This is a genomic window from Sulfitobacter guttiformis (assembly GCF_003610455.1).
GTDB classification, from domain to species: domain Bacteria; phylum Pseudomonadota; class Alphaproteobacteria; order Rhodobacterales; family Rhodobacteraceae; genus Sulfitobacter; species Sulfitobacter guttiformis.
The window spans coordinates 1422822-1538164 of sequence record NZ_RAQK01000001.1; the positions used below are offsets into that span (position 1 = coordinate 1422822).

The window sequence follows — 115343 nt, forward strand, 5'->3', positions numbered from 1 at the left end:
TCGCGACCGATCAGCCGAATGGCGATGCGAGGAGACTGGCAGTTGCGAGAACTCAATCTTTGCATCGCGCATCAGCACCCCATAGTTCCGCTTTGGAAAAACGATCTGCCAACTGATAGGTTCGATATTTCGAAACGACTCGCAGAAATCTTGCCAGCAGTGCTCGAAGGCGGATTGGACCAGCTGCGTGTGACACCTTCGCCCTACGATCTTTGGCTTAGCAATCGGCTGGACACCGGATTAGATGATACTTGGCTCGCTGATAAATCTCTCTATGCAGCGACAACTTTTTGTAAACTTTTGGGGGTAGAGCTTCAGCAATTGCAATCTTTTCCGGATGAGATTGGATATGCGGTTGAAGCCACTGCTCATGATGTTGGGTTTGATGTCGCAAGCCAGGGCGAGGTCAGCATACGGGCCGCGTTCAACTCACTTGCTGCTCGCGCGGATGGTCAAAATGACGAGCCTAAAAAGGCTTTTGGTAAGCTTTACTCAGACTTGAGCCAAGCTCATGTAGATAAGCACGAGTTTGCACCATTCCGGAAACTTCTGCGCGATTGTATCATAGACATTTGGCCTGTCGCCGCCGACGAGAACATGCTCGGGGTAACCCAGAAAGAAAGGCTGCTGCACTCAATCAAAAGCGCAGCGCAGGAGACCGGTATCGGAGCAGGCCTGCTCGACCAATTCTTGGTTCATGCAGGCGCGATATCCGCAGAGGACAAACGTCCCGCGGCCCGAAAGACCTTTGACGCAAAGGCATACCAAGAGCTTCTTGCAGAAATCCCGACGTTGGTCGGCTCTTTGGAGATGCAACAACGCATTGGGGCAACACAACATCAACTTGCGTCTTTGGCAGAGGATAAGGTCCTACGTCCACGGATCGACATACCAACGATCAAAGCTCCTTGGCGGGTTGCTGATGGCATGGCTCTGATTGCCGAACTCCACGGGCTGGCGAGCTCAATCCAGCGGAATGATAGACGCTGGGAAACGATACAAATGGCCAGGCGCCGATCCGATTTGAGCGTGGGTACACTCATCGCGGCTGCCCGGTCGCGGCAGCTTCAGGTTGGGCACCGTGAGGATCTCTGGGGATACGCCGGGTTCAGCGTTTTGAAGTCTGAGGTCGATGCTTTGAAATCGTTACGTAAAGATCAGCAGGAGGATTTCTTGATCAGCGCCGCGGCGTTTGCACGATCCGTCGGGATGCGTCGCGAAGGTTGGTTCGAGAAGTTCATGGCGGCAGGGCACATCACTGGAACACGAATGCCACACCCGAAAATTGGAGGGATGCGGATTTATATCTCCAAAGAAGATATCGCAGAATTTCACGCGCGCTTCGTGACTGCCTCGACCATGGAACGAGAATTCGGACTCCACAAACGAACACTGCTCGCAAGGCTGAAAGCGGCGCATGTGAAGCCTTTCGCCCCGAACGCTCAGGATTTTGGAACGCTCTATCTACGTGAGGACGTCGAAGCGGTGATCAAGCCTGCGCGGATAGTCTCGCGAAAGTAAGGTTTATAGGTCGCTCCGATTTGAAATTTGGTTGAACTGAAAGATCTCAGTATGTGCGTATGAGCACAATACGATCCAAAATAAAGTTCCTACGTGCAGACACAAACTTCTTGACACCGATTTGCACGAAACAGGCAGAATTTGCACTCTTATGCCCCATTGGCAAAATTACTGATTTCCATGGTGATCCCGGCAGGATTCGAACCTGCAACCTGCCCCTTAGGAGGGGGCTGCTCTATCCAGTTGAGCCACGGGACCACGAAATCTTTCTATCCTAAAGATTCATCCTGATCCAGAGGCCGGTAGCCGGAGATATCCCTGATTGCCTGTCCGGTCTTCAAACATTACGCTCGGCTCAAATCATTCGCACCGCAGGAATACCGAATTGTCCCAAAAACCCAAACGCCCCCTTACCCTTCGTGATGTGTCGGAAGCATGCGGTGTCTCTGAAATGACCGTGAGCCGCGTTTTGCGAAAGAGCGGGGACGTCTCTGCCGCCACACGGGAGCGGGTTCTGGCATCGGCAAAGGAGCTGGGGTACGTGCCCAACCAGATCGCAGGCTCCCTCGCATCGCAGCGGGTCAATCTTGTGGCCGTGATCATCCCTTCACTGGGCAATATGGTATTTCCGGAAGTGCTGTCGGGCATCAACTCCATCTTCGACGACACCCCTTTGCAACCAGTCGTCGGCGTAACCGATTACCGTCCTGAAAAGGAAGAACAGGTACTGTACGAAATGCTATCGTGGCGACCATCAGGTGTGATTATCGCAGGATTGGAACATTCCGAGGCTGCACGGGCCATGTTGCTCAATGCGGGCATTCCGGTGGTTGAAATCATGGACGTAGACGGCAATCCGGTCGATGCAATGGTCGGAATTTCCCATCGTCAGGCTGGCCGTGATATGGCCAAGGAAATCTTGCGCGAAGGATACGAGCGGATCGGATTTCTAGGCACAAAGATGCCGCTCGATCATCGTGCGCGCAAACGCTTCGAGGGGTTCACGGACGCGCTGGCCCGCGAGGGGATAGAGATTGAGGACCGCGCATTTTACTCTGGTGGTTCTGCCCTCCTGAAAGGGCGCGAGATGACCCGCGATATGCTGGCGCGCTCTCCAGATCTGGATTTTCTGTATTATTCAAATGATATGATCGGCGCTGGTGGCTTGCTGCATTTGCTCGACAGCGGGATCGACGTACCCGGTCAGATCGGGCTGGCGGGTTTTAATGGAATCGAACTGCTGGCAGGGCTTCCGAGGCAATTGGCGACTATGGATGCCTGCCGCCGTGAGATCGGGATAGAGGCTGCAAAGATCATCCTCAACGCATCCAGCACCGATCCTGAGCCAGATATGCCAAAAGTCATCACAATGAAGCCTACCCTCACGCTTGGGAATACCCTACGCCGCCGCAAGCACGGATGAGCCTGAGACGGCTGTCAAACAAAGCCGCACGGCGAATTTTTATGGACCGCCATGCTCTGTTGGACGCCCCGCGCGGGCCCGCCGATTCTGCATCATTGCTGGCGCTGATTGAGAGATTAGGGTTCGTCCAACTCGACAGTATCAATACGGTCGCGCGGGCCCACGATCTGATCCTGTTCGCACGTAAGCCGCAGTACCGGCCAGATGCCCTCAAACGATTGTACGAAGACGAGGACGCTCTGTTCGAGCATTGGACACATGACGCCGCGATTATCCCCCTGTCCTACTACGGAAAATGGCAGATGCGGCGTGCGCGTGACGCGGCCAAGCTGCGCACACAATGGCGCAGCGATCGTCGCGATGGTTTCGAAGAACAACTCAAAACTGTTCTCGATCACATTCGGCTCAACGGTGCATGTGGTTCCTCCGATGTGGGAAAAGGGGAAAAGCGCGGCTCTGGCGGGTGGTGGGACTGGCATCCCTCAAAAACCGCGTTGGAATATCTGTGGCGCAGCGGCGCGCTGCATGTGGTGGGGCGCGAAGGATTTCAAAAACGCTATGATCTGACGGAGCGTGCGCTGGATCCTAAGATCTGGGCCACAAACTCAACGTCAAGCGAACAGCATACAGTAGAGTGGTGTTGTGCAGGCGCATTACAGCGGCTAGGCTTTGCCACTGCCGGTGAGATTGCAGCGTTCTGGGCCCATGTTACCCTTACAGAAGCAAAAGAGTGGTGCGCCTGCGCCCTGAACAATGGCACGATCGAGGAGATTGAGATTACAGGCGCAGATGGTTCTGTAAAACGCGCCTTTGCGCGGCCATCAACCCTTAGCGATCCCGCCATCGAGTGCGCCGCGACGAACCGCCTGCGTGTCTTAAGTCCCTTTGATCCGGCCCTGCGTGATCGCAAGCGTGCCTTTTTCCTGTTCGGTTTCGATTACAGGATCGAGGTGTTCGTACCAGAGGCCAAGCGGGTCTTCGGCTATTATGTTTTTCCAATCCTTCAGGGTGAGCGGTTGGTAGGCCGTATCGATATGAAAGCATTCAGAAGCGAAGGTATCCTGCGTGTCAGGGCACTGTGGCCGGAAAAGGGTGTGGCATGGGGAAAAGGGCGGCAATACGCACTCGAAGCCGAGCTAGAGCGGATAAAGCATCTGGCAGGCGTCGATAAAGTTGAGTTCGATAGTCGCTGGCTACGGCCTTCAATGCAGCACCAATTCGGCTAGCTCTAACGCAGATGCTTTCAACCGGGGCAGATGAGCCTTGAGGCCATCCAGATCAATCCGCTGTGTCGGCGCATGGATCGACAGCGTCGACATTAGACGGTTTTGCGCATCCAATAAAGGCACCGCGACCGCAACCATGCCCTCCATGAATTCCTCGTTGTCACAGGAGTATCCACGCTCCCGAATCATTTCTATCTCGGTCTTAAGCGCATCGGGGTCGGTGATCGTGTGATCAGTCTGTGCATCAAGTGTCACAATACCGAGGTATTTTGCAAACAATCGCGGCTTGAGCGAACTAAGGTACATTTTGCCGCTGGCCGTACAGTGGAACGGCACTTCGGTCCCAACGGGCAGCTGAATGCGCAACGGCCATTTCGTCTCGACCCGGTCGAGATAGACCATGGCATGACGTTCTGGCATCGCGATATTGCATGTCTCGCCCACATCATCGGCCAGCGCAGTCAAAACCGTTTGCCGCACCATCCGAATGCGCGACGTAGACAGTATAGAGGCTGCAAACCGCCGCAGCCTATACCCCGGCGCATAAGAGCGACCATCAATATCACGCTGAAGAAATCCCTCCTCCTCGAGGGTATGGAATAGGCGATGAATCGTCGGCTTTGGCAGGCCCAAAACCTCGTTCACCGCCGTAGGGGTAATGGCCACACCCGCCTTTGCAAGCTCCTCGAGCAACAGCAACAATCTCAGGTTTGTGGGGATCGTTTTTTCAACTGTGCTGGTGTCGTTGTGCATCGGCAGGGGTATCCTTATCTGGCCGGGAGCAGCATGAGTGACAAATCCGGTACTAATGCAACGATAAACCAGATGCTTATCAACGCAACCAGATAGGGCACCGTATACCGTAACAGCCTGAAATAAGGCACACCTGTAACGCCACTGGCTACATAGAGGTTTAAACCGTAGGGCGGTGTCACGAAGCCAATGGATGCCCCGACGAGAAAAATCACTGCAAAGTGTATCGGATCAATGCCCACCGACATCGCAATCGGCGCAAGGATCGGCGCGAGGATAATCGTTACAGGCAGCGATTCAAGGATCATGCCGGTGACAAACACAATTGCCATAGAGGTGAAGAGCACCGCATGATAGCCGCCCATGCCGGTCACAAATTCTCCAACAACCTCCTTGGCACCCAAGGACGACATGACCTGCTGCATGGCAACCGACACAGCAATCAGCGGCACCAGAATACCTGTGATCTGCGCCGAACGTGACACCACTGTGGGTAGGCTCATCAGGGTAAACCCCTCAACCACAAACATCGACGCGAGGGACTTTGCCTCAACCGGCTTTTCAGTACTGTCGCCCATGATCTTGTTCAGCGGGTAGCTGATCATGCCCACGATAATACAAAACCCGACAGTGACACCCGCCGCTTCAGTAGGTGAGAACTTGCCAGAGTAAATACCCCACAAAACCAGACCGATGGCGAAAAAACCCAACCACGCACCGATTGCAGTTTTGATAACACGCATCGGTGACAGCTTAATCAGAAAACCCCAACCGTTGAGTGTGCAGATGATGAACGCAGATGTCATCATCGCCAGAACCATAAGCGTGCCAGGCACGATACCAGCAATAAACAGGTCCGAGATGGGAAGGTTCATCAAAAATCCGTAGACGATGAAAATAATCGAAGGCGGAATGATGATCCCTACCGTGCCGCCAGCAGCAGCAGTCGCCGCTGAAAATCGCTCATCATAACCGCCTTTGACCATTTCGGGATGTAGCATGGAACCAATTGTCGCTGTTGTTGCGGAGTTTGATCCAGAAATCGCCGCAAACAGCCCACATGCCGCCAGTGCAGCCATGGCAAGTCCCCCGCGTAACCATCCCAAACAGGAGTAAGCAAAATCTGACAAACGGCGGGCGATCCCCGACTGGTTGATCAGGTCACCCGTCAGGATGAAAAGCGGCATCGCCAACAGGGCGAACCCTTTATTGAATACATTGAGCAGCTCGTTTCCCGTATTGTCGATCGGCAGGTCGATGACAAAGCTACAACCGATCACCCAATAGAAGATAACCAGAAGCACGGGAGTACCCAGCATAAAGAAAATCGTCACCGCGATTGAAATCAGTGTGATCCATGTTCCGTCGGTCATTAGATATCTCCTCCGATGACAGCTTGTTTGATGATCGGTGCACCAGTTCTGTAGTTGCCCCAATCCTCCAGCCAATTCCCGATCACGCGACCCGCCATCAGAATAAACGCCACCGGTACAGTGATGTAGAACCACCACTTCATTACGTCATCTACCCCGTCGACCATTTGAAAATTGTCTGCGGAATAGGCGGTAAAACGCAGTGATGTTGTGATGGCGATGAGACAAAACCCCAGCCACAAAACTGTATCAAGCGAGAGCGTCATCATCTGGCGCTGCGGCTTCATCTTGGACCGAAACTCGCTGAAGCTCAGGTGTGTGCGCAATTTTACATTATACGAGCATCCAAACCACGCCATGATCATGAACAGAAAGGGCGGGACAGTCGTCGAGCCCGACCATTGATGCGAAAAGACAAAGCGGTCGATCACACCCCAAAATATAATCATCGCGATCATTAAGTATGCGACTACGGACACTCCGCGCTCCAGATGCCGCTCGATAATCGGGACCTTCAGGAACACCAAATGGGCAAGGTAACCGCCCGCAAGCGTCACAATAACCCCGAACAGCCACATGCCGTCAGAGTAGAATGCTGTTTTCATTTCCCATGGATCACCTGACAGGATCGCGGGTATGACCGACAGTGCTTCGGACCAAATCGACATAAGACACCCCTCATACGCGACATTCAGGCAATGCCCGAACATCAACATGCAATCGTTGCAAAAGCTATGAAATCGCCGGCCTGGGTTGTTTCAGACCGGCGCGAAATCAATCGCCGTTGTTTACGCTTTCCACCAACGGCGCGGTTCAACATTCTCAGGCTTGGTGTTGACGTCGATTGTCCGGACTTCGTTGTAGATGTCCTGATAGGTATCAAGGCCACCGGACCAGCCGTTCAGACGCTCGCGCCACTGCTCCCACAACTGTGGCTGGAACTCGGGCGAACACATCATCTCGGCTTTCTTGATTTCATCATCTGACAAGAAGGCGTTGCGCACGTTGTTTTCGGCAAAAATTGTGCCTGGAAGGATCGGATCGGATTGGCCAACCGTTTTGACCAGTGCGGCCTCGTTGGCGGCCTGTACGTGTGTTTGCGCCCAATAGGAGGATTCCATCACCGCATCCTGCAATTCACCCGAAAGGCCGTCAAAGACGGATGCATTCATAGAAGTTGCTTCAGTACCGCAGAAGAAATTAAGGTGAACGGACTGGGAGACAACAGGCGCCATGTTGGCATAAGCCACCGCAGATGCCCACGTCTCCGCCCCGTCGATCAGGCCCTGTTTAAGACCATCAAGCGTTTCTTCCCAAGCAACCGGCACGGGATTCAGGTTCATCGCTTCCATCGCAATGCGGCCCAACTGTGTGCCGGTTACGCGGTTTTTTGTACCGGCGAGCTGCTCCACGGATGTGACGGTCGGTTTATCTGCCCAAGCAAGGCCCAGCTGGATACCTCGCAACTCCGCGTGAGAGAACAGCAGCTTGAGCCCGTGACGCTTCTCATAGGGCTCGCGCAGCAGCGCCTGTGACGCTGGTGAATACAGGAAATGATACTGGTCCGCGCGATTACGGAACATATAGGCATAATCGAGCACGTTGAGGTATGGCGCGCCACCGGCTGAGTTTTGGGTAGAGGCCGCATAGAAGTCGACGATCCCCTGCTGACACTTCTCGACACAGGATGTCTGGCCGCAGATCTGGTTGTCACCAATGAATTCGATCCGGATCTCCCCGTCCGTGCGCGATTCCAGGTCCCGACAAAACTCCAGCGCGCCTGCACGCTCGATCAGCAGGTTGCGAGCGTTAAAGCCTGACGCACCAAATTTAAAAGTGTGCTTGGCCTCTTTGGCGAAGCGTTTGTCGTAGGTGGATTCTGCAGCAGAGGCGAGGTTTGCGAGGCTCATCGCGCCGCCGAAACCACCAGCCGCCAGCAAAGTAGAGCTCATACCATAGCGGCCTGCGACGCGGAAAAGATCGCGCCGTGAAATCCCGTTTAATTTGTTCTGAATAGTCATGTGTAGTTCCTCCCGGTTCAGTTTGTCTATTATTGAGACTTTTTGTTTCAAAAAAGACTAGCCTGACTTGGCGCTTCTGTATAGAAATTTTTTCAACTGAGGAGGATTTTACCGTGAATACAGATTTCATTATCGTGGGCGCAGGCTCGGCGGGCTGTGTTCTGGCGAACCGCCTTAGCGCAAATCCCCGTAACAAAGTTGTGTTGCTGGAGGCCGGTGGCCGCGACTGGAATCCATGGATTCACATCCCCGTCGGATATTTCAAAACCATCCATAATCCCGCCGTTGACTGGTGCTATAAGACCGAGGCAGATCCGGGTCTAAACAACCGCAGACTCGACTGGCCACGAGGTAAAGTGCTGGGCGGCTCATCATCACTGAACGGGCTTTTATACGTACGCGGGCAGCCACAGGATTATGATCGTTGGCGGCAGATGGGCAATGCCGGCTGGGGCTGGGACGATGTTCTGCCCCTGTTCAAACGCGCAGAAACCAATGAGCGCGGCGCAGATGAATATCACGGCGATCAGGGGCCCCTATCCGTTTCTGACATGCGAATTCAGCGCCCGATTACCGATGCATGGGTGGCCGCAGCACAAGCAGCCGGTTATAAATTTAATCCCGATTACAACGGGGCCAAGCAGGAAGGCGTAGGGTTTTTCCAGTTAACCGCACGCAACGGCCGGCGTTGCTCGACCGCAGTCGCCTATCTCAATCCGGCGCGCAAACGCCCTAACCTGACGATCATAACCCATGCGCAGGTTGAAAGAGTTCTATTGGACGGCAGCCGTGCAACAGGTGTGCAGTACAAGGACAAATCCGGCATCCTCCAAAGCCTATTGGCGGCCAAGGAAATTATTTTGTCCGGCGGCTCAATCAACTCTCCGCAGTTGCTTATGCTGTCCGGCATCGGAGAGGTTGAGCAGCTGCGCGAGCACGGCATTGAGGTCAAAGCGGACCTGAAGGGTGTCGGGAAAAATCTGCAGGACCACCTGCAAGCACGGCTCGTCTATAAAACTCACGAGCCTACGCTTAATGACGAAGTATCCAATTTGCTCGGTCAGGCGCGCATTGGGCTGAAGTATCTGATGTCGCGCACTGGCCCCATGACAATGGCCGCCAGCCTTGCCACAGGATTCATGAAAACGCGGCCAGACATAGAAACACCGGATATCCAGTTTCACGTACAACCCTTGTCGGCAGAAAATCCCGGACAAGGGGCCGATAAATTCTCGGCCTTCACGATGTCCGTCTGCCAGCTGCGCCCCGAGAGTAAGGGGGAGATCAGGCTCACCTCTTCAAACGGGCGTGATTACCCGAAGATTGTTCCGAACTATCTGTCTACCGAAACGGATTGCCGGACTATTGTGGCTGGGGTCAACATCGCACGCCGCATTGCACGCCACTCCCCACTCGCCTCCAAAATCTCCGAGGAATATCGCCCCAATCCCTCCCTCGACATCGAGGACTATGACGCCACGCTGGACTGGGCGCGAAACAATACTGCCTCGATCTACCATCCGACCGGCACCTGCAAGATGGGCAATGACAGTGCCGCGGTTGTGGATGCGCGCTTGCGCGTACATGGCATTTCAGGACTGCGGGTAGCTGACTGCTCTATTATGCCCGAAATCATATCGGGAAACACCAACGCCCCCGCCATCATGATTGGAGAAAAAGCCAGCGAACTTGTGCTTGAGGACAACCCTTTCTAAGGGCGCATAACTACCGGTTATGGCATTGCCATTGTCCCCCTGCTCTGGTCTGGTCACAGAGTAGAAGGACGCAATGCCGTTGCCGATAACGGGTGTGCTGACAGCCGCCCCCTTTGCCCAAAGGGACAAAAGAATGACCGACCTTCCCGCCATCCGCCTTGTTGGCTTGTCTGGCCTGCTGGTCCAGTTCGCAACCCGAATGAGCGAACCTGCAAATCGTGCGGCAATTGCATTTCGCGCGGCTGTAGAAGCAGCACAGTGGCCGGAGGTGCGCGAGACATCGACATCTCTTGTCTCGACATTTATCAGCATCGATCTGGTAAAATCTCCACCCGAGGCTACAAGAGAAAAATTGCGGGCTCTTCTGGCACAACAAAATTGGTTAGAGGCCCCTCTTCCCGCGGGGCGTACCCTATGGGAAATCCCCACACTCTATGGCACCGATGCTGCACCCCAACTCGAAGAGGCCGCAGAGGCGGCGGGTGTGTCGCCCGATGTGGCCATCGCCGAGTTATCATCTACGCGGGTACGGGTGCTGACCATCGGATTTGCGCCCGGTCAGCCCTACACCGGCGAATTGCCACCTCACTGGGACATTCCACGCCAGCAGTCGTTGACCAAATCAGTCCCCGCCGGAGCGCTGGTGGTTGCAATACGCCAGTTGATCATTTTCACCAATGCATCGCCTACGGGCTGGCGCCATATAGGCCAGACAGCCTTTCGCAACTTCCGCCCGCATGATGCAACACCCATCGCGCTGACACCGGGAGACGAACTGTGTTTTCCTGCTGTTACCGAAGCCGAGTTCGCACGCATCATTTTAACCGACACCAGTGGTCATGGCGGCGCGCAAAAACAGGTGCTGGCATGAGCATTATATTAACCGTGGAATCCTGTGGCCCGGCTGTCACCCTGCAAGATATGGGTAGAGCTGGGTTTCTCGCCCAAGGGATAACTCGTGGCGGCGCTGCAGACATCCTAGCCTTGTACGAGGGCGCGGCCCTGCTGGGTCAGCCTGTGGACCTCGCCGCGCTCGAGATGACCGGCATGGGCGGAAGCTTCAAGGCATCGGGAAACCTTCGCATCGCGCTGACAGGCGCTCCTATGGCCGCGACGATAGACGACCAACCCATAGCGTGGAACGCTAGCCATGCGCTGCCAGCTGAAAGTGTGCTCAGGATTGGCGGCGCACGCAGTGGCACCTATGGCTATCTCCATGTGGGAGGCGGGTTCGATACCCCTGTTATGATGGGCGCACGTGGGGCCCATCTCAGCGCGGGTCTGGGTCATGCGCTCGGTGCAGGCGATACTCTTCCTGTCGGTGCAGACACGGGCAGTGTAACCGGCATGGCCTTACCCGCCGACAACCGCTTTGACGGTGGCGCAATCCGAATAATTGCCTCTATGCAAACCGAACAGTTTGATGATGCCACCCGAAAGCGGTTTACCAATACGGCATTCCGCCGTGATGCACGCGGCAACCGGATGGGCGTGCGGATGGAGCATGATGGCGCGCCTTTCGTGTCTGCCGATCAGCTTACCATCCTGTCGGATGTCATTGTCCCTGGCGATATCCAGATCGCCGGGGATGGCGCGCCTTTTGTGTTGATGTGCGAATGCCAGACCACCGGTGGCTACCCTCGCATTGGGACTGTCCTGCCCTGCGATATGGCGCGTGTTGCACAGGCTCCTGCAGGTGCGGCGCTTTCGTTCGGGTTTATTCCGCTGGACGAGGCCCGAATCATCGAACAGCGCGCCGCAGCATTTCGCACCTCTCTTGGCAGTACAGTAACCCCGCTCGTCCGCGATCCGTACAGCATCCGCGACCTGCTGTCTTACCAACTCATCAGCGGTGCGATCTCCGCTACAAACTCCACACTCGATACCGAGGATTAAACATGCACGTAGATCTAAATGCCGACATGGGCGAAAGCTTTGGACCGTGGCGCATGGGCGACGATGCCGCGCTGCTGCGCACTGTGACATCGGCCAACATTGCCTGCGGTGGCCATGCGGGGGACGCTGACACTATGGCTGCGACATTACAGCTTGCCCACACTAACGGCGTAGGAATCGGGGCGCATCCGGGCTTTATGGATTTGGCTGGCTTTGGACGAAACCGTATTTCCGTCCCCCGCGTCACACTGCAAAACCAGATCCGCTATCAGGTGGCGGCTAGTATCGGAATGGCGCGCAGTGTCGGAGCAAAAGTGAGGCACCTCAAACTGCATGGTGCTGTTGCAAACATGGCGTCAGAGGATCCGGTCCTTGCCCGCGATCTCTACGAGGCGGCCCTATCTGTTGACCCAGATTTGATTATTATGGTCCTTGCTGCAACGGCCCAACAACAGGCCGTGTCCGAGCTTGGCTGCATCTGGGCCGGTGAGATATTTGCAGACCGCGCCTACAACGAGGACGCGACACTGGTTGATCGCAGCATTTCCGGTGCAGTTATTCATGATCCGGTGGTTGCCGGTACGCGGATGGTAGAGATGGTTAAGGCTGGTGCCATCATTACCGAGAGCGGCAAACACATCCCCGCCGCCATCGATACCATTTGCCTGCATGGTGATACCCCTACCGCAGTCGCAATCGCACAGTCTGTGCGCGCCTCCCTCGAGGCAGACGGCATCACTGTTACAACCTTCCATGGACGCACCTAATGGGCGCACGCCAATCAATACAAAGGAAGAAAGTGGTGAGCCCGTCGGGATCCGAACCCGAGACCTACTGATTAAAAGTCAGTTGCTCTACCAACTGAGCTACAGGCCCACTGCGGCGTTGTTTAGAAACCTGTGCCCTAGCGGTCAACCCCCATAACGCATGAATTTTATATGCGCTGCTGGAATTTCCGGCACGCGCCGTCTATATCGCGGGAATGAACATGATATCTTCCTCCTCTTTGCCGTTTATGAAAATGCACGGGCTCGGCAACGACTTTGTCGTAATTGATGCACGAGATGGGCAAATTCCCTTGTCACAAGGGCTTGTGCGCGCAATTGCCCACCGCCAAACAGGGGTAGGTTTTGATCAACTGGCAGTGATCGGCAACGGTTCTGGCGACGCTCACCTGACATTCTACAATGCTGACGGCTCTACTTCAGCAGCATGCGGCAATGCGACACGCTGCATCGCGCGCCACCTAATGAACGAAACCGGCGCGTCGGAGCTACATCTCACAACGGATCGCGGCGATTTATATGCAAGAGATTCGGGGGGCGGCCTGACATCTGTAAATATGGGCCAGCCTCGGCTTGAATGGGATGAGGTGCCATTGGCACACCGGATGGACACATTGTCCCTTCCGATCGAAGGTTCACCGGCGGCCACGGGCATGGGCAATCCGCATTGCACCTTTTTTATCGAGGATGTGAATGCTGTCGATCTCGCCAGCTTTGGAGCGACCCATGAGCATCACCCCCTGTTCCCCGAACGCACAAATGTACAAATTGCACAAATCATCGGGCCGGATCATATTCGTATGCGCGTCTGGGAGCGGGGCGTAGGCATCACCTTGGCGTCAGGGTCATCATCCTGCGCTACCGCTGTTGCAGCTGCACGTAGAGGCCTCACAGGGCGCGCAGTGCGCATTGATCTCGATGGGGGCACGCTGGCGATTGATTGGCGAGATGACGGCGTGTGGATGACCGGTCCGACGATGCACGTCGCGAATGGTAGCTTCACCGCAGATTTTCTCGCGAGCTCTTTATGAGCGCGCCAATATTCTCGAACCATGGCTGTCGCCTAAACCAGTACGAACTGGAGGCGATGAAGGAACTGGCGGGTGCCGCAGGGCTGCGCGACGCGGTCGTAATAAACACCTGCGCCGTGACAGCCGAGGCAGTGCGCAAGGCGCGGCAAGACATCCGAAAACTGCGCAAAGCCAACCCAAATGCGCGTTTAATCGTTACAGGATGCGCCGCCCAGACCGAGCCGGCGACGTTTACCGCCATGCCTGAAGTGGACGCGGTAATCGGAAACACCGAGAAGATGCTGGGCGAAACATGGCAAGGACTGGCCGCGGATTTTATCGGCGAGACCGAGGCACTTCAGGTCGATGACATAATGTCCGTCACTGAAACTGCGGGCCATCTGATTGACGGCTTCGGTACCCGATCCCGCGCTTATGTGCAGGTGCAAAATGGCTGTGACCACCGCTGCACATTCTGCATAATTCCCTTTGGGCGGGGAAATTCCCGTTCTGTACCAGCGGGTGTGGTCGTAGACCAAATCAAGCGATTGGTAGACAAGGGGTTTAACGAGGTTGTTCTCACCGGTGTTGATCTCACATCTTGGGGTGCCGACCTGCCTGCGTCGCCAAAACTTGGTGATCTGGTAATGCGAATTTTGCGGCTAGTGCCTGATTTGCCCCGACTCAGGATCAGCTCGATTGATTCGATCGAGGTGGATGATAATTTAATGCAGGCTATTGCGACTGAAGGGCGTTTGATGCCTCACCTTCATCTGTCGCTTCAACACGGCGACGATTTGATACTCAAACGGATGAAGCGCCGACACTTGCGCGACGATGCCATCAAATTTTGTGAAGACTCACGTAAGCTTCGTCCGGATATGACCTTCGGAGCCGATATAATTGCAGGCTTTCCGACCGAGACGGAGGCGATGTTTCAGAACTCCCTCAATATGGTAGAGGAATGTGATCTTACATGGTTGCATGTCTTTCCCTACTCCGCCCGCACGGGCACGCCTGCGGCCCGCATGCCGCCCGTCAATGGCGCAACCATCAAAGAACGTGCTGCACGCTTGCGCGCGCTGGGTGATGCGAAGGTACAGGCCCATCTGGCCGCCCAAGTCGGACGCGATCACAATGTGCTGATGGAGAATGCGACTATGGGCCGAACAGCGCAATTTACCGAAGTGCAGTTTGCCATTCCAAAGATTGAGGGCCAGATAGTCCCGGCCCGGATCAAGGGTTGGCTTGGAAACACCCTCACCGCTTAAGCCGGTCAACCACTTCGTAAACCAGCAGAGGCTATTGGATGGCTTCATCCAGCCGTTAACAAATATGTAACAGTTTCCTGTAAGGAATCGAAAAGGCCCGCCTCTTGTTCAGAAGCGGGCCTTTTAAACTTAGGTAATCAGCAGATTACTCTTTGTTTTTAACATTCGCCCAAAGGCGCTTGTTTGTAAGATACAGAAGTACCGACAGAAGTGTCAGAAACAGTACGCCGGCAAAGCCTGCCTGCTTGCGCGCCGCCATTTTAGGCTCTGCTGTCCACATCAGAAACGCAGCAACATCTTCAGACATTGCTTCAATCGAGTTGGAAGACCCGTCCGCAAACTCGACCGCTTCTTCATAGAGTGGTGGGCCCATCGCAAGCCAGCCGCCCTCAAAGTACTTGTTCTCGTAGAGGGTTACGCCTGCCTGGGTTTTCTCTTCACCCGTATAGCCGTGCAAAAGTGCCGAGATATATTCCGCGCCGCCGAAACCATAGAGCAACTGGTTAATTCCGAGGCCGTACGGGCCAGAGAACGCCTTGCGCTTTTTCGCCATCAACGACAGATCGGGAGCGGTTGCGAGGCCGGATTCAGGGAAATGATCAACTGGCGTTGCTTCGCGGAAATCATCAAGATCTGCATCGAAAACTTCCCACTGCTTTGCGTATTCGACCACTTGCTCTTCCGGCAGCATTGGCCCGCCCTCGTCTCCAAGTGTCCGTAGTGGCACATACTTGAGACCGTGGCAGGCAGAGCAGACCTCAGTATAGACCTGAAGACCGCGCTGGAGCTGGTTTACATCGTAGGAACCGAAGGGACCATCAAAGGAGAAATCAATATTCTCGATCGGAGCCCCCTTCTCGCCCGCCGCAAATGCGGCGGGAGCGGTGAGTGCGACAACGGCGCTCAGGAGTGTTGCTTTGATAATATTCATCTTTGTTTACTCCGCCGGGGTTGCGATAGGTGTCGCACCGCCGGATTTTTTCGCGATTTTCGCGTTAAAGTCGTCTTCGATCGTATCCGGTGCCGCGTCAGGCTTCTCGATGACGCCAAGCAGTGGCAGAATCACGAGGAAGTAGGCAAACCAGTAAACCGTGGCGATCAGCGAGATCGTCGCATAAGGCTCTTCGGCGGGCATTGCGCCTACCCACATAAGTACGAAGAAATCTACGACCAGCAGCGCGAACCACCACTTGAACATCGGACGGTAGCGGCCCGAACGTACCCGGCTTGTGTCCAGCCATGGCACAGCCGCCATTACAGCAATCGCACCAAACATCGCCAGAACACCAAAGAATTTGGCGTCGATGATACCACCGGTCACGAAGGACACGAGTTGCACCGCCCAAACGTCATCTGTGAAAGCACGAAGAATGGCGTAAAACGGCAGGAAGTACCACTCAGGCACAATATGCGCCGGGGTCGAGAGAGCGTTTGCCTCGATGTAGTTATCGGGATGGCCGAGATAGTTCGGCATAAATCCGACAACCGCAAAGAACACTACGAGGATTACCGCCAGCGCAAACAGATCTTTGATCACGAAGTAAGGCCAGAACGGCAGAGTATCTTTCTCCGCCTCTTCCTTGGAGGTCATACGAACAGGGACACCGGTCGGGTTGTTGTTGCCCGTGGTGTGAAATGCCCAGATGTGCAGAATAACAAGTCCCGCGATTACAAACGGCAGCAGGTAGTGCAGGGAGAAAAAGCGGTTGAGCGTAGCGTTATCAACAGCTGGACCACCCAACAGAAGCGTTTGCAGCGCATCACCAATGAACGGGACGGCACCAAACAAACCGGTAATTACTGTCGCACCCCAGAAGGACATTTGCCCCCATGGCAGAACGTAACCCATGAACGCGGTCGCCATCATCAAAAGGTAGATGATCATACCGATGATCCATGTGATCTCGCGCGGCGCTTTGTAAGAACCGTAGTACAAACCCCGGAAAATATGCGCATATACAGCAATAAAGAATAGTGATGCACCATTCATGTGCATGTAGCGCAGCATGTAGCCGCCGTTTACGTTGCGCATGATGTGCTCGACGCTCGCGAACGCCTCGTCAACGTGGGGAGTGTAGTGCATCGCGAGCACGATGCCGGTGATGATTTGAAGCGCCAAACAGAACGTCAGCACGATGCCCCAGATCCACATCCAGTTCAGGTTCTTGGGTGTGGGGATCATCAGTGTGTCGTACAAGAGACCTACGATCGGCAGGCGTGAGTGAACCCACTTCTCTCCGTTCGTCTTTGGCTCGTAATGGTCGTGAGGAATTCCAGACATATGTTATTTCCTTTAACCGAGTTGCAATGTGGATTCGTCGAGAAATTCTGCCGGAGGGATCGGCAGGTTCAACGGCGCGGGCCCTTTGCGAATACGGCCCGCTGTATCGTAATGTGATCCATGGCACGGACAGAACCAGCCACCGAAGTCGCCGGCATCACCAAGCGGTACACAGCCAAGGTGCGTACACACACCCATCATAACCAGCCACTCGCCGCTTTCGTCCAAGGTGCGGTTTTCATCCGCAGCTGTGGCATCGGAAGCGATGTTCGCGTTTTCTGCACCCTGATCCGGCAGATCCGACAGTTCGACAGCGCGACCTGCTTCAATCTCTTCCGGTGTGCGGCGGCGAATAAACACAGGCTTGCCCAACCATTTGACCGTGAGCTGCGAGCCAGGCTCGACACCGCTCACATCCACACGGATGGAGGACAGCGCCCGAACATCAGCAGAGGGGTTCATCTGGTTGACCAGTGGCCAAACGGCAGCACCCACGGCCACAGCACCAGTGCCTGCGGTCGCATAATAGAGGAAGTCCCTCCGGTTGCCTGCGGTATCATCAGCTTGTGACACGTCGGTTTCTCCGTATTTGGGCCGCAATCGGGCCAATAGGTATTATGACGCCTTGATTCAAGACGTCGGACATTGCTGCGTTATCTAGCTGGGACTAGCACAATCGTCCAGATGGTTTAGCTGCGCAAACCGTCGCAGTTTCCAAAATTCATAGGCGATTTGATCTAGTCTGGTAAGATTCACGCCGCTGGCGGAACTGTGGATTTCATCCATGGCCGCGATTCGAACTCCTTGTACCATGCTGCCAAACCGTCGTTCCCTGTGCGCCAATTGCGCGTGTCATGACGGAAATCGATATAGCCCAGCGCACAGCCAACGGCGATCTGGCCCATATCCAGCGGACCATTGAGGTGGCTCATCCAGCGTGTATTGAGCGCTGATATACTACGCGCAACCTTGTCCCACTGACCGTCCACCCATTCAGGCATCCGCTTTTCCTCGGGGCGCAAACGCGTCTCATAAACCATGAGAATCGCTGCATCCAGTATCCCGTCCGCTGTTGCCTCCAGCGTCAGCGTATCCCAGCGCCGCGCGCCGCCAGGATAAAGTCTGTCACCACCACGCGCATCAAGATATGCTGTTATAACGCGGCTGTCATAGAGTGTTGGCCCGTCGGGACGCTCAAGCGCAGGCACTTTTGCCAAAGGATTCTTTGCCAGCAAGGACGCATCAGAGGCCAAAGGCGTAGTTGCCACATTTATTAACTCGACATCATCCCGCTGCCCGGTTTCTTCGAGCAAAATCATCACTTTGCGTACATATGGCGATGTGGGGGCGTAAAACAGCTTCATGATGGGGGTCCTTTGATTTGCTTTGTCGTCACTCTTTACCTGAACATCGCCCAAGGCAACCATCTGTTAGCCATGATCAAGGTCGCGCATCATGGCGGCCAGAGTCTCGACCTCGCTGCCGATCCCGCCTGCCACCATTTCTTGGGCAGCACTTTTGCGCGCCTTATCAGGCTTATTCTGGCCAAGCTTCCAAGTGCCGTCGACTGCGGTCAGCGTAAACCGGAACGGCACAATCATCCGCATCATCCTGTCTAAAACTTCCGGCGACATCTTGGCCGTCGTCCAAGGGGTTTTTGGCAACAATTGTGCTTCGTAAGCCGCTGTTTGGCGGTCAAGCATCTCGTGCATGACCTCCTGCGGTAGCTGCTCCAGCTTGCCGGTGAGATGCACCGCAATATAATTCCATGTGGGCACCTGTTCGGCAACGCCGTACCAGTCTGGCGAAACATAGCTGTCTGGCCCCGATACGAGTAATGTTGCCTGATGCACGCCCTCGCCTATCCGCACGATCGGGTTGGAGCGTACCAAGTGCAGCTCCGCCGCCGTCCCGTCATCGTTCAATAAAAACGGGATGTGGCTAATATGCGGGCCTCCCTCGCCGTTCACCACAAGAACGCCGAAGCCGCGATTGCGCGCAAACGCAATATTCTGTGCGCTACCAATATCACGAAACACCGGATTGGGATGCATAGCGCCCTCCTGAAACTGCGACGCATTAAGCTATTGCAGACCCTGTGCCCCCTTGGCAATCTGTACGTATTCTCAGGGCGGGGTGAAACTCCCCACCGGCGGTATGGAGGGGATCCTCCGAGCCCGCGAGCGCAAGCGCCCCCTAACGGGTCGCTTGGTCAAGCAGATCCGGTGCGATGCCGGAGCCGACGGTAATAGTCCGGATGGAAGAGAATGCAGGACAAAAGTCGCACCTTCTCAGGCGCGGCTGTTGGTCTGTTATCGCCTTGGGTGGACGTGTCAAACCTAAAGGAGATTACCCATGTCAGACACCCCCGCCCGCTTCGCTTTTGTAAAAGCACAGTGGCACGCCGACATTGTCGACCGTGCCTATGATGGTTTCGCCGAGGGCGTGCCAAACGAACAGGTTGATGTCTTTGACGTTCCGGGCGCATTTGAGATGCCGCTCAAGGCTCAACAACTGGCCAAATCTGGCAAATATGACGCCATAATTTGCGCCGCTTTCGTGGTTGACGGCGGCATCTACCGCCATGATTTTGTTGCCGCGGCGGTGGTCGACGGCCTCATGCGGGTCGGCCTCGATACTGGCGTACCCGTCCTGTCTGTCTCGCTTACACCGCATCACTACCAAGAAACAGATCACCACAATACGATCTATCGTGCGCATTTTGTAGAAAAAGGACGTGAAGCCGCGCGCGCCGCTCTGGCGATAACCGCCCGAACCTAGCCCAGATAGGCCCGCAATTCCGGTGGTGGATTGTCCATCAGATCTGCCACTGGACGCGGACTGTTTGCGCGACCACCCTCGACAAAAATTACTTCGTCCGCGATGCGCCGCACATCTTCGGGTGCATGGGTCACCATGACCATTGCCGCCCCCGTCTGCATCACCATTTCTTGCACCAGATCCAGCATCTCATTGCGCAACGCCGGTCCCAGCGCCGCAAACGGCTCATCGAGCAGCACCAGCGGTTGCGCCTGAACCAGCACACGCGCCAGCGCCACACGACTCTGCTGTCCTCCTGAAAGCAGTCCAGGTTTAACACCCGCGAACTGCGCCAGTTCCACACGCTCCAAAGCAGTCTCGACCACCTGACGTTGCTCAGCCGTGAGCCGCAGATCAGGCCGCATTCCCAGTCCGACATTCTGCGCAACGCTGAGATGCGGGAACAGATTGTTGTCCTGAAACAACATCGTCATGGCGCGCGCACCAGGGGCAGCATCAGTGATATCCTCGCCCTCGAACAACATGCGCCCCGAGGTCAGCGGCACAAAGCCGCACAGCGCTGCAAGCAGCGTGGATTTTCCAGCGCCAGAGGGCCCAATGACAGCATACTTTCGCCCCGCCTCCAGCGTCAGATCAGCCCTCAGCAAAAAATCGCCTTGCGCAATCAGCGCATCCTCAAGCCTCAGCATGCCAGCGCCCCGCTTTGTCACATATCCAAAAAATTCCTAGGCTCAGCGCAAGGAGGATAAGCGCAGCCCCTGCTGCTGCGTCCATTCGGTAAGCGCCCATCAGGCGCACCATCTGCAAGGGCAGTGTCACGCGCTCCGGATCCGCAAATAAAGCGATCACTCCCAAATCTCCCATCGAGAGCGCCCCCGTCAAACCCGCAGCAAACCCGATCTGCGCGCGCAGCCTCGGCAACAGCAGAACACGCCACAGCCGCCAACCCCGAATACCCAGCATCGCGCTTAGCCGCCCGTATTGTGCCACTGTATCGCGCATCGGCGGCACCAGAATGCGCAAGGCAAACGGCAATGCCATCATAGCGTTGACCAGAACCGTCACCGGCAGTGCAAAGTCAAACGGATCGGCATAAGGGTTGATCATAATAAACCACCCCGTTCCAATCATCAGCGGCGAAGCAGACAGACCCAACAGGCCTACAGCCTCCACACCAACACCCCTGCGCCCGGCAATCCAACCCGCCATAGGCAGCGCAAGAAAAAGCAATAATGCGATGCTCGCGAGCGCCACGGCAATCGATGTCCCTGCAGAGCTGTAGACTGCGACCGGCATCTGAGGGAGCCCCAGAAGCCCACGCCAGACCAGCGCCAACAGCGGTAACATCAAAAACAGGGCCGCGAGGAAGATGACTACCGCGTCGCCCGCGCGCTGCGCCCCGCCACGTGCGTCCCATCGCGGCATAATTCGGTCCAGACCGCCGCCGACGCGCACCCTTGGCACCAGCCAGAGTGCGATCATCGCGATACTGCCCGCCAGCACCAACTGCACGAGGGACAAAAGCGCCGCTCGCCCTAAATTAAAATCAAACCGGAAAGCCTGATAAATCGCCAGTTCGATCGTGGTCGCCCGCGGACCGCCCCCCAGCGTCAGTGCCACAGCAAAACTGGTCAGGCACATCACAAACACGAGCGCCAAGGCCCCAGGCACCACCTGCATCAGCATCGGCATCTCGACTGCCCGAAACACTGCACGCGGCGACAGCCGCAGCTGCGCTACGAGGCGGAACCGCTCTGCGGGAATACCCTGCCACCCCTGCAACAAAAGGCGCGTTGCGAGGGGCATGTTGAAAAACACATGGGCGAGTACAACACCCTGTAGTCCATAAATTGATACCGTAGGCAGGCCCAGCCCCTCCAGCCCCGCATTTACCCATCCATTGCGCCCAAAAACCGCTAAAAGCCCCAGCACAGCAACAATTACCGGCAAAATGAAAGGGGCGCCCAGAAGTGTGACAAGCACCCCGCGCCCGACGAACCGTCGCCGTGCAAGTGCCCGCGCCACCGGCACTGCAAGGATGCAGGAGAGGATAGATGAGCAAGCTGCCTGCACAACTGTGAACCGTACAGCCGCCCAATCGCTCGGCCCCAATCCAACCCCCAACTCCGCACGGCTCGCGACAGCTGCCAGTGCAAGCAGGATCAACGACAGCACAATCAGTGCCGCGCTGAACCCCGACTTTGGACTGATTGAAGCGCCGGTTACTGCGACAGCGCTTTGAGCCATTCGGCCAAAGCCTCCTCACGCACTGCAGGCACTTCGTCGACTGGCGTCAGCAACGCTTTTGCCGGAACAATCAACGTTTCAAACCCTTCGGGAAGCCCTCCCGCAGGTGTCACAGCGGGATACATCCAGTTCGTTGTCGGCAAAATCGTTTGAGCCGCCTCACCGACCATAAAGTTCAGAAACAAATCGGCTAGCTCGGGCTGGTCCGTTCCCGCCAGTTTGCCCGCAACTTCGATTTGCATGTAATGACCTTCGTCAAATGCCGCTGCCGCTTTGCCGTCATCTTGTTCCGCAATCAGGTGGTAGGCAGGTGAGGTTGTATAGCTCAGAACCATATCGGCCTCGCCCTCCAGAAACAGGCCGTAAGCTTCCGACCAGCCTTTTGTCACGGTTACGACATTGTCGGCCAGACCGTCCCAGATTGCCGGCGCATCATCGCCATACGCTGCTTTCACCCACATCAGCAGACCCAGACCGGGTGTCGAGGACCGCGGATCCTGAATAACGATCTTCAGATCACTTTCACCCAGCGCTGTGAAATTCGCAGGCGGGATCAGATCCTTGTTGTGGACAAACGCGAAATAGCCCCAGTCATATGCAGCAAAAACAGGGTCCGCCCACGCAATGGGAAGTGTATATTCCGCCTCTACCGCAGTCTCTGCAAACAGACCTGTTTCTTTTGCCGCCGCGATCAGGGAAGTATCAAGACCCATCACCACATCCGCATCAGAGCGCTCCCCTTCCAGCTTAAGCCGAGCCAAAAGTGCGGCCCCGTCCCCGAGACCGACAAGCTTGAGATCGCAGCCGCAGGTCTCTTCAAAAGCTTTTTCGATTGCAGGACCTGGCCCCCATTCGCTCACAAAACTGTCATAGGTATAGACAACTAGTTCGGGCGTCTCCGCCAATGCAGCGGTCGCCGCCAGTGTTGCAGTCGCAAACGTGAGATACTTCATCGCATCCTCCAAATTGCGGCGCAGAGAGGTGATGGAAGTATGTCCAGACCTTCCCTCCGCCGGTGTTAACCGGTTCAGGTTCGACGGGTCAGCTTTCGCAATCTCAGCACAAAGGTGCTCCCCGAGGTATGAACAGGGTTAGGAGGGGCGCGTCCCTTTGGCAAGCCAAAACCACTTGAGGCACTGCCGCTCGCCCGCTAAGGCAGTGTGCAAAGGAGACCTCCCATGTCGATGAACAGCTTTGGCCATCTTTTCCGCGTGACCACTTGGGGCGAAAGCCACGGCCCTGCATTGGGGGCAACTGTCGATGGCTGCCCTCCTGGCGTCGAGGTCACGCCTGAAATGATCCAGCACTGGCTCGACAAGCGCAAACCAGGCCAGAACAAATACACTACTCAGCGCCGTGAGGCAGACGAGGTACGGATTCTGTCCGGTACCTTCGAGGGCGTCACGACCGGCACACCAATCCAACTAATGATCGAGAACACCGATCAACGCTCCAAGGACTATGGCGACATCAAGGATAAGTTTCGCCCCGGTCATGCCGATATTACCTATTTCCAGAAATACGGTGTGCGGGATTATCGCGGCGGCGGGCGTTCCTCGGCGCGCGAAACGGCTAGCCGCGTAGCCGCAGGCGGTCTGGCCCGTGAGGCGATCAAAGCGATTGCCCCGAATGTCCAGATCACAGGCTACATGGTGCAAATGGGCCCTAACAAGATCAACCGCGATGCCTTTGACTGGGACCAGATTGCGCAAAACCCGTTTTGGGTACCCGATGCGCAGGCCGCGACCGATTGGTCAGCCTATCTCGATGATCTGCGTAAATCAGGGTCCTCTGTAGGTGCGATAATCGAAGTCACCGCACGCGGCGTACCGGCAGGGATCGGCGCGCCAGTCTACGCCAAACTCGATACCGATCTAGCCGCCGCAATGATGAGCATCAACGCCGTCAAGGGCGTCGAGATTGGCGAGGGCATGTCCGCCGCGATGCTAACCGGAGAGCTTAACGCAGACGAAATCTTCATGGGGGATGACGGTCAGCCGCGCTATTCCTCCAACCACTCTGGCGGGATTTTGGGCGGGATCAGTACAGGTCAGGACATTGTTGTCCGCTTTGCGGTCAAGCCCACCTCGTCAATCCTCACCACCCGTAAGACAATCACGAAACAGGGCGAGGAAACCGAGATTATTACTAAAGGTCGCCATGACCCCTGTGTTGGTATTCGCGCCGTGCCTGTGGGCGAAGCGATGATGGCTTGTGTTATTCTTGACCACCTTCTGCTGCACCGCGGCCAGATTGGTACAAATCGCGGGCACATCGGTTAGGGGCGGCTTAGAATATGTGGTATACCTTGCACCAACTGCTCCAATATACCCTACGGCAATCGTGAGCGGACTAGCATCCGCAACCCGGCATACTGCGGAACCAGAACACCCGCGAGGCGCGTGATTTCAACTTCCGGTAGTATCGTATGTGCTGGAGAGGCCGCACAAATCCACCGTGCATCTTAAGAAGCACGGCCCCCGAAATATCGGGTCTACATCTCCCGCCACTCGCTGCGGTGCGCAGAAAACAGCCTCTGTGCTCCCCGCGCAGGGCCGCGATTGAAATACTGTCAAACAACGCCACAATGCGTTCAACGTCATCTGCACCGGGCTGGCCAACCAGCAGGGTAAAAGCATCCGCCACAGCTTTGCTTTCGCAATACTCAAGCACACGCAGATAGGTTTTTTTGTCTTTGAACCCCTTATATAGATCGCCCCGCGTCAGCCCCATTCCCTCCAGCAAGTCTGGGAGGGAAGCATCCTGATCGCCATGCCGCCAAAAGACATCTGTCGCCTTGCGGATCGCCTCGACTTCGTCGAACTCTCTCGGCCGTGCCTTAAACTAACCTCAGTCTTATTTTGAACCAACCGATACAAAAATCACGCAGCTGCGTTTTGCAACATTCGGCTCCTAACTCCAAAGAGGGTTTGATACATAAATATAAATCCGAACAAGGAACCTACTTATAGGGCCTATCTCCTCTGCCCTGCTTGTCCTGTCTATCGCGCTCGCTGCACCTACGTTTACCGCCGCCGATCCAACTGGTACTTTTGGCGCCGCAAGCGATCATATTACGACAGGCTGTATCGCAGTTTCGAAAAATGCAAATGGCTCATACACCACCACCCTTAGTGACGGCTTCCCGCTTGATGGCGCCCCTGACCCAAGCGTGGACGTCGAAAAAGATGGCGCGTATGTCAGGGGCACCAGTGTCGGTGCTCTCAACTCCGTCAAAGGCGATCAAAGTTTTATCGTGCCCGCATTGGTTAACGTAGACGGCCTCAACGAGATCTACATCTGGTGGGACCAATTCGCCGTGCCCCTCGGTGTTGCGTTACTGAAATAATGTTGCGCGGGCAGCGGCTTGCACAGTTGCTGCCTGCTTGATCTTTTTGGCCCAAGGGCGCACATAAAATCATGGCGCAGAACATGACAGCAAACAGGCCGGGCACGGCGATCACACTCAGGCTGTGTTCTCTTTTTTTGTTCATGGTAATGGCGGCATTGATCAAAAGCGCCTCGGAAACTGTTCCACCGCCGCAGGCCGTCTTTTTTCGCTCCGTCTTTGCTTTTCCCGTGATCATTCTGTGGCTTTGGCAACAGCATGATCTGCGTACCGGTCTGATCCCCCAGAACTTCGTGGGCCATGTCTGGCGCGGCATCTTCGGCACCACGGCCATGGCGCTTACCTTTGGCGGCCTTGGCCTGCTGCCCCTGCCCGAAGTGACGGCAATCGGCTATGCCACACCGATGTTTACCGTCCTGTTTGCTGCAGTACTGCTGGGCGAGCGAGTGCGTCTATTTCGATTGTCCGCAGTGGCTTTGGGGCTGATCGGCGTGTTGATTGTGCTGGCACCGCGCCTTTCACTCGAGGCGGATGCGGTTACACGCACGGCCACTATAAGCGCCTTGATGGTGCTGGCCGCATCTGTGTTGCGTGCATTGGTACAGATCCATGTGCGAAAGCTGGTCCAGACCGAACACACGGCTGCCATCGTGTTTTACTTTTCACTGACTGCCACCTGCCTTTCGTTGCTCACCTATCCTCTGGGCGAGTTGACCGGCTGGAGCGCCCTCGACTGGATCACACCGACATGGCAGGTCGCGGGTTTAATGGTCGCGGCGGGCATGATCGGCGGGATTGCCCAGATTCTCGTTACGTCCTCGCTGCGCTTCGGCGCAGCCTCCATGCTCGCGCCTTTCGACTATTCCTCGATGATTTTTGCCAGCCTCATCGGATGGGCCGTATTTGGAGAACTGCCCACCGTGGCCATCCTTACTGGTGCCGCACTGGTGATCGCGGGCGGCGTGTTGATTATATGGCGCGAGCGCCAGTTGGGACTGGACAGAAGCAAATCAAAGGCCAATGTGCCCCCGCAAGGAACCCCGGAATAATGCCCCCTAAAGGAGACACCAGATGACCGACACCACAGACCACAAAACTAAAATGCAAGAACGTCAAACCGAACAACGCAAACGCGTGTCCGAGTTGAAAGACCCTGAAAAGGGGCTGGTTCTTGTCCATACCGGCGCAGGAAAGGGTAAATCCTCGTCCGCATTTGGCGTGATTGTACGTGCGCTGGGCTGGAAACAGAAAGTAGGCGTTGTGCAGTTCATCAAAGGCAAATGGAAAACCGGCGAGCGCCAGTTTTTCGACCGTCTGGGCGAGGTCACATGGCACACAATGGGGGAAGGTTTCACGTGGGATACCCAAGATAAGGACCGCGACATTGCAGCCGCCCAAGCGGCCTTTGCCAAAGGGCGCGAGATGATGGAAAGCGGTGAATACGACCTTATCGTCATGGACGAGATCAACATCGCGATGCGGTATGACTACCTTTCGGTTGCTGATGTCCTCGCAGGACTTGAGGCGCGGGACAAGCGAACAGGCGTTATACTGACCGGTCGTGACGCCAAACCGGAGCTCTGCGATTATGCCGATCTGGTCACAGAGATGACCGAGGTAAAGCACCCGTTCAAGGCAGGGATTAAGGCGCAGCGCGGTGTGGATTACTAAACCGCGCAAATCCGATTAGTCCCGCCAAACGGGAATCCCGTGCTAACCTCCAACTACTGACGGAGCGAATCGTCCCGCGAGAGGACGCGCACGTCCAACTGTGGAGGATTAATATGACTTTTACGAAACTTACGGCCCTGTGTGTCGGGCTCACGCTTGGTGCTGGGGCCGCATTTGCAGACTGCACCTCGACCAGCCAGTGGGGGGCGGAGGACACCCTCGGCTCTGCAAATCTGGTCACCCCCGAGCGCACGCTGGCCGCCGCATCATTGATCAAACAAGGCAAATCCATGCCGCTGGGTATTGCGATCGGGCCGAACACACCGGCATTTCCGCCCCGCTCGCTCAACCTGCAAATTGTACAGCCGAACCAGCAAGGTGGGCAAAAGCTGTCCGGCTTCGGCTATGAAGGCAATTACAATGATGACATCCTGCAAACCTGGATAGGGATCGGCTCGCAACTTGACGGATTAGGGCACCTTGGCGAAGGCGGGCATTACTACAACTGCCTCGACGAAAAAGAGATCAGCGCCATCACCGGTCTGACCAAGCTTGGTACACATGCCGTGCCGCCACTGGTCGGCCGTGCCGTAATCCTCGATATGGCAGCCAATGCGGGTGTCGACGTGATGCCCGCAGGAGCGCACTTTGGAGAGGCCGAGATCAAAGCCGCCGCTGAGGCACAGGGCGTGACCATGGGCGAAGGTGACATCATCCTGTTCCACACCGGCTGGACCGAAGGTATGATTGAAAGTGATCCGGCTGCATGGGGAAGCACAGAACCGGGCCTGAGCAACGAAGGCGCCGTCTACATTGCTTCGCTAAACCCGATGGCGGTTGGCGCGGACACTTGGGGTCTCGAACCGATCCCGCCTGCTCCGGGTGACAAAGTGTTCTATGGCCATGTTACCCTTCTGAAGGAAAACGGGATCTACATTCTGGAAACGATGAATGTAGGTCCGCTTTTGCGTGAAGGAGTGAACGAGTTTATGTTTGTTCTAGGCCAACCCCGCATCATAGGAACAGTACAGGCGATGATAAATCCGGTAGCACTCTATTAAACTGAATGGTTGCGGGGCCGTTGGCCCCGCCACGACGCCGGTGGCCGGACCTACGGTCCAGCTACCGGCAAATCAGATGTAAAAGCTCAGGCGCGCACAAGCTTTTCATAGCTCTCTGCGATGTCGCGCGTCAGAGCACCCACTTTGAAAGTGTATTCGCCAATCTGGCCTACAGGTGTGACTTCGGCCGCAGTTCCGGTGAGCCAGCATTCCTCGAAGCCCGCCAGCTCTTCTGGCATGATATGCCGTTCGTGAACGCTGATACCGCGATCGCGCAGCATTCCGATAACGGTCTGCCGTGTGATGCCATTAAGAAAACACTCGGGGTCAGGTGTGTGCACCTCACCATCCTTGACGAAAAAGATGTTTGCCCCGGTTGCTTCGGCCACATAACCGCGGTGATCATACATCATTGCGTCAGAGCATCCCTTTGCCTCAGCCGCATGCTTGGACATAGTGCAGATCATGTATAAACCCGCCGCCTTGGCGTGACAGGGGATCGTTTCGGGCGAGGGACGCTTCCATTTCGAGATGTCGAGCTTGGCGCCCTTCATCTTTGCGTCCCCGTAATACGCGCCCCACTCCCATACGGCGATGGCCATGCGGACCGGATTACGCGAAGAGGCCACGCCCATATCTTCACCCGCACCGCGCCACGCGATTGCGCGCACATATGCATCCTTAAGACCGGAGGCTTCCAGCACCTCGGCCTTGGCAGCCTCTATTTCGTCGATGGTGTAGGGGATAGTAAAATCAATCATTTCGGCAGAGCGCTTGAGCCGCTCCGAATGCTCCCGACTTTTGAAAATCTTTCCGTTGTATGCTCGTTCCCCCTCGAATACCGACGAGGCATAATGCATCGCATGCGTCAGGATGTGTACATTGGCGTCGCGCCACGGCACCAATTTGCCATCCATCCAGATGTGCCCGTCTCGATCATCATATCCACCAGCCATAGTTATCCCCTTAAACCCTGTTTGCATATATTGCGTAAAATGCCGGTTGACAGACATATAGTTACGCAAAACTTGCCGCTGCCTAGCCTTTCGGGGTTGGAATGTCAACAACACTGACATAATGTGACCGATGGAAACAACCGCAGGAGACCTCCATGGACAGGCGCACATCCAGCCCCTCAAGCGGCGAGGCCCTGCTGTTTCTGACCGACGAACAACTGCGTCAGGGTATCGAGGCAATGTTCTTTGCCTATCGGGGTTTCACTGCAGATCCAGACCGCATTCTTGCCGATATGGCCTATGGGCGCGCCCATCACCGCGCCATCCATTTTATCGGGCGGGCGCCAAGCACTACCGTTAACAACCTGCTGAATATCCTTGGCGTTACAAAACAATCGCTGAACCGTGTATTGCGCACGCTGATTGCGGATGGTCTGGTAGAAAGCAAGGTTGGCCGCGTGGACAAACGCGAGCGGCACCTGAATCTGACACAGGCAGGACGCACATTGGAACAGACACTCTCGGATGCACAACGTGCCCGCATGCGCGCCGCCTTTCGCGATGCAGGACCCGACGCCGTTGCAGGCTTTCGCACTGTCCTCGAAGCGATGATGGACATCGAAATGCGCTCTGCATACGGCCGCTTGAAAGACAGCACGTCATGAGTACACCTGATGCGCACCTACTGATTGTCGATGATGACGAACGCATTCGCACACTCCTGCAGAAGTTCCTGATGCGACACGGGTTCCTGGTCACAGCTGCCCGTGATGCCGCCCATGCGCGGCGGATTTTGTCGGGGCTGGAATTCGATATGATCATTCTGGATGTGATGATGCCCGGCGAAGACGGTATGAGCCTAACGCGGTCGCTGCGCGAAACCATGACAACGCCGATCCTTCTCCTCACGGCAAAGGGTGATACGGACAACAGGATCGAAGGGCTCGAAGCAGGTGCAGATGATTACCTTGGAAAACCGTTCGAACCCAAGGAACTGCTGCTGCGGATCAATGCCATTCTGCGCCGCATGCCGGAATCAGCGCCCCAAGACATAGCACCCAAAGTCCTTAATCTAGGGCCTATCCGCTACGACATGGAGCGGGGCGAGATGTGGGAAGGTGACAATCTGGTCCGCCTGACCGCAACCGAAATACAGCTGATGAAAATATTTTCTGCACAAACTGGTGAGGCGCTCAGCCGCGCAAAGCTGGTAGAAGAGTTGGGCCGTGACCGCGGGCAGGCCCAAGAGCGCGCCGTAGACGTTCAGATCACCCGTCTGCGCCGGAAAATCGAGGCCGATCCAAAGCAGCCCCGCTATCTGCAAACTGTGCGCGGTGCGGGATACATGCTCGCCCCTGATTGAGAAAACGCCCGGCACCAGCACCAGACCGGTAGAAACACGGGACCTCGATACTGGCCATGGCCACGACAAAAGGGTATGCGTTGCACGATTTTGAACAAAAGAGAATGCAATGAGCGATACACCTGTAGACGAGATGAGCTTTGAGGCGGCAATGTCGGAACTGGAAACGGTTTTAGGAAAGCTGGAGCGCGGCGATGTCGCGCTGGACGAGAGTATTACACTCTATGAACGCGGCGCCGTGTTAAAGGCACGCTGCGAGGCCAAGCTTAAGGAAGCCGAGGAAAAAGTTGCGGCAATCACCTTGGATGCGGATGGTAACCCTGCAGGATTGAAGCCTGTCGAAGGTCTATAGCATGACACGGTTCGCGCAGGGGTTGAACGCAGCAGGCGTATTGTCCGCGCAGCGGATTGCCGCATCGCTGGATGGCATTGAAAGCTCTGTCCGCGATGCGATGATATACGCCACCGAAGGCGGCAAGGGTTTGCGCGCATTTCTGGTACTCGAATCCGCCCGCCTGCATGGGATCGGCCCAGGCGACGCTGCGCCAGCCGCTGCCGCGATCGAAGCGATGCACGCGTACTCGTTGGTTCATGACGATCTGCCCTGCATGGACGATGACGACTTGCGGCGCGGCAGGGCAACAGTACACCGCAAGTGGGATGAGCCGACCGCCGTTTTAGCCGGTGACGCCCTCCAAACGCTCGCATTCGAGCTGGTTGTGACTGCCGGCTGTACAGATGCTGCGCGCCTTCAGTTAGTGACAACTCTTGCGCAGGCCTCGGGCGTGCGCGGCATGGTTGGCGGACAAGCCCTAGATATTGCTGCAGAAACCGCGAGCCCCCCCCTTTCGCTGGATCAGATTATCACCCTGCAAGCGGGGAAAACTGGCGCCTTGATCGAGTGGGCCGCCACAGTCGGGCCACGCATGGACGAGGCCGATTCCGGAGCCCTGGGACATTATGCCCGCGCGCTGGGCCTCGCCTTCCAGATTGCCGATGATATCCTCGACATTGAAGGGGATGCCGCCACTGTGGGCAAAGCAGTCGGGAAGGATGCAAGCGCTGGAAAAGCCACTTTTGTATCCCTTCTGGGTCTTGAGGGCGCCAAAAAGCGAGCCCGTACATTGGTAGACGATGCCTGTGACGTACTATCGCCATATGGCACAGAGGCGGAGACGCTGCGCGAAGCCGCTCAATTCGTGATTGCGCGCAAAAGCTAGGGAAAAAGACATGACCGACACGCCAAAGACACCCCTGCTAGACAGAATCAGTCGCCCCGCCGATATGAAATCCCTCTCGGACCGCGAACTGACGCAGTTGGCCGGAGAACTGCGTGCCGAAACCGTCTCGGCTGTGTCCGTAACAGGTGGCCATCTGGGCGCAGGCCTTGGTGTGGTTGAACTGACAGTGGCGCTGCATGCAGTTTTCGATACGCCCCGCGACAAAATCATCTGGGACGTCGGCCACCAATGCTATCCCCACAAAATTCTGACAGAGCGCCGCGACCGCATTCGCACGTTGCGCATGGAAAACGGGCTGAGCGGATTCACGAAGCGCTCTGAATCCCCTTACGACCCGTTTGGTGCCGCCCATAGTTCGACCTCCATTTCAGCCGCCCTCGGCTTTGCCGTAGCGCGCGATCTGGGCGGTGTGATTCCAGAAGGTCTGGGAGACGCGATCGCTGTGATAGGCGATGGATCAATGTCCGCCGGTATGGCCTATGAGGCGATGAACAACGCAGGTCATTTGAAAAAGCGCCTGATCGTGATTTTGAACGACAATGAAATGAGCATCGCCCCCCCGGTTGGGGCAATGTCGGCCTATCTAAGCCGCCTCTATGCAGAGGAGCCGTTCCAAGAGCTGAAATCAGCCGCCAAAGGCGCGGTTAGCCTGCTGCCCTACCCTTTCCGCGAAGGGGCAAAGCGCGCCAAGGATATGATCAAGGGTATGACTGTCGGAGGCACCCTGTTCGAGCAACTCGGCTTCTCTTATCTCGGCCCGATCGATGGTCACGACATGGACCAGCTCCTGCCCGTACTACGTACTGTGAAGGCACGCGCCACAGGCCCGATTTTGATCCATGTTCTCACGAAAAAGGGCAAAGGATACGGTCCGGCCGAAGCGGCGCGCGACAAGGGACATGCCACCGCCAAATTCAATGTTGTGACGGGTGAGCAGAAAAAAGCGCCCAGCAATGCGCCTAGCTACACAAACGTCTACTCTGACAGTCTCGTGCAACTTGCCGCCGAGGATGACAAGATTTGCGCGATTACGGCCGCAATGCCTGACGGGACCGGCCTCAACCTGTTCATGGAACGCTATCCCTCGCGCTGTTTCGATGTTGGAATTGCCGAACAGCACGGGGTTACATTCTCGGCCGCACTGGCAGCCGGCGGCATGAAACCGTTCTGTACGATGTATTCCACCTTCTTGCAGCGGGGATATGATCAGGTCGTGCACGATGTTGCGATCCAGCGCCTGCCGGTACGTTTCGCGATTGACCGTGCCGGCCTTGTTGGGGCCGACGGCGCCACACATGCAGGATCTTTTGACATCGCCTTTTTGGCAAACCTACCGGGATTTGTAGTGATGGCCGCTGCTGACGAGGCCGAGCTGAAGCATATGGTGGCTACTGCTGCCGCCTATAATGACGGGCCGATTGCCTTCCGCTTTCCGCGCGGTGAGGGCCGCGGCGTAGATATGCCCGAACGCGGCACACCATTGGAAATCGGCAAGGGCCGGATGATCCGGGAAGGCAATCGTGTGGCGATCGTTTCTTTTGGTACGCGGCTGGAGGAGGTTGAGAAGGCCGCCGAAGCGTTGGCCGCAAAAGGGATCACACCCACAATTGCCGACGCGCGCTTTGCCAAACCGCTGGACCGAGACATGATCTTGATGCTTGCCCGTGATCATGAGGCGCTAATCACCGTCGAAGAGGGCGCGATTGGGGGCTTCGGAAGCCATGTTGCCCAGCTTTTGGCCGAGGAGGGTATATTCGATACTGGCCTTAAATTCCGCTCTATGGTTCTTCCTGATATTTTTATTGATCAGGCTAGCCCGGAAGGCATGTACGCTGTCGCCGCAATGAACGCCGAGCATATCGAGGCAAAAGTTCTCAGCACACTCGGTATCGCGAAGATCGGCGCGCAGCGGGCCTAGTCTTTTCGCGCTGCAATCAGCTGGTCCAGTTTAAGCTCAAGTGCTGCCAGCTTTCCCTGCACATCCTCGCGGTAAGCATCGGTACTTGCGACTGATTCTTCCTGATGGGCGTCCTGCATCGAGTTCACGATCAAGCCCACCAGCAGGTTCACAACCGCAAATGTTGTCATCATAATGAACGGAACAAAGAACATCCACGCCAACGGATAAACCTCCATCACGGGCCGGACGATCCCCATAGACCAGCTTTCGAGCGTCATTATCTGGAACAGCGAATATCCCGAGCGCCCCAACGTACCGAACCACAAATCAAAATTTGCCGCCAGCTCTGGCGTACATTGTGGGCAACCTGTGCCGAACAGCTTTGTTGCCATTACTGCTCCGATATAGAAAATCAAGGACATCAGTAAAAATACCGAGGCCATTCCCGGCAGTGCTGTTACAAATCCCTCCACAACACGTCGAAGGTTTGGAGCGACGGAAATCACCCGCAGCACGCGCAAAATCCGCAGCGCACGCAGTGCTGAGAACCCTTCAGCTGCGGGAGCCAGCGATATTGCCACGATTACGAAGTCAAAGATGTTCCAGCCCTTGCGGAAAAACTGAAGCCGGTAGGCAATTAGTTTTGCCACCAATTCCACTACGAATATGAGCAAACAAATCCTGTCGAGCAGCAGGATCAACCCGCCTGCCCTCTCCATAATCGGCTTCGAGGTCTCGAGGCCCAGAATGACGGCGTTGAAAAGGATCACTCCAAGGATCGCATTCCGGACTACGTTCGATTCCAGAACGGCAGTCAGCTTTTGATTAAGGCTCATGGGGGCTCCGGTGTGCATGGATTTTCGTGTATATGGCCTGCCCCATGTGCCGGAACAAGCCGTTCCGATACAGAAAGTATTTTCCCGCTCAGGGCTCCTCCGTCTCGCCCAGTTCAAGCATGGCAGCTAGGCCGCTGCGGTAGTCGGGATAGAGCGGCGACCAGCCAAGCTCACTCTTTATCCGGTCATTACGCACGCGCTTGCTCTCGGCATAAAAACTGCGGGCCATTGGCGTCATATCTGCCTCCTCAAAGGCAATCTCAGGCGGAACAGGCAAACCCAGCAACGCAGCTGCATGGCCGATTACATCCTCAGGCGGGGCCGGGTCATCATCACACATATTGTAAATTGCACCCGCATTCGGGGCATCCAGCGATAGCGCCACACCAGCCGCTATGTCATCGACATGAATACGGCTGAACACCTGTCCCTGTTTGATAATCCGCCGCGCCGTACCATTGCGCACCTTTGCAAAAGGTCCACGGCCTGGACCGTAGATGCCCGCCAGCCTGAAAATATGTACAGGCAGGTCAGGGATGCTCTGCCACGCCGCCTCTGCCACTACACGTGCCTGTCCGCGCCGCGTTGCGGGCGTTAGGGGCGTCTCCTCGTCTACCCAATCACCCTGATGGTCCCCGTAGACACCGGTCGTGGACAAATAACCCAGCCAGCGCATGCCAGAAGCTGCGGCAACAAAGGCATCGCGCAACTCGGCCAATACGGGATCACCCTCTGGGCCTGGCCCTGCCGAAACCAGAATATTGGGAAATTCGGCAATCAGTGCACCCAGATCCGTGCCCGGCCATTGAACAGGCTCAACCCCTGTCGCGGCGATCTGGTCCATTTTATCAGCACTGCGGGTCGTGCCAACAATATGCCAGCCTTCAGGCACCAAACGCGCCGCAAGTGCGCGCGCGCTAAATCCGTGACCCAATGACAAAAGACGCTTGTCCATGCAGATGCTCCGATGCTTACCCAAGGCCGAAAAAAGTGGCCAAGAAATGCAAAATGGCCTCCCCATAGGGAAGGCCATTTCGTTAACTTTTTGTGGACAGATCAATCAACAGGCGCTGGCGCTGGATCGTCGTCTTTGTTTTCGTTGATAACATAGGCAATCGCGCCGATTGTCAGAATGGTGCCGATCGCGAGAGGGACACCGATTCCGCTACCGCCAAACAGCGAGCTGCCCTTTGGTGGGGGCGTCTGCTCTACATAGCCCGCGTTCGGGTCGATGTACTGCTCTTCTGTACCGGCGTTGAGGTTACCGGCAAACGAAGCTGTCGCTGTCGCCGAAATGAGTGCTGCAATTGATAGTACTTTGATCATTTTCGATATCCTGTATGGTCGTAATATTGCAATTAACTTGCTATTCCCTGTGGATAACTCAAACCCCGTTTTTTCACAACATTGTTGAAGCTGTAGAAACGCTAAATCCACGACAGTCCCGCCAACTGTTGCAAACTTATCTAGTTTTTGAGGACAATAATCTCGAAATATCCGACCCTCGGTCCGACCCATTGGCGCGATTTCCGGATCAAACCATTTGATGGTTGGACCCAATATTCGTTGTTCAAAACAGCATCACCGTTCGGTCCTCCGACGCATGTCTCGCGAAAGCGATCAGTTATAAACACTTGATTTACTACCGAAATATTCTCTGAGCCCAGGCTTTTCACGGTGCAGTTAAAAGAATAGTCGGTCGACGTCACATCGCCATCCGATATCACATAAGTTCGCACACCAGTGCCTTGGCTCTGCGCACGCAGCGCCTTGATGGTCATATCGGCATCTGCCGAGATGATGTCACCGCCAACGCCACGTGTGCCAATCAGCACACCATCGCGTAAAAAGATTTGCGCGTTATCACTCGAATACCAGACCTGAACGACTCCTAAACCCGAATCGCGGCGAGATGAGCGAAGTCGCAAAAAGTCACTTCCACCCGATATCTCGGGGTTAATCTGGAGAACCGGCTCGTTTGTTTCGTCCAACTGCTGCTGAGTCGGAACGATCTGCTGGACTGGCCCTGCGCGACGCTGGTTTACCGTCTGGACCAAAGAACCGAACACCAATTTCGGCAAACTCGCCTGTGAGTTTTGGTCAGAACTGCACGCTGCCAATATGACAGCAATCACACCTGCGCCAACAATGCGCGAAAACATTTTGATCATTCCCATACCCCTGACCAATTTCCAACCAAGCCTTCGCGATGACCGGTACGGACCTGTTCGTACAAACGCCCCGGCACCGATAGCCGCGCACCACCATCACGTGTCAACGGACGCAGAGTGGTTGAGTTCTTTCCCTTGTTCGGCGATCCGATAAGCCAGTCCACCGGAATGGTCAGGGTAATCCCCTTATCAAACGACCCCTCGCCGAAATCTTCGGCCGAGACATCTGTTAGCGTGAAGAACCCGCCAACGCGCCATCCATTAGAAAACTCACGCTCCAGCGTAACAGTCCCACCAACGTCGCCGGCCAAGTAACGGCCCACATCAAGCTGGCCACGATATCCACCGCCAAATTCATAATAAGCAGAGGCATGACCCGTTGCTACGGAATAATCCTGAAAACCTAGCAGATCATCAAATGCCCGCTGCTTAACGTAATTTGCCTCCACGCCCAGCGCCAGACGGCTGCCTGCGGGCTTCCACAACATCTCTGCCGAGACACCACCAAACGCACGCTCCACATGTCCTGCCGTCACACGGCCATAGACATCGGGCGAAATTTTCCATTGGCGGCTCACATAAAGCGTTGGAATGGACGTGGCACTGGCGCGGTCATATTCGAGCCCGCTGGTCCGAACGGGTGGCAGAGCAGAGTTTGATCCTCCTCTCACGCCACTTACGTCGCCGCTCAACCGCTGCTCGATCTCACCACCGATCGTCCATCCCGCCGCGGGCTGGTAGGACAGCGACAGCTGCACACCGGCGTCAATGCGAATGGGCTGGTCGGGATCAAAAAAGCGCTGTGAAAAATAGGGGCCTACAGACCACTTGAATGCTGGAAACAACGCCTCGTTACGGGCACTTGCAGGCAAATTCGGCGCGGCATCCGTTATGCCCGCAACAGCAAGCAGTGCATCAGAGGAATTCGGGGAGAATTCAAGCGCTTCAAGGTCAGACCGGCGCAATACAACTGCTGATTGGGCAAGATTGTCTTCTACAGGCACTATTCGGAATGTCTCAACAGAATCAGGAAGGAGCCGCGCCAGCACACGCGCTACACGCCCGACGGAAACTGCGGTCTCGGCGTAGCGGTTGTTGGCATATCGCACTTCAGTTGTGGATGCTGTCGTGTGCGTTTCAATCAGCGTCAGGCCCTCTGCCTCCAGCAGCGGAATCAGCGCATCGCGTACGAGGACAGAAGCTTCTGCCTCGGAATTTGCCCATGCGGTATCATATGCTTTTGGATTATCACGGCGGCTGGGACGTATGAAATAAGGCTGAGGGGCGGGCGCACGCATCAATGCCGCAGGCCGGTTGGGGTTAAACTGCACTTGCACGTTCACACCCACCTCTGTGCCGTAGAGATAGTAACCACCAAGACGGATGTTTTCGGTGGCCTGATATTCCGCCCCGAAGTTGAACCGTGATTTACGCTCGATGACGCCAAGACCGGTTTCAAGGGTATAGGCATCAGAACTATATTCAGCCTTCAGACCGAGCTTGTCATTAACTTCCCATTCGACGCCCGCAAACGGCGCGACCTCTCCGCGAAACCATTGGTCAAAGGCGGGCTCGCCGCCGGTATCGCCCGGCCGAAAGGAGGGACGATCACCGCCAAATGGCGTGCCGATGCTGCCGGAACTGCCAAGACGCCCCCAACCCAAACCTGCTGTCGCCTTCACCGTGCCCGGAATGCTGTCGCCCGAAAATGTCTTTGTGGCAGCCAGATACTCACTGGCATAAATTCCTGTACCCGCAAAATCCTGCAAACCAAGTGTAACAGCAGGCAAATAGCGGCTTTCCCGGTTGAGAAGAAACCTTACGTCGAAATTGCGGTCGCGGTATGTTTCAAACCCACTGAAATTTGCGTTCTGGATCCCGACGTATCTGAATGTCGCCTGAATGCGGGGTGTCGCCTGAAAAGTGAGCCAAGTGCGCGATTGCCCCCCAAAATTCGAAATCCCCGCAACCAACTGCCCGTCCGGCAGCGCCTCACCAGAGGGCATATCGATCAATCCCGCCGTTCCGTAGAAGTTAAGCGTGGGTCGGTCAGGGACCTCGAATATACCGTCCAGATTGTCAGCCAAACCAAGGGCCGGAAACAGTGCTGCGGTCCCCAGAAGAGCCGCACCCAATGAAGATATTGCCAATTTACTGATCATTTTACACTCTGCCCACGAAATATCTTTTTTGCGACCATGCACCCTAAGGGCATCCGGCGCAACAACTGCGAATCAGCGATGCGGCTATTAGAAGCATTCGTGACAAATCTGCGTCCCGTCAGGAGGCAGTTGCCTTGGCGACAACAGGTTGATGAAACCCCTCAACCCACTGGCGCACTACGTCGCGCGCCATTTCTTCGTCGCAGGCAACGAACGCCTCGCGCAACCGGCGAAGGGCGGATGCGATTTCGATCTGCGATAAACCTTCTTCATGGGTCATGAAAATTTTCGGATAGGTTGTCCCGACCAGATCATCAGATAGTGTAAGCTCTTCGGACATCTTCTCGCCTGGGCGCAGGCCGGTAATCTGGATTTCGATATCGCCATCAGGATTGTCCTTGTCGCGTACCTGATAGCCCGATTTCTCGATCACCTGACGCGCCAAATGCAGAATTGGAACCGGTTGCCCCATATCCAGCACAAATACCTCCGCTCCCCGACTGATCGAGCAGGCTTGCAGCACAAGACGCACCGCCTCCTGAACCGTCATAAAATAGCGCTCTACACTTTTGTCAGTTACTGTCAGCGGCCCACCGCGGCTCAATTGCTCCTGAAAAAGCGGCACAACAGAGCCGGAAGATCCAAGTACATTACCAAACCGAACCATTGAGAAGACAGTGCCGCCTGTTTTCTTCTGTCGCTTTGCCATGTCTTGAATAACCAGTTCCGCCAGACGTTTCGATGCACCCATAACATTTGTGGGCCGCACAGCTTTGTCGGACGAGATCAGCATAAACCGTTCGACACCCGCTTTTGCCGCCTGTTCCGCCAGCGTCTGTGTCCCGAACACATTATTGACCAGACCCGTCAGCGGATTAGCCTCGACCAGCGGCACATGTTTATACGCAGCCGCGTGCAGTACGACCTGTACCTTATGCAACAACAGTATCTTACGCACCTGACGGCTGTCGGTGATCGTGCCCAGCACTGGTACCAGCTCGATGCTCATTTTTTCCTGCTCGATTATGCTGCGCAGCTCCATATCAATGTTATAAAGCCCCAGCTCGCTGAGCTCGAAAATGACGATCTTGGACGGCTTGCAGTCAATAACTTGCCGGCAAAGCTCTGCCCCGATGGAACCACCTGCACCCGAAATCAGTACGACTTTACCCTCATAACTGCTCCGCGCGTCGCCCAGCGGGTGGGACACTTCTTCACGGCCCAAAAAGCTGCGGGCAGCCAGTGGCGTAAGCTGGTTCACCAGCGCCTCCTCCCCGATCAGCTGGGAAAACGATGGCAGCGTTTGGACCTCAAGGCCCATCAACGAAAGTCTGCGGGCAATTTGCGCCTGCTTGGGCGCGCTCAGCGAGGGGACCCGCTAGCAGCACGCGATCAATCTTGTATTGTTTCACGACTGCCGCGATTTGCGCGGGCGAGTATATGGGCAAGCGCTGCACCCGCATGCCCTGCAGTCCCGAATTGTCATCGACAAACGCAACAGGCTCGATTGTCTCGTGCACCCTCAGCGCCGAAACAAGTTGCGATCCCGTCGTGCCAGCCCCGTAAATCAAAACCCTCGTGTGCGCAGAGGACCGGCGATAGACCATCAGAACGATCTGCAACAGCACCGCACGCGTCCCCACAGCAAAGCAGAAAAAGGCGGCGCCAAACACCATATGCAGCCCCAATGGCAGATTCAGCATCGCAAAATCAGCCACTGTGATCGACGCGATCGTAAGCAATATGGAGTGTAAAGCCGTCAATCCGACCGCTGCCGCTTCATAAGCGCTCAGTTGGATATCCGCGATCCCGATCCACAGCGACACAACGATCGCTGTGATCAGCATATACGGGAGTAATAGAGAAAAGCTCCAGATATTGCCGCTAAGGCCGCCCTCAAGGTCCAGTGCAGCAAAGGCAAACAACATCGCAAGTGGTACAAGCAATCCGTCGACACCAAGCATCACCCGCCGCTTTTGCGTTTTGTTTAGCGTCTTGATCCAGTTCAGCATGACGCGTCCTATACCCACCATCGTATTCTTGACGTTACCGTAAACCTAATTCCGCACCGCAACCTGCGAGCAGCACCAGCATCGCTCCAACCGAGTTGCGAACTTGCTTTTTACTACCCTAACCGGATCTGAAGAAATTGCATATTGCATGATTTAGCTTGGGCGGGATTCGGCATTTCTTACTATTTCGAACGCCTGAAAAGATTGGCAATTGTCTGAAAAACAAGGTCAAAATCATAGCACATGCTCTGGTTGCGCTGATAAATGAGATCAAGCTTTGCTTTGCGCGGCACACAGATACGGCAATAAATGTCGTCAGTCTGTGCGGCGGTTGTACACCGAGCGAGCAAGCGGTCCTCATGTTTGTGAAACCGGATCGTAGCGAGGCCAGTCACTCCGGGCCGTGATTTCAGGACCTCTGCGTAAATTTCCGGAAACCGCTCCACATATTCGCGCAGGGGCGGGCGCGGCCCGACAAACGACAAGTCCCCCTTGAGAATATTCCATAACTGGGGAAACTCGTCCATTCGCTTGGCCCGCAACCGCGCACCCAAAGGCGTAACCCGCGAGGCCTTATGCGCGCCCGAAACCCCCTGATCGGCGTCCACCACAGTCATGGTTCGAAATTTGACAAGGCCGAACGGCTCGTCCGGTGCCTTCATCCGCTCAGCGACATAAAACAACGGACGTCCTTGTTTGATGTAAATATACACCACCAACAGAAGGATCACCGGCCCCAATATCACCACCAGCAGACTGGCGAAGAACAGGTCATAAATTCTCTTTTGCCATGTCATGCTTGGGGCTGCCCTTGTTTCCATTGCGCAACCATACCCTGCGCGGTGCTCTCTTGCGACGTAAAGGTAAAAAAGCGCTCGAGCGCAGCTGTGTGCAGCGCCACTTCCTCAATCACCGGACCGATGGGCGTTCGAGGCGTCCACGGCAGGCCAGCTTGATCCAGCAGATCGCCCATTCCGATAACGCCCGGTGCAGCGATATTTAGAATTGGCGGCAATTTCGGCACACCACACAGCGCATGGATCACCCGCGCCAGTGTTTGCGGACCAATATAGCTGCGACGCGGCGTGCGCCCGTCGGGGAGCTGGTCCAACGTCATTCCCGCGCGCCACCCTCCTAAAATCGCATCAGCACCTGCAACATTTCCGATACGCAGCACACATACCCGCCCGCGTCCCAGCGCGAGAGTGGCCCGCTCCATTGCCAGCTTGGCCTCGCCATAAGCACTCACAGGAGTTACACTGTCTGCTTCGTTGTTAGGCCCTGCGCATGCACCATAAACCGCTGCAGATGACACCACGAACACCCGGGCGCTCAAAGGCGCCGCTGCAACTGCTGCAAGTGCAAGCGTGGTGTTCAAGCTCATGCTATCACCGCTGGCAGCTGCATGCGCGGGGGTGACGCCTGACAGACAGATAACAGACCGCATGTCAGCCGCTGCCGCAGCAAGTACATCAGGCGCGGCAAGTGGGTCAAACCGGAGCGCTCCCGCCCTGTACTGACGGCTCTGGGTACACAACAATTCGGGCTGTGGCCAAAAACGGCACAACATCTGGCCCAATCGGCCCCCTGCTCCCAGCAACAGATCCGAAGAAATCGTATCCGATTTTTTTGTAATGATTGACCTCATATTGCTATGCAGTATCTTGCCCCAAATATATTTCCAAGCCGAACCGCCCGACACGAAGGGCGTTGAACGGTATTTCAACGGATTGAGCGGTAATTTCGATGGGCAAGCTAACCAGACACACTCTGTTGATTGCGATAGCTATTGCGTTCGCCGCCTGCGGCACACTGCCCCGAGGCGCAGCAATTCAGGCCGAAATTACCAAAGGTGTTAACCAACCCGAAGCAGACTTTGCTGTTTATCCTGTGTCGAAGGCATTTTTGCCCAGCTTGGCAACATGGCCTGACACTGGTGAGCGCCACTATAGCTGACTGGGTCATTCCGACGGCTCGAATGCCCAGATCATTCGTGCAGGCGACTCTCTGAATGTCACAATTTGGGACAGCGCCGAAAACTCCCTGCTGATGGCACCAGGCCAACGCAGGGTTGATCTGACGGCCCTAAGAGTTTCCGAAAACGGCACGATATTTATTCCCTATGTTGGAAAAATACGTGTATCGGACCGCACGCCCGACAGTGCCCGCGAGACACTGCAACGTCAGCTTGAAGCGATCGCCCCCGGCGCGCAGGTCCAGTTGGCGATGATGGAAGGGCGCACCAACTCTGTCGACATGATCGGCGGCGTGAATTCGCCTGGCAACATCAGCATGCCGGATCAGGATTTTTCCGTCCTTGCTGCAATCTCCGCCGCAGGTGGCGTGAGCGCATCATTGACCAACCCCCGTGTTAAGCTGGTGCGCGCCAATCAGACCTACCGCACCTCGCTCAGCCGTCTGCTGGACGACCCGAAACTCGATACCCGCCTCAATGGCGGTGACCAGATCATCGTAGAAAAAGACGGCCGGTATTTTCTGTCGCTTGGCGCTGCAGGCTCCGAGAGCCAGTTTCCGTTTAACCGCGATCAGGTATCAGCCCTTGATGCGCTGTCGCTTATTGGCGGAGTAGATGACAATCGCGCCAATCCAAAGGGCGTTTTGATTCTGCGCGAATACCCCGCCTCGGCCCTTGGTGCCGGACAGCGGGGGCCGCGCCAACAGCGCGTTGTATTTACCATTGATCTGACAACATCAGACGGCTTGTTTTCGGCGCGCAACTTTTTCATCAACTCCGGCGATCTTGTCCTCGCTACAGAAAGTCCGGTCTCTTCGGTACGAGTTGTGGCAGGCCTTATCGGATCGGCCTTTGGCCTGATCAACGCCACGAACTAAAATACTACTCCGGACCAAACGCTTTTTATCGGGACATTTTAATCTGTTTGTCTTGCGGCAAAAGGGCGTTCATTTCGGCAATATGCTCGGGCAGACACTTGGTCAAGAAATCGTATTCAGCCACCACATGCGATCGCGCTGCAGGCCCCAAATGTACAAAGTCCTGCGGCCGCTCCAATACCTCAACCACCTGCCGCGCTAATGCTGCGGGATCATGAAAATCAACCAATAGACCGGTCTTACCATGTGTGACCGCTTCACGCACCGGTGCCACGTCCGAGGCAACAATAGTAGCCTCCATCGACATGGCTTCGAGCAGTGACCACGACAAAACAAACGGCATCGTCATGTAAATATGGCAACGGCTGATCTGGATAATTTTTTGATACTGGTCATAGGGCACCTGCCCTAAGAAGTGCACACGGCTCCAGTCAACGCGACTGCCCACTTCCGCCTCCATCTCGGCGCGCAGCCCGCCCGGATTCTTGCTCTTGGCGCCATATGAGACCTCATTCCCGCCAATCACCAGCACCCGCGCATTGGGTCGCGCAGCAAGTATGTCGGGCAGCGCGCGCATGAATTGGTGAAACCCGCGCATCCGCTCAAGGTTACGCGCCATATACGTCACGATCTCGTCGCCGCGCCCCACTGGTGTCTCGATCCGCCCCAGTTTGAGCTTGGCCGAGGGGTCAGGCCTCAGCTTATCTGTGCGGATACCGTCATGGCATACGTAAATCTTTGAATGAAACTCTGGCGGGAAACAGTCGCGCTGCCATTTTGTCGGGCTCAGGCCACGGTCTACCGTCATAATATTGGCATTCGGCACGGCATTGCGCGCCTGAAGCAGGAACGGCGTGTGATCCGTAACCGGCTCATCCTTATCAAAGTTGATGGGGCCGCCATGCAGTCGGTAGTAATACTCGAAGAACCCAATAACCGGCACATCTGGCCAAATTTGCTTGAAAAAGGTCAGTTCGCCCCAGCCGACATGTCCTACGATAATGTCCGGCATGAACCCGTCTTCGCGCTCGATCTGCTTAGCCGCGACAACGGCGCCGAATCCTGCGCCTGTCGCTTCCTCCCACACCTTGCTCAAGCCATAGGCTTCCTTTTTAGGGACGTGGTGGGTTTTGTAGATCCGCGTCTGTACTCCCTCTAGCGCCGCCGCGTTCTTGCGCTGCGTCAAGAAGTAGATGGTGTGAACCTTTTGCGCCGCCAGCCATTGCACCAGTTCGCGGTATTGGCCCGGCATGTTCTGATGCACAAAGAGAATATTCATAAATGCAGGTGCCTTTGGCTGTTCGCGGATATGCGCCAGATAACCCTGAGCGGCGGTGATTGGCAAACACGCTGTAGATCCTGCCGGACCGTACGATGCCTCAAACTACCGCGCGCCGCCGCGCTTATCGCGCGTAATTCGATCCTTCTTCATCAAGAATTGCCTTCAATTCCGCCAGATGGCGTATGTCCTGCTTTGGATACTGCTCCAGCTCCTGTGCCGTCTTCTCCGCAATCGCGTCGGAAATGCGGCGCAGCGGAAGGCCCGTTTGCAAGGCACGGATATAGGTCTCCGCTGCACGTTCAAAGTAATACAGGCGATTGAATGTCTCGGCGACGCTATGCCCCAGAACCAGCACCCCGTGCGAGCCCATGACCATTACCTTCTGCTTGGGATCGGTAAGGAGCGCGGCACAGAGCGCACCTTCATCCTCGAACGCCAGCCCACCATAGTCCTCATCAATCACCACACGATTGAAAAAAGTACAGCAATTCTGGTCGATCGGCGGCAGACGACTGTCTTGCAGACAAGCCAACACAGTCGCAAAGATTGAATGCACATGCATGACACAGCGCGCATGAGGCACCGCCGCATGAACCCCGCCATGAAGGCCCCATGCCGTTGGGTCCGGCGCATTAGGTCCCGCATATGTTTCAGGATCGTTCGCATCAATCAGCAATAGATCGCTCGCCTTGATGCGGGAGAAATGCATCTGGTTGGGGTTCATTAAAAACTGCGATCCACTGTCATTCACCGCCATTGAAAAATGGTTCGCTACGCCTTCGTGCATTTCCATCCGCGCGGTCCAGCGAAACGCAGCCGCCAGGTCGACCCGCTCCTGCCAGTTATCCATATTCGGTTTCATCTGTGTCACGCTCACCCTGCTTTCCTCTCCAATGGCCTGCTCACAACCCAAGCATAGCCGTTCTCACACAATACATAAGCCTCACGAAGGCCGTGCGGCTTGTCCATAGGTCTTTGCAATATGGTCCCCCCTGCCGCCGGCGCCAACGCACAGGCGGCATCGGGGTCCGAGTTATAAAGCCGTATCTCGATGCCAGCGCCGCGAGGCGGGCTTTCGGGAAGTAAGGCAAGAACAGGATTGGAATGATAGGTGCAATCACTGTGCACCTGAAAAACCTGATCGTAATAGGTAATGATTGCGAAATCTTTAGTCGGCTGATGCGCTTTCATCCCAAAAACAGCCTCCAGAAATGCGATCTGCCGCGGCACATCCCTAACCAGCAGGTTAAGCCCGATCCCGCGCAAACCTGCTCCGAATTCTGCCGCACCTACGGTATCGTAATCCACCCTGCCCACTCCCGCTTGAACCTGCATCAACCCTGTGAAATTATGGGACATGACACAAGCAACATTCCCCTCATGGCCCGATGTGGCTGCCGATCTGGTAAACGTGGCTGCAGGACGCGCGCCCGCTGATATGATCATCACCGGCGGCATTTGGGTCAACGTCCACACCCGCGAAGCGCTGCCCGATCACGATATCGCAATCGTGCGCGGCCGCATCGCTTTTGTAGGCCCCAACGCGGATCACTGCGAAGGGCCAAAGACGCAGATCATCGACGCGGCTGGCCGCTACATGATCCCTGGCCTCTGCGATGGCCATATGCACATCGAAAGCGGCATGCTCACCCCAGCCGAATTTGCCCGCGCCGTGATCCCTCATGGCACTACGTCAATGTTCACCGATCCGCACGAGATCGCAAACGTACTCGGCCTTGAGGGCGTGCGCATGATGCACGACGAAGCGTTGATGCAACCGATCAACATGTTCACCCAGATGCCCTCCTGCGCGCCCAGCGCACCGGGTATGGAAACAACAGGCTTCGAGATCACCGCCGCTGACGTGGCCGAGGCGATGGCCTGGCCCGGCATTATCGGCCTGGGCGAAATGATGAACTTTCCCGGCGTCATCAACGCGGACCCCCAGATGCTGGCCGAGATCGCTGCAACCCAGAATGCGGGAAAAACCGTTGGTGGGCACTATGCCTCTCCTGATCTGGGCCCGCCCTTTGCCGCCTATGTCGCCGGTGGTCCTGCCGATGACCATGAAGGCACCTGTGAGGCAGATGCGATTGCCCGTATGCGCCAAGGGATGCGCGCCATGATCCGCCTCGGCTCGGCGTGGTATGATGTGCAATCCCAGATCACCGCCATCACCGAGCGTGGCCTCGACAGCCGCAACATGATCCTGTGCACCGATGATTGCCACGCCGGCACACTGGTGCAAGACGGCCATATGAACCGCGTTGTGCGCCACGCCATCGACTGCGGCTGCGATCCTCTCGTCGCGCTGCAAATGGCTACGATTAACACGGCCACCCACTTCGGGCTTGAGCGTGAGATCGGCTCCCTCACGCCGGGCCGCCGCGCTGATGTGATCCTAACTTCGGACCTCAAAACTCTCCCCATTGAGACCGTCATTGCCCGCGGTCAAGTCGTCGCCAAAGACGGGGAATGCCTCGTGGATTGCCCTCACTACAACTGGCCCATGCACGCACGTCAAACCGTCAACATGGCGCGTGAGTTACGCGCAGATGACTTCACCATCAACGCGCCCACCGGGGCCAATGCAGTCACCGCCAATGTCATCGGCGTGGTCGAGAACCAAGCTCCCACAAAGGCGCTACAGTTCGAGCTGCCCGTGACTGAAGGACGCGTGACAGCCCACGGCGATGTGGCGCAAATTGCTCTGGTCGAACGTCACCGCGCCACGGGTGGTGTCGTCAATGCACTCGTCTCCGGCTTTGGCTATACGGGCAAAATGGCGATGGCCTCCACCGTGGCACACGACAGCCACCATATGATCGTGGTCGGCACTGATACACAGCAGATGGCGCTAGCTGCAAACCACCTGCGCCAACTCGGCGGTGGGATCACCATCTTTAAAGACAGCGTTGAACTCGCCACCATCGACCTGCCCATTGCGGGCCTCATGTCCGACAGCCCAGCGCAAGACATCGCCGCAAAGACCGACGCCATGATGCAAGCGATGCGCGACTGCGGCTGCACCCTCAACAACGCTTATATGCAGCATTCCCTGCTGGCTCTTGTCGTCATTCCCGAATTGCGGATATCCGATTTGGGCCTCGTCGACGTCCGCACATTCGAATTCATACAGGTTATTGCAACGTGAAGACCTTTGCCCAAAACCTGATGAAACTTGCGCCCGAATGGGTGAGTATGCCGCCCGAGCTGATCGAGACTTTTGACTGGCTGGAAGACAACGCCGAGTTGACGGTCCACAGAACCGGTGAGCCGCAGGATTATGCCCTCTCGCTTTATTCCGACGGCTACAAATTCCACCCGGCGATAAGCTACTTCGGCTTTTGCGGCACAATCCTGACCTACACGGGCCATTGGAAAACCCCCGACCCCGCCATTGATGCGCGTATATTCGAGATTGGTGAGACTGCGGCAGACGGGGGCCGCCTTGCCATCTGGCTGGACGAGAACGGCAAACAACAGTTTGTTCACATCGGCCATGATACCCTTGGCGTGATCACTGATGATCCGCAGGTGCTGCTGCAATTCCTCGCCATGGGATATCCCGAACCGGGGTATTTGCAAGACCCGCGCAGGACACCCCTTGCGGATTTTCTGTCTATACCGCGTGTGAACAGCGTCGAGGACCTTCCAGAAGACGAACGACCTGTTTTTCCCATAGCCTTCCAAGAGTTTTTGAAAGACCACTTTGACCTCGCTATTCCCAACACAGCACATGATTTGGGGATCGAGAACTTCTCCAAATATGAAGACCCCGATACCAGCGATCCCTTCGCGCTTTGGATTGCCTCCGTTACGCCTGCCGCGACCGAGGCCGACCTTGCCTACGAGCTTGAACTGATGCGAACCGTAGAATCCCTTGATATCAAAGATACAGACAGCACCGAGACGGTCATGGACAAGATCGGCTCCCTGTTCAAAAGCAAAGGCGCTGAGCAATGAAGCAGTACCAGATCCTGACCCCCGATGCCCCCTCCGCCGAGGGCTTTACCGATGCCACCGCAGCTGTTGATCGCCTGACAGAGCTTTACTCCGCAGCGGTCGAATTTCTGCGTGTGCAGTTTGCCGCCGCAATGGCTTCTACCCAGCCCGATACCCGCATCCGCGCCTTCTACCCCGAAGTCCGCTTTACCACATCGTCCTATGCGCAGGTCGATACCCGACTGAGCTTTGGCCATGTTTCGGGGCCGGGCACCTATGTTGCAACCATCACTCGCCCCGACCTTTTCCGGAACTACCTGATTCAGCAGATTGGACTGTTGATCAAGAACCACGGACAGCCGGTCTTCATCGGCCCATCCGATACGCCTATTCCTGTACACTTCGCCATGACCGCAGAAACCGGTATGACCGTGCCCCAAGATGGGGCCGCGGATTTCACGCTGCGCGATGTCTTCGACGTGCCCGATCTGAGCACGACGAATGACGACATTGTTAATGGTACGTATTTACCCGTTGATGGCGTCGGTCCGCTCGCCCCCTTCACGGCGCAGCGCGTTGACTATTCCCTTGCGCGGCTGGCCCATTACACGGCCACCGACCCCGATCATTTCCAGTGTCATGTGCTATTCACCAATTACCAGTTTTACGTAACCGAATTTGAGGAATACGCCCGCAAAATGCTGCGCGACCCGGCCAGCGGTTACACATCCTTCGTTTCGACCGGCAATCAGGAAATCACAGACGGCGATGCCCACCTCGAGGCGCCGCTGAAGCTGCCGCAAATGCCCACATATCACCTCAAACGCGAAAACGGCTCGGGCATCACATTGGTCAACATCGGCGTTGGCCCGTCCAACGCCAAAACCGCCACCGATCACATTGCAGTCCTGCGCCCCCATGCGTGGCTAATGGTCGGGCACTGCGCAGGGCTGCGCAATACGCAGGCTTTAGGTGATTTCGTGCTCGCACATGCCTACCTCCGCGAGGACCATGTGTTGGATGACGACCTCCCCGTTTGGGTGCCCATCCCCGCGCTGGCCGAAATCCAGATCGCGCTGGAAAAAGCCGTAGCGCAAGTGACCCAACTTGAAGGATATGAGCTTAAGCGTATTATGCGCACCGGCACCGTCGCGACCATCGATAACCGCAACTGGGAGCTGCGCGACCACTCCGGCCCCGTGCAACGCCTCAGCCAGTCGCGTGCTGTTGCGCTGGACATGGAAAGCGCCACAATCGCTGCAAACGGTTACAGGTTCCGAGTGCCCTATGGCACACTTTTATGTGTTTCGGACAAGCCGCTGCATGGCGAATTAAAACTCCCCGGCATGGCGTCAGACTTCTATAAAACCCAAGTATCACGCCATTTGATGATCGGAATTCACGCAATGGAGTTACTGCGCGACATGCCGCTAGAGCGGATTCACAGCCGCAAACTACGCTCCTTTGACGAAACTGCCTTTCTCTAGGCGGTTTAAAGCCCAAAAAAAGCGAAAAAACCCAAGTTTTCTGGGCAAATTACTTCACTCTTCGTTGTGTTTGCTCACGACTTACCGTTACATTCCGCGCATGAGGCCCAATTGTCGGGCAGCCGAGGAGATTTATAATGACAACGAAACCAATGACAAAAACCCAGCTCGTCGCCGCACTGGCCGATCAAATGGGCACCGATAAAAAAGCAGCAGGCGCAGCACTCGACGCCGTATGTAACCTGATCACAAACGAAGTATCCGGCGGTGGCGCTGTGACACTTCCAGGTGTCGGCAAAATCTATTGCCGCGAACGCCCCGAGCGTATGGTCCGCAACCCGGCGACCGGCGAGCAATTCAAGAAAGACGCCGACAAGGTTGTCAAAATGACAATCGCCAAAGCGCTCAAAGACAGCGTTAACGGCTAAGTCAGGTACCTTGCCGGATTTGATGCAAGGACCAGATTTCAAGAATGGGTCGCCCGACAAGGGCGGCCCTTTTTCGTTCCGGACATAAGAGCAAATCCCTAAGTCAGGCAGCAGTACCTTACGAGCATCACGCAGCAGCCACACGTTGTAAGGACCGCCCTTTTTTGACTTGCCAGACCGCTTGCCCTTCATGCCGTTCCACCGCATTACTGATCTTGTACCAGAAGGAATGCACTAAATGGACATACGCGCAGTCGGACTTGGCCTTGCCTTTGCGCTTATGTGGTCGTCTGCCTTCACCTCGGCCCGAATTATTGTAGCCGATGCAACCCCGCTTTTTGCGCTGTCGCTTCGGTATCTGGTTTCTGGCATTATCGGCGTCGGCATCGCCCGCGCTCTGGGCCAAAACTGGCACCTGACGCCGCCGCAATGGAGGGCCACAATTGTCTTCGGAATCTTGCAAAATGCCGTTTATCTCGGCTTGTTTTTTGTGGCCATGCAAACCATCGAGGCATCGCTGGCCGCGATCATAGCCTCAACAATGCCTCTTATGGTGGCGCTGGCGGCTTGGGCCTTCCTGGGCGAACGGATAAGTCCGCTGGGGGTTATTGGCCTAATCATCGGTATAGCAGGCGTGGCGCTTATCATGGGTGCGCGCCTTACCGATGGGCTCGATTATACTGGTGTTGCCATCTGTTTCATCGGGGTGCTGGCCCTCACTATTGCCACACTCACTGTAAAGGGGGCCTCGGCTGGCGGTAACCTCCTGATGGTCGTGGGACTTCAAATGCTTGTGGGATGTGTCGCTCTGACAATCGCTACAGTTCTGTTCGAGTCTCCAGCAGTCACGCCCAGTTGGCCGCTCGCGGCTGCATTTATCTACACTTGCCTTGTTCCTGGCCTGACGGCCACTTGGGTCTGGTTCATGCTGGTGGGTCGCATTGGCGCTACGCGCGCGGCGACCTTCCACTTCCTAAACCCATTTTTTGGCGTCGTGATCGCCGCACTTTTATTGGGCGAAAAGCTCGGGCCTCGCGATATCTTGGGGGTGACCATTATCGCCGCCGGTATCCTCGCCGTACAAATTTCACGCCAACGTAAGGCATGAACGCTGCATGGTAAGTGCTGAACTCTAGTTCAATAAGAGTTCAATCTGGCGGGGGATATCCCCACTGTCAGGTCGCGCCGACGATCCCCATGTTCCGACTACGGCGCCATGCCCGTCAATAAGGATCTTGTTGAAATTCCAGCTTGGCTCAAATCCGGTTTCCGCCTTTACCGCCTTGTAAAACGGGTGGGCGGAAGCTCCACGAACATGCATCATATCTGTCATTGGCAGTGTTAGACCAAAGTTCACCTCGCAGAACTCCTTAACTTCGGCAGCAGATCCCAACTCTTGATTGAAGTCATCAGATGGTATCGCCAAAACGATAAGCCCTTGATCGCGGAAACGGTCATAAAGCGCCTGAAGACCGTCATACTGATAGGTAAATCCGCATTGCGAGGCCGTGTTCACAACCAATACCGGCTGGCCTGCATAATCTCTCAATGCAATTGTGCCTCCGTCAATAGACGGAAAAACCGCATCCTGCGGCGCTGCAATAGCGCTGCCTGCAAAAATCGACAGGATCAGTCCCAAAATCATCCGCATGCTATATCCTCCACTATCTTCATACGCTCGACTCACGCAATAAGTTCACAAACAGTTTCACCAATCCGCTAAGCCCCTTTGATTTCCGCGCAAAAGCCCCATCTAATAGAGCAACAACAGTGCAAGGAGAGCCCCATGCCAGAGTACACCAAAAACCAAGACGTCCTCGCGACACTGTCGCCAGAAGAGCTTTATGTTACACAAGAAAGCGGGACAGAGCGGCCAGGAACAGGCAAACTTTTGTATAACAAAGAACCGGGAATTTACGTCGATATCGTTTCAGGCGAGCCGCTGTTTGCCTCTAGCGACAAGTATGAGAGCGGCTGCGGCTGGCCGAGTTTCACCAAGACGATCGAGCCGGAATATGTTCAGGAGCTGACCGACAGCACTCTGGGTATGATCCGCACAGAAGTCCGCAGTACCCATGGCGACAGCCATCTCGGTCATGTCTTTCCAGACGGTCCAAAAGACCGCGGCGGACTACGGTACTGCATCAACTCTGCCTCCCTACGGTTTATCCATCGCAATGACATGGAATCCGAGGGATACGGCAAATATATCAATCAAGTGGAGGATGTGGCATGACCACTCAGCGTTCAGTATTGGCAGGCGGTTGTTTCTGGGGCATGCAGGACCTTATTCGCAAGCGCAAAGGCGTTGTATCAACCCGGGTTGGCTATTCCGGCGGGGATGTGCGTGATGCGACATACCGCAATCACGGCACCCATGCAGAGGCGATTGAGGTGATCTTTGACCCTGATGTTCTGAGCTATCGTGCACTTCTGGAGCTGTTTTTCCAGATCCATGATCCGACAACCGTCAACCGACAAGGTAATGATCGCGGTATGAGCTACCGCTCAGCCATCTACTTTGAAGACGAGGACCAAAAAGCAGTTGCCCTTGACACCATCGCAGATATTGAAGCGTCGGGCATCTGGCCGGGGAAGGTTGTGACCGAGATCGAACCTGTCTCGGATTTCTGGGAAGCAGAGCCCGAGCATCAAGATTACCTCGAGCGTCTTCCGAACGGCTATACCTGCCACTTCCCGCGCCCCGATTGGGTCCTACCCAAACGCGCCGCCGCGGAGTAACCCTGACAACCCCGCGCCCGACAAGGAGCACGAACCATTGCCGGACGCGGGCATAACTCTACTTTTGGCCAACAACTGTGCAGCTAAAGAGAGCCTGAAATGACCCGACTTACCGCTAGGGATTTCGACCCAAAACTCCTCGAACTCTACGATTATTACGCGCACGGCGTTATCACAAAGCGCCAGTTTCTGGATCGTGCTTCAAAATTCGTGGTGGCAGGTATGACTGCTACGACCATTCTTGGGCTTATGGCACCAAATTATGCGCTGGCTGAGCAGGTTTCGTTCAACGACCCTGATATCACGCCCGAATATATCACATATCCCTCCCCCAACGGCCACGGCGCGGTCCGTGGCTATCTCGTCCGGCCAGCCGGAGCGAAAGGCAAACTCCCTGCGGTGGTTGTGGTTCATGAAAACCGCGGTTTGAACCCATATATTGAAGATGTCGCTCGCCGTGTAGCAAAGGCAGGCTTCATTGCACTCGCCCCAGATGGGCTGACGTCTGTCGGCGGCTATCCAGGCAACGATGCCGAAGGCCGCGAACTGCAAAAAACTGTTGATCCGGAAAAATTGATGAACGATTTTTTTGCGGCTGTCGAATTCATGATGGCGCATGAGGAAACAACAGGAAACGTGGGGATTACCGGTTTTTGCTACGGCGGTGGCGTCTCGAATGCTGCAGCGGTAGCCTATCCTGAACTCAAGGCGGCAGTGCCATACTATGGTCGTCAGGCCAACGCCCAAGACGTGCCAAAAATTCAGGCGCCTCTTTTGCTCCATTATGCAGAGCTGGACGAGCGCGTGAACGAAGGCTGGCCCGCATACGAAGCTGCGCTAAAGGCAAATAACAAAAACTACGAAGCCTATATTTATGAGGGCGCAAACCACGGATTCCATAACGACAGCACACCACGCTTCGATGAAGGTATGGCTGATATGTCATGGGAGCGGACCATCGCCCACTTTAATAAATATTTAGCCTAAAGCGAAAAACGGGCGCGGTAAAAAATTAGTGGCCTTCGGCAAAAATCTGGCAGCAGTTAAAACCGAAGGTCCGTCCACTTGCTCGCACCGGTGGTCAGACTGCAACCCTTGGCCGCCCGGAGGCCTCAACCGTAACCTCCGCCTCCACAAATACTTCACGGCCCTCAATACCAGCAACGCGCAGATCGCGCACAACATTAACCGTAATATCAGCTGCGCCTGCCGCTTCCGCAGCTGACACTGCCCGCTTGCGCAGTACATCTTCGAGCCGCAGCAGCGCATCCTCCTGCCTGCTAAAGTCCTCCGGCCCGTCCAGTAGATGAACTCGAAACTTGCCTTCGCTAGGTGAGGTTATCGTACCAGCCTCCCGCATTGTCACGCGCCCCACAACAGCGCCGATCGCGTTGGCAACGCCCGCATACTCTGGCAGGATCATCTCGCATCCCAGTCGAAGGCCTACAGCCGGATAATATGTTGCCGCCGATGCGCCCAGACCTATCACTGGCACTGCCAATCCAGTATCGAGCTTGACCAAGCCGCGATGCCCACCAAGGCCCCGTTGCATCAGAACATGGCGCGCCAATACGGCGGGCTCCACGCCAAATCCGTTTTCTTCCTCGGCAAATGCCGTCTCTAACAAGGCTAAAGCTGTCTGATACTCAAGCTGCTCCACAATCATCCGCGCCATGACTTCAGGCTCGGGTGCAAGGCGATCACCCGCTCCTGTACGCCGCCGGCCGAACAGCGCCAACGCTTTTTCCGCCGCCAGCGCGTCCCATGCATCCGCCGATCCTGTCACATGGCTCGCGTCTGAGGGCGTAACACCCGCCACCTGCACCAGCCCACGTTCGACCAGCCGCGTGAGGGCACCACTCTCGATCCGCGACTGCAAAATGTCACCCAATGGATGTATACTATTTCCTATCCGCTCCAGCAGCGCCTCCTCGCGTGGCCCGATACCTTCTATCGTTTGCCCCGCTACTGCTCTTACAAATCGCCCGTCATGCTCTCCGGGGAGGGTGCTGCGCAGTTGGCTATCCAGTGCACGGTGAACCACCTCTGGCGCATCCACAGCGATCAGTGACACCGGCAGCAACCGACGTGGACCGAGGGTCACTCCACCTGCCAATCCTTCGGAAAGAAAATGAACCTCGCTGTCACCGCCCAAGCCTGTCGTGCGCATCGCAACGGCCTCGACCATGGTCCTGTATGGTCCAACTTGCGCACCTGCCGGATCAATCGCCGGTCTGCCATCGCGCAACAGTGCGACATCCGTCGTTGTCCCCCCGATGTCCGATACCAGCGCATGCTCCGCACCGGTCATCCAGCGTGCGCCGACAATTGATGCGGCTGGTCCGCTCAGGATCGTCTCGATGGGTCGCTCCCGCGCCTGAGCACTCGAGATCAGCGCCCCGTCTCCGCGCACCACCATCAACGGCGCCACAACACCAATCTCGCGCAGGATACCCTCCGCCCGACCGATGAGCCGGTCAATCATACCGATCAGGCGCGCGTTAAGCACCGCCGTCATCGCGCGCTTTGGCCCGTTCAGCTTGGCCGACAATTGGTGCGACGCCGATACCGGCAGCCCTGTCAATTCAGCGACAAGCGCCATCGCCCGCAGTTCATGCGCCGGATTGCGGGTGGCGAATTGCGCCGCCACAGCAAACCCACCAACGCCATCACCTTTGGCCTGCAAAAACGCCCGCAAAGCATCCTCGTCCAACGGAACAACCTCACCTCCAGCGTGATTATGGCCCCCCGCTAAAACGATATGCGGATCGCCCTTCAATGCCTCCAAAAGTCCGTGCGTTTCCAGATCACGCTCTTTAAAACCGATATAGATAAGCGCCACGCGCCCGCCCTGCCCCTCGACCAATGCGTTCGTGGCCAAGGTTGTCGACAAAGACGCCAACGCAATCTCTTCGGCAGCGATACCAGACTGCGCCAACACGGCACGAACCGCCCCACCAACCCCGATGGCCAGATCATGGCGCGTGGTAAGGGCCTTGGCACTCGCCATGACTTCAACCTCATCACGAATGATCACCGCGTCCGTATAGGTTCCGCCTGTATCAACCCCCAAAAGCAACGCCATGGGCCTCTCCTTCAAACTGCTTTGAATTTCCTACCCGAAGGGACCGTCAATACCAGCCCCAATAGCGTCACAAAGACGCTAATCGCGCCACCGCCCAGCGTGCTGCATCCGCAACCGCTTCGTCTGCATCGTCACACAGCGCCTGCGCCGAACCGCGCAACGTGACATCACCCGAATTGCCAATTGCATACAGCACATTGCGCACAAACCGGTCCCGCCCGATCCGCTTGATCGGCGATCCGGAAAACCGCAGCCGGAAATCTGCATCGTCCAGCACCACCAACTCCGCCAATGTCCCGCCCGCACCACCGTGATACCGGATGTCACTGGCCGCCACAGCAAATTTATTCCACGGACAGACGGCCAGACAATCGTCACAGCCATAAATCCGGTTGCCCATTTTGGTACGCAACTCATCCGACACAGGGCCCTTATGCTCGATCGTCAAATAAGAAATGCAGCGCCGCGCGTCCAACTGGTAAGGCGCCGGAAATGCTTGCGTTGGGCAAACATCCTGACAGGCTACGCAACTGCCACAGTGGTCTATTTCAGCCGCATCGGGCTCCAGTTCCAGTGTCGTAAAAACAGACCCTATGAAAGCCCAATTCCCCCAGTCCCGACTCACAACATTCGTATGCTTGCCTTGCCAGCCAAGACCCGCAGCCTGCGCCAACGCCTTCTCTGGAACGGGCGCTGTATCTACAAAAACCTTCACCTCGCAAGTCTCCTGCGCTATCAGCCACCTTGCGATCCGCTTGAGCCGCTTCTTCACCACATCATGGTAATCGCGCCCCTGTGCATAGACGGAAATCGCCCCCAACTCAGGGCGCTCCAACACCGCCAGCGGATCAAACTCCGGCGCATAGCTCTCCGCCAGCATGATAACCGATTTCGCCTGAGGCCATAAAACAGATGGGTTTCCGCGCCATGCCACACGCTCCTCCATCCACCCCATTTGTCCGTGATACCCTGCCTCCAGAAACGCATCCAGTTGTGCAGGAACCTGCGGCACCGCGTCCGGTCTACACACGCGGCAGGCCACAAAACCGGCCTCCAAAGCCTCAGTAATCAACCGCTGCTTCAGGCCCATTTCTTTATTTTCCCTTAAACTCAATCCGGTTCTGATACACACGCACCGCTCGGCGCTTCAGAAATCCAGGTTGTTATAGTGCCGTGGCGGCGTAAACCCGGGCACCTGATCGGCCAACAATGACCGGAACGCTGGCCGCGATTTGATTTTCGCATACCAGTCTTTGACTTCAGGGCAGCTGTTCCAATCCACATCTGAGATGTAGTCGAGCGACGACAAATGCGCAGCGGCAGCGAAATCTGCCAGCGTCATGACATCCCCCGCCAGCCAACGGCGATGATCCAGCAACCACGTCATATAACCGAGGTGAAACTTGATCGCCTTCGCGCCTGCTTTCACATTCTTGCTATCGGGATACCCCGCTTTCATCATCTTCTTATTGACCCGCTCATACAGCAGCTTCGAGGTCACTTCATGGTGGAACTTATCGTCAAACCAGTTCACCAAACGTCGTACTTCAAGGCGCTGCGCGGGGTCGGAAGGCAAGAGTGAAGGCTCGGGCCGCGTCTCCTCAATATATTCGCAAATCGCCGAGCTTTCGGACATCATGATACCGTCGAGGCGCAGTACAGGTACTTTTCCCGCCGGATTGCGGCGCATGAAATCCGGATCCTGCTCCCAATACCGCTCCTCGATCAGCTCGACCTCGATCTTCTTTTCCGCAAGGCTCAGCCGGATTTTACGGCAATAGGGCGACAGAGGGACGTGAAACAGGCGGGCCATGATATTTCCGATAATGATGTGCTCGCCATCAATGCCTTGCGGCGGGCCATTATTCAACTCTCGAAACAATCCGCACGACCATCTGCTTTGATCGTTTCCGCACCCGAGCGGATTTGCGCCGCCCGTTTTTTCAAGGAGTTTCCGGGCCGTGACGCACTGCGTGTCTTGGGTGAGGGCAACACCGCCGCCAACTGGGCCGCCTGCTGCGCGCCCAGCGCGTCGGCGCCTACGCCGAAATAGTGCTGTGCTGCGGCGTGCACACCAAAAACACCCTCGTCAAATTCTGCGACGTTCAGATAAACTTCCAATATACGTCGCTTTGGCCACATTGCCTCGACCAACGGCGTCATCCCAGCCTCAAGCGCTTTGCGGATGTAATTGCGCCCGTGCCACAGATAGACATTTTTGACCGTTTGCTGGGTCAGCGTCGACGCGCCTCGGTTGGACCCTTCGGCGATGGCCAGTCGGATCGCGGCCACATCAAATCCCCAGTGCTGGCAAAAATTGGCATCCTCGGCAGCCACAACAGACCGCACCATTACGGCTGCGATCCCCGTCATCGGGACCCATTGCTGTTCGACACCGCCAAGGCGCCGCGCCTCGCCGAACATATATGCTGTCGTAGGCGGATTCGCGATCCGCCCCAGTGCTACAGCCGCCAGCACAACCACCGAAACAATCATTACACTGCGCCAGAACAGCCGCCGCATCCTCTGTCCGAAGCGCGGGCGTCCTGCGTCCTTTGAAGCCGCTTTTGATTTTGGTTTCGCTTTGGTGGTTCGTCTGGCCATATAAAAGCTATAGCGGCGCTCAGCGGCCTTGGAAACGACCGTCAACCGTGATGATAATATCAGCCAGCGCCGTGCCCAGAATGGCACTTCCCTTTGGAGAGGGGTGTGTTTCATCCTTATCAAAATGGCTCGGATCAGATTTTATGATAAAATCTTCTCCTTCCAGAAAATAACCATCAGGATTTCTGGCCAAATTCCGTTTGATTCGCGCTTCCAGATTTGCCAGATCGTCAACGCAGCCCGCAAAGGACGTACCGGGGGAATTGTAGTATCCCATCCACAACACCTTGGCCCCGTCCCGCTGTACCCGTTCGATAAGGGACGGAATCACGCCCCTCTGTCCATCTTCGGAAATTAGCTTGTTCACCAGCGGCCTACAATCACCACAACCGCAGTCACCGAAGCCCATATCATTGGCCCCGCCATTCATCACGACCCAATTCCACTGCCCGCCAGGGTACTGTGCCTGAATGTCGAACCCAACCGCCGATGCAATTGCCGAGCCGTTATCAAACTGAGCACCGGGAACCGCTCGTGCAGTCACGTCGCGCGCCAGACGCGCCTCCATCACATTGGCAATCGTCTGGCCGGAGGAACGGTTCCACGCCATCACCGAATCCCCGATCACAAGAATATCGCCACCGCCTCGTGGCGCGAGGCCCGCACAACTGTTCAGGAAAAAGACTGCACTCAGAACGAGTGCAAGGCGCGAAAAATTTGATTTGTTTTCCATGTGTCGAACATAGCCTGTTAACGTCTGGCGGAAAGGGTCAAGCCGCCATGAGGCACACTGCTTCGCTGCGTCTTACGACCGTCCGTGCCGCCAAAGTCTGTTGTTTCATATCAGCCAAGTTTGGAAATAGCTCTAGCAACTCTGCTTGCTGTCCATCACTCTGACTGGCCAGCCCGCTGCAAGGCAGACAACTTTCGGAGGGGCATCCGTCTGCAAACACGATCTGGTGGCTATCAAACAGCAGATGAAAATATTCCACCGCGCCACCCTCGATAACCCTAACATCGCGGTTGTTTACCAGATGCTTTGCCGACACCAGCACATCATCACATCCCATTACCAACTCGGCGCGCCAGTCGCTGATCAACATACGATGTTCGGGCGACACCATAAACGCACGATCATTCCCAATGCTGCCCACCTCGAACAAGACGGGCGCAAACTTGCCGTGTGCGCGCACAGTCTGCCGCAGAACCATCCGAACAGGTTGCATACCGTGATCAAGCGTCTTCACCATATCTCCCACAGCAATTTCCTCTACAGCCCTCTTACCGCCCTGCACCTCAATTTGCGCGCCGCTGGTAAAACAGGTCGGGCCAAACGTACCCACAGGCATGTTCGTACTCGTGGTAACAAACGTACTGCGCACAAAAGTACCGTTTTGTAGTGCTTGCCCGTCATTGGGTGTGAAAATAGGAGCATTTCCGCCCGCAAGATAAAGCGTCACACCGCGGTAGGTGATGTTCACACCATTGACGCGGATCGTTACGGTATCATTCCGCCAAACAGAGGTAATTGCGATGCCGTTAAAGGTGTCCCCCGCAGCAGTACCCGAGTTGATTTGACCATTATCGTTGTTATCGACGAAATCACCACGCTGGACTGTCATCGCGGTGCCAAACCCCGGCGGGTTGCCCGGGTCGATGGTGAAATACTGGTCTCTATAGGTAGTTGGCATAACACGCCTCCCTGACTGTGGTTAAGCCAAGGATGCGCGTAAAATTTGCCTAAATTGCGCCAGAGATTGTTTCCAAAAAGGGTCATATTGTGTCAGCGAAACACAGTGTTTGCCTCGCCGACACAATTCTTGAGGCGTCTATTCTGCGGGGATAGCCTGTTCTTCCATTCCAAGAGGTGCGGGAATACGGCTCAGCATTTCCTTTGGGCATATCTGCACAAAATTGGCTTTCTCCAGCTCCCAGTGTTGCAGAATATCGCGCGCCTTGCGGCTGCCGGTCTCTTCGGCATGGCGCTCTATCAACGCTTTGAGTTGACCCTCCCAGTGATCGGAATTTACCGCACAATGGACCAGTGTTTCATGGTTCATCATATCAACCGCACGCCCTGCTGGATCATAGAGGTATGCCATTCCGCCGGTCATTCCTGCGCCAAAGTTGGCACCGATCTCACCAAGAATAACCGCGACGCCGCCGGTCATGTATTCACAGCCATTGCTGCCACAACCTTCGATCACCACCTGCGCGCCAGAGTTGCGCACAGCAAAACGCTCACCCGCGCGACCAGCGGCAAACAGATAGCCGTCGGTTGCACCATAGAGAACCGTGTTGCCAATGATTGTGTTCTCTGACGCCACAATCATGCTGTTCATCGGAGGGCGTACAACGACCGTGCCGCCCGACAGGCCCTTCCCGACGTAATCGTTGGCATCCCCTGCCACGACCAGCTTAAGACCAGGTGCCGCAAACGCTCCCAGAGACTGACCAGCACTGCCGGTCAAATTAACCGTGAGGTGATTGGCCTGCAGCTCATTGCGCATGCCGAACCGCTTGACGATATGTGACGAGATCCGCGTACCCACCGAGCGGTGCGTGTTCTGCACTGCATAGCTAAGCTGCATCTTTTCGCCATCCTCGAGAAAGCGGACAGCGTCGGAAACAATCTGCGCATCCAGTGTATCCGGCACCGCATTGCGCGGCTTGCTCCGGTCATAAACCGCATCCATTTCCGCATCGACCGAGATCAGCAACGGGTTGAGGTCCAGATCATCCAGATGTGCCGATCCGCGGCTAACCTGTGTGAGCAGATCAGCACGCCCGATTACTTCATCCAGGGACCGTGCGCCGATACTCGCCAGAATTTCGCGCACTTCAGTGGCATAGAACGTAATCAGGTTTACCACCTTATCAGCATTACCGGTGAACTTGGCCCGCAAATCCTCATCTTGAGTACACACACCTACGGGACATGTGTTGCTTTGGCATTGGCGTACCATGATACAGCCCATCGCAATCAACGCCGCTGTGCCGATGCCGTATTCCTCTGCCCCAAGCATCGCTGCGATAACAATGTCGCGGCCCGTGCGAAGCCCACCATCGGTGCGCAAGGTTACACGTCCGCGCAGGTTGTTCATCGAGAGAACCTGATGTGCCTCTGTGAGGCCCATCTCCCACGGAAGACCCGCGTATTTAATCGAGGTTGCGGGGGATGCACCCGTGCCACCATTGTGACCGGAAATCAGAATGATATCCGCCTTCGCTTTGGCAACACCCGCAGCAATCGTTCCAACTCCGGATGACGCCACCAACTTGACTGTCACCTTACAGCGCGGGTTGATCTGCTTGAGATCATAAATCAGCTGTGCCAGATCCTCGATGGAATAGATATCGTGGTGCGGCGGCGGTGAGATCAACGTCACACCTGGCGTCGAGTGGCGCAACCGTGCAATCAGCTCGGTCACTTTCATGCCGGGTAGCTGCCCGCCTTCACCAGGCTTGGCGCCTTGGGCGACCTTGATCTCCAACTCTTCACACTGATTGAGGTATTCCGCCGTCACACCAAACCGACCCGACGCCACCTGCTTGATCTTCGCAGAGGGGTTGTCGCCATTCGGCTCGGGGTGGAAATGCGCGGGATCTTCACCGCCTTCGCCACTGTCCGACTTGGCGCCGATCCGGTTCATCGCCACGTTCAGCGTCTTGTGTGCCTCGGGGCTAAGCGCGCCGAGTGACATACCGGGCGTCACGAACCGCTTGCGGATCGCGGTGATGCTTTCCACTTCTTCGATTGGGATCGCCTCGCCCAGCTTTTTCAGCTCCAGCAAGTCGCGCAGGTGAATCGGCGGATTGCTCTGCATTTTGGCCGAATACTGTTTCCACATCTCATAGGACGCACGGTTACAGGCGGCCTGAAGCATGTGCATGGAGGTCGCCTCCCACGCGTGCGTCTCACCCGATTTACGCGACTTATAAAATCCACCTATGGGGAGCACAGTGTCGGTAGCGCTCCAGCCCTTGGCGTGAACTTCCTCTGCTTTGTGTTGTATGCCGGTGATCCCGATGCCGGAAATACGGCTTGTCATGCCCGGAAAGAATTCCGCACACATTGCACGCGACAGGCCCACGGCCTCGAAATTCAAACCACCGCGATAGGAGGACACAACAGAAATCCCCATCTTCGCCATGATTTTCAGCAGGCCTTGATCAATCGCTTCGCGGTACCGCGCAATTGCCGCTGTCAAATCACCGTCAAGAAGGCCGCGACCGATCCGGTCGGCCAGACTATCCTCTGCCAGATAGGCATTCACAACGGTCGCACCACAACCGATAAGCACGGCGAAATAATGCGGATCGATGCATTCCGCCGAGCGGACACTTAGCGATGTAAAAGTCCGCAGACCTTTGCGCGTAAGATGGCTGTGCACCGCACTGGTCGCCAAAATCATCGGCATCGCAACTTTGCCTGCGCCGCTGTTATGATCGGTCAGCACAATATGCCCCGCACCCGACCGAACCGCATCCTCGGCCTCGGCACGAATACGCATCAGCGCTTTATTCAGGTTCGACGCACCGGGCTCGAATGTACAATCCAGCGTCACCTTGTCTGCATTGAAGTGACTCATAAGCTCGTCAAACTGCGCATTACCCACAAACGGGCTGTCCAACACCAGAATTTCAGTCTGGCTGCTGTCCTCGTCCAGCACGTTTTTGAGGTTCCCGAACCGCGTTTTGAGGCTCATCACGCGGAATTCGCGCAGGCTGTCGATAGGCGGGTTCGTCACCTGAGAGAAATTCTGCCTGAAAAAATGACTCAGCGGCCGGTATTTGTTCGACAACACTGCGCTCGGCGTATCGTCCCCCATAGAGGCGAGTGTTTCTTTACCGTCCTCTGCCATAGGTGCCAGAATCTGCTCCAGCTCTTCGATGGTATAGCCTGCAGCGACCTGACGGCTGCGCAGCTCGCTTCCCGTAAACATTGGCTTTTCTGTCACCTGCGCCAGCGCATCGTCCAGCTCGTTGATCTTGCCGACCCACTCTCCAAAAGGACGGGCTGCAGCCAGCTTGTCCTTGATCTCGGTATCGCCAAACAGTTTGCCTTCTTGCATGTCCACGGCGAGCAACTGACCCGGCCCAAGAGCACCCTTGCGGATAACGCGCGCTTCATCCAACGGCACCATACCCGCCTCGGAGCCTGCAATCAGCATCCCGTCGGAGGTCACAACATAACGCATCGGACGCAAACCGTTACGGTCCAGACCCGCGCACACCCAACGACCATCGGTCATCGCAAGGGCAGCAGGACCATCCCACGGCTCCATCACTGAGTTACAGTAGGAGTACATATCGCGCCACGCCTGCGGCAGTTCGATCGCTTGCTTGGACCACGACTCTGGTACCAGCATGGTTTTCGCCATCGGTGCAGAACGGCCTGCACGCACCAGCACTTCGAAAACTGCATCCAGCGCGGCACTGTCCGACGATCCTGCCGCGACAATCGGCTTAATGTCCTCGGCCATATCGCCAAAGGTGCCAGATGCCATACGGATCTCGTGGGACTTCATCCAGTTGAGGTTCCCCTTAAGCGTGTTGATCTCACCGTTATGCGCTAGCATACGGAACGGTTGTGCCAGCCACCACTGGGGGAAGGTGTTGGTGGAATAACGCTGGTGATAGATCGCAAACGCACTCTCGAAACGCTCATCCATCAGGTCGGGATAGAACTCTGCCACCTGCTCGGCCAGCATCATACCTTTGTAGATAATCGAGCGGCAGGACATGGACGCGATATAAAGCGTCGGCACCTGTGCCGCGATGGCCGCCTTCTCGATACGGCGGCGAATAACATACAGCTCACGCTCGAACGTCTCCTCGTCCACGCCCTTTGAGTTGGAAATCAAAATCTGCTCGATCTCGGGACGTGTCGCATTGGCCTTTTCGCCCAGGCATTCCACGTTCACCGGCACATGGCGCCAGCCGTAAATGTAATATCCCATGCGCAAAACTTCGGTCTCGACAATCGTCCGGCATGTTTCTTGCGCGGCGAAATTTGTGCGTGGCAGAAATACCTGCCCGACGGCCAGCATTTCCTCCTTGCGCGGGGTGTGGCCCGTGCGGGCCACCTGATCATAGAAGAAAGGCACCGGAATTTGAACATGTATGCCGGCACCATCACCGGTTTTACCATCCGCATCAACAGCACCACGGTGCCAAATGGCCTTGAGCGCCTTTATCCCGTTCTCGACGACTTCGCGGGAGCGCGACCCGTCAATGTTAACGACAAGACCCACACCACAGGATGAATGCTCTTCCTCAGGAGAATACAAACCCTTATCGGCCATAAATGCGCGCTTCGCTTCTTCGCGTGCTACCCATGCGTCATCATATTTGGTCATTTGGCATCTCCTTCAGAAGGCGCGAACCGCGCTAAGGTCTCGTTTCTTGTCAATTTTTCATGATTGCCGGGCAATCCATGCCCAACCAAACATTCGTCTGTAAAATACTCGGTCACCAGCGCACCCCCCGTTTTACCAAACAGGCCCGCAGACATGTTGCGGTGCCCGCTCTCTTGCATCCCGTACCAGAGTGTCGATCCACATTCGGGGCAAAACGCCCGCTGTGCCCAATCCGATGATTTCAACGTTTTCACCGAACCCTTGATCACAATACTATCCTGATCGACCTGCATGGAAACGAACGCGTATGAGTTCTGGCGTCGGCACATCTCGCAGTTACAGGCACATATTGCCGGATCCGATGTCGTGGCGAAGACGTGAACTGCACCGCAAAGACACTGGCCGCTCAACTCCATTTTTTCCGACATTCTTACCCTCTTCAGCAACTTAGGCCAGCTACGCTGCCTGACCACAAATCAGATGATCCATTTTGGAGTACGGAATGCATTGTTCCTATTCCGCGGCTATCGCTGACGCGCTGTTGAACTGCTTTACAATCGCCTCGGCGCAATCGCGCCCGTCCTTGATTGCCCAAACAACCAGAGATGCCCCACGCACGATATCACCGACGGCATAAACACCCTCGGCCTCTGTACGGCCTGTGATGTAATCGGCACGTACGGTGCCCCAACGGTTTACCGGCAGATCGGGACAGTCCCAAAGCGTTGGCAGATCCTCGGCCTCGAACCCCAGTGCCATAATCACCAGATCGGCCTCCTCGATGTAGTCTGAACCCTCGATAAGCTCGGGAGCCTGGCGCCCCGTCGCATCAGGCTGGCCTAGCCGCATCTTCTGAACCATGACGCCATTCACCGGCTCGCCTGTAAACCCTTTTGGCGCGCTTAACCATTCAAAGACCACGCCTTCTTCCTCGGCATTGGCAACCTCGCGCTGGCTCCCGGGCATGTTAGCACGATCACGGCGATAGAGACATTTAACGCTGGTCGCACCCTGCCGTATCGAGGTCCGGACGCAGTCCATTGCCGTGTCGCCACCGCCAATCACAACAACCCGCTTGCCACTCGCATTGAGGCTACCATCAGTGAATTGCGGCACGTCATCGCCAAAGCTTTTCTTGTTGCTCACAGTCAGGAAATCAATCGCCCGCACAACACCCTGTGCACCTACACCGGGGGCTGCCAAATCGCGACTTTTATACACACCTGTGGCGATAATCACTGCATCATGGGCCGCGCGAATATCGGCAAAACTAATGTCCTCACCCACAGCACAGTTGAGCTTGAAGGTCACACCGCCCTCTTCCAACTGTTTGTTGCGGCGCATCACAACATCCTTCTCCAGCTTGAAACCGGGGATGCCATAAGTCATCAAACCACCTGCGCGGTCATAGCGATCATACACTGTCACCTGCACACCGGCGCGGCGCAAAAAATCCGCAGCCGCAAGGCCACCTGGTCCTGCGCCAATGATACCTACTGATTCCGTACGCTCATGGCTGGCGACGATAGGCTTCACCCAGCCATTCTCCCACGCGGTGTCGGTGATGTACTTCTCGACCGAGCCGATTGTTACCGTCCCGTGCCCGGATGTCTCAATCACGCAATTGCCCTCACACAGACGGTCTTGCGGGCAAATTCGGCCGCAGATCTCCGGGAAGGTGTTGGTCGCTTGAGATAATTCATAGGCTTCTTGCAACCGCCCTTCAGCAGTCATGCGCAACCAATCGGGAATATTGTTGTGCAGCGGGCAATGCGTCTGACAATAAGGCACACCGCATTGGCTACAGCGGCTTGATTGCTCCTTCGCCTTCGCCTCCGCATATTCCGCGTAAATTTCGTTGAAATCTTCCTTGCGGAGGTTTGGGGCGCGCTTCTCCGGCATGTCCCGCTCAACATTGGTAAACTTCAACATAGGTTGCTTGGCCATGACGCACGATCCTTAATTCCGCTCAGGCATTTCGAATAAACGAACACGCAAACGAATAAAAGACAGCAGTACTGACCTATATCTCAATTTTTATATGCCGCAGCGCAGAAAGTCAGCGCTTCTAAACCTAAATTAGGTCCGAATTGTATCAATGTATTTAGTAGCTATTGATAAGAAACAATAATGCAGCAGATCCAACTACGATACGCCACCAACCAAAAAGAGCGTACCCATGCTTACTCACGTAGCCCAGCAGCCACTTCACGACCAAAACAGCAGATATGAACGCCATGATAAACCCGACAGCGATCTCACCGAGTGCCGCCACATCCAAAACATCGCGATTCTTGTAAAGGTCGTAGGCGAACGCCCCTGCCATTGTCGGCATTGACAAAAAGAAAGAAAACTCCGCGGCAGCGCGCTTACTGGCCCCGAGCATGAGCGCGCCGACGATCGTGGCCCCGGACCGCGATACGCCAGGCACCATCGCAAGGCACTGGATAAAACCAATCTTGACTGCCATTGAAATCGGCAACTTCATCGCGTCTTCATGCACTGGCGCAGGCGCAATTCGGTCGACGAAAACCAACACGACCCCACCCAGAATAAGCATCACCGCGATCAGTATCGGCGTCTCGAACAAAACTGTTTTAATGAATCCGTGCGCGAGGACGCCGATAAATGCGGCAGGTAAGAACGCCAACAACACCGACATTATAAACCGCCGCGCATGCGGATCATGAGGGGCGGCTGTAAAAACCGAAATCAACCGCGCTGAATATAACGTCAGGATTGCCAGCACAGCACCGAGCTGAATCACCACCTCAAATGTTTTACCCGATGAATCGAAACCCAGAAAATGCCCCGCCAGCAGAATATGACCGGTCGAGGACACAGGAATAAACTCTGTCAGACCCTCGATAAGCCCCAAAAATGCGGCAATCAGTGTGGTGTTTTCCATCAGCTCGAGCGCAGATTGCTTGCCGATTCCTTGATCGCGTCAAACTGACCTGAAGGACGAAACCGCCACAGATATTCAGGCAGTACCGACACCATAGCAACAGGCGTAATCCCTAAATCATCAAAGCCCATCGCAGTCTCGGCCACAACATTATCGCGGCGCAGATTTTTGACCTGATCGCGTGTAATCATCCCGTTCGATAGAAGCCCGAGGGTAACCTTTTCAAGCATATCAAATCCGAACGCCATCACCTTGGCTGCAAAGAATGGAATGTTTAGCACCAGCCTCCGGCGACGGATCACTTCCAGCATGAGTGCCATCAAATCACGGAAATTCATCGTAACCGGTCCGCCCAGCTCGTAGATTCCTTTTACATTGCCCACCACACCCATAACAGCGGCCTGCGCAACATCATCAACATACACCGGCTGAAAGCGCGTACTGGCCCCGACCACAGGCAGGACAGGCGACATGCGCGCCATACCGGCAAAGCGGTTGAAAAACGCATCCTCTGATCCGAAAACAATCGACGGCCGCAGGATCAAGGCATCAGGCTGGTGGCGCAAGACACCGGCCTCGCCTTCCGCTTTGGTCCTTGCGTAATCACTGTCACTGTCTAGATCGGCCCCGATCGCAGAGATATGCACCATACAGGTGATCCCTGCTTCCTGCGCCAGCCGCGCAATACGGGCCGGACCATCGGACTGCACTGCCTCAAAGCTGTTCTTGCCGCGCTCGGACAGCACACCAACGCAGTTGATTACGGCATCCGCACCGCTCATCACCGAAGCGACGGAGGCATCATCACGGATGTTGCACAATACAGGCTCGACCTGCCCAACAACACCGTAGGTTTTTACGAATATCGCTTCGTTGGGGCGCCGCACTGCAACACGCACCCGCCATCCCGCCTTTGCCATCCGCCGTGCAATATACCGCCCGACAAAGCCTGAACCGCCATAGATTGTAACCAGCTTAGACATTGTGCTTTCCCCAACAATTATCCGGTCTGAGTGTACCCGCCCGCAGCACTTCAAACAAGGCGCAATTACGGGGCAATCCTGCCCCTTCGAAAGAACTTAATTTTATCACGTTGAATCAGATTGACAGTTCCAGACAGGGGCCTTAGTCCACACTCACGTTGAGTGCCCAGATGGCGGAATGGTAGACGCGCTAGCTTCAGGTGCTAGTACTGGCAACGGTGTGGAGGTTCGAGTCCTCTTCTGGGCACCAAATTTTCTCTTGAAATTTGCGGTTAGTAGCCCCCGAAGACTTCGTTGTAATTCTTGGGTGTTTCATCGTCCTGCTTTGACACTTCCGGTCTCAGTGATTTTCAAATCTCGCTCTGTGGCTGCTTGGACCCTTCGGCCGCCCAAGCAAAATGAAACAGGAGAACTAAATCCCTGACGTGCCTTCCATTTGCAATCGCCCCGCGCGACGCATTGTGCGCGAGGCTGGGCAATCATGCATTGAGTTGTGACAACATGCTCATCCGGTCTGGCCCAACTCGAACAAAACAGATGCCCCTGTCCGGATCCCGTCGATAAACCGAACCACTTCGAGATTCTCATTCGGAGCGTGATTTGCTTCATCGGCATTTGCATAGGGCACGACGAAAGCAGGCTTGTTCAGGATTTTCGTCCAGACGTAATCAGGCAAGCTGCCGCCAACGGTGGGATAAAGCAACGGATCCACCCCTCGCGCCCGTTTTACAGCGCGAATGATCGTGCCTGCAAAAGGCGTATCCATCGGCGTTTTGGAGGGGAGCATACCGTTGTGGCGAACCACCTCGACCGTCGGCGCATGCTTGGCTACATGGGCCTCGATTCGCTCGAAAACATGGTCGGGGGTCAAAGGCTCTACCAGCCGTACATCACATTTTGCGATAGCGTGATTTGGTAGAACAGTCTTGCTGCCGGGGCCACCATACCCACCATGAAAGCCGTTTATCGTCAGGGTCGGATGAAACATCAACCGGTCCCAATACGGCCGGTCCTGCGGACCATCGAGCGCTTCGAGCCCTAGGTCGGCCATCACGGTTTCAAGATCAAGCGGTAGGCGCGATGCGGCATCTAGTTCCAGATTTGTTGCCGGAATGACAGGCTCGGTTATCCCCTCGACGGTGATGTTTCCGTCCGCGTCTTTCATCGTTGCCAGCAGATGCACCAGCGTCCAGACCGGATTTGGAACAATGCCGCCAAAGTTACCTGAATGCACGTCCCGCGACGCCCCCTTAGCCACCAGATCGAACGAGGCAACACCGCGTACGCCGAAGGTGATGACCGGCTGACCGCTTTCATGAAGCGGGCCGTCCGACGTGACAACAAGATCCGCCTGCAGCTCTTCCATGTGGGTACGGACGAAATCCGCAATCTGAGGGGATCCGATCTCCTCTTCGCCCTCCAAACAGAAGATAATGTTGCACGGCAGGGTCCCAGTGACTTCCAGATGTGCCTCAATCGCCAGAAGTTGCGCAAAATGCTGGCCCTTGTTGTCACCAATACCGCGCGCCCAGATGCGGCCATCCCGCACTTCGGGCTCAAACGGCGGGCTTACCCATGCCTCCAGCGGATCGGGCGGCTGCACGTCATAGTGACCGTACAGCAAAACGGTAGGCTTTGACGGATCTACAATACGGTGTCCCAATACAAACGGATGGCCCGGCGTTTCCACCAACCGCGCCTCGAACCCGAGCCTGTCCAGATGCTCCACCAGCATTGTCGCCACCTCCCTAATGCCGATGTTATGGGCGGAAATCGATGGATGCCGAACATAGTCCATGACGCGGTCGACATAGCTTTGCTCATTTTTGCTGATAAACTCGAAAATAGCGTCGATCTCGCTCATGATGTTATCCTTTTCAACAGCAAGGCCGCAGAGGGATGAACGGTTGCGCGCCATCCGGGTGGAATGATTGTTGTGGTGTCCAGTTGCGTTATGACCGCAGGTCCGTCCAGCGTTGATCCGGCAGGCAATGTTGCACGGTCATAAATTGGCGTCTCCACGTCACCGCTCTCCCAATGCACCATTTGCGATTGCATCGCCGCAGGTGCTTGGCCTGGCTCAAGGTCGGGCCGTGGAGAAGGAACAGTGCGCCCTGCCGCCTCGATTCGCAGCGTTACCAGCTCGACCTGCGTATCGAGAACAAAACCATAAAGCGCCTCGTGCGCCTGCTTGAATCGCGCCTCCGTCTGCTCCGGCGTATCTGCCCAATCCACTGCAATCTCACCGCCCTGCCCGTAAAACCGTAGCAGTGCGCGTGTCTGAATGTCGCGGCGCGCATCTGGGATGCCCTCTTGCTCCAGCCATACGGTTGCGTTCTGGACTAATTCACTCGCGATTTTGTCGCCCATTGCTTGATCAATAGGACCGGGCGTGGGCAGCGCTCGGCTAAACTCCGCCTTGAGATCGGCCGCAAGGAGGCCATCCGCACATAACAGCCCTGGCGCGGGCGGCACCATCACCTGCTTGATCCCCAGAAGTTCAGCCAGCGCAACACCGTGCAAGGGGCCAGCCCCGCCAAACGGCACCAGCGTGAAATCACGCGGATCATGACCGCGCTCGACAGATACGGTACGGACCGCCCCGACCATATTGTTGTTCATGATCGCAAGGATACCGCGAGCGGCGGCGTGCCTGCTAAGTTTCAAGGGGCCGGCCACATTGTCATCAACTACTCTAAGCGCAGCCTCCTGATCCAATGACATTTCTCCACCAAGCAGGCTCACCGGTAAATGCCCCAAAGCGACGTGGGCATCCGTAACAGTCGCCTGTGTTCCCCCATGACCGTAGGCTGCGGGCCCCGGCCGTGCACCGGCAGAATGTGGACCAACCGCCAATGTCTCATCTGCAACCTGCGCAATGGATCCACCACCCGCGCCAATGGTTACCATATCAACCATGGGCAGAGACAGCGGCCAGTTCCCCACTTTTCCTGATTGGGTCAGACCCACAACACCGTCACGGATAAGACAGATGTCAGCAGATGTACCGCCGATATCGACAGTGATGATATCCTTGATCCCGCAGGCACCAGCAACATCGCATGCGCCGACGACACCCGCAGCGGGTCCTGACAGCGCGGTAAGCGCGGGCGCCGTGCGAATCGCCGCTGTTCCAGCAACACCTCCGTTTGACTGCATCAGCAACAGCGGTGATGAAACCTTTGCCTCCGCCAACCGATTTTCCAACCGCTCCACATAGGTCGACACTCCGGGCATTACGCCCGCGTTAAGGACCGTTGCGAGACTGCGCTCGAACTCCCGCACAACGGGCAGGACATCGGTCGAACAGGTCACATCAACACCGGGCAAAGCGTCGCGAAGCAATTGGGTTACCCGCACCTCGTGGTCAGCATTCGCATAGGCATGAATCAGACAGATCGCGACAGCCTCCACGTTCTGTGCACGGATCGCCTCCGCTACCCGCGCAACACTTTCTTCGTCTAGAGGCTTCATCACGATGCCGCCGGTACCGATCCGCTCGTCGATCTCATGGATCCGTGCTGCCGGAACCGGGCGACGCGGCTTTACCCATGTGAACAGGTTTGCGTGCCGCGGAATATCCTGACGCCCGATTTCTAGAACGTGACGAAAGCCGCGTGTGGTCACTAGCGCGGTCTTGGCGCCCTTGTTTTCGAGGATCATGTTGGTGGCGACTGTTGTACCATGCAGCACCTGATCCAGAACAGATGCATCGATGCCCGCGTCGTTCAGCACCGCATTTACACCTGTCATAAAGGCCTGCGAAGGATCGGCCGGCGTCGAAGGGGTTTTTGCGCGCCACACCCGACCCGATGTGCGATCAAGCAGCGAAATATCCGTGAACGTGCCGCCGATATCAACAGCAACGGCATAGGACGGATCAAATATCATATCAGACGAGGGCATCAACATACTCCTGACGGTAAAAGCGGCCCGTTTCGGGGCGGTCGGCACGACATGTGCGGGTGGCTGCATCGTCGATTTCGTCTCCGATGATAACAACGCCATAAAGGTCACGGGCGGCATCCACCGTTACAAATCCGTCTAGCACATCTTCAAGGACACGCTCCGCCGGACGGTCGTAGGGGTGGCCATGACCGCCTCCGCCGCCCGTTTCGATCCGCAGGATGTCGCCTTTTTTGAGCATATTCCCGTCCGACAGCGGGTTGAGAACAACCTCGTCTGCTGTACCGGGATTCACGATTGCGACACCCGAGCGACCAGAGCGACCGCCGTCGATGCCCCAAGGGGGGTTTTGCACACCGTCGATGCGGATGGCGCACATTGTCGTCTCAGCAAGGATTTCATATTCGCGTATAATGCCACAACCGCCGCGATGCTTTCCCGCGCCACCTGAATCAGGCACAATCCCGTAGCCATGCATCGTGACGGGATACCCCGCCTCAAGAAACTCGACCGGGTAATTCTCCTGAGCAACAAAATAGACCGCGTCGATACCGTCTGCCGTAGCGCGTGCGCCATATCCGACGCCGATACCATCCGCCAACAGATAAGGCTCCAGATCCCCTGCCTTGTTGCGGAAATGACCGCGCATGATGTTGACTACATACGCTGAATTGGCAGCAGGTGCATCGCCACCACCGGTGTTGAGCAAGCCGCACATCGCAGAAATCATCCGCATCGCCGTCAATCCCCTAAGGCCAAGGGGTGCGGGATATTTCGGTTGCAGGAATGATCCCTCACGAAACAGCACCTCGTCCAATGCATTGGGACCGCCCGCGTTACAAACCTGCGAAGGATCGCCCCCTAGGTAGAAAAGACCAAGCGCCATGCCCGGTACACCCTTGTTCATCAAATAGTTGATCGGACCGGGGGCCTGATCGTCGCTCTCGCGGGCATCGAAGATGAACCGGTCTTCGCCGTTTTCAGCCTTCTCGCGGGTCAGCGCAAAGCGCATTTTGAACGGGCCATGGCCCTGACCGTCGCTATCGATCGCATCCGTGAATTTATGGGTCCCATAGGCAAACGTCTCCGCCAGCTTTGTCCGCACCAGACGGCGCGTCCGGCTCAACAACTGCTTTAGGGCATCGGCCATCATTGCAGGTCCGAAACGGTCAAGGATCTCACCCACGCGTTTCGTGCCCAGATCGACGGACGCCATCAGCGCGCGCATGTCGCCGATACTTTGCTCGGGGAACCGCGAATTGCGGTGAAAAATATCAAGGACTGCCTGATTGACCTTGCCCGCATCAATCATTTTAGTGACCGGGATCATAACCCCTTCCTGAAAGATATCCGTTGCATCAGGACTAATCGAGCCGGGGCGCAGACCACCGATGTCAGCAAAATGTGCCCAGCTCATCACAAATGCACATATCCGGCCTTCCCGAAACACCGGCGCCAGTAGCACCTGATCATTGGAATGCGAAATAGCACCATAAGAGCCGTAGCAATCATTGTACCAATAGACATCGCCAGGCTGCATGGTTTCTGCAGGATATTTCTCCAGCACCGGACGGGTCATATCACCGAAAATCGGCACCATTGATCCAACGGCCATCGTCCCGTCCCCATCAAAAAGCGCAGTATAAAAGTCCTTCTTTTCGCGGATAAATGCAGAGATGGCAGTGCGTTCTATCAACGCCTCCATTTCGGACTGCGCAGCAGCAATCGCGCCTCTGATTATTTCAAGCGAGACAGGATCGCAAACCTCGCCGCTCTGCGCCTTCATGGCAGATTGTTCATTCATTGCATGCTCCTTCATCACTCGTTCCAAGGGTTAGAACCACCTGACCAAGGGCACCGCCTTCGACCCTCTCATGGGCGCGGGCGATGTCGGACAGGGGAAATTTTGCGCCGATATGCGGCACAAGCGCGCCAGCTTCGGCAAGGGTGGCAAGGACTGCATTCGCTGAACTGCGCTGATCCTGCGTCAGGCGAAATCCCTGCACAAAACGGATCATAGCACCTAGATCGGCTAGCTTGTAATACGGCAAGATCGGCTCCGGATTAGATGAGCACGAATAGGAGGCGATCATCCCATGAGCGCGTAGACAAGCAATATCAGTGTCGAGATTTGCGGCCAGATCAACCTCAATGATACGGTTGGCACCCGCACCATTCGTCAGAGTACGCACACACGATGCCACGTCTTCGGTATGGCGGTTGATCACGGGGATGTCGGCCAGCGTGCGGACGTGGGCCGCGCCTGCATCTGATCCAACAACTGCGATCACATCTGCCCCACAAAAAAGGGCAATTTGAACCGCCATATGGCCAACAGCACCCGCCGCCCCCTGCACCAGCAGCGTCTTTCCGGCCACAGGACCATCCGCAAGCACCAAAAGCCACGCTGTCAGTCCAGGCACACCAAGGCATGCGCCTGCTGCGAAATCGAGGGTATCGGGCAGCCGCACCGCTTGGGCCGCAGGTAATGCAATGAGCTCTGCGGCTGTACCAAAAGCGCGGCCCGCCTCACCATAGCCGCCTTGCGCGTTCCACAGCCAGACCCGCTCACCGATGCGGCCATGGCTCACACCCTCGCCCACACTCACAATCACACCTGCGCCATCACAATGGGGAATTACCGAAGGATGCGCCATCTGCATCCCGTTCCATCCCGCGCGGCGCTTAACGTCGGCGGGGTTGATCCCGGACGCATGCACACGCACCAGTACCTCACCGGTATCGGGCACCGGATCAGGCAGATGAATCAACTCAAGCACCTCTGCCGCTGGGCCGGTAGCAGTATAATGTGCGGCGCGCATCAGGCGGTACCATCAAACAAGTGGCATGCCACGTCACGATTGCCGATCTTTTGCGGCAGAGGCACATCAGCGGCGCAGCGGTCAAACGCTTTTGGGCAACGGTCCCTGAACACACATCCCGAGGGTGGATTTCGCGGATCAGGAGCACCGCGACCGATGGGCAGCGGGTCATGGCTCTGGTCTGCTTTTGGCGTTGGAACAGCGGCAACCAATGCTTGCGTATAGGGATGCAATGGCTCGCGCACGATTTCTTCGGTCGGGCCATCCTCCATGATCCTGCCCAGATACATCACAATCGTCCGTTCACAAACATACCGCACCAGCGCCAGATCATGGCTTATATAAATCGCCGTCAGTCCCAGCTTGTCACGCACGTCTCGAAAGACATTGAGCACCCCCGCACGGACCGACACGTCCAGCATCGAAACAGGCTCGTCTGCGACGACAAAATCCGGCCCGAGGATCAAAGCGCGGGCCATAACAACCCGCTGCAATTGCCCACCTGAAAGCTGGTGCGGATAGCGGTCAAGATACTGCACGGGCTCTGCGAGCCGGACAAGTTCCAGTGCCTTGATAATGCGTTCGCGCCATTCCACTTTTGGAATACCGGCATTGCCCAGCGGTTCGGCCATCGTCTTTTCGATCGAATAGCGCGGATTTACCGCATCAAACGGATTCTGGAATATCATCTGGCTGCGCGAACGGAACCTGCGCAACTCTTCCCCTTTCAATTCGGAAATCTCAGCACCGTCAAAGCGAGCTGATCCACCTGTGACATCTTCCAGCTTTACGAGCAGGCGGCCCATAGATGTCTTTCCACACCCACTTTCGCCCAGCAATCCGACGCTTTCACCCTTGTAAAGCTTGAAGCTTATTCCGTCGACGGCCTTCACCACCGACGGGATGCCCAACATTGATGAGACTGCGGACCCGACCTTGTAATGAAGTTGCGCGTTTTCGACCTCGACAAGCGGCGTGTTCATACCAACTCCCCCCATGTTTGAGGTTGCGCCGCCTGTTCGCGCAATTGCGGGGCTTCATGTGCGCGGTGGCATGCCACCGAATGCCCCGGCGCAAGAATTTCCAATTGCGGGGAAACAGCCCGACAGTGATCGGTGGCAAAAGGGCATCGCGCAGCAAAGCGGCAGCCGGAGGGCGGACTGGCAAGGTCGGGTGGCGCACCACTGATCGGGGTCAAAGTGCCCGAGCCTGCGCTGGCAATATCGGGAAAGGCATTTTTAAGACCCATTGTGTACGGGTGCAGCGGCTCGGACAAAAGCGTTGCTGTATCGCAATCCTCAACCACTTCTCCGGCGTACATCACCACCGTCCGGTCGCAGATGTAGGCCACAACAGAAATATCGTGTGTGACCATTATAATTGAAATACCCAACTCGCGCTGAAGATCACGCATCTGGTCCAGAATCTGGCGCTGCACGATCACATCGAGCGCGGTCACAGGCTCGTCCGCCACGATGAGCTTGGGGTTCAGCGCAAGTGCGAGGGCTATCGCGACCCGCTGGCGCATGCCGCCTGAAAACTGGTGCGGAAAATCACGCAGCCTATTTGCCTCGATGCCGACCATCTCAAATAATTCAACAGCACGCGCACGAGCCTGCGCTCGGTTCATGCCACCTCTGCCGCGCAGTACCTCATTGAGCTGATATTCGACGCGGTATACGGGATCGAGTGAGTTCATCGCCGATTGCGGTACAAATGCGATATCACGCCAACGCAGCGCGTTCATCGCCTTTTCGGGCAGGCTAACGAGGTCCTGACCATCAAACATCATACTGCCGCCAGTGATTTTTGCATTGTCGGAAATGATACGCGTGAATGCCCGCGCCATCGTGGTTTTGCCGCACCCGCTTTCACCCACCAAACCCACGATTGAGCCCTTAGGCACATCGAACGTGGCACGCGATACGGCGACGATATCGACGCCCGGCACTGTGTAAGCGATGGAAAGGTCTTTAACGGAAAGGAGATTATCGCTCATATCAACGGCCCAACTTTGGAAATAGAAGGTTCTCGTAACCGCGCGAGATGAAGAACCCCGCGGAAACGACCAGAATGATCGCGATGCCCGGAGGGATGAACCAATGATATGCCTGACGGCTCAACGCCTGACTTGCGAAAGCATCCTGCAACATAAATCCCCAGCTAATGCTGTCAGGATCGCCGAAGCCCAGAAAGCTGATCGAGGCTTCAGTCAGGATTGCCCAGCCGATTGCGATAGATCCATATAGCAACGACAGGGGAATAATATTTGGTGCGATATGGCGGGTGATGATCTTAAAATCCGAGGAGCCGGAAACCCGCGCCGCCTCGACATATCCGCGCGATCGTAGCGTCAATACCTGAGAGCGGATGACCCGCGCCGTATCACGCCACAGCACCAGCGCCATCGCAATCACCGTATTCCAAATGGACGGTTCAAGGAATGCAGAGATTACAATAACAAACGGCAAGAACGGAATGCCGAACGCCACATCGGCAAGGCGCATCAAAACCGTATCGATCCATCCTCCGAAATATCCCGACATCAGCCCGACGATCGTACCGATAAAGGCGACCATGAAAGCAGCCGTTAAACCCACCAGCAGTGCGGACCGTGCGCCATAGACAATTTGGGAGAATATATCGCGTCCAAGGCTGGTAGTTCCCAGAATATGGCCCTCCTGCCCCGGCCTGAAATCTGAAGCGAGATCATAGTCAGCAGAATATAGAATTTCGGTGGGATCAAAGGGAGCAAGTACTGGCGCAAAAATCGCAGTCAGCACAAACACGGCATAGATCACCAAACCCGCGACAGCGAAATTATCGCCAACCGGCAATTTTATCGCTCCCAGTATCCGGCGGAACGGGCCACGTGACAGAGCAACCTCAGGCATGGGAAATCCTCGGATCAAGAAAGGTGTACAGAAGGTCGGCAATCAGGTTCATCAGGATCACTACGACCGCAATCATCAGAAAGGCCCCCTGTGCCAGCGGATAGTCCGAAGCAGATACGGCCGAGACAAGCTCGCGGCCGAGGCCGGGCCAGGAAAATACGCTCTCTACTACTACGTTCCCCTGCAACTGGTAGCCCACAGAGATCGCAAACGATGTCATCACTGGCAGAAGAGCGTTACGTGCGCCGTGTTTGATCACAATCGTATAAGGGGAGAGGCCTTTGACCTTTGCCATGGTGACGAAGTCCTCTTTCATCACATCTAGCATGTTCGAGCGCATCAGTAGCAGTGGCAACCCCTGCGAATAAATCGCGAGCGTGATCATCGGCAACGCCAGATGCGAGAGAAAATCGGCAGAAGTATATAGCGCCCAGAGGCTATCGTATTCTGTACCCGCCGAACGTGTCCCGCCCGCCGGAAATATCCCAAGCGAGAAGGAGAATACCGCCAACAAAACCATTCCAAGCCAGAACTCTGGCATAGCGCGTGTCGCAAGGACGATAGGCAGTGCCACTGCCTCGGCGCGACTTGCACGGCGCCAGGCAAGCCATGCACCAGCCAGAATACCAAAAATATACGCAATGATCAGTGATGAAAACGTGAGGATCAGTGTATTGGGCAACAACATCCAGATCCGCTCGGCGACCGGGGTCCGGTAGCGGAACGAATATCCCAACTCACCCTGCAGCAGATTACCCAGATACGTGAAATATTGGGACAAAAGAGATTTATCCAAACCGAACTGCCGGATGAGTTGCTCTTGCTGCTCGAGCGTGAAGGTAGGATCAATGTAGGCTGCTAGCGGGTTGCCAGGCATCAGCCGGAACATCAGAAACAGGATAGTTACGACTGCCCACAATACCAGAAGCAACTGAAACGTACGCGATAGAACGGGTTTGAGCGTGCTCATAAATACCTGCCGGCTGTTTTGGGTGAATGTTTGGGGGCAAGGAGCGGCAAACAGGCGCCGCTCCCGCTAGGTGTCGCCATTAGTCGGCGAGCGTTTCCTTCACGCCGTCAGGATAGGCCAGACGGTCACCATCAAGTGTGTAGCCTGCAGCATCCAGCATCGCCTTTGCGACATCGGGGCCGGCCTTGAAGTTATCGACGACAGATTTATCGTGCCAGTATTCAAGTGCGGGTGATACAACCGAATTTGATGCGACGGCAAAGCCTTTGAAGGCCGCGTTCACAATCAGACGACGGTCAACCGCCGCAGACAGGGCCGAGCGGAATGCCGGATCGCTGAAAGGCGCGCGACGGTTGTTGAACGCAATATACCGGAACCCGATATCGACCGTTGCGACGACTTCGAGATCGCCGTCAGCGGCAGAAGCATCCAGCAAAACCTGAGGATCACCCGGGAAATCGGTCAAAAAGTTGATTTCACCAGAACGCAACATACCGAGTGAAGCTTCGGCATTTGGTACGAAACGCAGGATCCACCGCTCCGCTTTCGGGGCTTCGAAATGGCCTGTGTTGGCGCTCAGAACAATCTCTTCATTGGTGATCCAACGATCAAATTTGTAAGGTCCCGATCCGATCGGCATCGCCTCCTGATAGCTTTCGGCATTTTCTTCCTTGGTTGCCAGATCTGCGAGGATCGGTTCCCAAACATGCTTTGGGATAAGGTTGATCTTGGCAAGGCTGGAGATAATGAAAGACGCAGACGGGTTGGCAAGGCTAAAGACAACTACATTGTCCCCCTCGATCTCAATATTGCTGATGCCGCTGCCAAAGGGAGCATACATCGGGGCCTCGCCACCGACCGTTGTCTCAAACGAGAACTTTACGTCCTCGGCCGTTACCGGCACACCATCGTGCCACATCATGTCATCGCGCATGGTAACTGCGATGGTCGTGTCGTCACGCCATTCATATGTTGTTGCAGCCCATTCCTTTGGCAGGCCATCCGGTCCCACACGGAAAAGGCGGTCATACAAAAGTTCTGTAATCCAGCTGTCGGTTACACCGGAGATATAAAGCGGATTTACCGCAATCACATTGTCGCCAGAGTTTACGATAATGTCTTTCTGGTCCGTCAGCGGCGCCAGCGAAAGCCATGTCCAGGTATTGCGAATACCGATCCCGGACTGGTTTACTGTGGTCGCGGCATCCCAAATGGTCTTGTCAAAGGCAAAAGCCTGTTCGGGATGAACGAGCATCATATTTGGCTGGTCTTTGGCCAGAATGGTCTGCGCCTCGCGGACGAGCGCCTGTCGTGCTTCAGGGTCAATTGTAACACGTTGCTTTTCAACAACAGCGTCATATTCGGGGTTCGAATACCCGATGAAATTATATCCGGATTCCGCAGTCGACGAATGGAACAGGTTGAAGATAATCTCGTCCGGGTCAGACCGTTCAGGCCGCCCTGTCATCTGCCATGCGGTCATGTCCCAGTCGTCGCGATTGTACCAGACTTCTGACGACATCTGCTCCCAAGGCATAACGTCGACCTCTACATCGAGCCCCAATTTGCGCCACTCTTGCGCAATCAGTTGTACTGCCTGAAATTCTGCCGGTTGTGCGGCCTGCGGACGCGATAGCAAATGGATCGTCCGGATCTGGTCCTGCGCCCATGTGGGACCGGCAAGCATCGCCATACTCATCAGCGATGTTGATGCCAGCTTGAATAAGGTGTTCACAATATCTCTCCTGTTGTCATTGACCACACGGGTCAGTTCAGCATGCAAGTGGCCTGGATTGAGGCAAACCGACTTGCGGTCGAGCTCCAATTCCCTACATTAGTGCGCCGGGCCATCCGGCGGTATTACTGGTATTGACGTACCGCTCAACCTGTTTTACTGAGTGAGACAGAACGAAATTACTTTATTCAGTAAAACACGGTTGCTGAAAAAAACAATACTCTTTTTTGGAGCAGGCATGGTAAAAGATGCAAATCAACCCGCAGTTGCGCGCAAATCGTATAAAATTGAGGCAGTTGGCAGGGCACTGAATGTCCTTGAAGAGCTGGCTGAAAAACCAGGTCTTGGCGTGACCGCACTCGCAAACGAAATGGGCCTGACAAAGTCAATCGTATTCAGGCTTTTGCAAACCCTTGAAGAATCCGGATATGTACACCGCGATCCTGAGCGGGCGACTTTCACCTTGGGGTACCGTGTCGCACTGCTGGGGGAGCGGGTAGGACGCGATGGCGCACTGCTTCACGTCGCGCCGCCAATTATGGACGAATTACGCGATCAAACTGGCGAAAACGTTAACCTTGTGATTCGAGAGGGAAGTTATGCACTGGCTCTCGCCACGCGTGAAGGCCTACATGCCATACGCATTTTCGCACAAAAAGGACGAAAAGGCCCATTACATGCTGGCGGTGCATCCATGCTACTACTGGCCTACGCCGAGCCTGCCATTCTCGAAAGGGTACTAGGATCCGAGTTAAAGAGCTACACCAATCATACAATTACCGACCCCGAACAGTTGAGCAAAGTCCTCCATCGGATCCGTGCGAACGGATATAATGTTGCCCTCAATGATCTGGACGATGGCGCGTTTTCCATTGCAGCGCCAATCTTCAATGCCTCCGGTGAGGTTGTCGCGGGCCTGTCGATTGCTGGCGCAACCGTCCGCCTCGATGAACCACAGCGAGAGGCATACATCGAGGCAGTACAGGAAGCTGCACAAAAAATATCAGCAAAACTGACCTTGGGCTGATAAACTGTATTTCGAAACGAGGCCATGCAAGCTCACGCTTGCCCGACTCATATCGCTCTGCTAGCGTTTTACTAAATGCAACACCGTTTCACTTAGTAAAACACAGGAGCTAGTATGAACCAGATGGAAAAAGACCTGCTTGACCAGGTTACGATCGATGCGCCTTGGTCATTGGTGGAGAGCTTTGCAACCTTCAAGCGCGAGCACCCCGATGATGTAAATCGCGGTATGGACGAGGTGGTCGACACCCTCCGAAGCCACGGTGTGGAGGTTAAAGTCCACGAACCTGATCTATATCTCAGCTTGCCCGGACAGGCGCGGGTCGAGGCGGGCGGCACGACCTTCCGTGCAAAACCTCCAGCGTATTCGACCTCCCACCCCGATGGGTTAACCGGTGAACTGGTTTACATCCCAGGCACGACCAATATGGACGAGGAAGATGCCTTCGAGAGCCAGCTGGAAGCCTCAACAGAGATGATGGAAAAGGTCCACGGCAAGATCGTGCTGACCGAAGGGTTTGCCAGCCCGGCAATTATCTCCCTGATGGGAACATGCGGCGCAATCGGCGTCATAGCGATCAATCCGGGCGTAGATGTCCACTGGGGCATCTGCACAACAATCTGGGGAACGCCTGGCACCGATGACCTACCGAACAAACCTGTGATCCCTGCTGCAGCCGTCAATTTCGAGAGCGGGCAAGCACTTCGGGAGATCGCTCAGTCAGGCGGCAAAGCGACTATTTTCACACAAATGGAGGAAGGCTGGTTCTCGTCAAAGCTGCCCGAAATCACAATTCCCGGCACTCACGAGCCTGAGAAGTACGTTCTGCTGCACGGTCACCTCGACAGCTGGGATGTCGGCGTGGGAGATAATGCCACGGGTGATGCGTCAATGCTCGAAATCGCGCGCGTTTTATGGGCAAACAAAGACAAGTTGCGGCGTACCGTCAAGATTGCTTGGTGGCCTGGTCACTCCACCGGTCGCTATGCTGGATCCACTTGGTATTCAGACAATTTTGCGCTGGATCTAGATGCAAACTGTGTTGCTCAGGTAAATTGTGACAGTCCGGGCTGTCGCTGGGCCACAGAATTTCTGAATGTCTCGGTGATGTCGGAAAACCATGACTACCTTGCACAGGTAATCAAAGACGTATGCGGTAAGGAGCTTCATTCAGAACGCCCCCACCGGGCGGGTGACTATTCGTTCAACAACATCGGCCTGTCCGGATACCTTATGCTGTCTTCGGCAATGACAGATGCCCACCGCGAGGAACTGGGATATTATGCAGTTGGCGGATGTGGCATGAACATCGCATGGCATACAGAAAACGACACTCTGGAAATCGCTGACAAGGACATCTTGCTGCGCGACATCAAGGTTTACCTGCTCGCCGTGTTCCGCAATGCAAACGCCGCGGTTCTGCCGCAGGACTGGCGTGCTACAGCCCGGGAGTTTCAGCAGACGTTGGCTGATTACCAGACAGAGGCCGGCGATGCATTTGACCTATCAGCAGCCCGCGCCGCAAGCGATAGCCTGCTCGCCAAACTCTCTGCCTTCTATGACGGCGTCGCGGCAGGCACCGTTTCCGAAGCCAAGGCCAATGTTGTCATTCAGGATCTGGCGCGCATCCTGGTCCCGCTCAACTTCAACCGCTCGGACCGTTTCAGGCATGACCCTGCGTTGACCATCCCCCCCCTCCCCGCAATCGAGCAGGCAGGCAAAATCGCCGCTATGCCCGCCGATCTGCAAGGGTTCGGACGCACCCAGTTGGTCCGGGGGCAGAACCATGTGATCGCGGGCATGCGCGCCGCCGAAACATTGATCGCAAGAGTGACAGGACTTTAAAAAGATCTTGCAGGACGCAATCCACTCTCGGATTTGCGTCCTGCTCGACATCACCACTGCTCACGTCGAACCTAAACTCCTTCGCAAAGGCGTACGCGGTCCACAACCGCTCAGCCGATGATGGCGCAATCCGGACCAAAGCCCTATATGTGTTGCTGAACACCAATACGGACTTCTGTGATGCATCCTACCCCGTACCAGCAAACAAAAGCCGCGCTTCTTGCGCTGGGCGGACAACGTGTTTGGTCGCTCATGGTCACGCTGTTCGGAGATCTGGCACAGGCTGAAGGCAGTATGATTGACGGGCCGGTTCTCTCCGCCATCATGGCCGAAATGGACGTCCGGCCAGAGGCTGTTCGCGTGGCCCTCCACCGCCTCCGCAACGATGGCTGGATCGCCTCGGAAAAACATGGGCGGACAGGGCGGCATGCGCTGACTTCCACCAGTCGCAAAGAAACAACACTTGCAAGCGCACGGATTTATGCGGATCCATTGCCCCCCAATGGAGAGTGGACGCTTGCCCTGAGCGAGGACGTAGGTGACGAGGTCGGGATGGCACAGCACGGATTCATGCCGCTTTTGCCACGTGTTTATTTGGGGACAGGACCCGCACCGAAAAATACGCTGGCGCTTCGAGGAGGCGCCGTCCCCAACTGGCTGCGCGGCGAGGTTGCGCCACTCATGCTGGAGCCGGAATATGCAGCACTCCTGCCTGCCCTCCAACAGGTTCACGACGTTTTAGAGGAAAGCACCCTTACACCCCTACAAACCGCAGTGCTTAGATGTTTGCTGGTGCACAACTGGAGGCGGATAGTGCTCCGCCATGTTGCCCTGCCGCGCGACTTGCTACCCGATGCATGGTCAGGTCACGCTTGTCACACACTGGTCGACACTTTGCTAAAGCGGTTTCCCCGCCCGGCTATTGACACGATCTTACCTGCCTGAATACGCCCCACTTCCCCCAATAACTCTCTGCCTGTATAGAGCAAGATATGACAAACACATTATACCTCAATGACCTTCCAGACACGCTCGACCTTGGTCCAGTGATTGCAATCGATTGCGAGACGATGGGCCTGCATCCACACAGGGACCGGTTGTGTCTGGTCCAACTGTCGTCAGGGGACGGCAACGCGCATCTGGTTCAGATCATGAAGGGCCAGACGGAGGCTCCGAACCTGTGCCGCCTGCTCGCCGATCCACAAGTGCTCAAACTTTTCCACTTTGGTCGCTTCGACATAGCAGCGATGCTCAATGCGTTCGGCGTGCTCACCGCGCCCGTTTACTGCACAAAAATTGCCAGCCGCCTGATCCGTACCTACACGGACCGCCACGGGTTGGCCAAACTTCTTCAGGAACTCCTGAGCGTTGATATCTCCAAACAGCAACAGTCGAGCGACTGGGGCGCGCCGAAACTCACCAAAGCCCAGATCGACTATGCAGCGTCTGACGTGCTTCATCTGCATAAATTACGCGATGCTCTCAATGTTATGTTGCTGCGCGAAGGGCGGATGGAGATGGCGCAGGCTTGCTATGACTTCCTGCCTATGCGTGCGAAACTCGATCTTGACGGTTGGCCCGACACCGACATTTTCGCACACGCATGAAAGCGCCACAGCCATGATAGCACAGGACAGATACTCGCGGATGGTTTCGCTGCTTAAGGTGGCTTTCCCACTGGCCGCACTGGCGCTTCTTTCTACACTGTTCCTGCTTGCCCGCGCCATGGAGACGGATACAGCAATCCCTTTTGCCGATATCGAAGTCCAGGAGCGGCTACGGGACCAGCAGATCACCGGCCCTTTTTTCTCCGGCACGACGCAAACTGGTGATCAGATGTCATTCTCCGCAACCAAATTAATCACGCTGGACGGAACGGTCGGCACAAACCGCGCCGAGGATGTTCTGGCACGGTTGCAAACCGCTCAGGGCGCTACATTCCGGCTTTTGGCCGACACAGCCGAACTTGATATTGCGGAGAACAGCGCCGTTTTGAATGGTGACGTCTCGATGACAAGCTCGACCGGCTATAGGATCGATACCGCGCAGATCACCTCGCTGATCTCGACTCTTGATGTTACGGCCCCGCATCAGGTCGACGCAAACGGCCCGCTAGGGAAGTTTACCGCAGGAAATATGCGGATATTTACGCCATCTGAAGGTGACAACACGCAAATGCTTTTCAGCGGCGGCGTGAAACTGGTATACACCCCCAACAAATCAGGAAAGTAGTGTCAATTATGGGCCTTCGTATATTGCTGACGGCGCTTTTTGCGGCGCTTCTTTCAACTTCGGTCATGGCGCAAGGCGCAAGTGTCGCTTTTGGCACAATCGCGCAGGATACCAGCCTGCCTGTCGAAGTGAGCTCGGACGAGCTTTCGGTAGACCAGCAAACCGGAACCGCAATCTTTACCGGTAATGTAGTAATTGGTCAGGGCGAAATGCGGCTGTCAGCCGCCCGCGTTATGGTCGTCTACCGCGCCTCCAATGACGGGATCGCTAAAATGGAAGCAACAGGTGGCGTAACATTGGTTTCTGGCAAAGATGCCGCAGAATCGGAGCGCGCAGACTACAGCATTGACGACGGCACAATCGTTATGAGCGGTAAGGTCCTGCTTGCTCAGGGAGCGAGTGCATTAAGTGCCGACACTATGACGATCCGCCTGCGCGATGGAACCGCTCGGATGTCCGGCAACGTCCGCTCGCGCTTGCAAACAAGTGGTAATAATTGATGTCCGCCCCGGACCTTACTGTAGCTGAAGGAAGCGCTGGTCTGCGCATTTCCCACCTGCGGAAATCCTACCGCAAAAAGATCGTGATCCGCGACTTCTCGATGGAGCTGATGCGCGGTGAAGTGGTGGCATTGCTGGGGCCAAACGGCTCCGGGAAGACGACTACATTCTATTCGGTTGCGGGTCTTGTGACCCCTGAAGGCGGCACCGTCACAATCGACGGCAAGGATGTTACCACGTTGCCCATGTATCGCCGCGCCCAGCTTGGCATCGGATATCTGCCTCAAGAGATGAGCATTTTTCGCGGCCTCTCGGTTCAGGAAAATATCATGGCCGTCCTCGACATCGTCGAGCGTGACCGCCGCAAAAAGCTGATGCGACTAGATGAACTCCTCAGCGAATTTTCAATCGAACACCTACGCCGCGCGCCCGCCTTGGCCCTATCGGGCGGAGAACGTCGGCGTGTCGAGATTGCGCGCTGTCTGGCCGCGAACCCTAAATACCTTTTGCTCGACGAACCGTTTGCCGGCGTCGATCCGATTTCAGTCGGCGATATCCGCCACCTTGTTGCGGATCTGAAAAAACGTGGCATTGGCGTGCTGATCACCGACCATAATGTCCGTGAAACTCTCGAAATTGTGGACCGCGCATATATCCTTCACGAAGGGCGCGTCCTGATGTCTGGAACGCCTGACGAAGTCGTCAGCAACGGCGATGTGCGGCGGGTCTATCTTGGCGATAATTTTAAGATATCTTGAGCTACTTCCCGCGGAGTTGAAGCGGTTTTCCATCTTAAATGATTGACTCCTAAACGGTTCTCGCCGTCTAATCAGGTATGGCGATATTGCTGTGCCCATATTGTAAGGCCGCGTCACCTTCGGGTGGGACGGAACATTTCAGTCCTGTGCCAGCCGCCATTTCCCCGCATCCGTCCCCGTAATGCGCTGCCCATGCTTGGGCATTTCATCAGGGCCGGATACCATACTTGAAGGAGACATTATGCGGTACCAAATCAGCGGAAAACAAATCGACATCGGCGAAGCACTACAAACGCACGTCAAAACAGAGCTGGATGTAGCGGTCCAGAAATACGCTGAACGACCTACGGACGCATTGGTGATTTTCTCCAAATCCGCGCATGAATTTATTTGTGAGGCAACTGTGCACCTGTCCACCGGCCTCACCGCATCCGCAAAAGCCCACGCAACCGAGATTTACGCAGCTTTTGATGCATGCAGCGAAAAAATGGAGAAGCAGCTGCGGCGATACAAGCGCCGGTTGAAAGACCATCACCGCGAACGTGCGACACCTGTTGAACTTTTGGGCGCTTCCTCGTATATCATCGAGTCTGAGATCGACACCGGAGGAGAAGAGCCGGAAACACTTGCACCCATGATTATCGCTGAAATGCAGACAAAGATCGCAACATTGTCTGTTGGCGAAGCGGTCATGCAAATGGAGCTGTCAGGTGCACCGGTACTGGTGTTCAAAAAAGAGGGCAAAGCAGGGGTCAATGTAGTATACCGCCGGGATGACGGAAACATCGGCTGGATTGACCCTGCATAGAGACTGAGCTAAAGCGCGCGCTCAGGCGCGTGCTTACAGGGAAATGAAGACATATGAACTTCGCAAAACTACTCGCGCCTCAGGCCGTTAAGGTTCTGTCATCTACCACCAGTAAAAAGCGTCTTTTGACGGAGCTGGGCGATCTGGCCGAAACGATCCACGGACTGGAAGCAGCCAAAGTTGTCGAAGCATTGCTTGCCCGCGAAGCGCTGGGGCCCACAGGTGTGGGCCGCGGCGTGGCCCTTCCCCATGCTCGCATTGACGGCATTGAAGAAGTCACAGGCCTGTTTGTATTGCTGGAAAAGCCTGTTGATTTCGGCTCGGTTGACCGCCAGCCTGTGGACATCACATTTGCGCTGTTTGCTCCGGTCAACGCGGGCGTTGAACACCTGAAGGCGCTTGCGCTTGTATCCCGCACTTTGCGTGATGTTGGCATCTGTTCAAAACTGCGTGCCAATCCGCAGGCAAGCACTCTTTATACAATCCTGACCGAAGCCGAAGTGGTAAAAGCAGCTTAAGCGCCCTAGCGCCAACTGCCAAACCCGAACATCATATAATCGCGCTGGTATACGTCAGCGCAGAGCGCCTCAATCTCTTCATCATAGATCTCTTCGAGTGAGTGCGCGCCATGCAGAGCCGCAGGCTCCACACGCGGCGTATTTTCATACCCCACACTCGCAGCGAGCGCCGACAGTTCGCTAGCAAGCGTCTCTTCGCGCATGATCACGTCAGGCAGCGTAAATTCGCCAAAGCCTTGTACCGCTTGAGCTTGTGTGGCCCACGCCGGGTCAACCCGAACCGCCGTTTGCCCCGCAAGGTTTCCCTTTAGGAAATTCAAAAAAGCCATAAATGCGGTACGGTGGGTTGCCGCATCAATGCTATTCTCTTGTCCTTCTTCAGGTAGGGGTAGTTTGTAACGGCGCACAAGCGTGCGACGCAACTGAAGATACCCGCCCTTACCAGAGTTAAGAATGCGCTGACAAAATACATCATGTGCACGCAATAGCGGATGCCGAAGTATCGCGAAACTCCGATGCCCCGTATTCTGTCGTTTCCACTGGCGCAGGTCTTTCTGCACCATCTTCATGCCCAGCGCGTTCTGTTTCTCACCGTCGAGGGCCGCCAGCCAACGGCGCACTTCTTGCTGGGGACCGCCTGCAATCGGCATGAACAATAACGGCGCTTTGATTCCTGTTACATAACCGGGGATATTCGCACCCCGCCGCGGCTCAAAATTCGGGGTTCGTGTCAGGTCGAACTTGTCGAGCCTGCCCAGCGCCTGTTCCATTGCAGCGTAATTACTAACCTTCTGCGATAGAGGGCTTGGATTTTGCTTCTTGAGGCTATCGTCCAGCGCCTCCAGCATCTCTGCCACGCCCAAATAGCTGGCAATCCCGTTCATTACATCGACGCTCTGAAGATCTTCATACGCTACATAAAAAGCCGTCTGCCCGCTGGTTTGGAGACGGTTCATGAGCAGCAACTGAAACGATTGAAGCGCCTCAAGATGGATCTCGAACTCGCCTGCGTCGAATTCCACCTGAGCTGTCTTCTGCGCTTTCAAATCTGTCAGCTTCCACTGGCCCGTGGCCTGAGCGATTTTCCAGCTGATATAACTCTCTACCGGATTTCGCGTCAGGATGATTTTGGCCACTGCCGGATCATCAAGAACAAGGTCAAGAACACGGGGGTCATGGTCATGGAAGTACCTGAAACCGCCCATCGCTGACGGATCATGTTTGATCTGGCGTAGAAGGGTCACGGGATCTGCATCACGTGCCTCCTGATCTACACCCAAAATACTGGTAGTGTTAGGATAGCCTATAAAATGAGGATTAAACGCCTCTCCATGGCATCTGATACCAGTGAACGCGTTCAAATTTGCCTCGAGAAAATTCGAGCCTGTGCGCATCTCTGCAAAAACAACAAAGCTGTTAAAACGTGCGGTCATCTATTTCACCAAATATGGTTTGCGCGGGACTTGAGTGTTGGATGTCGGGCCTCGCTCAACTGGGAAATCGCCCATTAAATACGGGTGCATCCCCTGATTTTTAAGGTTTTGCAGGAATTGGCCGAAGCCATGCAAATCTACCATTTTGGGCGCCTCTGAGAGGCGCCGGATACGTGCATATCCGATCTCGTCCAGAATACCCTGCAGGGGTTCCATCGGGGCCTCGATAAACTCTGCCATAGTCCAGATCCGTACCCGCGCCTTTGTGTAGGGCGAGCGCAGGACATCCATATGCTCGCTTTCAATCTTTTGCAGGGTCGCAGCAATGCGCCGGATATCGGCAAAGTCCATATTCGATCTGAACAGTGGAACCGACCACGCACCGGTGATCACCGAAATCTGCGCATTGGGGTCTTTTGCGATGCGCCATATTACATCCTGATTGTCCTGCGGCCCAAACTGGAAACACTGGCGCTCGCCGCGTGTGTTCCAGATAAGATTAGTCAGGAACGCCTTCGCGTTATAATCGCGCTGCGCTGCATTATCACTCAGCGCGCCGTTGAGCGTTGTTTGCCCCTCAGCAAAATGAACCCGCTCCGGCGCAAAAATATGGCCATGTACACGCGCGCCCGTAGCATTGTGAAGCCACGTTTCAAAATTCTCAAACAGCTCGGAAAACCCCTGAAACATCGAGAATTCTGCTGCTGTCACACCATTCTCCCAATCCTCGTTGGGAAAGCGGCTTTGCATATACAGGCCCGAACGCCCCCGTGTCCGCCGCTCGACCGCTTTCGCAAAGATGCGGTCGATTTTGCCGGGATTGGGCTCTGTCCGCTTCATCGCCCCGTCGGCGTCCGTCAAAAATGCCTCGTACAAGCGGTCAGCATATGGCCAGATCTTGCGCGCCACAAAACAATCTGACCGGCGTAAGAGTTGCAGATGATCATCATAGAAAATATGCGGCTTGCCCTGAAAGTCGAACTTAGACAGCGTCAGCGACCGGCTCTCTACATTGGTGGAGTAAAGCCGCGCAAGCGTCTGGAAGTAGCTCTCATCGGGGATCCAGACATGACGGAAATATCTGTCATAAGTCGCACGCTCGGGATCTTGCAGGATTGCGGACAAAGTTTGCCTAGTCAGACACCACCATTGCGACCCCATATGCGGCACCAAGCCATGAGGCATGCGCCGCTTGATACCCAGCCGCCGCTGTAAATTCACAGCCGTATCAAACAGAAACCGGTTTTTCTTCCAAGAGAAGGGAAACCGCATGGTAAACCGCTCCTCATCGAGACCACCCACCGTCCAAGGCACATCTGCTGTCGTCGCGCTTTCGATAAAATCGGTACGCGGGCGGTTTGACAGGTATTCGATCAACTCATGTACCGGCCGCAGCGGCAAACATGAGCCAGAAGCAAGGTACACATGCCGCACGTCTGAAAAACTCGCCAGCAACAGCTCGGACGTGGCCTGCGATGCTGCAACAATTCCCCACGTTCCCCACTCACAGCGGAAGCGTTTGCTGAACAGCACGTTAGGAACATCGCCGAGGGCAGCTACAAAGTTATTATATTTCTCGGTAGGGACTTTGCGGTCCACGTGAATCACGACGGGTACATTTCCGGCCGCCCAGTGACGGGCAACCTTCTCCGCACGGCCCAGCGCCGTATGCACAAGCATGGCCACACCCAGCGAGGCAGTCATGCCCAGTTTCCCTTGGACATTAGACCCAGTATTTCTAGCTGACGCCAGTTTATGTATTTCTCGCTCCACTTGCACCACAGCTGCGGGTTATCCTCGACCCGTGATGCATACGCTTTGTATTCGACCGATCCTGCATAATGCTGCTCGCGCAGTAATTCCTCCGCGGCCTTGGCGCCAAAGGTATCAATAAACTTGGCATGCAGCAAAACACCGCTCGCCTTTTCGCCTCCCCACTCGTCGTATACCTGATTGAGGCCCCTTGGCAGCAGCATATGAGTTGAGCTGACATAGACGTATTTGCGGTCCCATTTGACCAACGGCACCTTATTCAAGGCTGGCGCCTTTTCCGGCTCCTCCGCAAAAAACACACGCGCGCGCGGCCCGCCCTGTATCCACAGGTTCGCGAAGGCCGAATTGCGTGCCATCGTATAGTTCCCGCTGTCAAACCATGAAGCGATTGCAATTGGATCTTCACCAGAGTGGTAGGGCTGCGAATCAAGTCGGCCTTTAGGGTACATATCCAACAGCATTGCGGAAAACGATTTGATCGAAGAGGCATCAAGCCAGTCCGTCAGTGCCCGCAGGGGGCGTGTGTCGCAAAATGGATAAACCAGAAACTCGTCCGGATCGAGGGTCAGCGTCCAATGACCATGCGCATACTTACGCTGGAGCCAGTTCAACCAATCAACCCCGAACCTCGAGCGGCGATAGCTTGCGGTTGTATGCCACAACGAAACATCGGGTTGGCTCCGCAGATATTCCATCGCGCCATCGTCACTGTCATTGTCCACGAAAAAGAAATGATTCACGCCTTGCTTGCGGTAGTAATCAAGGAAGTAGGCTAAACGGATTTTCTCGTTTCGCTGGGTGCAAAACAACAGAATATCGGCAGGCCGAATTTGATCGGTCCGGTCCACAACGCATTTTAACTCGCGCCGCTTTCTAAATGCTCTTATGCGCCAGCGCTTTCGCTGGAGCCTAAGGCGATATGATCGGATCGCACCCAAACACTTCCCTCAATACTCGTGATCAGCCAGACTTCATTCACGCTTATCAGGTTAGCCTTAATGTAATCTTGAAATGCGCCTCCCATGAGGGGGCGACAAAACCACTGGTTCCAAGCGTGTCCTGAGCCTGTTTAGACCAATTCACAATTACATCATGCCATAGCTGACAAGAGGAATCATCAACATAAACAGCACTCTTTCCCAAGATTTCTCGGAATGTAGCAATTTCCGTACATATCACCGGCGTCCCTAACATCAACGCCTCGACGGCTGGCAGCCCAAACCCCTCCGCATGACTGGGAAACAGCAACGCCTGCGCCCCCTGAACAAGAGCCGCGAGCGCGCGGTCCTCCAATCCGCTAATCTCACGCACGCGCGACTGGGGAGCCAGCGCATCAAGCCGCGCGAATACCTCTGCATTATTCCAGCCGCGGCCGCCACAGATCAGCAGCATAGGGGCATTCGAACCTAAATTTTCCCAAACATCGAGCAACAGCGCATGATTTTTGCGCGGCTCAATCGTTCCTACAGTGATGAAATACGGGCTCTCTGGCCGGACCCCTTCAGGTAATGCAAGCGGGTCAGGTACTGGCGGCGTTGTCCCTAAGTGCGCAACAATCCCCTGCGGCACCGCCCCCCACTCCGCCATCACCCGTTCGGTACGCATCCGTGTATCCTCGGAATTGTAGATTAGCAGATCAGCATGCGCGCGCACGCGACGCATCTTTTGCTCAAACACCTCGACAGTGCCTTCCCGTTGGTAGTGGGGATATTCCATCGGGATCACGTCGTGCACAAATACCGCGATCCGCGCATACGGAATCGCACGTACCGCCTCCAAAACCCGGGCCGAAAGATTGCTATGCCCTGTATTGAGATAGGCCACCCCGACAGGCAGCCACTTGCGCAACATGCCAGCCAATCCTCCCGGCAGACACCGCGCTACGGACAGCTTTCGCGCATCGGTCAACGCAGCCCGCGCAACCGGATGCAAGCCCCGCACCATGCGCGATAGCAGATCGGGAGAAGAGTAAGGCTCATTCCCCGTCAGCAGCAGATGAAACCGGATCAGCGCCGTACGGTCCAGTAAAACATAGCCGACGGGCGTACGGGCCAGCCCCCAAACAGGGACAGGCCCGTCAATCAAGGCCGCAAGGTAAGCAAGCTCAACGCGGTCGACGCCTGTCCAAACTCGACCAGCCCGCCGCAACAAGCGGGTAAAATCCAGCAGTCTTGCCGGTGGCTCCGTGTTATTCAGGCTCTGATCCAGCGGTCCACATCCTCCACAGACGACGCGCCACTACACAGTGCCGATTACAGGCTCGGTGCGATGTCGCGCAGATACGCGGCCAAGTCATCGCGCAGCTCAGGCCGCGCCAGGCCATAAGCGACTGTAGCCTGCAAAAATCCAGACTTAGAGCCACAATCAAACCGCTGGCCCTCAAAACGGAACCCGTAAACCTTGCGCTTCTGTTCCAGCTCTACAGCAATCGCATCTGTCAGTTGAATCTCTCCGCCCGCGCCCTGCTTCATATCATCAAGGTTTTTGAGAACTGATGGGGACAGGATATAACGCCCGATAACGGCGAGGTTCGAAGGTGATTCCTCCGCCTTTGGCTTCTCCACCATACCTTTGACATCAAGCAAATTGCCCTCGTCAGATTCGACATCCAGAATGCCGTAAGATGATGTTTTGTCTGGCGCGACTTCCATCGCCGCGACCATGTTACCACCAGTTTCCTCATAGGCCTCGACCATCTGCTGCAAGCACGGCTTCTTGGCAGAAATTACATCGTCAGGCAGGATGACCGCAAACGGCTGGTCGCCGATGAGACGGCGCGCACACCAAACAGCATGGCCGAGGCCCAGCGCCTTGTGCTGGCGGACATAAGCAATGGCACCGCTGTCCATGTTAGTCTCTTCCAGAACCTTCAGCATGTCATGCTTGCCGTTGCGGCGCAGTTCGTCTTCAAGGTTTGGCGCGAGATCAAAATAGTCCTCAAGCGCACCTTTGCCCCGCGAGGTAACAAAGATAAATTCCGTAATGCCCGCGGCACGTGCCTCGTCGATAGCGTACTGGATCAGCGGACGATCAACCAGAGTCATAATCTCTTTCGGGACAGACTTGGTAGCGGGCAAAAAGCGTGTGCCCATACCCGCAACAGGGAAAATCGCTGTTGTTACTTTATTGCTCATAGTTTTACGAAAGCCTCACGTTGTAATTTCGTCAGCAAAAACGTTCAAATCATCCGCCGCGCATTCATCAGACAGGCCCGAATTGCACGCCCGTTTTCCAGTACGCCGCTAAATGCCGCCTACTATGTTGGTTACTGATACTCAAACAAGGCATAATTTAGAAATTTCTGCGTATTTCCCTTTAATTAGCGACTTTAGGCGTCTTCCAGCCCACGCAGCTGTGCGACCCGCCTCCGCTCCCGCGCTGCGCGCCGCGATTTTGTTGTAAGGCGAAAAATCGGCTCGCTTCGCTCTGCCCGCCCGAACAGACCGCCCCGCTGAACCCAGACGCCCTGCTGTTCGAATGTAACGCGGTGAAACAGCGCCGTCAGTGATAGCACCAGAACAGTCTCTATTGAACCTTCCTTTGCACGCGCGGCCGCAGCATTGATCGCCGCCGCGCCCTGCAGCGCACGTACCGCAACAAAACCTGCTTTGCGCGGCAGGACGGCAGCGGGTCGGAACGGCAGCACAGGATGGCGCGCAACCGTGACACTGCCGAAAGTGCGGGTTTGCCCCTGCGCGTATCCAGCGTGAAGCCCTTTCATCAGCCGCCGCACATCACGGGGCTCCAGCCTTCCAGCCACCATATGCTCCAAAAGCCGCTTGCGCTCCGCTCCCACTTGCTTGGTCCAGTGTTCGGCGCGTTCATCATTAGCGATGTGCTTGCGCTGGAATACCGCCCAACTAGCGCCTATCTCGAACAGATCACGCGGGACACGATCATCACGGCGCCGCGCACTCTCCGCAAAACCATGATGCACCTGCGCCAGCGGTACTAATGCGGTGGCATACCCCGCCCGCGCCATCCGCATGTTTACATCCGTCTCGTCCAGATAGAACCGGAATGCCGGGTCGAAACCGCCAATCCCCACCAGCGCATCGCGTCTAAAGGCCATATTAGTGCCTTCTGTCTTTATCGCACGCCCTTTTGGCGGCACCAGCACAGTCGCCTGCAACGGGTCGAGTTCCACCTCTTGCGGTGTGCCCTGATGGTCCAGCGTCCGCGCCTTGTACTGGAAGCTTATTCCATTACGCCCACGCACAAAGCCACCCATTGCACCTACATCGCTGCGCAGCGCTGGCGCCACCAGATGGCGTAGCCATTGCGGCTCCGGCACAGCATCATCGTCGATGAACGCAACAATTTCGCCCGCGGCATGGATCAGTGCCAGATTGCGGGCTGCCGATATGTTTGCTTCATCAAAGGCGATGCATTTGATCTGCGGCAGCACATCTTGCGTTTCGGTCACCGCGACCCCCTCAGGACAAGCAACGACCACTACCTCGAACGGGCGGTATTGCAGCTGGGCCACAGCGGTCAAGCATCGCCTGAGGGCGTCAGGCCTTCCACGGCTTACGATAATGACACTGACCGTTCGCGCGCTCATCAGGGGCCAACTTTCGCCTGAAGCCTGTAATCAGGCGTCTTTCAAATCAACACCCGGCGCATAGGCAATGAAGAACGGATTAGCATAGCCTGCCTTCCCGTACATAAGCGGGGAGTGATCATCAAATCGGACCACGTCTCCACCAGCCCCTTTAAGGACAGCATGACCCGCTGCTGTGTCCCATTCCATCGTGCGACCTACACGCGGGTAAATGTCGGCCTCGCCCGTCGCCACCAGACAGAATTTGAGCGAGCTGCCCGCGCTCTTCATATCCTTGACCGTATATTTGCCGATATAGTCGTCTGTCGCCTGATCGCGGTGCGACTTACTTGCCACCACCATAAGCGCGGAATTGTCTGGGTTAGAGACAGATATGGCCTTCATCGGGCCGACGACATTCTTGTCAAAATCACCGGTTTCCTCAACCGATTGACCGCCTGCACCGGTGAAAAACATCCGACCTTTCGCAGGCGCATATACAACACCACGTGTTGGTACGCCGCCCTCGACCAGTGCAATGTTGACTGTAAAATCGCCACGCCGATGAATGAATTCCTTTGTACCGTCCAGCGGATCCACGATGAGAAATGTATCGCCGGTAGAGCTGTGCGTATCCGCCTGCTCTTCAGTAACAAGCAAAACGTCCGGAAACTCGGCGCGAAGCCCGTCAGAGATAATCCTGTCAGCCGCTTCGTCTGCAGCCGTCACGGGACTATCATCCGACTTAGACTTAACGTCAAAATCATCCATCCCGTAGATTTCCATAATCTTATCACCCGCCTCAAGCGACAGGCGCCGCATCACACGCGTCAATTTTTCGTAATCCATGCCCAACTAATGCCATCCTTCGTTGATAAATACCTTTCATACCTTATGATGCGATTGTAACGGATCGGCAAGAAATCCGTGCGACACTGGTCATAACCGCAAGGCAGGCAGCAGATGTTTCAACCCGTACATACCCGACGGTCCACACTCCACGTCGTTCTGACGATGCTGGAACTTATCTATCACTCCATCGTGCGCTCGGTTCGGAAAAGCCACAACAACGCGTTCCTCGCTATTGCCACTAATATCTTGCAGGCAGTGATTTTCGTTCTCGCCTTTTACGTGATGTTTTCGATTCTCGGGTTGCGCGGGGCCGCCCTGCGCGGTGACTTCCTGCTCTACATCATGTCGGGCATCTTTCTCTACATGACCCACTCAAAGGCGCTCGGCGCCGTCGTGGGCTCTGAAGGGCCTGCCAGTCCGATGATGCAGCACGCACCAATGAACACCATCATCTCCATCTGCTCTGCCGCCCTAGGCGCGCTTTATATTCAAGTGCTGTCACTATCGGTTATCCTGTTCGTCTATCATGTCGCATTCGTCCCGCTGGAGGTGGAGCAGCCTATGGCGGCGTTCGGCATGCTCATGCTGGCATGGTTCACCGGTGCCGCACTCGGGCTTGTTCTGCTGGCGATCAAACCGTGGTTTCCCACGGCGGTTGGCATCTTCTCTACGATATACCAACGCGCAAACATGATCGCCTCGGGGAAGATGTTCGTGGCAAATACGCTGCCCAGCTTTATGCTCGCTATGTTCGACTGGAACCCGCTGTTTCATACAATCGATCAGGCCCGCGGCTTTGCCTTTCTGAATTACAATCCTCGCTACAGCGACCCGATGTATGCGCTCTGGGTGGGGCTGGTGTTACTGATGATCGGCCTGATGGGCGAATTCTACACCCGCAAACACGCATCCCTCAGCTGGAGCGCGCGGCGGTAAGTAAAAATTTGGGCGGGAAGCTCCAAAGGCAGTGGCACTTGATCAACCTAAGGTTAGCTATGCGGACGAAGCACTATATTGATACACAAAGACACACCAAGCCTGCCTTCTGAGCTAAGTGTCGCCGACTGGGTAACCGAGAAGACAGATGGCACTGAGTTCTTAGTGCCACCTGCGAAGTCTTAGAAACCTTCAAGCACCAGCTTACCCTTGGCCTTATTGCTTTCCAGGATTGCATGGGCGCGCTTCAACGTCGCCGCATCGATCTTGCCCAATACTTCGGTGGCCGTTGAGCGGATTTTGCCTGCATCCAACAAGCCCGCTACTTCGTTTAGGATATCATGCTGGCGCGTAATATCAGCAGTTTGGAACAAAGACCGCGTGAACATCAGTTCCCAATGGGTCGAAACCGCCTTGGTCTTGAAGGGCATAATGTTGAGCGCCTCCGGATCATCGATCAGGCCGAATCGGCCTTGTGGAGCAATAAATTCGGCGATCTGTTCAATGTATTGATGGGTATGTGTCGTTGAAAACACATAACCCGGCTCGCCAATTCCCAAGGCTTCGATCTGTGGCGTAAGGGCTTTGGTGTGGTCAATCACATGATGCGCGCCAAGGTCTTTCACCCAGTCAAATGTTTCAGGGCGCGATGCAGTCGCAATGACGGTCATATCAGTCATTGCACGCAGCAACTGGATTGCTATTGAACCGACGCCACCAGACCCGCCAATGATAACCACCGCATTCGCTGCGCCGGGAACTGGGTCATTGACGCGGAGCCGATCGAAGAGCATTTCGTAAGCCGTCAATGCAGTAAGGGGTAAAGATGCGGACTGCGCAGCTGTGATTGATGTCGGCGCATTGCCGACTATCCGCTCATCTACGAGATGAAATTCAGCATTCGTGCCAGAGCGGTTTATCGCGCCGGCATACCAGACAAGATCACCCGTCTTGAACATCGTTACATCGTCTCCAACGCTGACCACTTCACCAACCGCATCCCAGCCAAGGATCGCAGGGGCTTCGCCCTCCGGCGGGCGGTTCATACGGATTTTGTAATCAACAGGATTTACCGAAACAGCCTGCACGCGAACCAACAGATCGCGGCCTATGGCTACAGGTGTGTCAATTTCGATATCGAGGAGAGAGTCAGTGCGGTCAAGTGGGCCTGCGGTATTGTATCCAACAGCTTTCATGTTTTGGTTCCCTTCAAAAGGTCAGAATTTTGGAAGTTATTATGTCGATGACTTGTACGACGGCGCTAACCTTTACGTGATCGGCAGCGTCTGGATGAGGGTGACCGAACGCACCCACATCGTTGTCGAAATAGCGGCCTGATACGTCAGCAAAGTCAGGACCAAGTGCTGTGCGACGTAAGATAATCGCACCAATGCCGACATCATTGCCCGCAATGCCAAAGCCCTCTTTGACCATCTTGGTTGCTAAAAGCGAGCCGGGATTGACGGAAAGGAAGCTCGGGCCATCGGGGTGTTCCGCAGCAAGGTGTTGCGACCACATTGTGATTGCCAACTTACTTTGAGCGTAAGCATTCATATCATCCATTTCGACGCCACCCATGAGAGCACTCAGGTCAACAGGGGCTTGCGCAGCGGATGACAGATTGACGATTCGACCACAGCTTCCCAATAACGGCAGCAACCGTTTGGTCAGGATGTAGGGCGCAATCGTGTTCACCATAAATCGCAGATCCAAACCATCTATTGTTACTGTATTCGGGGATTTCAACACGCCAGCATTGTTGATGAGGACGTCGATACGGGCGTGATCGTGGTTAATATCCTCAGCCAGTTTCAGGACGTCTGCGCCATGGGAAAGATCTGCCAGATAAGCCTGAACGTCTCCGCCAATTGTCGCGCGGGCAGCCTCCAACTTAGCGGCGCTGCGCCCATGAAGCAGCACTTTGTGCCCCTCGGTCGCCAGCAGTTTCGCCGCCTCCAACCCGATCCCGTCAGTGGCTCCAGTGATCAAAATTGTTTTAGACATGTGAAACCCTTTCAGTTGGAAACATGGACCAGACATAATGTGACACCTGTTTCATAGATGCTTTGTATCGCCAAAATTCAGGCGGAGGTTCAGCGTAACGTGTTTTATGCCCGCCTTATGCAACGCGTCACGGCGTCGGCGCAGGTGCTTAAATCCGACTGAAAACTCGCGTTGATGGGACTTAATTGAAACATTGAAACTAACTCGCTCCGGAAGATGAATGGGAGGATTGACTTGGTTCGCCTGAACTACATTATATTCACAAAATGTATAAGTCTGGAAAATCGGATTTCATAATTCCGGTTTGGTATATAATCATATGGATACGGAAAGTGTCAGGTTGTTTGTGCTATGTGCAGATAAACTGAATATCAGCGCAGCAGGTCGGGACTTAGGCATGGCACCAGCCGTCGCAAGCGCCCGGTTGGCCAAGCTTGAAAAAACGCTCGGCGCGGACTTGTTACGCCGCTCAACGCGCAAGGTATCCTTGTCGCTGGAAGGCGCAGATTTTCTACCCTTTGCCAAAGAAATGCTTGCACAGGAAGATGCAGCACTTGCGGCTTTGGGCATGGTAACTCCGACTGTAAGTGGCACATTGCGGTTCGCAGCCCCCAGTACATTCGCGCAAAATTACATCGCACCCATCTTACCCAAGTTCCTCGATACTTACCCCGAGATCATCCTCGACCTGCGCCTGTCGGACACGCAATTCGACCTGATCGAGGGGAGTTTCGATCTTGCACTTCGCAATCAGGAGATGTCGGACAGCAGCTTGAAAGGGCGCAAACTGGCAGATGATATGCGCGTTCTCTGCGCATCACCCACCTATCTGGCCAAGCACCCCCCCATTGAAAAACCAACCGACCTTGAGCGGCATCGCTTACTTGCGTTCAAGGATTTCTCCACCAGAGGATTGGTTAACCATGCTGGACGCAAGGCGCATTTCGATCCCAAGGCTGCAACATTGCGCATGCTGTGCGATGATGGGCAAAGTCAGAAGATTGCTACAGTTGCGGGGGCGGGTATCTCCATCAACTCAATGTGGAGCGTGCACCGAGAGCTGGCTGAAGGCAGTTTGGTCCGCGTTTTATCAGACTACTGGCTGGACCAGCGAACGGGGCTTTGGCTCGTTTATCCGAAATCGAATGTGTTAACGGCCAAAGTGAGGGTCTTCATCGATTTCCTGCTAGATGAAATTGGCGAACCCTTGTCAGACCTTCTGCGCACCAATGTCCCTGATTAAAAAAATTCGGCTTTTTGGGGATAATTCCACATCAAAACAGAACTGGCAGTTGAGCGCGGACTAACTGGTATAAATAAAATCAAGCCTGACCGTCACTCTACGACACGCAATGTCAGATTAAGTCGGCCCCCTTTGGGCAATAGCTTGCTTGATCCAGCCCTGATCCGGTCAATCCCGTGGTATGCCAATCGGGCCTCACCCCCCATTACCACCACATCGCCCGAACGAAGCCAATGGCTCTGCGTTTTGCCCCCGCGCGTCATGTTCCCCATCCGGAACAGTCCTTCGTCGCCCAGCGATACGGAAACAACGGGCCACTCCATGCTGGCTTCGTCACGGTCGCGGTGCAGACCCATCTTTGCCTCGGCACCGTAATAATTAACCAGACAACATTCCGGCTGCCGTTCCAATCCCGTTACCTCGCGCCAGATCGCCAAAACCTCTGTGGGAATTTCAGGCCACGCAACCCCTGCGGGATGGAATTGGGAGTACCGATATCCCTTTTCATCCGAGACCCAGCCATATTTCCCCGCCGCAGTCATCCGGACTGACATCAGCGCCCCGTTGGGCATTACAGGACGGAAAAACGGTGCTTTGGCCACGACAGCACGCACCGCCACCAAAACCGCGCGCTGCTCAGCGCCATCCAGAAACCCCGAATGGATATCGAATCCCTTAACCGATAGTTTCACGCGATTCCTCTCAATTTCTGATCAAATCTCATGATTTATACCTAAATCATCACATCTTGGCCGTTGCGATGCTTGCAGCACCCGCACCCCCTCACTATATACCCACCGAGCCGCTGGAAACTGCCAGTTTGCAGCGACACTAGGATCGGAGCATTGGTGCCGTAATGGGCCAACGTTTCGGGTAATCGCCTTGAGACAAATGAGGGATCGAACACATGGCCAAAGTAATTGGTATTGACCTTGGAACTACAAACTCCTGCATCGCAATCATGGACGGCAGTCAGCCCCGCGTAATCGAAAACGCGGAAGGTGCACGCACAACGCCCTCCATCGTTGCATTTACAGACGACGAACGCCTCGTTGGCCAGCCAGCCAAGCGTCAGGCCGTCACAAATCCAGAAAACACAATCTTTGGGGTGAAGCGCCTTATTGGTCGCCGCAACGACGATGCCGACCTTGCCAAAGACAAAAAGAACATCCCCTTCAACGTGATTGATGGCGGCAACGGCGACGCTTGGGTTCAGGCCAAGGGCGAAAAATACTCCCCTTCACAGATCTCGGCCTTTATCCTCGGAAAAATGAAAGAAACAGCTGAGTCGTACCTCGGTGAGGAAGTAACTCAGGCGGTTATTACCGTTCCTGCATACTTCAACGACGCCCAGCGCCAGGCCACAAAAGATGCCGGTAAGATCGCTGGCCTTGAAGTGCTCCGCATCATCAACGAGCCAACAGCGGCCGCCCTTGCATACGGACTAGACAAAGAGAACACGCAAACCATCGCGGTGTATGACCTCGGCGGCGGCACATTCGATGTGACCATCTTGGAAATCGACGATGGCCTGTTTGAAGTTAAATCGACCAACGGCGACACATTCCTCGGCGGTGAAGACTTTGACATGCGCATCGTGAACTACCTCGCGGACGAGTTCAAAAAAGAGCACTCTGTTGATCTCACGAAAGATAAGATGGCACTCCAGCGCCTGAAAGAAGCTGCTGAAAAAGCCAAGATCGAGCTGTCCTCGTCTTCCCAGACCGAGATTAACCAGCCGTTTATCTCAATGGGCGCAAATGGCCAGCCGCTGCACATGGTTATGAAGCTGACGCGCGCTAAACTGGAAAGCCTAGTCGGCGATCTTATCAAAGCGTCGATGAAGCCTTGCGCCGCAGCGCTCAAAGATGCGGGCCTCAAGGCCTCAGACATCGACGAAGTTGTGCTGGTTGGTGGTATGACCCGCATGCCGCGCGTCATCGAAGAAGTGACCAAATTCTTCGGCAAAGAGCCGCACAAAGGTGTGAATCCTGACGAAGTTGTCGCCCTCGGCGCAGCGATCCAAGCGGGCGTTCTTCAAGGCGACGTCAAAGACGTGGTTCTGCTCGACGTGACCCCCCTCTCCTTGGGTATTGAAACCCTCGGTGGCGTATTCACCCGTCTGATCGACCGCAACACAACCATCCCGACGAAGAAATCGCAGATCTTCTCGACCGCCGAAGATAACCAGAACGCCGTGACAATCCGTTGCTTCCAGGGCGAGCGCGAGATGGCTGCCGACAACAAGATCCTCGGTGCCTTCAACCTTGAGAGCATTCCGCCCGCACCACGCGGTATGCCCCAGATCGAAGTAACCTTCGACATTGATGCCAACGGAATCGTATCCGTCGGTGCAATGGACAAGGGCACTGGCAAAGAGCAGAAAATCACCATTCAGGCATCCGGTGGTCTGTCTGATGCTGATATCGAAAAAATGGTTCAGGATGCCGCAGATAACGCGGAGTCTGATAAAGAGCGTCGCGCTCTGATCGAGGCCAAAAATCAGGCGGAAAGTTTGATTCACTCCACCGAGAAGTCAGTGGAAGAGCATTCCGATAAAGTCGACCCGACGACTGTCGAAGCAATAGAATTGGCGATTGCTGCTCTCAAGGACGAACTGGAAACAGAAAACGCCGAAAAGATCAAATCCGGTATCCAGAACGTCACCGAAGCCGCGATGAAGCTGGGCGAAGCTATCTATAAAAACGCTCAGGATGCGAACGAAGATGACATGGCCGCAGCCGCTGACGAAGCTCCGAATCGTAAAGATGATGATGATATCGTCGACGCCGATTTCGAAGACCTCGACAACGACAAGCGCGCGTAAATCCGCCCCGCGGAACCAATGACAGGGCCGGTCCGATATGACGGGCCGGCCCTTCACGTTCCTGTAAAGGATAATACCCATGGCAAAACGTGACTATTACGAGATCCTCGGGGTCGCCAAAGGCGCCTCCGCAGATGAAATTAAGAAGGGTTATCGTGTAAAAGCAAAAGAGTTGCATCCTGACCGCAACTCCGGAAACCCAGACGCCGAAGCACAGTTCAAAGAGGCAAACGAAGCCTACGAAGTCCTCAAAAGCGCCGATAAAAAAGCAGCTTACGATCGCTATGGCCATGCCGCCTTTGAGGGCGGTATGGGCGGCGGCGGTGGCGGTCGCCCAGGCGGCGGTGGACAGGGAGACTTCTCCTCTGCCTTTTCCGACGTATTTGACGATTTGTTCGGCGATTTTATGGGAGGGCGCGGTGGCCAGCAAAGCGGCGGACGCCGTGCGGCACGCGGCTCTGATCTGCGCTACAATCTTCGCGTATCGCTGGAAGATGCTTTTGCGGGGCTGCAGAAATCAATCAATGTGCCGACATCCGTTAGCTGTGGCTCATGCAGTGGTTCTGGTGCAGAGGGTGGCGCAGAGCCCACAACCTGTCCAACATGCTCAGGCATGGGGAAAGTACGCGCACAGCAGGGATTTTTCACGGTCGAACGTACCTGCCCGACATGTTCCGGCCTTGGTCAGATCATCAAAAACCCATGTAAATCCTGCCGGGGCGCAGGCCGCGTAGAGAAAGATCGCTCTCTATCAGTCAACATTCCCGCAGGCGTGGAGACTGGTACCCGCATCCGCCTCGCCGGCGAGGGAGAGGCCGGTATGCGCGGCGGCCCCTCGGGAGATCTGTATATCTTCATCGAGGTACAGGAACACGAGCTGTTCGAGCGTGATGGCCCGAACCTCTTTTGCCGCGTTCCTGTAAGTATGAGCAGCGCCGCCTTAGGCGGAAGCATCGAAGTCCCGACAATTGACGGCGGCCGTGGTCGGGTTCAGGTCCCTGCTGGAAGCCAGTCGGGTCGTCAAATGCGTCTGCGCGGAAAAGGCATGCCCCATTTGCGTGGTGGCGCAACCGGCGATATGATCATCGAACTTGCCGTAGAGACGCCGGTCAACTTGACCTCTAGGCAAAAGGAAATTCTTCGTGAATTCGAGGATTTGTCTGAAGAAAACAACCCTGAAAGCAGCAGCTTTTTCTCGTCAGTTAAATCCTTCTGGGATTCAATGAAGGGCTAGATAATTAGAAAGGGGCGCGCTCTACCAAGGGCGCGCCCCTTCTTCATTTTTCTCTATATTCAATTATCGCTACATCAATATTGTCCGCTTAATGCGATATGCGCGAATTATGTATTTCGTTTGGTGTGAATAAAACTATTACGATAATGTTCCTGCTTTGATTAAATGAATTTTTTGGTTAACCGTTTGCTAACCAAATTGCGGCATCTTTGACGGATGTCAGCATTCAATGAGCAGCCCCTCCCTTTTCTCATGGACGAAGCACTCTCAGCAGCGCCCGTAAGCGGCAAGCAACCTTCTTATATTGCTGATCACCGGCAGCGGCTTCGCGCGCGATTTATGGCCGGTGGCCCTGCCGCAATGCCGGAGTACGAGTTGCTTGAACTAATCCTGTTTCGTGCCATCTCCCGACAGGATGTCAAACCGCTCGCCCATGCGCTGATGGCTAGGTTCGGTGATTTCAACCGTGTTCTGACCGCTTCCGAAGCACGCCTACGTGATGTTCATGGCGTAGGCGACGCTGTTATCACAGAACTCAAAATTGTCGAGGCCGCCGCCCACCGCATGGCGCGATCAAAAATCATGCAAGCGCCAGTGTTAACAAGTTGGGATGCACTTCTCGATTATTGCCACACAACCATGGCCCACTGCGAGACCGAACAGTTCCGCGTCCTATACCTTGACCGAAAGAACGTATTAATCGGGGACGAGGAGCAAGCGAAGGGCACCGTCGACCATGTGCCTGTCTACCCGAGAGAGGTTGCGAAACGAGCGCTCGAACTGAACGCTTCCGCGCTCATCTTAGTCCACAATCACCCTTCCGGAGACCCTACGCCATCCCGATCGGATATCGACATGACAGCTCGTGTCCAAGCCGCCTGTGAGGCCCTCGGTCTGACACTTCATGACCATCTGATCATTGGCAAATCCCGCGAGTTGAGTTTTCGTGCCGAAGGCTACCTCTAGCGGACCCAGACTTCGACGCGACGGTTGGCCTGACGGCCCCACGAGCTATCATCACAGGCCATCGGCATCGCCTCGCCAAAGGCGTCCACACCAAGATCTACCCGCTCCAGATTAGCCGTCACTGCGGCTTCGCTCACAGCGCGCCGGACCGCATCCGCACGTCGCAGCGCAATCTCTCGGTTGGCCTCCGCGGCGCCATTACCATCGCTGAACCCCACAAACAAAAGGCTCCGCGCATCATATTGCCCAACCTCCAATGCCCTTGCCAATTGCTGAACATTCGAGCGCGACTGAGCATCAAGGCGAATTGATCCCGCCTCAAATCGAAATGAAGTGCTCAGCCGCGCCATCGGCACCAGGGTCGAGGTCATGCGCTGCAATTCACCCAACGTAATCTCCCCTCCCGCTTGGGCGATTGCATTGGTGAAGCGATTGCCTTGTTCCTCAACTGCAATTTCTTCTGGCGTCTGATCCACGAATCCAGATCGACGAATGACGATTTGCGCTGCGGGTTCGCGGGTAAAGGCCAGAAACTCACGTGCCAGTTGTGGCAAGCGACGGGCCGGAAAATACAAGAACATTGGCGCAGTAAGCGGATAATCTTCCGTCTTGATCGTCCTCCGTGAAGCTTCCATCGAAAAGCCGCAGGCACCCGTCAGCATCAGCGCTTGCGTGCCGCCACGATCTGCATAGCTGGTTAGCCCCAAGGCAAACGTATCAGACGCAACCGCCTCAGCCAAAGCCTCCGGTGTAGGATGGCGCATGGCGGTTTGCGTAAACGTCTCAAGACTGGTTGGACGCAGCAACTGATCCACAATGGCCTGCCCCAAGCCGGAGGCATCATCAGGCAAGTGAAGGTCAATCGGCACATCGGGTCCACCGAGCGCCTTCCAGTTGGTGATGTGACCGGCGAGAACTTGGGCCAGATCGGCAGGCGAAATACCACGCACCGGATTGGTCCCAGAGACAACTGGGACAATTGCGTCGAGAGCAAGGACACGGCTGCGGTTGATCCCAGTCATATCACCCATTCCGGTCTCGCGTGCCCTCACACGCTCATCCGGTCGGATTTCGCGCAGGGACATTACGATGTCGGCCTCGTCAGCCAGTAAATCTGCAAACCCCTCGTCGGTATTGGTGACACGAAACCGGAATCTCGCGGCGAGCTTTCCGTCATCCGCACGCCTTATAAGATAGGTGAATGTGCCAAGATCATCACCCTCTTCCCGCTCTGTCAGGTAATCATTCTTTTGAGCAAAACTTTCGATAAGGGCAGGCATAACAACCGCGCCCAACGTAGACGCACCAGAGATAGAAAGCTCGGCCACATAATCCTGCAAATCTGGACAGCCGGGTCCGTCACACAAGACACCCGACCCGTCAATTGTTAGCTCGCCATAGTCGGTCGCCAGCCTGTAAAACTCGCCGTCAAAGCCGAGCAACATACCACTCAGCTCCACCTTGCTATCTCGCGAGGTGAGCGTCACATCCTGAGCCTTTACAGACAGGACAGTTCCAAACAGGAAAAGTGCGGCCAATAAAGCCGCACCTATCGATTTGATCATGGGACCTCGGTGTTGCGTTAGTTTGTGGCCGCAACTGTCAGGTCTTCGTACAGATTATTCAACACAAGAAAGTTCCCTGACGCATCGCAGTCCGGAACAGACAGCGTCAAGGTTCGTGTTGTGATATCTTTGCCGCTAAACGTCTGGAGGGTTTTCGCTTCAATCTCCATTCCGCAATTGTTTAGCGCGACTTCTGCTTCCACACTCAGAGCGACATCGCCGGCATTTTGCACAGCATTTGCTGGAAAGGTGTATACCTCAGCCAACAGGCCATCGGGAATGTCCGCATCCCCAAGCACTGAGACGAACCCACCTTTTCCAGTGACAGCATAGGTCATATCGCGCATCGCGCCGGACCAGACGTGTCCATCGGTTTGATAATCAGCACCAAATTCACGGGCGTGCAGATGAAAGCCGGTATCGCCCTTCCACTGGAGCGCTACCCGATCATACTCAGACAATTCCTCGACATTAGCTTGTGCAACCGCGCCTTCACCGTTTGTGAAGGCTACGACAAAAGTAGCGTTCAACGCCATCGCTGGGACAATGATGTCAAATGCTCCTGCCTCGTCAGTTGTTTGACTGAAAAGCAAGCCAGAGTGATGTACAGTCAGACGCTCAAGAGGCAAACACGGCGCGGAAAGGGTCAGGTTCACCATTGCAGCAGCAACAGGGCGCGCATTCGCAGTTATGGCACAAGCGATATCAGGTGTGGGCTGGGCTTTTGGCTCACTCATGTCAGGGTCACCCCCTACCGCGCCCGCAGCTTGGACTCTGGGCGATTCAGCTAACTTGGGGGCAATCATTTCGTCGGCAGCAGCAAGGGTAACGGCCTCTTCTGCCTTTGGGACAATAGTGTCATCTTTAAAATCGGCAGATGTCAGGACAATCTCGCCGACATCAAGCACGACGGCATCAGCATTTATAAGCGTTGCACCTTCATACTCCGCCGGCAACGTTGCCGCACTATTCTGCATGAAGAACCCTATACCGATGGCACAGGCCAATGTTCCGGCAGTGGTAATGATTTCCTTGCGGTATTTCATGGTATCGGTCCCTCGCAGCGCAATAGCTCAGGAACGAGGATGATACAAAAACAGGGCCGCAATAGGGCGGCCCCGCGCTGATATTGTGACGACTTACGGCTTCTGAAATCAGGTCAGGCGGCCATGACAATGCTTGAACTTTTCACCGGAACCACAGGGGCAGGTATCATTGCGGCCCGGATTTCCCCACGTTGTAGGATCCGTTTCGTCAAATCCATCCGCCACAGCATTGGCAGTCGGCGCAGGTGCGGGGGCATTTGCCTCGGCGCCATCTGCCGCATTATCGACAGCTTCGGCGGCTGCTTTTTGCTGCGCCAGCATTTGCTCGATCATGCGCTGCTGGTCTGCTTCGCTAGCGGGTTCAACCCGCGACAGGCGCTGCGTCACGTCCTGACGCAAGCTGTCGAGCATTCCTTCAAACAACTGGAAGGACTCATTCTTATATTCATTGAGCGGATCGCGCTGTGCATAGCCACGAAACCCGACAACCGAGCGCAGGTGCTCAAGCGTGAGCAGGTGATCGCGCCATTTTGCGTCAATAGTCTGAAGGAGGAAGTGCTTTTCGATGTTTCGCATATTCTCAGGACCAAATTTTTCGGTCTTGGCTGCCATCAACTGGTCTGTTGCCTCGATCAAGCGCTCACGAATGATCTCGTCATCCACGCCATCCTCCTCGCACCATGCGATCACAGGCACGTCGACGCCAAGCTGTTCAATCACAGCAGCGTAGAATCCTTGGGTATCCCACTGATCGGCATAGGTCTTGGGCGGCATATACTGATCTATAAGATCGTCGATCATCTGATGACGCATGTCCTCGGTGATTTCGTGCAGATCCTGGCTTTCCATAATGTCGCGGCGCTGGCCGAAGATAACTTTGCGCTGCTCGTTCATCACGTCATCGAACTTTAACAGCTGCTTGCGCATGTCAAAATTGCGGCCCTCGACCTTGGCTTGTGCCCGCTCCAGCGATTTGTTGACCCACGGGTGAATGATCGCTTCGCCTTCCTTCAGACCCAGTGTCGTCAGTACTTTTTCCAGCTTTTCAGAGCCGAAAATCCGCATCAGGTCATCCTCTAGCGACAGAAAGAACGACGAGCGACCCGGATCCCCCTGACGGCCAGAGCGGCCACGAAGCTGGTTATCGATGCGACGGCTTTCGTGCCGCTCGGATGCCAGAACGAACAAACCGCCTGATTCGAGAACCTTTTTCTTTTCGTCGGCGGTTTCGGCCTCGATCCGCTTGCGGGTATCGACCGGATCGGCGTCAGGATTTGCGGCCAGCGCTTCGAGCACCTTCAACTCGACGTTGCCGCCCAGCTGGATATCGGTTCCGCGGCCCGCCATGTTAGTCGCGATTGTCACGGCCCCAAGCTTACCCGCATCACCGACGATCTGCGCCTCTTGCTCGTGCTGGCGAGCATTCAGGACATTGTGGGGGATTCCCTCTGCCTGCAGCAACTTGCTCAGCATCTCGGATTTCTCAATGGACGTGGTCCCGACAAGGCAGGGCTGCCCGCGGCCATGCGCCTCTTTCGTCTTTTCGATTATCGCGGCATATTTCTCGACGGCGGTGCGGTAAACAGCATCGTCTTCGTCAATCCGCGCGATCGCCACGTTGGTCGGCACTTCGACCACGCCAAGACCGTAGATCTCCATGAATTCGTCTGCCTCGGTAAGCGCGGTACCCGTCATGCCGGCAAGCTTGTCATAAAGGCGGAAATAGTTCTGGAACGTCACCGAGGCGAGAGTGATGTTCTCTGGCTTGATATCAACACCCTCCTTGGCCTCGATCGCCTGATGCAGACCGTCGCCAAGGCGGCGGCCTGTCATCATCCGGCCTGTAAATTCATCAATCAGTACAACTTCGCCATCGCGAACGATGTAATCCTTGTCCTTCTCAAACAGGGTATGCGCACGCAGGCCTTGGTTAACATGGTGCACAAGGGATGTGCTCTCGGGATCATAAAGTGTGAACCCTTCCTCCATCAAACCTCGAACACGCAGCTGTTCTTCGAGGAACTCGGTGCCGTCATCAGTGAATGTGACGTTACGGGTTTTTTCGTCCACCACGTAGTGATCAGGCTGCAAGACGGGAATGACCGCGTCAATCGTCAGGTACATGTCCGAACGATCGTCGGAGGGGCCGGAGATGATCAAAGGCGTGCGCGCCTCGTCGATCAGGATACTGTCGACCTCATCGACAATCGCAAAGGAATGTTGCTTCTGGAAGATCTGGCTCAACTCGGATTTCATGTTGTCGCGCAAATAGTCGAATCCGAGTTCGTTGTTTGTCGCGTAAGTGATGTCACAATCGTATGCTGCGCGCTTTGCGTCGTCGGCCATGTTTGGAATGATATAGCCGGTGGTCAGACCCAGTGATGCAAACACCTTGCCCATCCACTCCGCATCACGTTTCACAAGGTACTCGTTCACCGTGACGATATGGACGCCCTTATGAGTCAGCGCATTGAGGTATGCGGCAAATGTCGCCGTAAGAGTTTTACCCTCACCGGTTTTTTGCTCGGCGACGTTGCCTTGATGGAGGAAAATCGCTCCCATCAGCTGCGTATCAAAGGCCCGCAAGCCCAGAGTACGGAATGCTCCCTCGCGGCAATTAGCGAACGCTTCGGGCAGAAGATCATCGAGGCTCTCACCTTGCAGAGCACGCGTCGCCAGTTCCTCGGTCTTTGCTTTGATGCCCTCATCGCTCAACGCTTTGAATTCAGGCTCCAGCGCATTAACCTTTTCTATCAGCGGACGGGCGGCCTTGATCTTGCGATCATTTGGCGATCCAAAAACCTTTTTGGTGATTTTTCCAAGTCCCAGCATGCGATCTCCAGCCGAATTTAAATTCTGTTTCGCGATCTGCTTGCCCCGCAAACACCCAGTCCATAAATAGAAGGTGAGAATGGTGGCCCAAGCGCCGCGCCCATCAGCGATGTAAGGGCCGCCATGTAGCAAGTCAATGTAACCGGACAGATAGTGCCGGAATGATAGGACGATCCATGCAAAAACGACTCACTTTTCTGGCATCACTGGCATTTGCTGCCGCTCTTGCCCTTCCCGTATCTGCACAGGAGACTGTGACCGCCGATCCTTCTGTTGTTGTGGCGACCGTCGGCGGAACCGAGATTACCGTCGGCCACATGATTGTGGCATGGGCCAGCCTGCCGCAACAGTATCAGGATCTGCCCGACGAGGTTCTGTTTCAGGGTATTCTTGACCAACTGGTGCAACAGACAGCCCTCGAACAGCAGTTTACCGGAGAGTTGCCCAAGCGGGTTGAAATCCAGATCGAAAACGAGCGCCGCTCCCTGACTGCGGGCGAGGCCGTTAACGAGATCATGGAAGGCCCACTGGAAGAAGCAGACGTTCAGGCAGCTTACGAAGAAGAATATGCCAATGCTGAGCAAGAGCCCGAGTTTAACGCATCGCACATTTTAGTCGAAACCGAAGAAGAAGCGAAGGCAGTCGCGGCCGAGATAGAGGGCGGCGCAGATTTCGAAGCGGTCGCACGTGACAAATCAACCGGTCCGTCCGGCCCGAATGGCGGGCAGCTCGGCTGGTTCGGAAAAGGGGCGATGGTGCCCGAATTCGAGGAAGCGGTTGTTACAATGGAAGTCGGTACAATTTCAGCACCGATCCAGACCCAATTTGGGTGGCATATCATCAAGCTGAACGAGACCCGGATTCAGGAGGCTCCCGCTCTTGAGGATGTCCGCGATCAGATAGAGCTGCAAATTCGGCAGATTCGCGCACAGTCCAAAATCGAGGAAGTGACAGCTGCAGCCGACGTCGACCGTAGCGGTGCTGAGGGTGTAAGCCCCTCGGTCATCAAACAAGTCACAGTACTGGAGTAAACATTACTATGGCAAAAATCACCTCCGTTTCACCGTTGGCACCTGCTGAATTTCCCACTCTCCCGATAATTGACGGCGTGAAATTCGCCACCGCGGCAGCGGGGGTGAAATATGAGGGCCGCACAGATGTTATGCTGGCGACCTTGATACCGGGCACTGTTGTGGCAGGGGCATTTACGCGCTCTGCCACACGGTCTGCGCCCGTTCTCGACTGTCAGGCGAAACTGGGCCAAACCAGCGATGCGCCTGCCGCGATCCTTGTGAATTCAGGCAACTCAAACGCATTTACCGGAAAGGGCGGTGTTGCTTCGGTCGAGGCAATCACTGCGGCTGTTGCCGAAGTATGTGGTATCCCTCAATCACGGGTGTTTACTTCCTCCACAGGGGTTATCGGTGAGCCATTGCCGCACGGGCGCATCACGGCCGTGCTTCAAGCACTTGACGACAACACACGCTCAGACGGCATCGCCGCTGCGGCAAAGGCAATCATGACAACCGATACCTTTCCAAAAGGTGCTGCAGCAACGATAGAAATTGATGGTAAAAAAGTTTCTATTTCCGGGATTGCAAAAGGTTCTGGGATGATCGCCCCAGACATGGCTACAATGTTGGTCTATATTTTCACTGATGCTAAAATCGGGCAGGACGCTCTTCAATCTCTCGTTTCTGCGAGCAATGAGAAGACTTTTAACTGTATCACTGTCGACAGCGACACATCGACCTCGGATAGCCTAATTGTAGCTGCTACCGGTGCGAGTGGCGTAACCGTCGATGATCATTCAGGGTTTGCGGATGCTTTGCATGGCGTCATGATGAACTTGGCCCATCAGGTGGTGAAAGATGGCGAAGGAGCGACAAAATTCGTCGAAATCATCATCACCGGTGCAGCATCTGACGCCGATGCCAAGACCCACGGCATGTCCATCGCCAACTCCCCTTTGATTAAGACCGCTATTGCGGGCGAAGATCCGAACTGGGGGCGCGTTGTCATGGCGGTAGGGAAATCGGGCGCAGCTGCGGATCGTGATCGGCTGTCTATTCGCTTTGGTGAAGTAGAAGTTGCAAAAGACGGTTGGCGTAGTGCGGATTATTCCGAAGACGCCGCCGCAAGTCACATGAAGGGCGATAACATTGTGATCGGCGTCGATCTCGGTATTGGCTCGGGCACGGCAACTGTCTGGACCTGTGACCTGACGCACGGCTATATCAGCATCAACGCCGACTATCGCTCGTGAAAATAGTTTTAGTTTCGGCTGTTGCCTTGATCGACACTGACGGGCGCGTGCTGTTGGCACAGCGCCCGCCCGGGAAGTCTATGGCAGGTCTTTGGGAGTTTCCT

105 protein-coding genes, 3 tRNA genes, 1 pseudogene and 2 riboswitches (2 of these 111 cut by a window edge) are annotated in these 115343 nt (G+C 55.6%); of the genes and pseudogenes, 48 read left to right on the forward strand and 61 right to left on the reverse strand.

Annotation, left to right across the window (positions count from 1 at the left end; all coding sequences use genetic code 11):
* On the forward strand, positions 1–1521 hold the 3' portion of the coding sequence (locus C8N30_RS07085) for a TniQ family protein (RefSeq protein ID WP_232222879.1). Its footprint begins 321 nt before the window's first position; only the last 1521 of its 1842 coding nucleotides appear in the window; the start codon falls outside the window, past its left edge; its stop codon occupies positions 1519–1521.
* Positions 1522–1702: 181 nt separating this feature from the next.
* On the opposite strand, the gene C8N30_RS07090 is transcribed toward C8N30_RS07085, so the two are convergent.
* Positions 1703–1779: transfer RNA gene (locus C8N30_RS07090), tRNA-Arg, on the reverse strand.
* A gap of 193 nt (positions 1780–1972) precedes the next feature.
* On the opposite strand from C8N30_RS07090, the gene C8N30_RS07095 reads away from it, so the two are divergent.
* Entirely contained in the window at positions 1973–2944 is a 972-nt protein-coding gene (locus tag C8N30_RS07095) for a LacI family DNA-binding transcriptional regulator (RefSeq protein WP_409373590.1), read from the forward strand.
* Positions 2941–4170 carry a winged helix-turn-helix domain-containing protein gene (locus C8N30_RS07100; RefSeq protein WP_025063811.1) on the forward strand — a complete coding sequence of 410 codons (1230 nt, stop codon included), beginning with the start codon at positions 2941–2943 and terminating at the stop codon, positions 4168–4170. Before C8N30_RS07095 ends, C8N30_RS07100 begins: the two co-directional genes overlap by 4 nt.
* Here C8N30_RS07100 and C8N30_RS07105 read toward each other — a convergent pair.
* The 4 genes from C8N30_RS07105 to C8N30_RS07120 all read right to left on the reverse strand — a co-directional run bounded on the left by C8N30_RS07105 (position 4147) and on the right by C8N30_RS07120 (position 8317).
* On the reverse strand, positions 4147–4923 hold the full coding sequence (locus C8N30_RS07105) for an IclR family transcriptional regulator (protein WP_025063812.1): 777 nt from the start codon (positions 4921–4923) through the stop codon (positions 4147–4149). The genes C8N30_RS07100 and C8N30_RS07105 overlap by 24 nt on opposite strands.
* A 14-nt stretch (positions 4924–4937) precedes the next feature.
* Positions 4938–6296, reverse strand: coding sequence for a TRAP transporter large permease (locus tag C8N30_RS07110; RefSeq protein ID WP_025063813.1), 1359 nt, complete (start codon positions 6294–6296; stop codon positions 4938–4940).
* A complete protein-coding gene (locus C8N30_RS07115; RefSeq protein ID WP_025063814.1) occupies positions 6296–6964 on the reverse strand; it encodes a TRAP transporter small permease in 669 nt (222 codons plus the stop codon). The genes C8N30_RS07110 and C8N30_RS07115 overlap by 1 nt, the downstream gene beginning before the upstream one ends.
* Positions 6965–7084: 120 nt before the next feature.
* Positions 7085–8317, reverse strand: coding sequence for a TRAP transporter substrate-binding protein (locus C8N30_RS07120; protein WP_025063815.1), 1233 nt, complete (start codon positions 8315–8317; stop codon positions 7085–7087).
* A gap of 113 nt (positions 8318–8430) precedes the next feature.
* On the opposite strand from C8N30_RS07120, the gene C8N30_RS07125 reads away from it, so the two are divergent.
* From C8N30_RS07125 to C8N30_RS07140, 4 genes are all read left to right on the forward strand, one after another.
* Positions 8431–10032: a GMC family oxidoreductase gene (locus C8N30_RS07125; protein ID WP_025063816.1), complete on the forward strand. Its 1602-nt coding sequence runs from the start codon at positions 8431–8433 to the stop codon at positions 10030–10032.
* A gap of 133 nt (positions 10033–10165) precedes the next feature.
* Positions 10166–10903, forward strand: coding sequence for a 5-oxoprolinase subunit B family protein (locus tag C8N30_RS07130; RefSeq protein ID WP_025063817.1), 738 nt, complete (start codon positions 10166–10168; stop codon positions 10901–10903).
* A complete protein-coding gene (locus tag C8N30_RS07135; protein ID WP_025063818.1) occupies positions 10900–11928 on the forward strand; it encodes a 5-oxoprolinase subunit C family protein in 1029 nt (342 codons plus the stop codon). Before C8N30_RS07130 ends, C8N30_RS07135 begins: the two co-directional genes overlap by 4 nt.
* Before the next feature lie 2 nt (positions 11929–11930).
* Positions 11931–12695 (forward strand): LamB/YcsF family protein, encoded by a 765-nt coding sequence (locus C8N30_RS07140; protein WP_025063819.1) that lies wholly within the window; start codon positions 11931–11933, stop codon positions 12693–12695.
* Positions 12696–12728: 33 nt separating this feature from the next.
* On the opposite strand, the gene C8N30_RS07145 is transcribed toward C8N30_RS07140, so the two are convergent.
* Positions 12729–12804: transfer RNA gene (locus tag C8N30_RS07145), tRNA-Lys, on the reverse strand.
* Between the two features lie 112 nt (positions 12805–12916).
* On the opposite strand from C8N30_RS07145, the gene dapF reads away from it, so the two are divergent.
* Both dapF and mtaB read left to right on the forward strand, forming a co-directional pair.
* Entirely contained in the window at positions 12917–13744 is an 828-nt protein-coding gene (dapF, locus tag C8N30_RS07150; RefSeq protein ID WP_409373584.1) for a diaminopimelate epimerase, read from the forward strand.
* Complete coding sequence (gene mtaB, locus C8N30_RS07155; RefSeq protein ID WP_025063821.1) at positions 13741–14994, forward strand: tRNA (N(6)-L-threonylcarbamoyladenosine(37)-C(2))-methylthiotransferase MtaB; 1254 nt, start codon at positions 13741–13743, stop codon at positions 14992–14994. Before dapF ends, mtaB begins: the two co-directional genes overlap by 4 nt.
* A 145-nt stretch (positions 14995–15139) precedes the next feature.
* Here the strand turns inward: mtaB and C8N30_RS07160 are convergent, their stop codons facing one another.
* The 5 genes from C8N30_RS07160 to C8N30_RS07180 form a co-directional block, all read right to left on the reverse strand.
* On the reverse strand, positions 15140–15925 hold the full coding sequence (locus C8N30_RS07160) for a cytochrome c1 (RefSeq protein ID WP_037968019.1): 786 nt from the start codon (positions 15923–15925) through the stop codon (positions 15140–15142).
* Between the two features lie 6 nt (positions 15926–15931).
* Positions 15932–17275 (reverse strand): cytochrome b, encoded by a 1344-nt coding sequence (petB, locus tag C8N30_RS07165; protein ID WP_025063823.1) that lies wholly within the window; start codon positions 17273–17275, stop codon positions 15932–15934.
* 12 nt (positions 17276–17287) lie between these two features.
* A complete protein-coding gene (gene petA, locus C8N30_RS07170) occupies positions 17288–17848 on the reverse strand; it encodes a ubiquinol-cytochrome c reductase iron-sulfur subunit (protein ID WP_025063824.1) in 561 nt (186 codons plus the stop codon).
* A 179-nt stretch (positions 17849–18027) separates the two neighbouring features.
* On the reverse strand, positions 18028–18639 hold the full coding sequence (locus tag C8N30_RS07175; RefSeq protein ID WP_025063825.1) for a glutathione S-transferase: 612 nt from the start codon (positions 18637–18639) through the stop codon (positions 18028–18030).
* Positions 18640–18705: 66 nt separating this feature from the next.
* On the reverse strand, positions 18706–19329 hold the full coding sequence (locus C8N30_RS07180) for an FMN-binding negative transcriptional regulator (protein ID WP_025063826.1): 624 nt from the start codon (positions 19327–19329) through the stop codon (positions 18706–18708).
* Between the two features lie 64 nt (positions 19330–19393).
* Positions 19394–19548, forward strand: a riboswitch (FMN riboswitch).
* Between the two features lie 82 nt (positions 19549–19630).
* Here C8N30_RS07180 and C8N30_RS07185 point away from each other — a divergent pair.
* A complete protein-coding gene (locus C8N30_RS07185) occupies positions 19631–20056 on the forward strand; it encodes a 6,7-dimethyl-8-ribityllumazine synthase (protein ID WP_025063827.1) in 426 nt (141 codons plus the stop codon).
* Here the strand turns inward: C8N30_RS07185 and C8N30_RS07190 are convergent.
* The 3 genes from C8N30_RS07190 to thiB are packed head-to-tail and all read right to left on the reverse strand — an operon-like array spanning position 20053 to position 23256.
* Complete coding sequence (locus C8N30_RS07190; protein WP_025063828.1) at positions 20053–20745, reverse strand: thiamine ABC transporter ATP-binding protein; 693 nt, start codon at positions 20743–20745, stop codon at positions 20053–20055. The genes C8N30_RS07185 and C8N30_RS07190 overlap by 4 nt on opposite strands.
* Positions 20732–22303 (reverse strand): thiamine/thiamine pyrophosphate ABC transporter permease ThiP, encoded by a 1572-nt coding sequence (locus C8N30_RS07195; RefSeq protein ID WP_025063829.1) that lies wholly within the window; start codon positions 22301–22303, stop codon positions 20732–20734. The genes C8N30_RS07190 and C8N30_RS07195 overlap by 14 nt, the downstream gene beginning before the upstream one ends.
* Positions 22279–23256 carry a thiamine ABC transporter substrate binding subunit gene (gene thiB / locus C8N30_RS07200; RefSeq protein WP_025063830.1) on the reverse strand — a complete coding sequence of 326 codons (978 nt, stop codon included), beginning with the start codon at positions 23254–23256 and terminating at the stop codon, positions 22279–22281. The genes C8N30_RS07195 and thiB overlap by 25 nt, the downstream gene beginning before the upstream one ends.
* Before the next feature lie 34 nt (positions 23257–23290).
* A riboswitch (TPP riboswitch) is annotated at positions 23291–23390 on the reverse strand.
* A 91-nt stretch (positions 23391–23481) separates the two neighbouring features.
* Here thiB and aroC point away from each other — a divergent pair.
* Complete coding sequence (aroC, locus tag C8N30_RS07205) at positions 23482–24585, forward strand: chorismate synthase (protein ID WP_025063831.1); 1104 nt, start codon at positions 23482–23484, stop codon at positions 24583–24585.
* 70 nt (positions 24586–24655) lie between these two features.
* On the opposite strand, the gene C8N30_RS07210 is transcribed toward aroC, so the two are convergent.
* Positions 24656–25036 (reverse strand): hypothetical protein, encoded by a 381-nt coding sequence (locus tag C8N30_RS07210; protein ID WP_051567240.1) that lies wholly within the window; start codon positions 25034–25036, stop codon positions 24656–24658.
* Positions 25037–25475: 439 nt separating this feature from the next.
* On the opposite strand from C8N30_RS07210, the gene C8N30_RS19295 reads away from it, so the two are divergent.
* From C8N30_RS19295 to C8N30_RS07225, 4 genes are all read left to right on the forward strand, one after another.
* A complete protein-coding gene (locus tag C8N30_RS19295) occupies positions 25476–25652 on the forward strand; it encodes a DM13 domain-containing protein (RefSeq protein WP_156949590.1) in 177 nt (58 codons plus the stop codon).
* A gap of 71 nt (positions 25653–25723) precedes the next feature.
* A complete protein-coding gene (locus C8N30_RS07215) occupies positions 25724–26701 on the forward strand; it encodes a DMT family transporter (RefSeq protein ID WP_025063833.1) in 978 nt (325 codons plus the stop codon).
* Between the two features lie 22 nt (positions 26702–26723).
* The gene (cobO, locus tag C8N30_RS07220) at positions 26724–27323 is read left to right on the forward strand and encodes a cob(I)yrinic acid a,c-diamide adenosyltransferase (RefSeq protein WP_025063834.1); all 600 of its coding nucleotides are present in this window, start codon (positions 26724–26726) and stop codon (positions 27321–27323) included.
* A gap of 113 nt (positions 27324–27436) precedes the next feature.
* The gene (locus tag C8N30_RS07225) at positions 27437–28384 is read left to right on the forward strand and encodes a cyclase family protein (protein WP_025063835.1); all 948 of its coding nucleotides are present in this window, start codon (positions 27437–27439) and stop codon (positions 28382–28384) included.
* A gap of 86 nt (positions 28385–28470) precedes the next feature.
* Here the strand turns inward: C8N30_RS07225 and C8N30_RS07230 are convergent, their stop codons facing one another.
* A complete protein-coding gene (locus C8N30_RS07230) occupies positions 28471–29340 on the reverse strand; it encodes a branched-chain amino acid aminotransferase (RefSeq protein ID WP_025063836.1) in 870 nt (289 codons plus the stop codon).
* 155 nt (positions 29341–29495) lie between these two features.
* Here C8N30_RS07230 and C8N30_RS07235 point away from each other — a divergent pair, with 155 nt between their 5' ends.
* The 5 genes from C8N30_RS07235 to dxs all read left to right on the forward strand — a co-directional run bounded on the left by C8N30_RS07235 (position 29496) and on the right by dxs (position 33862).
* Entirely contained in the window at positions 29496–30005 is a 510-nt protein-coding gene (locus C8N30_RS07235; protein ID WP_025063837.1) for a MarR family winged helix-turn-helix transcriptional regulator, read from the forward strand.
* Complete coding sequence (locus C8N30_RS07240; RefSeq protein ID WP_025063838.1) at positions 30002–30703, forward strand: response regulator; 702 nt, start codon at positions 30002–30004, stop codon at positions 30701–30703. Before C8N30_RS07235 ends, C8N30_RS07240 begins: the two co-directional genes overlap by 4 nt.
* A gap of 109 nt (positions 30704–30812) precedes the next feature.
* The gene (locus C8N30_RS07245) at positions 30813–31055 is read left to right on the forward strand and encodes an exodeoxyribonuclease VII small subunit (RefSeq protein WP_025063839.1); all 243 of its coding nucleotides are present in this window, start codon (positions 30813–30815) and stop codon (positions 31053–31055) included.
* 1 nt (position 31056) lies between these two features.
* Positions 31057–31923 carry a polyprenyl synthetase family protein gene (locus tag C8N30_RS07250; RefSeq protein WP_025063840.1) on the forward strand — a complete coding sequence of 289 codons (867 nt, stop codon included), beginning with the start codon at positions 31057–31059 and terminating at the stop codon, positions 31921–31923.
* Positions 31924–31933: 10 nt separating this feature from the next.
* Positions 31934–33862: a 1-deoxy-D-xylulose-5-phosphate synthase gene (gene dxs, locus C8N30_RS07255; protein ID WP_025063841.1), complete on the forward strand. Its 1929-nt coding sequence runs from the start codon at positions 31934–31936 to the stop codon at positions 33860–33862.
* On the opposite strand, the gene C8N30_RS07260 is transcribed toward dxs, so the two are convergent.
* From C8N30_RS07260 to C8N30_RS07295, 8 genes and pseudogenes are all read right to left on the reverse strand, one after another.
* Positions 33859–34680 (reverse strand): ion transporter, encoded by an 822-nt coding sequence (locus C8N30_RS07260; RefSeq protein ID WP_025063842.1) that lies wholly within the window; start codon positions 34678–34680, stop codon positions 33859–33861. The two genes, dxs and C8N30_RS07260, sit on opposite strands and share 4 nt — an antisense overlap.
* A gap of 88 nt (positions 34681–34768) precedes the next feature.
* Positions 34769–35635: an SDR family oxidoreductase gene (locus C8N30_RS07265; protein ID WP_025063843.1), complete on the reverse strand. Its 867-nt coding sequence runs from the start codon at positions 35633–35635 to the stop codon at positions 34769–34771.
* A 101-nt stretch (positions 35636–35736) separates the two neighbouring features.
* On the reverse strand, positions 35737–36006 hold the full coding sequence (locus C8N30_RS07270; RefSeq protein ID WP_025063844.1) for a hypothetical protein: 270 nt from the start codon (positions 36004–36006) through the stop codon (positions 35737–35739).
* A gap of 140 nt (positions 36007–36146) precedes the next feature.
* Positions 36147–36851, reverse strand: coding sequence for a YjbF family lipoprotein (locus C8N30_RS07275; RefSeq protein ID WP_025063845.1), 705 nt, complete (start codon positions 36849–36851; stop codon positions 36147–36149).
* Positions 36848–39013 carry a YjbH domain-containing protein gene (locus C8N30_RS07280; protein WP_025063846.1) on the reverse strand — a complete coding sequence of 722 codons (2166 nt, stop codon included), beginning with the start codon at positions 39011–39013 and terminating at the stop codon, positions 36848–36850. Before C8N30_RS07280 ends, C8N30_RS07275 begins: the two co-directional genes overlap by 4 nt.
* Before the next feature lie 118 nt (positions 39014–39131).
* A pseudogene (locus C8N30_RS20005) lies at positions 39132–41025 on the reverse strand (polysaccharide biosynthesis protein).
* A 182-nt stretch (positions 41026–41207) separates the two neighbouring features.
* The gene (locus C8N30_RS07290; protein ID WP_025063847.1) at positions 41208–41822 is read right to left on the reverse strand and encodes a sugar transferase; all 615 of its coding nucleotides are present in this window, start codon (positions 41820–41822) and stop codon (positions 41208–41210) included.
* Positions 41819–42673 carry an NAD-dependent epimerase/dehydratase family protein gene (locus C8N30_RS07295; RefSeq protein WP_025063848.1) on the reverse strand — a complete coding sequence of 285 codons (855 nt, stop codon included), beginning with the start codon at positions 42671–42673 and terminating at the stop codon, positions 41819–41821. The genes C8N30_RS07290 and C8N30_RS07295 overlap by 4 nt, the downstream gene beginning before the upstream one ends.
* A gap of 98 nt (positions 42674–42771) precedes the next feature.
* On the opposite strand from C8N30_RS07295, the gene C8N30_RS19565 reads away from it, so the two are divergent.
* Positions 42772–42981 (forward strand): hypothetical protein, encoded by a 210-nt coding sequence (locus tag C8N30_RS19565; RefSeq protein WP_232222846.1) that lies wholly within the window; start codon positions 42772–42774, stop codon positions 42979–42981.
* Between the two features lie 33 nt (positions 42982–43014).
* Positions 43015–43878: a polysaccharide biosynthesis/export family protein gene (locus C8N30_RS07300; protein ID WP_269667578.1), complete on the forward strand. Its 864-nt coding sequence runs from the start codon at positions 43015–43017 to the stop codon at positions 43876–43878.
* A gap of 25 nt (positions 43879–43903) precedes the next feature.
* Here the strand turns inward: C8N30_RS07300 and C8N30_RS07305 are convergent, their stop codons facing one another.
* From C8N30_RS07305 to C8N30_RS07315, 3 genes are all read right to left on the reverse strand, one after another.
* A complete protein-coding gene (locus C8N30_RS07305) occupies positions 43904–45157 on the reverse strand; it encodes a glycosyltransferase family 4 protein (RefSeq protein ID WP_025063849.1) in 1254 nt (417 codons plus the stop codon).
* Between the two features lie 124 nt (positions 45158–45281).
* Positions 45282–46037: a class II aldolase and adducin N-terminal domain-containing protein gene (locus tag C8N30_RS07310; protein ID WP_025063850.1), complete on the reverse strand. Its 756-nt coding sequence runs from the start codon at positions 46035–46037 to the stop codon at positions 45282–45284.
* Complete coding sequence (locus tag C8N30_RS07315; RefSeq protein ID WP_025063851.1) at positions 46034–46468, reverse strand: VOC family protein; 435 nt, start codon at positions 46466–46468, stop codon at positions 46034–46036. Before C8N30_RS07315 ends, C8N30_RS07310 begins: the two co-directional genes overlap by 4 nt.
* 49 nt (positions 46469–46517) lie before the next feature.
* Here C8N30_RS07315 and ade point away from each other — a divergent pair, with 49 nt between their 5' ends.
* The 5 genes from ade (at position 46518) to C8N30_RS07340 (ending at position 52128) form a co-directional block, all read left to right on the forward strand.
* The gene (gene ade / locus C8N30_RS07320) at positions 46518–48314 is read left to right on the forward strand and encodes an adenine deaminase (RefSeq protein ID WP_025063852.1); all 1797 of its coding nucleotides are present in this window, start codon (positions 46518–46520) and stop codon (positions 48312–48314) included.
* Entirely contained in the window at positions 48311–49126 is an 816-nt protein-coding gene (locus C8N30_RS07325) for a hypothetical protein (RefSeq protein WP_025063853.1), read from the forward strand. The genes ade and C8N30_RS07325 overlap by 4 nt, the downstream gene beginning before the upstream one ends.
* Positions 49123–50592 carry an AMP nucleosidase gene (locus tag C8N30_RS07330; RefSeq protein WP_025063854.1) on the forward strand — a complete coding sequence of 490 codons (1470 nt, stop codon included), beginning with the start codon at positions 49123–49125 and terminating at the stop codon, positions 50590–50592. Before C8N30_RS07325 ends, C8N30_RS07330 begins: the two co-directional genes overlap by 4 nt.
* Positions 50593–50729: 137 nt before the next feature.
* The gene (locus tag C8N30_RS07335) at positions 50730–51020 is read left to right on the forward strand and encodes an HU family DNA-binding protein (RefSeq protein WP_025063855.1); all 291 of its coding nucleotides are present in this window, start codon (positions 50730–50732) and stop codon (positions 51018–51020) included.
* A 238-nt stretch (positions 51021–51258) separates the two neighbouring features.
* A complete protein-coding gene (locus tag C8N30_RS07340; protein ID WP_025063856.1) occupies positions 51259–52128 on the forward strand; it encodes a DMT family transporter in 870 nt (289 codons plus the stop codon).
* Positions 52129–52152: 24 nt separating this feature from the next.
* Here the strand turns inward: C8N30_RS07340 and C8N30_RS07345 are convergent, their stop codons facing one another.
* A complete protein-coding gene (locus tag C8N30_RS07345; RefSeq protein ID WP_025063857.1) occupies positions 52153–52671 on the reverse strand; it encodes a glutathione peroxidase in 519 nt (172 codons plus the stop codon).
* A gap of 135 nt (positions 52672–52806) precedes the next feature.
* Between C8N30_RS07345 and msrB the strand changes: the two genes are divergently transcribed.
* The 3 genes from msrB (at position 52807) to yghX (ending at position 54749) form a co-directional block, all read left to right on the forward strand.
* Positions 52807–53256 (forward strand): peptide-methionine (R)-S-oxide reductase MsrB, encoded by a 450-nt coding sequence (msrB, locus tag C8N30_RS07350; protein WP_025063858.1) that lies wholly within the window; start codon positions 52807–52809, stop codon positions 53254–53256.
* Complete coding sequence (gene msrA, locus C8N30_RS07355; protein ID WP_025063859.1) at positions 53253–53762, forward strand: peptide-methionine (S)-S-oxide reductase MsrA; 510 nt, start codon at positions 53253–53255, stop codon at positions 53760–53762. Before msrB ends, msrA begins: the two co-directional genes overlap by 4 nt.
* A gap of 99 nt (positions 53763–53861) precedes the next feature.
* Positions 53862–54749: a YghX family hydrolase gene (gene yghX / locus C8N30_RS07360; RefSeq protein WP_025063860.1), complete on the forward strand. Its 888-nt coding sequence runs from the start codon at positions 53862–53864 to the stop codon at positions 54747–54749.
* A gap of 94 nt (positions 54750–54843) precedes the next feature.
* Here the strand turns inward: yghX and C8N30_RS07365 are convergent, their stop codons facing one another.
* The 11 genes from C8N30_RS07365 to C8N30_RS07415 all read right to left on the reverse strand — a co-directional run bounded on the left by C8N30_RS07365 (position 54844) and on the right by C8N30_RS07415 (position 69704).
* On the reverse strand, positions 54844–56847 hold the full coding sequence (locus C8N30_RS07365) for a hydantoinase/oxoprolinase N-terminal domain-containing protein (RefSeq protein ID WP_025063861.1): 2004 nt from the start codon (positions 56845–56847) through the stop codon (positions 54844–54846).
* A gap of 67 nt (positions 56848–56914) precedes the next feature.
* Positions 56915–57937 carry a tRNA epoxyqueuosine(34) reductase QueG gene (gene queG, locus C8N30_RS07370; protein WP_025063862.1) on the reverse strand — a complete coding sequence of 341 codons (1023 nt, stop codon included), beginning with the start codon at positions 57935–57937 and terminating at the stop codon, positions 56915–56917.
* A 57-nt stretch (positions 57938–57994) separates the two neighbouring features.
* A complete protein-coding gene (gene fzlA / locus C8N30_RS07375; protein WP_025063863.1) occupies positions 57995–58660 on the reverse strand; it encodes an FtsZ-binding protein FzlA in 666 nt (221 codons plus the stop codon).
* 53 nt (positions 58661–58713) lie between these two features.
* Positions 58714–59451, reverse strand: coding sequence for a monofunctional biosynthetic peptidoglycan transglycosylase (mtgA, locus tag C8N30_RS07380; protein WP_025063864.1), 738 nt, complete (start codon positions 59449–59451; stop codon positions 58714–58716).
* Between the two features lie 19 nt (positions 59452–59470).
* The gene (locus C8N30_RS07385) at positions 59471–60184 is read right to left on the reverse strand and encodes an SGNH/GDSL hydrolase family protein (protein WP_025063865.1); all 714 of its coding nucleotides are present in this window, start codon (positions 60182–60184) and stop codon (positions 59471–59473) included.
* A 37-nt stretch (positions 60185–60221) separates the two neighbouring features.
* A complete protein-coding gene (locus C8N30_RS07390) occupies positions 60222–61142 on the reverse strand; it encodes a Hint domain-containing protein (protein ID WP_025063866.1) in 921 nt (306 codons plus the stop codon).
* Between the two features lie 138 nt (positions 61143–61280).
* Positions 61281–65813 carry a glutamate synthase large subunit gene (gene gltB, locus C8N30_RS07395; protein WP_025063867.1) on the reverse strand — a complete coding sequence of 1511 codons (4533 nt, stop codon included), beginning with the start codon at positions 65811–65813 and terminating at the stop codon, positions 61281–61283.
* Positions 65810–66241: a GFA family protein gene (locus C8N30_RS07400; protein WP_025063868.1), complete on the reverse strand. Its 432-nt coding sequence runs from the start codon at positions 66239–66241 to the stop codon at positions 65810–65812. Before C8N30_RS07400 ends, gltB begins: the two co-directional genes overlap by 4 nt.
* An 85-nt stretch (positions 66242–66326) precedes the next feature.
* Positions 66327–67760: an NAD(P)-dependent oxidoreductase gene (locus tag C8N30_RS07405; protein WP_025063869.1), complete on the reverse strand. Its 1434-nt coding sequence runs from the start codon at positions 67758–67760 to the stop codon at positions 66327–66329.
* A 157-nt stretch (positions 67761–67917) separates the two neighbouring features.
* On the reverse strand, positions 67918–68724 hold the full coding sequence (locus C8N30_RS07410; protein WP_025063870.1) for an undecaprenyl-diphosphate phosphatase: 807 nt from the start codon (positions 68722–68724) through the stop codon (positions 67918–67920).
* The gene (locus tag C8N30_RS07415; RefSeq protein ID WP_025063871.1) at positions 68721–69704 is read right to left on the reverse strand and encodes a complex I NDUFA9 subunit family protein; all 984 of its coding nucleotides are present in this window, start codon (positions 69702–69704) and stop codon (positions 68721–68723) included. Before C8N30_RS07415 ends, C8N30_RS07410 begins: the two co-directional genes overlap by 4 nt.
* Positions 69705–69868: 164 nt before the next feature.
* Between C8N30_RS07415 and C8N30_RS07420 the strand changes: the two genes are divergently transcribed.
* Positions 69869–69954 (forward strand) — tRNA-Leu (locus C8N30_RS07420).
* Positions 69955–70209: 255 nt separating this feature from the next.
* Here C8N30_RS07420 and C8N30_RS07425 read toward each other — a convergent pair.
* From C8N30_RS07425 to C8N30_RS07465, 9 genes are all read right to left on the reverse strand, one after another.
* Positions 70210–71568 (reverse strand): M20/M25/M40 family metallo-hydrolase, encoded by a 1359-nt coding sequence (locus C8N30_RS07425; protein ID WP_037968023.1) that lies wholly within the window; start codon positions 71566–71568, stop codon positions 70210–70212.
* On the reverse strand, positions 71565–73610 hold the full coding sequence (locus C8N30_RS07430) for a hydantoinase/oxoprolinase family protein (protein WP_025063873.1): 2046 nt from the start codon (positions 73608–73610) through the stop codon (positions 71565–71567). Before C8N30_RS07430 ends, C8N30_RS07425 begins: the two co-directional genes overlap by 4 nt.
* On the reverse strand, positions 73597–75414 hold the full coding sequence (locus C8N30_RS07435; RefSeq protein WP_025063874.1) for a hydantoinase B/oxoprolinase family protein: 1818 nt from the start codon (positions 75412–75414) through the stop codon (positions 73597–73599). Before C8N30_RS07435 ends, C8N30_RS07430 begins: the two co-directional genes overlap by 14 nt.
* Entirely contained in the window at positions 75407–76432 is a 1026-nt protein-coding gene (locus C8N30_RS07440; RefSeq protein WP_025063875.1) for an NADPH:quinone reductase, read from the reverse strand. The genes C8N30_RS07435 and C8N30_RS07440 overlap by 8 nt, the downstream gene beginning before the upstream one ends.
* On the reverse strand, positions 76432–77415 hold the full coding sequence (locus C8N30_RS07445; protein ID WP_051567242.1) for an ABC transporter ATP-binding protein: 984 nt from the start codon (positions 77413–77415) through the stop codon (positions 76432–76434). The genes C8N30_RS07440 and C8N30_RS07445 overlap by 1 nt, the downstream gene beginning before the upstream one ends.
* A complete protein-coding gene (locus tag C8N30_RS07450; protein ID WP_025063877.1) occupies positions 77412–78431 on the reverse strand; it encodes an ABC transporter ATP-binding protein in 1020 nt (339 codons plus the stop codon). The genes C8N30_RS07445 and C8N30_RS07450 overlap by 4 nt, the downstream gene beginning before the upstream one ends.
* Position 78432: 1 nt before the next feature.
* Positions 78433–79326, reverse strand: coding sequence for an ABC transporter permease (locus C8N30_RS07455; protein WP_025063878.1), 894 nt, complete (start codon positions 79324–79326; stop codon positions 78433–78435).
* On the reverse strand, positions 79319–80296 hold the full coding sequence (locus tag C8N30_RS07460; RefSeq protein ID WP_025063879.1) for an ABC transporter permease: 978 nt from the start codon (positions 80294–80296) through the stop codon (positions 79319–79321). Before C8N30_RS07460 ends, C8N30_RS07455 begins: the two co-directional genes overlap by 8 nt.
* 79 nt (positions 80297–80375) lie before the next feature.
* Positions 80376–82031, reverse strand: a complete 1656-nt coding sequence (locus tag C8N30_RS07465) for an ABC transporter substrate-binding protein (protein WP_025063880.1) — start codon at positions 82029–82031, stop codon at positions 80376–80378.
* 238 nt (positions 82032–82269) lie between these two features.
* Between C8N30_RS07465 and C8N30_RS07470 the strand changes: the two genes are divergently transcribed.
* The 9 genes from C8N30_RS07470 (at position 82270) to C8N30_RS07510 (ending at position 89719) form a co-directional block, all read left to right on the forward strand.
* On the forward strand, positions 82270–83058 hold the full coding sequence (locus C8N30_RS07470) for an IclR family transcriptional regulator (protein WP_025063881.1): 789 nt from the start codon (positions 82270–82272) through the stop codon (positions 83056–83058).
* Between the two features lie 114 nt (positions 83059–83172).
* The gene (locus C8N30_RS07475; RefSeq protein WP_025063882.1) at positions 83173–84903 is read left to right on the forward strand and encodes a M28 family peptidase; all 1731 of its coding nucleotides are present in this window, start codon (positions 83173–83175) and stop codon (positions 84901–84903) included.
* Between the two features lie 180 nt (positions 84904–85083).
* Positions 85084–85848: a PaaX family transcriptional regulator C-terminal domain-containing protein gene (locus C8N30_RS07480; RefSeq protein ID WP_025063883.1), complete on the forward strand. Its 765-nt coding sequence runs from the start codon at positions 85084–85086 to the stop codon at positions 85846–85848.
* A gap of 47 nt (positions 85849–85895) precedes the next feature.
* Positions 85896–86510: a ribonuclease D gene (locus C8N30_RS07485; protein WP_025063884.1), complete on the forward strand. Its 615-nt coding sequence runs from the start codon at positions 85896–85898 to the stop codon at positions 86508–86510.
* Positions 86511–86550: 40 nt separating this feature from the next.
* On the forward strand, positions 86551–87135 hold the full coding sequence (gene lptC, locus C8N30_RS07490) for an LPS export ABC transporter periplasmic protein LptC (RefSeq protein ID WP_232222847.1): 585 nt from the start codon (positions 86551–86553) through the stop codon (positions 87133–87135).
* A gap of 8 nt (positions 87136–87143) precedes the next feature.
* Complete coding sequence (locus C8N30_RS07495) at positions 87144–87635, forward strand: LptA/OstA family protein (RefSeq protein WP_025063886.1); 492 nt, start codon at positions 87144–87146, stop codon at positions 87633–87635.
* Complete coding sequence (gene lptB / locus C8N30_RS07500; protein WP_025063887.1) at positions 87635–88393, forward strand: LPS export ABC transporter ATP-binding protein; 759 nt, start codon at positions 87635–87637, stop codon at positions 88391–88393. Before C8N30_RS07495 ends, lptB begins: the two co-directional genes overlap by 1 nt.
* Before the next feature lie 241 nt (positions 88394–88634).
* Complete coding sequence (hpf, locus tag C8N30_RS07505) at positions 88635–89201, forward strand: ribosome hibernation-promoting factor, HPF/YfiA family (RefSeq protein ID WP_025063888.1); 567 nt, start codon at positions 88635–88637, stop codon at positions 89199–89201.
* Positions 89202–89254: 53 nt separating this feature from the next.
* Positions 89255–89719, forward strand: coding sequence for a PTS sugar transporter subunit IIA (locus C8N30_RS07510; protein ID WP_025063889.1), 465 nt, complete (start codon positions 89255–89257; stop codon positions 89717–89719).
* 5 nt (positions 89720–89724) lie between these two features.
* Here the strand turns inward: C8N30_RS07510 and C8N30_RS07515 are convergent, their stop codons facing one another.
* From C8N30_RS07515 to cysQ, 7 genes are all read right to left on the reverse strand, one after another.
* Positions 89725–91152 (reverse strand): sulfotransferase family 2 domain-containing protein, encoded by a 1428-nt coding sequence (locus C8N30_RS07515; protein ID WP_025063890.1) that lies wholly within the window; start codon positions 91150–91152, stop codon positions 89725–89727.
* Entirely contained in the window at positions 91153–92856 is a 1704-nt protein-coding gene (locus C8N30_RS07520) for a DUF5927 domain-containing protein (RefSeq protein ID WP_037968025.1), read from the reverse strand.
* Positions 92853–93863 carry a glycosyltransferase family 2 protein gene (locus tag C8N30_RS07525; RefSeq protein WP_025063892.1) on the reverse strand — a complete coding sequence of 337 codons (1011 nt, stop codon included), beginning with the start codon at positions 93861–93863 and terminating at the stop codon, positions 92853–92855. The genes C8N30_RS07520 and C8N30_RS07525 overlap by 4 nt, the downstream gene beginning before the upstream one ends.
* A gap of 46 nt (positions 93864–93909) precedes the next feature.
* Complete coding sequence (locus tag C8N30_RS07530) at positions 93910–95076, reverse strand: glycosyltransferase family 4 protein (protein ID WP_025063893.1); 1167 nt, start codon at positions 95074–95076, stop codon at positions 93910–93912.
* Positions 95077–95177: 101 nt separating this feature from the next.
* Positions 95178–96059, reverse strand: coding sequence for a UTP--glucose-1-phosphate uridylyltransferase GalU (gene galU, locus C8N30_RS07535; RefSeq protein WP_037968027.1), 882 nt, complete (start codon positions 96057–96059; stop codon positions 95178–95180).
* Positions 96060–96253: 194 nt separating this feature from the next.
* Positions 96254–97489 carry a glycosyltransferase family 2 protein gene (locus tag C8N30_RS07540; RefSeq protein ID WP_025063894.1) on the reverse strand — a complete coding sequence of 412 codons (1236 nt, stop codon included), beginning with the start codon at positions 97487–97489 and terminating at the stop codon, positions 96254–96256.
* 30 nt (positions 97490–97519) lie between these two features.
* On the reverse strand, positions 97520–98317 hold the full coding sequence (gene cysQ, locus C8N30_RS07545; protein WP_025063895.1) for a 3'(2'),5'-bisphosphate nucleotidase CysQ: 798 nt from the start codon (positions 98315–98317) through the stop codon (positions 97520–97522).
* A 114-nt stretch (positions 98318–98431) separates the two neighbouring features.
* On the opposite strand from cysQ, the gene C8N30_RS07550 reads away from it, so the two are divergent.
* Positions 98432–99256 carry an ABC transporter permease gene (locus tag C8N30_RS07550; protein WP_025063896.1) on the forward strand — a complete coding sequence of 275 codons (825 nt, stop codon included), beginning with the start codon at positions 98432–98434 and terminating at the stop codon, positions 99254–99256.
* Positions 99257–99438: 182 nt separating this feature from the next.
* Here C8N30_RS07550 and C8N30_RS07555 read toward each other — a convergent pair whose 3' ends face one another.
* Both C8N30_RS07555 and C8N30_RS07560 read right to left on the reverse strand, forming a co-directional pair.
* Positions 99439–100452 carry a zinc-binding alcohol dehydrogenase family protein gene (locus C8N30_RS07555; RefSeq protein ID WP_025063897.1) on the reverse strand — a complete coding sequence of 338 codons (1014 nt, stop codon included), beginning with the start codon at positions 100450–100452 and terminating at the stop codon, positions 99439–99441.
* A 13-nt stretch (positions 100453–100465) separates the two neighbouring features.
* Complete coding sequence (locus C8N30_RS07560) at positions 100466–101260, reverse strand: SDR family NAD(P)-dependent oxidoreductase (RefSeq protein WP_025063898.1); 795 nt, start codon at positions 101258–101260, stop codon at positions 100466–100468.
* A 319-nt stretch (positions 101261–101579) separates the two neighbouring features.
* On the opposite strand from C8N30_RS07560, the gene C8N30_RS07565 reads away from it, so the two are divergent.
* Complete coding sequence (locus C8N30_RS07565) at positions 101580–102503, forward strand: LysR family transcriptional regulator (protein ID WP_025063899.1); 924 nt, start codon at positions 101580–101582, stop codon at positions 102501–102503.
* Between the two features lie 92 nt (positions 102504–102595).
* Here the strand turns inward: C8N30_RS07565 and C8N30_RS07570 are convergent, their stop codons facing one another.
* The gene (locus C8N30_RS07570; RefSeq protein ID WP_037968028.1) at positions 102596–103195 is read right to left on the reverse strand and encodes an alpha-ketoglutarate-dependent dioxygenase AlkB family protein; all 600 of its coding nucleotides are present in this window, start codon (positions 103193–103195) and stop codon (positions 102596–102598) included.
* Positions 103196–103410: 215 nt separating this feature from the next.
* Between C8N30_RS07570 and dnaK the strand changes: the two genes are divergently transcribed.
* The 3 genes from dnaK (at position 103411) to radC (ending at position 107530) form a co-directional block, all read left to right on the forward strand.
* Positions 103411–105330 carry a molecular chaperone DnaK gene (dnaK, locus tag C8N30_RS07575; protein WP_025063901.1) on the forward strand — a complete coding sequence of 640 codons (1920 nt, stop codon included), beginning with the start codon at positions 103411–103413 and terminating at the stop codon, positions 105328–105330.
* A 79-nt stretch (positions 105331–105409) separates the two neighbouring features.
* Entirely contained in the window at positions 105410–106564 is a 1155-nt protein-coding gene (gene dnaJ, locus C8N30_RS07580; protein ID WP_025063902.1) for a molecular chaperone DnaJ, read from the forward strand.
* Positions 106565–106780: 216 nt separating this feature from the next.
* Positions 106781–107530, forward strand: coding sequence for a RadC family protein (radC, locus tag C8N30_RS07585; RefSeq protein ID WP_025063903.1), 750 nt, complete (start codon positions 106781–106783; stop codon positions 107528–107530).
* Here the strand turns inward: radC and C8N30_RS07590 are convergent.
* The 3 genes from C8N30_RS07590 to secA all read right to left on the reverse strand — a co-directional run bounded on the left by C8N30_RS07590 (position 107527) and on the right by secA (position 112973).
* The gene (locus C8N30_RS07590; RefSeq protein WP_025063904.1) at positions 107527–109095 is read right to left on the reverse strand and encodes a phosphate ABC transporter substrate-binding/OmpA family protein; all 1569 of its coding nucleotides are present in this window, start codon (positions 109093–109095) and stop codon (positions 107527–107529) included. The genes radC and C8N30_RS07590 overlap by 4 nt on opposite strands.
* A gap of 17 nt (positions 109096–109112) precedes the next feature.
* A complete protein-coding gene (locus C8N30_RS07595; protein ID WP_025063905.1) occupies positions 109113–110141 on the reverse strand; it encodes a hypothetical protein in 1029 nt (342 codons plus the stop codon).
* A gap of 108 nt (positions 110142–110249) precedes the next feature.
* Complete coding sequence (gene secA / locus C8N30_RS07600; RefSeq protein ID WP_025063906.1) at positions 110250–112973, reverse strand: preprotein translocase subunit SecA; 2724 nt, start codon at positions 112971–112973, stop codon at positions 110250–110252.
* A gap of 176 nt (positions 112974–113149) precedes the next feature.
* Here secA and C8N30_RS07605 point away from each other — a divergent pair, with 176 nt between their 5' ends.
* The 3 genes in view from C8N30_RS07605 to mutT are tightly spaced (at most 8 nt apart) and all read left to right on the forward strand, a layout consistent with a single transcriptional unit that may run on beyond the window.
* Positions 113150–114004, forward strand: coding sequence for a peptidylprolyl isomerase (locus tag C8N30_RS07605; protein ID WP_025063907.1), 855 nt, complete (start codon positions 113150–113152; stop codon positions 114002–114004).
* A gap of 8 nt (positions 114005–114012) precedes the next feature.
* On the forward strand, positions 114013–115239 hold the full coding sequence (gene argJ, locus C8N30_RS07610) for a bifunctional glutamate N-acetyltransferase/amino-acid acetyltransferase ArgJ (protein ID WP_025063908.1): 1227 nt from the start codon (positions 114013–114015) through the stop codon (positions 115237–115239).
* Positions 115236–115343: the 5' portion of an 8-oxo-dGTP diphosphatase MutT gene (mutT, locus tag C8N30_RS07615; protein ID WP_025063909.1), read on the forward strand. The gene runs 291 nt beyond the window's last position; only the first 108 of its 399 coding nucleotides appear in the window; the start codon lies at positions 115236–115238; the stop codon falls past the right edge of the window. The genes argJ and mutT overlap by 4 nt, the downstream gene beginning before the upstream one ends.

What these genes read in the sequence shown, in the direction of transcription:
- dapF (WP_409373584.1), top strand. Translation starts at nt 12,917, where the DNA reads ATGATATCTTCCTCCTCTTTGCCGTTTATGAAAATGCACGGGCTCGGC.
- C8N30_RS07335 (WP_025063855.1), top strand. Translation starts at nt 50,730, where the DNA reads ATGACAACGAAACCAATGACAAAAACCCAGCTCGTCGCCGCACTGGCC.
- C8N30_RS07385 (WP_025063865.1), bottom strand. Translation starts at nt 60,184, where the DNA reads ATGGAAAACAAATCAAATTTTTCGCGCCTTGCACTCGTTCTGAGTGCA.
- C8N30_RS07515 (WP_025063890.1), bottom strand. Translation starts at nt 91,152, where the DNA reads ATGACCGCACGTTTTAACAGCTTTGTTGTTTTTGCAGAGATGCGCACA.
- C8N30_RS07290 (WP_025063847.1), bottom strand. Translation starts at nt 41,822, where the DNA reads ATGACATGGCAAAAGAGAATTTATGACCTGTTCTTCGCCAGTCTGCTG.
- C8N30_RS07400 (WP_025063868.1), bottom strand. Translation starts at nt 66,241, where the DNA reads ATGTCGGAAAAAATGGAGTTGAGCGGCCAGTGTCTTTGCGGTGCAGTT.
- C8N30_RS07510 (WP_025063889.1), top strand. Translation starts at nt 89,255, where the DNA reads ATGAACTTCGCAAAACTACTCGCGCCTCAGGCCGTTAAGGTTCTGTCA.
- msrB (WP_025063858.1), top strand. Translation starts at nt 52,807, where the DNA reads ATGCCAGAGTACACCAAAAACCAAGACGTCCTCGCGACACTGTCGCCA.
- C8N30_RS07160 (WP_037968019.1), bottom strand. Translation starts at nt 15,925, where the DNA reads ATGAATATTATCAAAGCAACACTCCTGAGCGCCGTTGTCGCACTCACC.
- dnaK (WP_025063901.1), top strand. Translation starts at nt 103,411, where the DNA reads ATGGCCAAAGTAATTGGTATTGACCTTGGAACTACAAACTCCTGCATC.
- C8N30_RS07540 (WP_025063894.1), bottom strand. Translation starts at nt 97,489, where the DNA reads ATGAGCGCGCGAACGGTCAGTGTCATTATCGTAAGCCGTGGAAGGCCT.
- lptC (WP_232222847.1), top strand. Translation starts at nt 86,551, where the DNA reads ATGGTTTCGCTGCTTAAGGTGGCTTTCCCACTGGCCGCACTGGCGCTT.
- gltB (WP_025063867.1), bottom strand. Translation starts at nt 65,813, where the DNA reads ATGACCAAATATGATGACGCATGGGTAGCACGCGAAGAAGCGAAGCGC.
- ade (WP_025063852.1), top strand. Translation starts at nt 46,518, where the DNA reads ATGACACAAGCAACATTCCCCTCATGGCCCGATGTGGCTGCCGATCTG.
- C8N30_RS07560 (WP_025063898.1), bottom strand. Translation starts at nt 101,260, where the DNA reads ATGTCTAAAACAATTTTGATCACTGGAGCCACTGACGGGATCGGGTTG.
- C8N30_RS07470 (WP_025063881.1), top strand. Translation starts at nt 82,270, where the DNA reads ATGGTAAAAGATGCAAATCAACCCGCAGTTGCGCGCAAATCGTATAAA.
- C8N30_RS07565 (WP_025063899.1), top strand. Translation starts at nt 101,580, where the DNA reads ATGGATACGGAAAGTGTCAGGTTGTTTGTGCTATGTGCAGATAAACTG.
- C8N30_RS07175 (WP_025063825.1), bottom strand. Translation starts at nt 18,639, where the DNA reads ATGAAGCTGTTTTACGCCCCCACATCGCCATATGTACGCAAAGTGATG.
- C8N30_RS07240 (WP_025063838.1), top strand. Translation starts at nt 30,002, where the DNA reads ATGAGTACACCTGATGCGCACCTACTGATTGTCGATGATGACGAACGC.
- C8N30_RS07440 (WP_025063875.1), bottom strand. Translation starts at nt 76,432, where the DNA reads ATGCGCGCCGCACATTATACTGCTACCGGCCCAGCGGCAGAGGTGCTT.
- C8N30_RS07495 (WP_025063886.1), top strand. Translation starts at nt 87,144, where the DNA reads ATGGGCCTTCGTATATTGCTGACGGCGCTTTTTGCGGCGCTTCTTTCA.
- C8N30_RS07415 (WP_025063871.1), bottom strand. Translation starts at nt 69,704, where the DNA reads ATGTCTAAGCTGGTTACAATCTATGGCGGTTCAGGCTTTGTCGGGCGG.
- dxs (WP_025063841.1), top strand. Translation starts at nt 31,934, where the DNA reads ATGACCGACACGCCAAAGACACCCCTGCTAGACAGAATCAGTCGCCCC.
- C8N30_RS07135 (WP_025063818.1), top strand. Translation starts at nt 10,900, where the DNA reads ATGAGCATTATATTAACCGTGGAATCCTGTGGCCCGGCTGTCACCCTG.
- C8N30_RS07340 (WP_025063856.1), top strand. Translation starts at nt 51,259, where the DNA reads ATGGACATACGCGCAGTCGGACTTGGCCTTGCCTTTGCGCTTATGTGG.
- C8N30_RS07225 (WP_025063835.1), top strand. Translation starts at nt 27,437, where the DNA reads ATGACTTTTACGAAACTTACGGCCCTGTGTGTCGGGCTCACGCTTGGT.
- C8N30_RS07330 (WP_025063854.1), top strand. Translation starts at nt 49,123, where the DNA reads ATGAAGCAGTACCAGATCCTGACCCCCGATGCCCCCTCCGCCGAGGGC.
- hpf (WP_025063888.1), top strand. Translation starts at nt 88,635, where the DNA reads ATGCGGTACCAAATCAGCGGAAAACAAATCGACATCGGCGAAGCACTA.
- C8N30_RS07605 (WP_025063907.1), top strand. Translation starts at nt 113,150, where the DNA reads ATGCAAAAACGACTCACTTTTCTGGCATCACTGGCATTTGCTGCCGCT.
- C8N30_RS07550 (WP_025063896.1), top strand. Translation starts at nt 98,432, where the DNA reads ATGTTTCAACCCGTACATACCCGACGGTCCACACTCCACGTCGTTCTG.
- C8N30_RS07590 (WP_025063904.1), bottom strand. Translation starts at nt 109,095, where the DNA reads ATGATCAAATCGATAGGTGCGGCTTTATTGGCCGCACTTTTCCTGTTT.
- C8N30_RS07455 (WP_025063878.1), bottom strand. Translation starts at nt 79,326, where the DNA reads ATGCCTGAGGTTGCTCTGTCACGTGGCCCGTTCCGCCGGATACTGGGA.
- C8N30_RS07450 (WP_025063877.1), bottom strand. Translation starts at nt 78,431, where the DNA reads ATGAGCGATAATCTCCTTTCCGTTAAAGACCTTTCCATCGCTTACACA.
- C8N30_RS07105 (WP_025063812.1), bottom strand. Translation starts at nt 4,923, where the DNA reads ATGCACAACGACACCAGCACAGTTGAAAAAACGATCCCCACAAACCTG.
- C8N30_RS07120 (WP_025063815.1), bottom strand. Translation starts at nt 8,317, where the DNA reads ATGACTATTCAGAACAAATTAAACGGGATTTCACGGCGCGATCTTTTC.
- lptB (WP_025063887.1), top strand. Translation starts at nt 87,635, where the DNA reads ATGTCCGCCCCGGACCTTACTGTAGCTGAAGGAAGCGCTGGTCTGCGC.
- C8N30_RS07595 (WP_025063905.1), bottom strand. Translation starts at nt 110,141, where the DNA reads ATGAAATACCGCAAGGAAATCATTACCACTGCCGGAACATTGGCCTGT.
- mtgA (WP_025063864.1), bottom strand. Translation starts at nt 59,451, where the DNA reads ATGGCCAGACGAACCACCAAAGCGAAACCAAAATCAAAAGCGGCTTCA.
- queG (WP_025063862.1), bottom strand. Translation starts at nt 57,937, where the DNA reads ATGGGCCTGAAGCAGCGGTTGATTACTGAGGCTTTGGAGGCCGGTTTT.
- C8N30_RS07475 (WP_025063882.1), top strand. Translation starts at nt 83,173, where the DNA reads ATGAACCAGATGGAAAAAGACCTGCTTGACCAGGTTACGATCGATGCG.
- C8N30_RS07275 (WP_025063845.1), bottom strand. Translation starts at nt 36,851, where the DNA reads ATGATCAAAATGTTTTCGCGCATTGTTGGCGCAGGTGTGATTGCTGTC.
- C8N30_RS07480 (WP_025063883.1), top strand. Translation starts at nt 85,084, where the DNA reads ATGCATCCTACCCCGTACCAGCAAACAAAAGCCGCGCTTCTTGCGCTG.
- C8N30_RS07190 (WP_025063828.1), bottom strand. Translation starts at nt 20,745, where the DNA reads ATGCTGAGGCTTGAGGATGCGCTGATTGCGCAAGGCGATTTTTTGCTG.
- yghX (WP_025063860.1), top strand. Translation starts at nt 53,862, where the DNA reads ATGACCCGACTTACCGCTAGGGATTTCGACCCAAAACTCCTCGAACTC.
- C8N30_RS07115 (WP_025063814.1), bottom strand. Translation starts at nt 6,964, where the DNA reads ATGTCGATTTGGTCCGAAGCACTGTCGGTCATACCCGCGATCCTGTCA.
- C8N30_RS07140 (WP_025063819.1), top strand. Translation starts at nt 11,931, where the DNA reads ATGCACGTAGATCTAAATGCCGACATGGGCGAAAGCTTTGGACCGTGG.
- C8N30_RS07445 (WP_051567242.1), bottom strand. Translation starts at nt 77,415, where the DNA reads ATGAACACGCCGCTTGTCGAGGTCGAAAACGCGCAACTTCATTACAAG.
- msrA (WP_025063859.1), top strand. Translation starts at nt 53,253, where the DNA reads ATGACCACTCAGCGTTCAGTATTGGCAGGCGGTTGTTTCTGGGGCATG.
- cysQ (WP_025063895.1), bottom strand. Translation starts at nt 98,317, where the DNA reads ATGGATTACGAAAAATTGACGCGTGTGATGCGGCGCCTGTCGCTTGAG.
- C8N30_RS07460 (WP_025063879.1), bottom strand. Translation starts at nt 80,296, where the DNA reads ATGAGCACGCTCAAACCCGTTCTATCGCGTACGTTTCAGTTGCTTCTG.
- C8N30_RS07280 (WP_025063846.1), bottom strand. Translation starts at nt 39,013, where the DNA reads ATGATCAGTAAATTGGCAATATCTTCATTGGGTGCGGCTCTTCTGGGG.
- cobO (WP_025063834.1), top strand. Translation starts at nt 26,724, where the DNA reads ATGACCGACACCACAGACCACAAAACTAAAATGCAAGAACGTCAAACC.
- C8N30_RS07270 (WP_025063844.1), bottom strand. Translation starts at nt 36,006, where the DNA reads ATGATCAAAGTACTATCAATTGCAGCACTCATTTCGGCGACAGCGACA.
- C8N30_RS07390 (WP_025063866.1), bottom strand. Translation starts at nt 61,142, where the DNA reads ATGCCAACTACCTATAGAGACCAGTATTTCACCATCGACCCGGGCAAC.
- C8N30_RS07265 (WP_025063843.1), bottom strand. Translation starts at nt 35,635, where the DNA reads ATGGACAAGCGTCTTTTGTCATTGGGTCACGGATTTAGCGCGCGCGCA.
- secA (WP_025063906.1), bottom strand. Translation starts at nt 112,973, where the DNA reads ATGCTGGGACTTGGAAAAATCACCAAAAAGGTTTTTGGATCGCCAAAT.
- C8N30_RS07405 (WP_025063869.1), bottom strand. Translation starts at nt 67,760, where the DNA reads ATGGCCAAGCAACCTATGTTGAAGTTTACCAATGTTGAGCGGGACATG.
- aroC (WP_025063831.1), top strand. Translation starts at nt 23,482, where the DNA reads ATGTCGATGAACAGCTTTGGCCATCTTTTCCGCGTGACCACTTGGGGC.
- radC (WP_025063903.1), top strand. Translation starts at nt 106,781, where the DNA reads ATGTCAGCATTCAATGAGCAGCCCCTCCCTTTTCTCATGGACGAAGCA.
- C8N30_RS07235 (WP_025063837.1), top strand. Translation starts at nt 29,496, where the DNA reads ATGGACAGGCGCACATCCAGCCCCTCAAGCGGCGAGGCCCTGCTGTTT.
- dnaJ (WP_025063902.1), top strand. Translation starts at nt 105,410, where the DNA reads ATGGCAAAACGTGACTATTACGAGATCCTCGGGGTCGCCAAAGGCGCC.
- C8N30_RS07215 (WP_025063833.1), top strand. Translation starts at nt 25,724, where the DNA reads ATGGCGCAGAACATGACAGCAAACAGGCCGGGCACGGCGATCACACTC.
- C8N30_RS07210 (WP_051567240.1), bottom strand. Translation starts at nt 25,036, where the DNA reads ATGGGGCTGACGCGGGGCGATCTATATAAGGGGTTCAAAGACAAAAAA.
- C8N30_RS07095 (WP_409373590.1), top strand. Translation starts at nt 1,973, where the DNA reads ATGACCGTGAGCCGCGTTTTGCGAAAGAGCGGGGACGTCTCTGCCGCC.
- C8N30_RS19565 (WP_232222846.1), top strand. Translation starts at nt 42,772, where the DNA reads ATGGGCAAGCTAACCAGACACACTCTGTTGATTGCGATAGCTATTGCG.
- C8N30_RS07555 (WP_025063897.1), bottom strand. Translation starts at nt 100,452, where the DNA reads ATGAAAGCTGTTGGATACAATACCGCAGGCCCACTTGACCGCACTGAC.
- C8N30_RS07435 (WP_025063874.1), bottom strand. Translation starts at nt 75,414, where the DNA reads ATGAATGAACAATCTGCCATGAAGGCGCAGAGCGGCGAGGTTTGCGAT.
- C8N30_RS07195 (WP_025063829.1), bottom strand. Translation starts at nt 22,303, where the DNA reads ATGGCTCAAAGCGCTGTCGCAGTAACCGGCGCTTCAATCAGTCCAAAG.
- C8N30_RS07425 (WP_037968023.1), bottom strand. Translation starts at nt 71,568, where the DNA reads ATGAGCGAGATCGACGCTATTTTCGAGTTTATCAGCAAAAATGAGCAA.
- C8N30_RS07295 (WP_025063848.1), bottom strand. Translation starts at nt 42,673, where the DNA reads ATGAGGTCAATCATTACAAAAAAATCGGATACGATTTCTTCGGATCTG.
- C8N30_RS07230 (WP_025063836.1), bottom strand. Translation starts at nt 29,340, where the DNA reads ATGGCTGGTGGATATGATGATCGAGACGGGCACATCTGGATGGATGGC.
- C8N30_RS07365 (WP_025063861.1), bottom strand. Translation starts at nt 56,847, where the DNA reads ATGGCGTTGCTTTTGGGGGTTGATACAGGCGGAACCTATACGGACGCG.
- petB (WP_025063823.1), bottom strand. Translation starts at nt 17,275, where the DNA reads ATGTCTGGAATTCCTCACGACCATTACGAGCCAAAGACGAACGGAGAG.
- fzlA (WP_025063863.1), bottom strand. Translation starts at nt 58,660, where the DNA reads ATGGCCCGCCTGTTTCACGTCCCTCTGTCGCCCTATTGCCGTAAAATC.
- mtaB (WP_025063821.1), top strand. Translation starts at nt 13,741, where the DNA reads ATGAGCGCGCCAATATTCTCGAACCATGGCTGTCGCCTAAACCAGTAC.
- C8N30_RS07100 (WP_025063811.1), top strand. Translation starts at nt 2,941, where the DNA reads ATGAGCCTGAGACGGCTGTCAAACAAAGCCGCACGGCGAATTTTTATG.
- argJ (WP_025063908.1), top strand. Translation starts at nt 114,013, where the DNA reads ATGGCAAAAATCACCTCCGTTTCACCGTTGGCACCTGCTGAATTTCCC.
- C8N30_RS07305 (WP_025063849.1), bottom strand. Translation starts at nt 45,157, where the DNA reads ATGAATATTCTCTTTGTGCATCAGAACATGCCGGGCCAATACCGCGAA.
- galU (WP_037968027.1), bottom strand. Translation starts at nt 96,059, where the DNA reads ATGAGCAATAAAGTAACAACAGCGATTTTCCCTGTTGCGGGTATGGGC.
- C8N30_RS07130 (WP_025063817.1), top strand. Translation starts at nt 10,166, where the DNA reads ATGACCGACCTTCCCGCCATCCGCCTTGTTGGCTTGTCTGGCCTGCTG.
- C8N30_RS07245 (WP_025063839.1), top strand. Translation starts at nt 30,813, where the DNA reads ATGAGCGATACACCTGTAGACGAGATGAGCTTTGAGGCGGCAATGTCG.
- C8N30_RS07110 (WP_025063813.1), bottom strand. Translation starts at nt 6,296, where the DNA reads ATGACCGACGGAACATGGATCACACTGATTTCAATCGCGGTGACGATT.
- C8N30_RS07185 (WP_025063827.1), top strand. Translation starts at nt 19,631, where the DNA reads ATGTCAGACACCCCCGCCCGCTTCGCTTTTGTAAAAGCACAGTGGCAC.
- thiB (WP_025063830.1), bottom strand. Translation starts at nt 23,256, where the DNA reads ATGAAGTATCTCACGTTTGCGACTGCAACACTGGCGGCGACCGCTGCA.
- C8N30_RS07430 (WP_025063873.1), bottom strand. Translation starts at nt 73,610, where the DNA reads ATGCCCTCGTCTGATATGATATTTGATCCGTCCTATGCCGTTGCTGTT.
- C8N30_RS07180 (WP_025063826.1), bottom strand. Translation starts at nt 19,329, where the DNA reads ATGCATCCCAATCCGGTGTTTCGTGATATTGGTAGCGCACAGAATATT.
- C8N30_RS07485 (WP_025063884.1), top strand. Translation starts at nt 85,896, where the DNA reads ATGACAAACACATTATACCTCAATGACCTTCCAGACACGCTCGACCTT.
- C8N30_RS07250 (WP_025063840.1), top strand. Translation starts at nt 31,057, where the DNA reads ATGACACGGTTCGCGCAGGGGTTGAACGCAGCAGGCGTATTGTCCGCG.
- C8N30_RS07260 (WP_025063842.1), bottom strand. Translation starts at nt 34,680, where the DNA reads ATGAGCCTTAATCAAAAGCTGACTGCCGTTCTGGAATCGAACGTAGTC.
- C8N30_RS07520 (WP_037968025.1), bottom strand. Translation starts at nt 92,856, where the DNA reads ATGACTGCCTCGCTGGGTGTGGCCATGCTTGTGCATACGGCGCTGGGC.
- C8N30_RS07345 (WP_025063857.1), bottom strand. Translation starts at nt 52,671, where the DNA reads ATGCGGATGATTTTGGGACTGATCCTGTCGATTTTTGCAGGCAGCGCT.